A 115,343-nucleotide genomic window follows, 5' to 3' on the forward strand; every position below is an offset into this window, starting at 1 on the left:
AAAGTAGATATGATGGGAGCAAAGAGGAGATAATTTTTTTAGATAATTATCCCTATGTTTATACTACAATTCAAGAACTTGATCAATTTTATGAAATACAACTAGATTGTCACCAACGTTTTCTAGTTCCTATTGAACTTTTCAAAAATGAAGTGAAAAAGGAATTTATTAATTTTGTGGAATTTTGTAAAAATGAAAAACTACAGTTTTCCGAGGAGAGTTCTTATCGAGCACTATTAGAAACATATGATGAATTATTTTTTTGAGCTGTCCCTACAATAGATTTATTAGTAGCATTACTTATAACAGAAGACTCATCAGGAAGCGGGGTGTTTTTATGAATGCGCTAAAAATAAATACATTCATTGGTCGACAATATGATAGCAATTTTCCAGAAGTAATAACTGATGCTGTTCCAATTACTAATCCTTTAGCTGTTGATAAGGCATACAACATTTTAGAAGAAAACGAAGGTGATTACTTATATGGCTTTGTTAGTTTGATTTATAATGATGTGGTTATTTTTGGCGAAGAGCAATTAACGGAATGTTTGTTAGATACGTGGAGTACTTTTAGTTATCTTTTAGAAAGTAGATATGATGGAAGCAAACATCATATAATTTTTTTGGATAATTATCCATATATCAATACTACAATTCAAGAAAATGGGCAATATTATGAAATTCAGCTTGATCAGTACCAGTGCTTTCTTGTGCCAATTGAACCATTTAAAAAAGAGTTGAAAAAGGAATTTTTTAATTTTGTGGAGTTTTGTAAAAATGAAAAACTTTGGTTCTCTGAAGAAAGTTCTTATCGTGGGCTTTTAGAAACGTACAATGAAATAAAAATAAGCAAATAGGGGACTGCTTGTTTTAGCGGGCGGTCCCCATATTGTTTTAATTTTTTTCTTTTTGAATAGCGTTGCGTGCTAGTGCATCTGCTGCTTTATTTTGCCCATCTGGAATCCATTTGATGAAAAATAAATCAAAATTATTTGCAAGTGTTAATGCGTGTTCAAGAAAAGGTTTAAATTCTTCGTTTTTGACATATTCTTTTTCTATAGATGTAACGACCACTTTTGAATCGGAACGGACGGAGACAATGCTTGTACCTAGTTTTTGTGCTTCTTCTAAGCCCCGTACTAATGCGGTGAATTCGGCGATATGATTATTTGTATGACCGATGTACTCACTAATTTGTACGTGATGGCCTTCTCCTTTAATAAAAATGCCAATGCCGCTAGGGCCAGGATTACCTGCACTTGCCGCATCGATATAGACCTCTAACATGAAAATCCCTACTTTGCGATTAGACTTCCATTTTATTGTACAGCAATGGGGCTGTTTGACAACCTCCAAATGATTGAAACAATTTTTGTTAAATTAGGATGAACAAAATAGTTGCTTGAACACAATGTTGACTTCATAATAGAAAGACATGAAATTTGGACGTGAAGGGGGCGAATGTTCTTAATGGATAAAGTGACGGTTATGAAAGATATTGATGAACTACATGATATGTACTGTGCTGATTGCTTAGTCATTAAGCAACTGCGGAAAGAGCGTGGGAAACAAGGGGCCCATCGTTTTTGTATTGAGGCGTGTACAGTAGGGGAGCGACTGCAGTTTTTAGGGGAAGAGCTAATGAAAGTGTATAGCAAATAAGGCGCAAATTGTGAGAACTCTAATAAAAATATCCAATAAGAAATTTTTATGCATGAAATTAAGCATATGTAGTGCTTTTCTTGCATAAATAACTATATGTTCGGAAATAATAAAATTGGTTGGTTACCATAGAAAAAGCTACCTTGTTATCTGTTATGCAGATAACGAACGTAGCTTTTTTCTATTTATTTATTGGAACGCGGGTAAAACAGTGTAAATCGCAGATAGAAGTCCACCAAACGCGGGTAAAACAGTGTAAATCGCGGATAGAAGTCCATCAAACGCGGGTAAAACAGAAGAAATCGCGGATAGAAGGCAAATACCGCTTTAGCAAAACAAGTGTTAGATTGATTACAATTCAATCTAACACTTGTTTTTGTTTTTTATTTTGTTGAAGCATATTGACTTAAATCTTGGTAGTATTTTGTTAAAGAGGAAGGAGAAATATCGAAAGTCGCTGCAATTTCTTTGACTGTTAAAGAAAGGGATTCAAATAGCTCTTTTTCCTGACCGTAGCGAATAGCACCTGCTGCGATGGCCGCTTCTTTACGTGCAGAGGGTTGTCCTTCGATTAAGTAATCCTCTAATAGTTCAAGCATCGGAGCTGTTTCACGCTCATTTTGCTCAAGGAATTCCTTAACTTGTGTGATAACACCATTCTCGAAGCTTGTGAATTCTTCACCTTTGTAGCCGTTAGATACAAGTAGCTCCCAGAATGTTAAATGATCTTCTTTTAAGAATGTTTGAACTTTCTTATTGGAAGCCTCAAAATTTTCTTTTAACTTCACAAATACCTGTTCATGGTCTTGTGGGAAGAATATAAGCGTTGATACCGCTAGATAATGCGCTTCCTGCTTCGTGCCATCTGGCAAGATAAACGCAAAGACATGCATTCCCTCAGGAATTGGCTTATCATTTTCGCGACGGATATAAATTTCTTCATTTGAAAGAACATGACTAGCTTTAAAATATTTTTCCTCTACAACAGTTACCGTACCAATAAAGAGTGTAGGTTGTGACCAGCCTTCAAGTACTTTTAAAGTTGAAGGTCTTACCGTCTTTTTCTTCGTTTTCTTTAAATACCCTTTCCAAATAGATGGCTCTTGATGGAAGAAGAAGTCGTCTAACGCAATCGCTTCAATAAGCTCACGTTGTAGTACGCTCTCTAATTTAGGCTGCCATGTGCCAACATGCTCGATATAAGCACGAACATCTTTGCGTTCTGGATATTCTAAATAAAATGTTTGTAGTACACGCTCTAGTTCTTCGATTGCTACAGCTTCAACTGTAACTTGCTGTTTACCTTCACAACATTTTTTGTATTTTTTGCCGCTACCGCATGGGCATGGATCATTACGTTTTACCATAATTAGAAACACTTCCTTTGAAAATTGTTAGTCGATTTTTGCTAAATAAATTGCGTACACTTAATAATAACGGTACTTTTGTATGAAGAAAAATGATTATCTATTTTGAAATATCAAAAAATTAGAGGGACGCCCTAATTCTATTATATGTATGTATTTTCTAGCTTAGAACTAAAAAAAGAAAACCATCTACGCACTTGAATTGAGCGTAGATGGTAATACTATTAGACTTCAATCTCTGCTGTTAGTCTTTCAAGCTCGTCAATTAAATGACCGATGTAAGCAATTGTATCTCGCAGCGGTTGATCTGTCGTGACATCAACACCTGCCATTTGGGCAAGCTCTACAGGCGATTTAGTGCCACCTGCTTGCAGTACTTTTAACCATTCATCTACAGCCGTACTACCTTCTTTTAAAATACGTTGCGATACTTGTGTAGAAATCGTTAAACCAGCACTATATGTGTATGGATACAAGCCCATATAGTAATGAGGCTGACGCATCCAAGTCAATTCTGCGCCTTCTAGGATATGGACAGTATCGCCCCAGAAATCTTCTAAAACAGTACGTTTTAATTGATTCAATACTGTAGCATTCACTGATTCGCCAGCGTCCACTAGTTCATATACTTTACGTTGGTATGCTGCCTCTAGTAAATGTGTGACGAAGTTATGATAATATGTTTTCGATACGATGTTTGATATAACCCAACGTTTAAAGCGTTTATCATCATTATGTGTCAATAAATAGTTTGCTAATAACATTTCATTCATTGTAGATGGTGCCTCGATAAAGTAGAGAGAAGGGCGATTATTCAAATATGATTGATGTGCATGTGCATTAACAAAATGACCGGCATGACCAAGCTCATGGATTAGTGTGAATACCTCGTTCATACGCTCATTCCATGACATTAAAATGTACGGATGGCTACCGTAGGGGCTTGAGCAAAATGCGCCTGTGGATTTTCCTTTATTTGGTGCGTAATCAATCCAGCGCTCGTTGAACGCCCTTTCAATCATTTCCTCATAATCTTTACCCATCACAGCTAATGATTTTTCAACATAATCTTTTGCTTCTGCCATTGTTAATTTTGGATCATAGCTTGGATCGAGCGCTATTTTTAAATCAGCAAACGTCATTTTATCTAAGCCATGCGCTTTTTGTACAAGCTTGGCATAACGACGCATATGTGGAGCAAGCTCTTTTGTAATAAGGTCAATTTGACGATTATAAAGTGAACGATCGACATCTTGGTCAAACAGTAAAAAGTCAATGACAGAGTCGAAGCCCCGTAAATCAGCGATTGTTTTCTCTTGCTGGATATGCGTGTTATATACTTTAGCCGTAGTATGTTGATACTCACGAAGCTTGGTAGAAAAGGCATTGAATGCCGCACGACGGATCGTTGAATCGCTTTCTAGTTCCCAATCATTTTCGAATAACACATAGCTAAGCGGATGATTTTTGCCATTTGCCTCAAACTCCCCGAAATGCATATCCACGAGCTTTGTCGTGTTATAAATTTCATAAGGTGCGTCGAATGTAGAACGCAAAGCAGCAAGCGTTTTTTCTACTTCAGGATGTAGTTGATGAGGCTTTTGCTTTAACAGTTGTGTGATATAGCGATTATATAGGGGACTTGACGCTGCAGCTTGCTCTAAAATGGTTTCGTCTAATGCAAGCAATTCGCTATTCACGAATGCGATGGAACTGCTAATTTTTCCAATCGCCGTGCTAAATTTTGCTGCGCGCATTTGTGCAACGTCATCCGTACGATCAGCCTGTATATTTAAGCTCGCATAGGTTCCAAGAGGGATAATGCCTACTTGTAATGCTTCAAAGGCTGTCAGTACCTCAATTACCTTTTGCGCATCCGTAATGCTCCCCTTATAGGTGCTTTCAAATTTTACTGCATCTTCTACAAACTGAGCTAATGCAGGTTCAAAATCAGCGTCATTTTCAAGTAAATCCTGTAAATTCCACGTTTCTTCCACTGCAACATCTTTCCTTAATGGTAATACTTCCATGTCAGAACACCCCTTTTAACGTAAGTGATTCCATTATAACGAAACTATTTCGAAAAGTGAAATAATTACAGGGGGAAGAATAAGATTTTAGTAGCCTAGCGAAATCATGAATTTTTTAAAAAAAGAAGCAGAACGTGTTTGAAATTGTGTCAGTAGGGAAAAATGAAGTATAGCCAGAGTACAAAGCAACGCATACTAAAGGCTAGTATGAATTATTGGAGGAGATATTATGTCACAAAATTTAAACAAGCAACTAAATAAGCTAGTAGCAACATACTCTGTACTGTATACAAAATTGCATAACTACCATTGGTATGTAACAGGCAGTGCCTTTTTTACACTGCATGAAAAATTTGAAGAATTATATAATGAAACAACATTAAATTTAGATGAAATCGCAGAGCGTATTCTATCCAAAGATGGCAAGCCAGTAGCTACTTTAAAAGAGCATCTGGAGCTTTCTTATATAGAAGAAGCAACAGGTAAAGAAACAACGGAAGAAATGGTCGCTACAACAATTTCTGATTTCCAAAAGTTGATGAAAGCTTTAAACGCAACGATGGAGCTTGCGGCAGAAGAGGGCGACGATCGAACGGAAGACTTATTAAACGCTATGTATCAGTCACTTGAAAAACATGCATGGATGTTAAAAGCATTCCTGAACGAATAACATTAAAAGGAAGACAAAAAACAGTAAAGGCAGTTCCTCTGATACGAATAAGTATGGAGTGGCCATTAAAATAGGAGGACATATAATGCATGAATGAACAAAATCCATATATTGAAGTGGCACACTCGAAAGAGGAAATGCTAGAAATATTAAAACAAATGCATAGCCGAGGTTTTCACACGAATGATATTCATATTATTGCGAAGGACTCTACGCCATTTGAGGACATTAAATGGGAAACAAATGTACACACGCATGAGGCAGGCAATTGGCTCGATCAGTTTAAATCATGGTTTACAGGTGAATCTGCTGTAAAAGAAGGCGTCAAACGTTTTCATTTAAGTGAGGGGCAAACGGCCTACTATGCTCAACTTGTCGAGCATGGTTCCATTGTTGTGTTTGGCGAGAAGGCAAACACAGATGCCCCAGTAACAATAGCGATTGATCAAGAGGAAAATCGCTATTGGCATAATCCACTTGAACCTCGTGTCACTGCGCCTGAACCATTTATTGATACAATTGATCATGTCGAGACGCCTGAGCAACGAGAGCATCGGTTAAGAGCAGAAGAAAGTTTGGAAGAAGCGGAACAATTGAATAAAGATAATACGTAAGTAAAACCCTCTTCTGTTAAAGAAGGGGGTTTTTACTATATATTGCTTTACTATTCTGTTCTCGTTTATTGTTCTAACCATTATAATAGTATAAAAAAGGAATTGCTGAAAGGATAGCCGAACTGATGCCAAAGGGAAGAAAAACGACATTAGAGGAACGAGTTCAAATCGTTTTCTTTTGTTTAAAGCATGATAAAAACTACCAACTTACTGCAGATAGGTTTCAAGTGTCGTACCAACAAGTTTACCAATGGGTTAAAAAATATGAAGCGGGTGACGAAGCATCGCTACAAGATAAACGCGGGCGAACTAAAAAAGAACAGGAGCGTACAATAGAAGAACAATTTAAAGAAGAAATAAAATATCTTGAACGCGAAAATGAACGTCTACGTACAGAAAATGCATTGCTAAAAAAGCTAGAGGAAATCGAAGGGAGGAGAGTTATGTAAATAAATATACAGCCATTCAAGCATTGCATCACAACGACAACTACTCTATCTCGCTACTATGCGAATGCGCAGGAATTGCACGCTCGGCTTACTATAAATGGACACAGCGCGTACCAACAAAAAGGCAGCTTGAAAATAACGAGATTTTAAAAGAAATAAGCGCGCTACATGAAAAGGGACAAGCAAACTTTGGCTATCGCAAAATGAAGATCCATCTAAACCATAAATACAATAAACAATTTAATCATAAACGAATTTATCGATTGATGAAGTTAGCGAGTCTGCAATCGGAGGGAAATAATGCATTCTTAAAAAGTCCTACTGACAATCTAAATGATGAATAAAATTTGCACAATGTAAAGCTCAAAATGCTGATATTCTAGCGTTTTAAGCTTTTTTTACTTCTAGAATAAGTGAGGTATTTATTAGTGTGTTGAAAATATATGTATATGCAATATTTTAGATTAAAATAAGGAATTTTCTGAATATTTTGTTGACTTGTAAAAGGAAAACTATTATAATGTCTATAATTTATTTTAGGTACTATCAATAAATATAAGCAAATACATAATTTTTATATCTTTTAATCGCGAATCATTCAACCAATTCAATACATTTTATCTAAAGAAGCTAAGGAATTAGTTGTAATTCGATTTGATTTATAAGTAAATGTAAACTTGTAATTGAAGTAAGTAATTCTTTGTAGACTTAAATTTCTGAATTTTGCAAATATATTTTGTTTTATTTATTTCCTAAATTTTAATGTGTAGAGTAGGATTTTGAATTTAATCTTCGCCTAATGATTGAACATTCGCGTATTGTTTATGAAAGGGGGTGATATGTATGGGTACAACAGCTGTATTAAAAATCCATGAGTTTTTCAATTCAGAATCTGTAATTTCTCCTGTTCTATATGTTTCACCAAATACGAAAGCTTTAACTTTGGTTGAAATTATGGAAATGTTTGAACAAAGAATGGTGCATGAAGAAACGAATTGTAATTCTTCTGAAAACCATGTAATGCATTTATAGTATTGCCAAAAACTCACAATGTTATAAAAGTAGTTTAAGTTTTTTCAAACTTAGGCTACTTTTACAATTGAGGAGGTTTTAAGTTGTGAATAATGTTGGAACAACATCTTTTATTAGACGAATGCCAATCGAAATTAAAGATAGATTAGATAGAAAATTTAAAATCGATGGCGTGATAAATGAACCGATTTCATCATTTTTAAATAAAAATCACATTCCAATTGATGCTGTAATTGTAAAAAAGGATGGAAGTATAATTGACGATTGGCAAGAAAGAATAGAAGAAAATAGTGAATATGACGTATTCTACTTCATATCAACCGGAGTATACAATTATTGATCGAGAGTATAAAGATATTGGATTATGTGATTTATGCAAGATTTTAGAAAAACTTAATTTAATTAAATCGTAAAAAACATGGTGGTGAGGTTTTATAGAAGGGAAAATATGCCGAAATAGAAACATAATATATTCACAAGTTACGGCATCAATCGGAGAAGTGTTTTTAACAATTGCATTAGCATCTTTGGCTCTTCAAATTACTGGTTCACCTATACAAGCTGCCTGGTTGGTTTCAATTAGTGCCTTAGCAACTTTTATTATGGGATTAGTGGCTAGTTGGTTTATAGATAAATTTCCCAGGAAACATTTAATGTTAATTTGTGATATTCTTCGTGCCTTTTTAATTATTCCACTGTTTTTTATTTCAGATGAAAATTTTTGGTTTGTATATATAATTGTATTTCTTATTGCTTGTTGCAACTCTGTTTTTCATCCTTCAAGAGAAGGGTATATTCAATCTCAATTTGAAAAAGACGATAGATTAGAAATAGTTTCAACTATTCAAAGCTATTTATCCTCAATCAGTTTAATTGGTCCAACGATAGCAGGAATATTAATTGCGTTTTTTTCACCAAGGGCATCCTTTGTAATAAACTTAACTGCTTTTATAATTTCGGCTCTTTTTATAATGAAGATAACCAAAGATACTCCAGTTAGCGATTCTAGGCTAGAATCATTTTGGAAGAAAATAAGTTCGGGGTGGGTTTATTTATTTAGAAATAAATCACTATTAAAATTGAATATAAGTAGAATCTTTTTAACTAGCTCTTTAGCAATTTATGTAATAGTTAATTATTTATATTTAGCTAGTATGGGAAATCAAACAATTTTCAATATCACATTAACGTTTCCCATTTTGCTAGGTTTAGTTAATACGATTCAAGGAGCTGGTGCATTAGTTGGAAGCTTTGTAATCAAGAAGAATAAAAAAAAAATCTCGAATAATTTAGAAAAGTTATTTATTTATTCTGGTGTGATTTTTGCGACCGGTTTCATTTTATGGACTTTCGAAAATATAAACTCAATTATTCTAGGGAGCTTTTTAATAGGTATTGGATTGATTGTATGCAGAACTGGTATTTCTTTAATTGGTCAATCAATAACTGATTCAAGGTATATAGGTAGAGCAATTACAGTTGGAGATGCAATGGCGAGACTTAGCAATATTACAGTTACGAGTCTTACATCCATATTAATTATATATTTTAGTCCTAAATTATTATTAAGTTTAAGTGCTATACTAGCAATTGCGATTTCTATAAATTATCTTGAAAGGAAAGGTTGAGTAAAATGACAAATCAACCGATCGTATGTTCATTTCCTAAGCATAATACAGACACGATAAAGGAAAATTGGTATGAAGATTATTTTAATGATGATTATTGGAATCTTGTGTATTATTCTTGTTCATCAATAGAAATTACAGAAAATGAGCTATCTTTCATTACATCCATATTGGAAGAATCAAACGCATCTACAGTATTAGATTTATTTTGTGGAATTGGAAGACACGCAAATAGATTAAGTGAAGAAGGTTATATTGTTACCGGTTTGGATATAGATCCAAATACAATAAAAATTGCAGAAAGTTCAAGTGAAAGTCATGTTGATTATATAGTTAGTGATGCAAGAGATTTTACTACAAATAATAAATATGATTGTTGTCTCTTAATGCAAACTTCTTTTGGCTATTTTTCAGATATAGAAAATCAAAAATTAATCTCAAAAAAATTTATTCACTATTAAATGAAAATGGTATTCTTATTATCGATATACCAAATAGAGATAATATGTTGAAAAATTTTAGATATAGAGATTGGGTAACAATAGACGATAAAACTTACGTTATATCGCACCAATTTGATTATATCAACAGTAGAAGAAATACTGCTATGAAAGTTATTGATAAACAAGGACAAAGAGAGCAAACTCATAGCATAAGAATGTATTCAATTTCTGAAATGATCGCAATACTAGAAAATAGTAATTTTGTGGTACAAAAATTGTTTGGAGATTTTACTATAAGCAATGTTCGTTTTAATAATGATTATAGAAGATTACAATTAGTTGCTCAAAAGTAGGTGGAGTATTTGATTTTAAATGATAGATTTATTCAAAACTTGATTTTAGATCATGCTAGGAAACCAAGAAATTATGGTAAGTTAGAAAATGCAGCTATATTTGAATCTAGTAATCCAGGTTGTAACGATGTAGTTTTAATTTATTATAAATATGTGAATCAAAAATTAGTTTTTACGTTTGAAGCTTTAGGGTGTACATTATCACGTGCATGTGCTTCAATCTTATTGGAAGAAATAAATGGAAAATGTTTAATGGAAATTAGCGAGTATGGTAAAGGTTATTTAGAAGAGATTATTGGTTCTAAAATTATTAATAGTCGACCTAGATGTTCAACTTTGGCATTAAATACCGTGACGAGTATAGTTAAAGAATTGACATATACTACAATTAAATGATAGTAATTGAAGGTTATCCATTAGTAGTTATTACAAAATAAAACTTACTGTATATAAAGCCTTGAAATGCTGGTATTCTAGATTTTTGGGGTTTATTCTTTTTATTAAAAATATTCATGAAAGCTTGGTAATGAGGTATGGAATGTGTATAATTCTATTCATTTTGAGCTTGATATTTTAAGCGAATCAGGCGCCATTTCTAATAAAGATCAAAGAAATGTTTCGCTAATTTTGAGTGTCGAAGCTATTTAACAAATTCAAATTAATGATGTTATATATTTTGAAGAAGAACTAGCTATTTTAGAATTTTATAAGTCGTTGTTTCTATGGAAAAAAAGAATCAAAGAAAACGAACTACTAGCATTCCATTATTACTCAGTAGAGTATGATGAATATGATGATGGAGCGATTATTTCTTTGATCCCTTTTTCTAATAAAGCACGGGTAAAATCCATTTGGGCAAAATCTAATATTTATAATGTTTTTGACTTAGATTATATTGTAAATGAATTTTTAGCTTTAGAGAAAAAACTTAAAGAAGCTATTGAAATTTACTTTAATATTGAATTAGGCAAGTTTATTAAACATATTCCGTATAGTACAAAAGGTTAGTTTTTTGGCAAGTTGACGAAAGCTAAAAAATACTACAGTGTACCGTTTGATAGTCAGATTCAAACAATTTTGATGGGGGTTACTATATGACTGAAATACTTTTAGTGTTGAACTATCAAAATAAGTTTTATACTATGAGGAATACATTGCCGAATATACTGCTAAAAATATATAAACTAAATTAATAAACCGAATGCTGAAATTAAGGACGCTTGTAGTACCTATAATTTGCATTCGGTTTATTTCGTCTAGCTACTATATTTTGGCTATAACTCTTTGTTGAAGTAGTTACTATTTTAAGTGATACTAGGATTAAATAAACCCTTATTGTTACAAACGGCTTGCCTCCGAATCGCTCCAATTATAATAAACAAACTTTAATTTTTGTCCATTCATTGCAAATTCTTCAGAACTTGTGCCAGTGTATATAAATCCATTTTTTTTTAATACTTTTTGTGAAGCTATATTGTTTGTTGTTGTTTTCGCAGCAATTTGTCGAATGCCTTTATTGCTCGCGATTGTTAATAATAACTTTACCGCTTTATTAGCAATGCCTTTACCGATATGTTCATCGCCAACTCGATAACCGATATGACCTAGCTGTTGATTTTTATCTATATCGGTTAAATTTATACGCCCAACGATTTGTCCAAGTTCATTTTTGATTAAATAGAAATAAGATAGCTCTTGCTCTTGTTCATTTATTAGCATAAGGTTTTTCTTTTGAAAATTTTTAAAATCATAATAATCATCGCCACGACTTGGTACCATTTTTTCAAAATATGCCCGATTTTTAAGCTCAAATACATATAAATTTTCCATATCATCGTATGCCAATTGGTTTAATGTAATATTCATAGAGTCTCCTTTTTTGGAAAGATGTGTCCAACGTTTTATTTCATTATACAGATAAATTGTATTGCATGTAATATATTGCCTGTTTCTTTAGAGACTTATTTCTTTAATGAAATTTAACTTACTGTAAACCGAACGCTATAAATTATGCTTTTTCTAAAGTATCTAATGTAGGGTTCTTTTTATTTTTTTTCGATGCCAATCGTACATAGTGTATTAAGATTTTTACCCTTTTTGTTATTTTTTTATTTTATTTAAGGTGTCTACTTGACAGGATTCGACAGTATATTGCATACTGAAATTATATAAATAACAATAATTTGGAGGGGTAATTATGCCACAAGATTTAAACAAGGAATTGAATAAACTCGTAGCAACATGGTCGGTACTGTATACGAAACTACATAACTATCATTGGTATGTAACCGGGAATGCCTTTTTTACACTCCATGCAAAATTTGAAGAATTATACAATGAGGTTACATTAAATTTTGATGATACGGCTGAACGTATTCTATCCAAAGGTGGCGAGCCTGTCGCTACTTTAAAAGAATACCTTGAGTTATCCTATGTAGAAGAAGCAACGGGAAAAGAGACAGCAGAGGAAATGGTCGCAACTACTATTTCGGACTTCGAAAAACAAATGCAAGCTATCAATAATACGATGCAGCTTGCTGCAGAAGAAGGCGATGACCGTACAGAAGATTTGCTTAATGCGATGTATCAATCCCTTGAAAAACATACTTGGATGTTAAAAGCCTTTCTTGATAAAAAAAGCGCTTAAAATACAGAGCACTTGGAGTTTAGTTAAAGCTCCAAGTGCTTTTTTAATTTTTGGGGGACAAGCAATATGACAAATAGGCAACAGAATAATAATTGAGATGACAATTATTACAGTTGTATAAAGGATGCATAAAAAGGGTTTTTTCTTAAAGTGTCTGGGTACATACATAGTAAGCCTTACAAATTAGGAGGAATTGAACATGATGAATGAACAAAACCCAAAAATTGAAGTTGCACATACGAGAGAAGAGATGTTTCACATTTTAAAATGTATGCGCATGGAAGGTTACCACACGGATGAAATCCATATTATTGCAAGAGAAGCTAGTGATTTGGAAGATGTCAAATGGAACGCTGATGTGAAAACCCACGAAGCTGGTAATTGGTTTGACCAAATTAAATCATGGTTTACAGGAGAAACAGCGGTCACAGAAGGATTAAAACGTTTTGATTTGACAGAGGGTCAGACAGCATATTACGCACAACTTGTGGAAGAAGGGGCCATTGTATTATATGCGGAACATGATGACAACATCGATCCAACATGGGCTACACTTGGCGTCGAATCACAACGTACACAACTTGATGCGTTGGATACACGTGTCACGCCACCTGAATCGATTGTGGATGAGACACCAGCTCAACGTGAGGAACGCTTAAAGGCTGAAGAGCGTATGAATGATGCTGAACAAATGAGAAGATATTTGTAGTTAACTATAATACTAGTATTTTATAAGTGATCTGTATTGTTGCGGAAAACGCTCACCGCGGACATCAATGTTAATAGTAGAAAAAAGTGAAATTGATTGTAGTAAACTTCACATAAATACGAATAGCAGAGCGAGCGTAGTAAAAGCTTACCTCTGCTATTCGTATTTTTGATTTCAAAATCAATCCTTTCACCTTTTTACGCTTAATTATTTCAATTATAATACTTTCAATAAAGGTTTAGATGCTAATAAGGCGGTTGCTGATGCTAATATGGCTACTTCTGAAGCGAATACAGCCAAACAAGGGGCTTTAGATGCAACAGTACATAGTCAAACAGCTCTAACTTCAATGCAATCGCTCATAAATAAATAGATAAATAAACAACGGTCAAGCAATAAATTTATCAAATGGCTCAGTGACAGAGGGTGAAGCTTTAGGATTGTTAATTTTAGTGGTACAACGAACTCTCTAAGATAGAAAATGACCAAGGTAGCTTAATTGCTGTCTTGGTCATTTTCTAATTTAAGATTAAAAATTTACATAACTAACTTCATCACTGTCTGGGTCATAATATTGAAAATTATTTATTCCGTGTTTTTCTTGTAAGTATTCTTTTACTATTTCTATATCTTTACCAAAAGTAGGAAATGGAGTGCTTCCGAATCTTATTAAATAAGGCTCTTCTTCAGATATAGAAGCGTAGAGTATTTCTTTATCATCGTATTGAAAATCGACATTCCATCCTCTATAACAAATCAAATAAGTTCCATCGTCTCTTAGTCCGCATTTATCTTTATAATAAACGATATTAACATTACATATTTTGTTATTTATCAAAAATGAATCCATGTTGTTGTACTCCTTTATAAACTTTAATTACCAAATGTATTTTAATGTAAATTTTTGATTAAGTACATAATTATTTTAATTTAGAGCTTGATCCGCTGTTTACGGAATCGTAAGTAAGGTTGCAGGAGAATTCGGGAATTAATCACTCTCTCCTTCTGTATTTTTATAAAATATATAAACTTTATATATGTATTTTTGTTAATTTATACCTTATTATAAAATTATAGGTAATTTTGTTGTTTGTAAAAAACTTAGTATGACTTACGTAATTGCCTATACAAAAATAGTAGATGGAGGTAGAAATTAATGGCAAGAATTGTAGAAAAGATTGATGAAATTACAGGGAAAACAGAGAAAGACTTACAGTTGAAAGAGCAATTTGGTTTCCTTCAAAAAATGGCACAAGCAAAGTGTGAGCAATTTAGAGCAGAACTTCAAAATATGTTTGTAAGTGGTGGGACTAAAGAACTTGAAATTGTAGGGAATCGGGCGATGTCTTATCACGACATGCAGCATGTGGATTTAAGTTCCAAATCTTCAGATTCAATTAAAAAGGCAATTGAGATGTTTTTTAAAGGCAAAGAGGGAGTAATTGAGGGTTTCAAAAGCATAGTTGAAACAGCTTTAGATACTCTGATTGGGAACAGTTCCATGGGAGAATATGAAGAAAAAATGTTTTTTGTTTATCCTGAAAACTTCGCGATTGTACGAGTAGATGTTAAATTTTATAAGTATACATTCTCATCCAAAGGTATTATTGCAGATACTGAAAATATCTTCTGCTATACCATGGCAAAATCAATTGTGGATCATAAGAAGTTATCTATTGATGAGCTTTTATATTTGGTGACAGAAATGATTGGTGCGGATAACATTAGTGAGGTTAAAGCATTTATAAAAGAACTGAGAGAAATATGGAAGATGCTTGAAACAGAAGATACAGATAGTACCCTATTAAAATATCAACTTGCAGATGCACCGCAAACAGTTTTAAAAACTAGCTCAAATAATAATTTGCCTTCAGTTTCGAATATTAAAGAATTAAAAGAATTCGCAGAAGAAAGAAGTTGGATTGTGAAGGAAGTGTTATCTGATAGACTCGAAATAAAGAATTACGAGATTGAAAAATTCTTCTCTCAGAAAGAGAATCCGAAGTTTGTACTTGCTAATGATTCAGCATTGAAGGAAGATTACCAAAGATGGGCCGAGATGATTTATAAAATCGATGAAGCATATGGGAAAGATAAAAATGAGGAAACTAATCCCGTGATCCATTCTTAACTAATATTATGCAACAATTGATCACTTTCCATCTGAACTACATCCCGTCAAGTAGACAGTGGAAATAACAAAAAATATACTAAGCGGCTTGAGTTATGAATTCTAAAGGACTCAAGCCGTTTAATACCTTTTGCCCCACAATTTTAATACAGAGGTACTGCTAATCTCATATTTAGCTAAACCTCCATCTGTGAATAATTCCGTTGAGTGTAGTCTTCCACAGCCGCTAATTTTAACTTTTTGAATAGTATTTACATGAAGTCGGAACAAATAACCAGGTGCTCATTTTTTATTGAGTACCTGGTTATTTGCAAATTATATATAATGACTAGGTTTTTTCTTATTATCTAAATAACGCTCTCTAGAATATTGTGTGAAATCTCTAAACAATTTTGAAAGTGAAGTAGGGTCAAGATTAAGACTAGGCGGCATAACCTCAAATAATTGTGAATCATAAGATATGATTTTATCTGTATAAGAACCTAAAATAATAATTTTCAGTAATCCTATATCACCTAAGTGTTTATAATGTTCGCTTGTAATTATGATTTCTTGCTCTGGGTGCAATTTTAACCATCTTCTTACACGAAATTTATTCATATGGATATTATTGTTTAATTTCATGATTTTGTTTATCCCCCTTCTATATTCCTATTTTAGGAAATAGGGAGTTAAAAGTATATAAAAAACAGACAACTAATTAGTTATTTGTTTTATGTACAGACTTGGACCCTTTAGCTTGTTCAATTACTTCTTCAAAAGCCGATTTAATTTCCTTAAGCGTATAACGAGCTTTTAGTAATTCTTGGGTTGTTTGTTCATTTTAAAACTTCATTTAAATTTTGTCTATCACTGATATTAAATTATATTTAAAGAAAGTAAATCGAGTAAAAATTTTTATTTATTAAAGAAACTTCTTATAAAGAGCGTTCAGCACCTTTTTATATTGTTTAAATGAGCTTGGTAGCCTTCCACAATCAATCGTCATAGTGAACCAGCTTTAGAAAATTGCTGGAATGGTAGATGGATGGAAATTGTTATACAAACGCTAGAGTTTTGAGGTATTATAAAACTTCTGGAGAGTAGAGTTTAATGAAAGAAAGGGAGTATTTTATGAAAGAAATTAAATCGATATCTATTGAACCTCATGTAAGAGAACTATTATCCTTTGCGACCTCAGAAAAGAATGTTGATAAAGAGTATGAATTATATATGCATTCACCAGTAAGAGAATTATATGGATATGACAGTGAAGAGGAGATAATCGGCTGTATTGGAATAGATTTTTTAAGTCAAAACCGTTGTGAAATAAAACATATTGCAGTATCTAAAAATCATAGAGGAGTAGGTATTGGTAGTAAAATGATTAGTTTTATCTGGAAAAAATATTCTTTATCTTTTATGTTTGCTGAAACTGATATAGATGCTGTGAATTTTTATGAAAATTATGGGTTTAAGATAACAAGGTTGGGCGAAAAGTATCCAGGTGTGGAACGATTTCTATGTATTTTAGAAGGTTAGTAAGTCATAAAAAGACCACTTCATGATGGTAAACTCATCCTGTTTGTTAGCAATTCACAATGATTGAAGAGACTGGGACAAAAGAGAAAAAGTATTAGATTGACCTCCTTCAATCTAATACTTTTTGCTATACCGTTGTGGTCCGCTATTGTGGAGCTTTCCGCTCAGCACAATGAGCCGCAACCCTCGCTAACGCGCGGAATGCCCGCGTCTTACATTATGTGCTGTTCCAGCTGGAGTCACCACCTCCGCTAGCGACAACTGGTGCACACTTCTAATGATTATTTTTGCATAAGCTAAAAATAGCCAGTTCTTCAAAATAGCGAAAATTTACGAACACCTTTCCTCTGTTCCTTAAATTTTTTTAGTTATGTCCCAGCCTCTCACTCTTTTCGTATTTATTAATGCATCACTTTTTCCTGTTCATGTTTTCTTATAAAGCGTAAAATGTGAAGATGTTCTAGTTGGGCAACAAGATTGCCGATTAAAATAAAGCTACCACCAATCAGTAATTTAACCGTTAGTCCCTCCCCGATAAACATCATGGCAAACATCGCGGCAAAAATAGGCTCCAATGAAAAGATAAGCCCTGTATGTGTAGCAGATGTATACTGTTGTGCAACAGTTTGGCCAACAAAGCAAAATGCGCTACAAATAATACCAAGCCCTAAAATGGCAATCCATGAAGTAGTGGAATTTGGAAGTGTTGGTGTTTCAAAAAGTAGCGTTAACACAAGCGCATACAATCCAGCGAAACCGAGCTGATAGATGCCATATGAAATCGACTCTACGCTGCGAGTAAATCGACCGTTTAACAGCAGATAAATTGAATAGCTTAATGCAGCAATTGCGACTAATATATCGCCAGTTTGAAAAGTAAAAGAATGTTGTACAGTTAAAACAGTAATACCAATCATTGTGCTAACAATCGCAAACCTAACAGCTTTTGAAGGCAATTTTTTGTCGATAAAGCTACTGAATATAGGCACTAGCACAACTGTCAGACTTAAAATAAATCCTGCGTTGGAAACGGAAGTAGTCTCCAGTCCGAATAAGCTAAGTGCAAACACAATGAATAAAAGCAAACCTTGAATAGCTGCGTATTTTAATGTTTTGAAATCGACTTTGATCATGCGTTTATAAAAGAGTATACCTGCTGCAAAAAATGCGATAATACAACGCAACGCTACCACATTATAAACAGCCAATGTTTCAAGCCCCATTACCATAAACGTATAAGACAATCCCCAAAACATTGTTACAATTACCATTAGTAAATTTGCTTTTCCTTGATTACTCATTATGCCACCTTCAATCTGTGTACTAAAACAGTTTTATACTAAAATTTACTATATATCTTGTATTGTGATTAGTAAAACGAATGTTTATAATGATTAATATTAAAAAAATTCATGTATAAGAGGGAAAGTGAATGAGTTTAGTCAAATACGAGATTTTGAATAAAGTTGCTGAAGTATCGAGTTTTACAAAAGCAGCTGATGCACTTGGGTTAACCCAATCGGCAGTTAGTCATGCTGTGTCAAGCTTAGAGAAAGAATGTGGATTTGCATTAATCCATCGAAGTCGAACAGGTGTAACATTAACGAGCGAAGGACAAACGATGCTGCGTGCGATGCGTCAAGTTCTCGATGCAAATGAATTATTACAGCAAGAAGCGGCTCATATTCTTGGAGTGACCCGAGGTAAATTGCGAATTGGTGTTATTTCAAGTATTTCGTCCAATTGGATGCCCGAAATTATTCGTATTATGGACAATCAGTTTCCAGGCATACGAGTAGAATTGCGCGAAGGCGATTATTATGAAATCGAGCAGTGGTTGCAAAGCGGTGTAGTGGATGCTGGATTTTTAAATGGTCAAAAATCGGAACAATTCCAATTTATCGAATTAGTACAAGACCCCCTTTTATGTATCGTTTCCAATCAAAGTTCTCTCTATAATCGAGCAGAAATTGATATTGCTGAATTAGAGGATATGCCTTTTATAATGACATCGTATCGAGGCACCAATGATGTAAAAGTCCTTTTAGAGCAGTATCATGTGAAACCAAACATCCGCTTTGAGCTGTCAGAGGAAGTAGGGATTATTTCAATGATTTCGCACCATTTAGGAATTAGTATTTTACCTCGCTTAGTTATCAATCGATTGCCGTCTTCATTAAAGGCCATCCCGTTAAAACAAGGTGGTTATCGAACAATTGGGCTGGCAATGAAACACCAAGCCTCACCAGTGACGAAAAAATTTGCGGAAATTTTAAGTGCATGGCTGAAAGAACAAAATAAGAAATAGGTTATTTTAACTTTTTACGTTAAAATAGAACATGAAGAAAGCTTAGTATTTCATGATAGTTTGAAAAGAAAAGGTGAGTGTGAGTGGGGACATTACAAGGAAAAACCGTACTCATTACAAGTGGGGGAACACTTGAAAAATGGGATCGTGTGCGCGGGCATACGAATTTATCGAAGGGGACGATGGGCTGCTATTTGGCTGAAGCAGCATTAGAAGCTGGGGCAGATGTTATCTATATGCATGGCTATTTTGCACAACTTCCGGTTAACCAAGATAAAATGCGTACCGTACGCTTTGAGGGTATTGAAGATTTAGGTGACAAGGTGCGCCATGCGGTACAGGAAGAACAAGTAGATATCGTTATTATGGCAGCGGCCGGCTCTGATTGGGTTATTGATAAAGTTTACGATCAATCAGGCAATCTCATGGAAGGTGCGGGCAAAATGCCATCGGACGAGCCTCCTATTATTCACTTTAAAAAAGCACCAAAAGTGTTAGGACAAATAAAGGGCTGGCAACCGAATGTCACGTTAGTAGGCTTTAAGCTAGAGGCAACAGAGGATGAACAGTTCTTACTATCGCGTGCACGTCTTCGTATGGAAACGGCTAACGCACAATGCATGGTTGCCAATAGCTCGCAATCGCTGTACGGTGGTCAAGAGCCTCATTGGATTGTACCTGCACAAGGTGATCCCATCAAAGTAATTGGCAAACAAGAAACGGCAAAAGTATTGATGAATTACTTACAAAATGTATAACAACAAACTGTGTAGAAGATGATATTCTGCACAGTTTTTTTGTTGTCATACATCATTCCGTTCCAAAATATGAATAAAGTAAAGGCGATTTACCACTTGCCACTAACACTATTGATGAAATAAGTTATTAAAAATATGGAATTGTAAGGTAAAAATGAAACTTTTTTCTTAATTACAAAGTATTCAGCTAGGTTTTATAATATTTATATTGACAATAGGTTTTCTGAATTATAGAATTATTTCCAAGAAACGTAGTGCTGATGCTAGGAGAGTAAAATGCAAATTCAGTACTATCTTTAGAGATAAGAGAACTAGTCATTTTGATGCTTGAATGTCTTTTATACAAAAAGTGAAAAAAGAAGGGGTGTATCGTATGTCTCAACTGTCTAAGATTGATGATAAGAAATTAGAAGTGATTGCGAAGGCCATTCAAAATTTAGAATTTGGTGAAGTGCAAATTACTATTCAAGATGGTGTGATTGTCCAAATTAATCGACTTGAAAAGCAAAGATTTCCACAGAAAAAGTAAAGCTTTAATAGAATGCGGAAGAATCAACAAAAGACTACCTTAAAAGCGCCCTTTGACGCCACATAGGTAGTCTTACACTAAAAACCGCTTAACGAAAAAACGCACTAAATGTTTCTTTATTTGACATCTGCTAGTTTACTGTCTGTTAATGCTTCGAACAAAGTGCTAGAATCCTTTTCGTTTAAATGAACGTATTGCTGGTCACCTTGAACGACTTCTAGTGTGTTTTTGTTTGGAGCAATCCAAACGGCATAAGTGATGGCTTTAGCGTTGGTATTGGAATTAACAAATTGAAATATAAACTCATAGTCTGGCAATCTTGCCATATCGACTTTTCGTTTCTCCCAGTCAGCATGATGTAGTATTTGTTTAACCGCTTTTACCTCTTTGGAATGGGTAATTTCCTTGAAATCCTCGTAAAATCCGTCTTCTTCCATTTTTTGAACTTCAATTTTTTGTTTTTCTAAGCTTGTACAACCTGCAATAAAGAAAACGAATAATAAAGGGACAAGTATATTTCTATAATAGAGCATGATAATCGTTTCACTCCTTTTCCAATAGTAATAATACGATGAGCTAACTTAAAAAATAGGTATCTCAAAGGGGAATTTTGAAATACCTACTTAAACCATATTATTCGTAAAAGCTCGTTGGAATTTGTCCAAGATGTCTACGGTGATAGAGCAAGGGTTCCTTCTGTCTATTATCAATTTGTAAAACTTGCCCGATGAAAATCGTATGGTCACCTGCATCAATTTTATTATATGTTTCGCATTGTAGCGTAGCTAACGTATCATGCAAAATAGGTAAACCATGTGCTGAAGTAGACCAATGAACTTGCGCAAATCTGTCAGCGATTTTGCTTGAAAATACCGTACATAAATGTGTTTGCTCATGCGCTAAAATATTGACCACAAATTTTTCCGTAGTATTAAAAAATGGATGTAGTTGTGATTTTTTGTCCAATGACCATAGAATGAGAAGTGGATCTATGGAAACCGATGCAAAGGAATTGACCGTTAAGCCAATCGGTTCATTTAGATTATTGCAAGCTGTAACAACTGTGACACCTGTTGGATAATTCCCTAATGCCTGTTTAAATGCAGTTACTTTGTCCGTCATACACATCACCTCTTGTTATGTTATGGAGAAATCCTTTTGTTTGTTCTTGTAGCATTTTCTTCGTTCTATTATGGATAAGCCTACAAAATAATCTAGCAACTGTAAAGGTCGTTAATTCAATTAATTTAAAAAACCAATTGAAAGGATTTTTTAAATGCTGATGGGGTATCCGGGCTTCTACGTTTTATTCTATCTTTAGTCATTTGTTTCAGTAGCAGTTATAGTGCTAGATGGAGATATTAAAAGGATAGATTAAATGAATGTGAGGTAAATATATAATGGAAATCATAACAATTAACGAATTTATTGTAAAAAGAACTATAAACGATTTGAAAGATGCGGTAAATAATCCTGATAAGTACACGATAAGTATAAATGATAACTGGGATGAATTTGTTTCTTTTATCAATAATAATCGGAGTAAATATATAGAAGAAGACGGTCTTCTTACACTTGATGGGGGGTTATCTATTAAAAAATATAATAAAGAGATTTTAGGTGTTCGATATTGGGACTATCTTCCGGAGCTATGGGCATATATTTTAAATGTTATTGAAGAATACTTAGAAGAAGGAATTGGGAAATGTTATTTTCCCGATCAACCAGTTAGAATTCAATTAAAGCAATTAAAAAATAAAAAAATACAATTTTTATTTGATAACGACGATCATGTGTTAGAATTTGAACAAAAAATGTTATTAGGAATCTTTTTGAATCGTGCTGAAGTCTTTTTTAATGTTCTTGTAAAAGAACTTGATTTGACTGGATACAGCTATCAAATTGAAAAAATTCAAAAATTAAAAACCCGTATATAAATCAATTTAAAAGCATGGGATTATGACAAGAGAGAAAAGTAGTTAAGATTAAAAATAAAGTATTGATATTAATATAATTTATAAAGTAGAAACGATAAAAATCGGTTCTACAGTCTTTTTTCATTTCCAATAAGAATAGACCGTGGAATGCACCGCCGTAGCAAACAGCAATGACCATGTAAAAAGTGTTAGATTGATTGCGGGGACTGACCCCTGTATATAAGACAGTGAACAAAAAGATCAACCAACACAGTTGTCGGTATTGAACTGGTGGCATTATCAGCGGCGTTACGGGACATGCTCATGGTAATGCCTTTTGCTATGCGGTTGCTTCAAAATTACGATTGAATAAATTCGCTGCGGTAGCGTAAGGTTGTCCTGTTCATTTCCGTTTTTTTCATTTTCACGTGACATTGCCAACCATATTTTGGCATGATATGGACGACTTTATGATTGACCCGCATTTCTTGACGTAATAGAGCTGTAATTTTCGGTAGCCATAGCGAAATTTATGGGCACAATAAAGTCCTTCAATACGTCTCTCTGTTGTTTGACGCGAATTTGCAGCTGTAGATGCCTGTTTCCAACGATAGATGGGTTCAGTTCCAAAATGTAGTTTACTATTTTACTAGTGGCTCTTAAGAGAATAATAAGGATAGCATATAAAATATTGTTATCAAAAAATGTTGACTGTTTTAATGTGATGTGATAGAATTTGCGCAACAATTAATATTTTTTTAAATTTTCGGAATAATGAATTTTGTTTACTTATCAAAAGTGTCTGAGTTACTGAACTATTGATTTCAAAAGTATTCAATCATTATAGAACCATTATTTATTTCTTTACTGACTTTAATTATCTTAATGCCCCGTAATTTTACTGCTGCTATAAACGATTTTCTGAAGACTACTCAATTTATAAACATTTCATTTATAGCTAAATAACATCAATTAAAAACTGAAAATTCTGTTTATAAATCATTTGATGAAAGGGGATAATCACCTGATGAAAATGACATTGATAACGATGTTAATTCAGCATTAATTGCCATGAAATTGATTATGCAAATTTATAATGGAATGGAGATTATTAAGAATGTCAAAAAGTCATCAATATAGTGGTTGGTCAAATAATATTGAATATAGTCATGTTAAAATAAAGCCTTCAAAATATAAAGTTGATAGCAATCTATTTGTACCAGGAAGTAAAAGTATGACAAATCGGGCATTAATTATTGCTGCATTGGCAGATGGAAAATCAGAAATAGCTGGAATTTTAAAAAGTGATGATTCTTATTGGTGTATCGAGGCATTAAGAGAATTAGGAGTAAAAATAGATTTGGTTGATGACAAGGTCTACGTAGAAGGTATGAATGGCAAATGGGTGAAAAAGAATTCACAATTATTTATTGGAGCCGCTGGGACTGTCGGTAGATTTTTACCAGGCGCTTTAGCACAAGCGGCTATTGGTGAATGGGAAGTATATGCAGATGAACAGTTGAGCAAAAGACCTATTAAAGATATTGTCAATTACTTGAATGCTTTGGGTGGGGAAGTCAGTTTTTTAAATATGGATGGTCATTTCCCACTGAAAGTAAAGGGAAGGGGTCTTAAAGGAGGCGAGATTATTGCTTCTGGAAAGATTTCTAGTCAATTTATTAGTGGGTTATTAATTGCATCTCCTTATGCTAAAGAGAAAACAACCATAAAGGTTGTTGATGAAGTTGTACAAATATCTTATATAAAGATTACGTTGAACATGATGGAACAGTTTGGAGCTTCTTTACAATATGATGAACATCTGACAAAAATCATTGTAAACAATAAACCTTATACATCACAAAATATTGTATTAGAATCTGATATTTCAACAGCTTGTTATTTTTTTGCACTAGCAGCTCTTACTGGAGGAAAAGTTGTTGTAAATAATGTTAATTGTAATACTTTACAACCGGATTTAAAGTTTTTAGATTTTTTAAAGGAAATGGGCTGTGGAGTCGACATTTTACATACTCAACAGCAAGTTGAAGTTAGAGGACCAAAACAATTAAAAGGTGGCTTCACCTTTAACTTTAAAGAAATATCAGATCAAGCATTAACAATAGGAATATTATCTGTTTTCTCAACCTTGCCAATTACAATAACAGGAGTCGCACACATACGAAGGCATGAATCAGATCGAATTATGGCTTTGTCCACTAATTTAAAGAATATTGGTATTAAAGTGGAAGAGAATGATGACGGATTTACAGTTTATCCTGGGACTCCTACAGATGGAATAATTAATCCGTATAATGATCATAGAGTTGCAATGGCATTTGCATTGTTAGGTAGTGTTATTCCAAACATTGTGATAGAGAACCCTAGTTGCGTATCTAAAACATGTCCTGAATTTTTTGAAATACTAAGCAAAACAGGGATTGATGTGCAATATATTAGGGAGGGGGACATGTAATAAAATGATTGTAAAGGGTTTAGAAGATAAACTACTAGAGTACGCAAAAAAATACTTTAACAAAGCTTACATTTGTAGTTGTGTAGTTCAAAGAAGAACAATAGAATTTATTTTGTATTCAGATGTAGAGGTGTTAGATTTCTTTAGCTATAAATTTATCCCTTACACAATAGTAAAAGAGGGTTCCTTATCTGCAGATAGCTTCAATGTAAAAGCATTTAGCATTTATTTGAATTGTGCACCAATAGACTTAGATTGTAAGTTCGCTTTTGAAGACGTAGATATAGTGAAAAATGAAAAAGATAATAGAAAAAGTATTCAGTGCAGGAAGTTAGCATTGAAAAGATTTAATATATTTATCATGAAAAAATCTGAGAATATTATCGTTTTTGACAAGGAATCAAATAGCTTTTTAATTACAGGTTCTAGTTTAATAAGTCAATTAGAAGATATAAGGGTTTTAATAAGGGATATTTTAAATATAGGGTTAATAAATGAAGGCTTTGTTGAAGTCCATGCTAGTGCTGTCGCTAATTCTCAAGGCAAAGTAAATATAATATGTGGAAATTCAAATAGTGGAAAAACGACAATATTATTTGATTATCTCAAACAAAAATATAATTTAGTTTCTAATGGCAGGGTATATCTAAAGCCTATCAAAGAAAACTTACTCGTTTTAGGTACTCCTGAAAGTATCTATATTCGTCCAATTTCTTTTAGAAATTTTCCTGAAATTCTATCTGTTTTGCCTGAATGTGAAATAGAAGTTGGAAAATTATATGATGAAAATTGCCAACCTAGAGATAAAATTAAATCCCATTATAAAGAAATTTGTAAAGTTTTTGGTTGTGAGGCAGTCCAAGAAGGGACATTAAATGAGATTGTATTTCCGCTGCTTTCCTCTCCAGACAACAAAGTGAATTCAAATAAGATTATTCATAATAATATTATTAATTACGATGATATTTGTAGGCGTGAGTGGTCAGGTGCTATAAATATTAATAGTAATCTTTATAAAATTAATATGGAAAATCTAAAGAAAAGACTAGTGGATTATTCTAAAAAAATTTTTGTTTTTAGAGAAAAGGATAATTATTTATATTATAGAAAGGAATAAATCTATGCCGCAAAAGTGGGATGAATTATGGGGAAATTCAGATAAAATTAGAAGATGGTCAATCCCTGATTATCATTTTATAGATTATTTAATGGAAATGGAAAATAATTGTAATCAGTTAAAAGCGTTAGATATGGGATGTGGAATTGGGAGACATAGTGAGTATTTAGCTAAAAAAGGATTCATCGTAACTGCTGTAGATCCAAGCCTTACTGCAATTAACTACTTGCAACAAAAAAGTATTGATGAAAATATTCCTGTACAGATATTTCAAGGAGATTTAACATGGCTAAAGTCAGTAGAAGATAATTCATTTGATTTAGTTGTAAGTTGGAATGTAATATATCATAATACTTTATCTGAACTTGAGGATGCTTTGAAAGAGTTTTATAGAATTTTAGTGACTGGTGGAAAATTACTTCTAACTTTAAATTCAACAAATAATATTCATTATGGAAAAGGTATAGAAATAGAGAGAAATACCTTTATTAATCAAAAGAAATTAGACGGAGAACATCCACATCATTATTCAGATAAAGATGAAGTAGATAGATTATTAACAAACTTTAAAGTGTTATGTTTATCGGAAGATGAAGAGGAGGTTGGGGGAAAACTTTTTAAAGATAGATGGCATTGGTATATTTTTGCTCAAAAATAAATAAAAATTTGGGCAATAGCTATCATTTTGCAATGGTAGATAAAGTAAATCATATCATAATGAAAGGCGACTATTCATTCAATACTGATAGAATAGTCGCCTTCTTTTAGTTTACAACAAGTGGTTTTTCATTGCCCTCATTGTCTTCGTTATGCTTGTTATCACCTGGAATAATTCGGTTTTCAGTGTCTTTATCGAAGAAGTGGACTTTGTTCATATCGAGTGCTAGTGGGATAACTTGACCAGGTTTAACATTGGCATGTGAATCCACACGTGCAATAAATTGCTGCCCTTCGACCTGTGAATAGAGCATGATTTCAGCCCCCATTAATTCCGCCACTTCAATCGTTACCTCGATTCTAGACCCTGGCGATGATTCAATAAACGCCTGTTCATCGTGGAAATCTTCTGGACGTATGCCCATTAAAATTTCTTTATGGTTGTAGCCTTGCGCTAGTAAGTATTTCATTCTTTCTTGTGGAATGGCAATAGAAGTACTGCCAATGTTGAGTTTGCCATCGGTAAGCGTACCCGTAAAGAAGTTCATGGCAGGGGAGCCGATAAAACCGCCAACAAAAACATTTTTAGGTTGTTCATAAACTTCTTTTGGTGCTCCTACTTGCTGAATAATACCATCTTTCATTACAACGAGGCGCGTTGCCATCGTCATAGCTTCCGTTTGGTCATGGGTAACATAGATCGTTGTTGTTTGTAGGCGTTGATGAAGTTTAGTAATTTCTGCACGCATTTGAACGCGTAGCTTGGCATCTAAGTTCGATAAAGGCTCATCCATTAAAAATACTTTCGCATCCCGAACAATGGCACGTCCCAATGCCACACGTTGCCGTTGACCGCCCGAAAGTGCTTTCGGTTTACGATTTAAATATTCCTCAAGACCTAGAATGCGTGCGGCTTCGTTGACACGACGGTTAATTTCATCTTTCGGTAATTTCCGCAGTTTTAATCCAAATGCCATATTTTCATATACGCTCATATGTGGATAAAGGGCGTAGTTTTGGAATACCATGGCGATATCACGATCTTTTGGTGCAACATCATTCATGCGTTTTCCATCAATGATTAAATCTCCCTGAGAAATTTCTTCGAGACCCGCGACCATACGTAATGTGGTAGATTTACCGCAACCTGAAGGACCTACGAAAACAATGAATTCCTTATCTTCAATGTCCAAATTAAAATCTTTTACTGCCGTGACGTTTTTATCATAGATTTTATAAATATGTTGTAATTTTAGTTCTGCCATTTGGTTCATCTCCTTAAAATGTAATGGTTTTTTAGAGTATAAGAGAAAATTATGCAAAATGTATATGTATACATTACACAAAATATCATTGGGCATATTGAACAACTATTAATAATTTTCTGATTTTAGCAACAACATAGCAAGTGAAACAAATGTAGCATTGGCAAAGGAACGAATATCGATTCCTGTATTTTCTATAAACTTATCCAATCGATACTGTAGGCTATTGCGATGAATATAAAGTTTTTTGGCAGTCAAAGACGCGTTTAAATTACATTGTAAAAAGACTTGAATTGTATCAAGCATCTCCTGCCCTTGCATACTTTCAACAAACAAATTCGAGAGTATGTTTTTGTTAACGAGTGATGGAGCATGAATGAGTAGTAAAGGCAATGCTTCGTGAAATGTGAGTGATTTTTCCCGATCAGCGAATCGATGGATTGCTTTGAAACATTGGTATTCATAGCTAAACTTTTCTTTTACGAATAAATCAGCTTGATGCAGTTGACCGATATAACTATAAATTTTAACAAAAAAATCACTCGTTAATGTATCACTTAGTTGGCTAAACGCCTCTTTATCAAAAACGACTTGGGGCTTTTCATCTACGATAATGCCATGTGTATCGTCCATCATAAGTATTACCGGTTGCTGAAATCCTCCTGTAATGGCCTCTTTAAAATTATGTAAATCCTCAATTGGTTGTTTGAGATAGAAATAGCAAAAACGCAAAGTTTTTACATCTTGTAAAAAGGGTAGCTCTTTGCCATCGTTGTTTAAAAAATCATACCATTTTTGTTGAACGCTAGAGTTATTTTGTCCATTCATCGTATTGTCTATGGGAAGAAATAAAGTCAGTAAAAGATTACGTTCGGCATCTGAAAGGGCTGTTTTGACGATGCCGAATTTACAATTATCCTCTGTTATAAACCAATATTTACTGTTGTCTTGTGCATTATATGTAGTTGTAAAGGCAGTCTGAAAATAATTTTCTAATTTCTTAAGCATTGATTTCTCCTTTTTAGACTGATTGTAAACAATCGTATCTCCATCTGTAAAACAATTTAAATATTCCTAGACATCAAGTGGGCTAGTCTGAAGCCCTTTATATCGGTCTTTCTAAATAGATTTCGGTCATGTCTATAAGGAGTAGTTTTTTATTATTGTTTACGAAGGTGGAATTTTTCTCCGTAAATTAAAAAAATGAAGAAAATTATTTACAATTTTTTTGACTTGTTATAATATTACTTGTAAGCGTTAACAGTAATGATTGGCATTTAAAAAACGCAAGAGGTTAATGCCATGCTTTATCATTTTGAAAATAGGGGCATTGAACCATGCTATTTTCGTTGTGTTTTGTCAACGGACAATGATATAAAAACTTTTTAGGTGGTGTTCAAAGGTGAATTTAGAAAAGTATAAAGGAATCATTCCTGCTTTTTATGCTTGTTATGATGAGCTAGGAGAAATATCTGAAAGTAGAACGAAAGAATTGTGTAACTATTTATACAAAAAAGGTGTTAAAGGGCTTTACGTTGGTGGAAGTTCAGGAGAATGTATTTATCACAGCTTAGAAGAAAGAAAAGCGACACTAAAATATGTGGCACAACAACTAAAAGGGAAGCTTACATTAATCGCACATGTGGGGGCACCATCAACAAGAGATAGTGTAATTTTAGCAAAATATGCAGAAGAATTAGGCTATGATGCTGTCTCGGCCATTCCACCTATTTACTTTAAATTTTCAGAAAGTTCGGTTTATAAGTATTGGACGGAAATTATGGATGCAACGACAATGCCATTTATTATTTACAATATCCCACAAACGACAGGTTTTGACCTTTCACTCAATCTCTTTAAAAAACTAATAGAAAATGAAAAAGTGATAGGGGTAAAAAATTCTTCTATGCCTGTTATGGATATTGAAAGATTTAAGGCTACTGCTGGTGACAATTTTATCGTCTTTAATGGGCCTGATGAGCAATACGTTTCAGGCAGAATAATCGGTGCCGATAGCGGAATTGGTGGAACATATGCCGTGATGCCTGAGCTATTTTTAATGGCAGAAAAATTTGTGTCAGCAGGGGATTTCGCGAATGCTAGAAAAATTCAACATGATATTAATGATATTATCGTTGCTTTATGTTCGTTAAATGGTTCTCTATATTCCACGATTAAAGAAGTTTTAAAACAAAATGGGGTTCATATAGGCAGTGTCAGAGCTCCATTAGAGCCAATATCGGGTGACGATTTAAATAAAATCGCTGGTATTAAAGCGTTAATCGACAACGCCATCCAAAAGTATAAAGGGTAGTCCACTTGAAAAGGTCAACCGTTAGTAATAAAGGTTGTCGATAATTACAAGTGTAATTTCACATAGGGGAGGACACAAGCTAATAAAAAGCTTGTCTTTCATAAAGGCAATTTTATTTTAATGACATTCAAAAGGGGGAGTCGTTTATGTTTCAAAGGCGTTATTTCGCAACTGCAATAGCAATCTTGTTTGTACTTTCAGTGCTAGCAGGATGTACAAGTACTTCTACTGATAGTTCAAAATCTAGCTCTAGTTCATCTGATGTGGTAGAGCTAAAAGTATGGTTAACTCCGCAATGGAAAGGGGTTTTAGATGCTTCCGAAGATGGAGCAGATTATGATAGCTTCTTCAAACATGCAGGGGAGCGTTTCGCTGCTGAGTATAAGGAGCATAACGTTAAGGTGAATGTAGAAGTAATTGCAGGGGAGCAACGAGATGAGCTATTAAATGTCAATCTGAATGGAGGAACACCTCCAGATGTGTTCTTTGAAAGTGTATTTGCCATGGGAGACTACGCTCATAGAGGAGCTTTAGTATCATTAAATGATATTGTGGATGAGGAATCAAAAAAAGATATTGCCCAAGGTTATTGGGACAGTGTGACATTTGGTGAAGATGTGTACTTCTTCCCATTCTCACATAACCCAGGTACTTTAGCTTACAATGCGGATATGTTTAAAGCTGCAGGACTTGACGAGTACATTGGTGGAGAGTATGAAATTAAAACTTGGACACTAGCTGACTATGAAAAAATATTAAACAAGTTAAAGTCCGATATACCGAAAGATCAATATTCAAATGCGTATCCTATGGGATTATATGCGTTAAATAATCAAGGGGATACTTGGAATCTTGCTTATTTAAGAATGTTTGGCAATCAATTTTTTGATAACAACGGCAATTTAATCATTGATGATGCTAACGGTGTGAAAGCAGCCAATTGGTTAAAGAAAATTTACGATGATGGCTTAACAAATCCAGGGGTAGAATCCGTTTCTTCAAATGACGTGAATGCGATGTTCCAAAATCAACAGCTTGCAATTAGTTTTACTAACGCAATATTATTCAATAACGCAAAGGCTGATATGGAAAGTGGAAAAGCGCCTAAGTTTGATATAAGACTAGCAAACATTCCTTCTGAAAGTGGCGATCCATTATCGTTCACGTATGTAACGGGTGCAACTGTATTTGACACAAAAGATGAAACGAGAATAAAAGTTAGTAAAGATTTTGTGAAATTTATTTCCACTGATGCTGAACTTGTCAAGGCTTCTAAAAATGGTGTACCTGTTAGAACATCAGTTGCCAATGAGTTCAAATCTGAAAAGCCTTATTTCGAGGCGTATTCTGCTAACGACCCTTACATGTTTAACTTCACAGGTAACGTACCGGGCTACAGCCAATTAAGACAAGTTTTATATCCAGAATTACAAGCACTATACACGGGTGGAAAAACGGCGGAGCAGGCTGTGAAAGATTATGAAACAAAAGGCAATGAAGTAATTGAGGAATCAAAAGCAGATTCTGTAATTTATAAAAAATAGCATGGCGTGTATACAACTTTACAACAATTTAAGCCCCTAGATGCTGGGGCTTAAATTGTAGAAAGGTAAATGATACCGATGAAAATCAATAAAAAATCGTTTAAAGAAAATATGACAGGTTACTTGTTTATCGCACCTCAAATTTTACTTTTTCTTATATTTTTAGTTTACCCTATTATAGAAGGAATCCGTTTAAGTTTATTTAAAATAAATTATCAAGATGAAGTGTTTATTGGTTTTGATAACTATAAAAAATTATTTAGTGATCCTGTATTCGTTCAGTCTACAATCAACACCGTTATTTTTGTAGTATGTATTGTCGCGTTGACGGTGTTTTTCGCCCTGTTTGTTGCCTCTACTGTATTTGATAAAAATGCGAAATATGTGTCTTTTATACAAGGTGCATATTATATTCCGGTGATGGTCTCGGCGGTTGTTATGAGTATGATATGGAGCTTTTTGCTAAACCCTGCAAATGGACTTATTCCTTTTATAGCAAGAAAAATGGAACTAGCCTCCGTCAACTTTTTAGGGGATACGAATTGGGTATTACCAGTCATTATTTTCGTTACCTTTGCGACAAATGTGGGGCAGGCCATTATCCTTTATATTGCCTCTATGATTGGGGTGCAAAAGGAACTTTTTGAAGCGGCTGAAGTCGATGGTGCGAGTCGCATGAAAATCATATTCAAAATCATTATTCCAATGGTTAAACCGACGACGATTTACATTATTATTATGAATATTATCGCAGTACTTAAAATATTTGTCGTTATTCAGTTATTAACAGGTGGAGGGCCAAACAACGCCTCTACGACACTCATGTATTACTTATACAATAATGCATTTAAGTATAACCAGCTTGGTATTGCTTCTGCAGTAGGTGTAATTATGTTCCTCATTACATTAGTGTTATCTACTCCACAGCTAAGAACAATGCTTAAGAAGAATTAGAGGTGAACGACTATGCGAAGAAAGAAAAACAAGAGGAAAAGAGAAAAAATAGAAATCATAACAAATTGCATTGTACTATTTTTTGCTGGTTTAAGTCTTTTCCCGCTCTATTGGCTTGTGACAAGTTCCTTTAAGAACAGTGCGGATGTCGTAAAAATGCCACCAGATTGGTTTCCCAAAAGCTTAAACTTTAGTAACTATGTAGATGTATTTAACAATCAGCCAGCTTTTATATGGACTTATAATAGTTTGTTTGTAGCTTTAATGTCCACATTTGCTTTAATTGTTGTTAGTTCACTTGCGGCCTATGCCTTTTCCCAATTGAAATTTAAAGGGAAAAACATCATTTTCATTATTTTTATTTCAAGTTTAATGATACCTAAAGAGGTTATGATTGTTCCGCTATTTAGAATTATTCAAGATATGAATATGGTCAATACATTAAGTGGTATGATTTGGCCTAATGTCGCAACAGCCTTCGGGGTATTTTTACTAAAAGGATTTTTTGATACAATTCCAGATTCATTGAGAGAAGCGGCCAAAATCGATGGCGCAAGCGAATTCCGTATATTTTTTAAGATTATGTTGCCATTAGTTAAACCGGGTATAGGTGCTTTATTTATTCTTAACTTTGTGCAAGTTTGGAACGACTATTTATGGCAGCTTGTTGTTGGGCAAGACGTTCATTCCAAAACATTAATGGTAGGAATCGCAACCTTAATGCAAGATTTAAATCCAAACTTTGCTTATAAGATGGCTGGTGCTACTGTAGCAGCAATTCCGATGTTACTGATATTTATTTTCTTCCAGAAGTACTTTACAAAAGGAATAACGATTGGAGCAGATAAGTAAATGTTTATCCATGGAGATGTATGCAAATGAATAAAAAACAAAAAGTATTTGACGGTATTAAAAGACAACTGATTGTTTCATGTCAGGCACTTCCAGAAGAACCTCTTCACAGCCCTTTTATTATGGGGAAAATGGCTTATGCCGCGATGCTTGGGGGAGCTAAGGGCATTCGGGCAAATAGTATTGAAGATATTAGAGAAATTAAGCGTATGGTTGAACTGCCGATTATTGGTATTATTAAAAAGACGTGTGAAGGGTCCGACGTAGTGATAACACCTACTGCTCATGAGATTGAATTGCTTTATCAGGAGGGGGTAGATATCATTGCACTAGATGCAACGAAAAGGAAACGACCTGATGGCACAACTATCAGCGAATGTTTCCCTAAAATTAGGGAAACATTTAAAGATCAAATTTTTATGGCTGATTGCTCCACGTATGAAGAAGCAAAAGTGGCCTATGAACTTGGTTTTGATTGCTTAGGTACAACATTAAGTGGTTATACGGAATATACAAATGATAAAAAATTGCCGGATACAGCGTTAATCAAAAGATTAGTCCAAAGTTTTCCGATCCCTGTTATTGCGGAAGGTGGTATTTGGACTCCAGAAGAATTGAAACGCGTTTTTGATTTAGGTGTTCATACAGCAGTGGTCGGTACAGCAATCACTAGACCGATGGAAATTACGAAAAGATTTGTTCAGGCTATACAATAGTGAAGATTGCTAGAGGAAGAAGAATAGTGTTTTAAAGGATGATGCAAGTGAAAATATTAGCCGCTGATATTGGTGGAACATCGATAAAAGTAGGTATCGCAGATTATAATGGGCGCTTAGAAGTATTTAAAGAATACGATACGGAAAGTAACAAGGGCGGAAAGTATTTAGTTGAAAAACTAATTAAGATAATCCATGAGTTTCAAGGCTTTCAAGCAATAGGCATTAGTACGGCAGGTCAGGTTAATAGTGCAGATGGTTCTATTATTTATGCTAATGATAATATTCCAAACTATACGGGAACTAAATTAAAGGAAATTCTCGAGAGGCATTTTAAAGTGCCTGTTAAAGTTGAAAATGATGTCAATGCAGCTGCCCTAGGGGAAAAGTATTTTGGCGCAGCACAGAACTATCATGATTTTATTTGTTTAACTTATGGTACAGGTATTGGTGGTGCCATTATCATAGATTCTAAAATTTATAAAGGGCATAATGGCTTAGCAGCAGAATTTGGGCACGTGATTACGCATCCTTTCGGTAATAAGTGTAACTGTGGTAAGCAAGGATGTTATGAAACGTACGCTTCTACAACGGCTTTAATCAAAAAAGCACAGCAAATAAACGCTGACTTTATAAATGGTAGAGTCATTTTCGAAAGAATGCATCAGGGAGATAAAAGCTTAGAAAGGGTTTTTCAAGATTGGATAGTAGAAGTAGCATTAGGGTTAACTTCCTTCATTCACATTTTTAATCCTCAAGCGATTATAATAGGTGGTGGTGTTATGGAGCAAGATAATCTTGTTGAGATCATAGCACATCAAGTGAAAGCGTTAACGATGGAGAGTTTCGCAGATGTTAAAATTATGAAAGCCTCACTTGGAAATAAAGCCGGCGTTTTAGGTGCTGTGTCACTTCATTTACGAGGCGATTAATAGAAGGAGTATTAAAATGGCAAATCAAGATATATTTTCACTTATTCATTCGAGATACAATTCTTTTACTAACACGGAAAAAAAGGTAGCTGATTATATTCTCGAAAATATTAAAGATGTTATTTACATGTCGATTACCGATTTGGCTGATGCGTGTAATGTAGGAGAATCAAGTGTATTTCGATTTTGTAAAACGATGGATTTAAAAGGCTATCAGGAGTTTAAAATTATGTTAGCTCATAGCATTTCTCTCGATAATGAAACCCCGCAACTTTCTAGTGCCATTACGATGCAAGATACGATTGCGGAACTATCGTCGAAGGTTTTATCTTCAAACGTTCAAGCGCTAACGGAAACCTTTAATTTACTATCGGAACAGGATATTGCACTAGCTGTTGAGTGCATGATTAATGCCCAAAGAATTCACTTCTTTGGCGTCGGCTCGTCTTTATTGACAGCAATGGAGGCTAAAAACAAGTTTATGAGAATTACGAATAAAACCGAGTGCTCGCTCGATTCACATCTGCAAATTATGTCTGCTGCTTTAATGACAAAGCAAGACGTAGCTGTGCTTATATCTTATTCGGGTTCAACGAAGGATACAATTGAAGTAGCAAAAGTAGCAAAAGAACGAGGGGCAAAAATTATTTCAATCACGAGATTTGCGAAGTCTCCTTTAACAAGTTTCTCTGATATTACATTGCTTTGCGGTGCGAATGAAGGGCCACTTCAAGGGGGCAGTTTATCTGCAAAAATATCACAGCTCTATCTTTTAGATTTACTCTATTTAGAATACTTTAAGCAAACAAATAAGGACTCCGTTCATAACAAAGAACTGACTGCACAAGCGGTTATTGAGAAGATGTTATAAAGGCAGACAAAATATTAGGACAAGTAAATTGATTGGTGGGGAGAGTGAGGTTGATGGAACAATCAATTGTTTTAACGAATGCCAAAATATATGCAGAAAATGGCATTATTGATGATGGATTTATAAAGATGACGGGTAAGAAAATTCAAGCTATAGGATGGATGCACAATTATAGAACGGATGAGCAAGCCGTTATCATTGATTTACAGGGACATATCGTAATACCTGGCCTCATTGATATTCATATTCACGGTACGTCTGGCGCTGATGTAATGGATGGAGAAATTGCATCGCTGAAAACAATTGTCCAAGCATTGCCACAGGAAGGGACAACGAGTTTTTTAGCGACGACAATGACACAATCGGACGACCATATTTCACAGGCGTTAAAAAATGCAGCAAATTTTATAAAAAATCATCAACAACCAGGTCAGGCAGAGGTGCTAGGGGTTCATTTAGAAGGGCCATTTGTGAACCCTAGCATGGCAGGGGCTCAACCAGTGGATTTTATCGTGCTGCCAGAAATCTCGCTATTTGAAAAATGGCAAAAGCTAGCTGAAGGAACCATTAAACTGGTTACGTTGGCTCCTGAGCAAAAAGGGGGCTTGGAACTAATCCAGCATTTGAAACAACATGGTGTTGTCATCTCAATCGGCCATTCGAATGCGACATTTGCGCTAGTCCAAAAAGCGATGGCTGCGGGGGCTACGCAAGTAACGCATTTATTTAATCAAATGAAAGGATTGCATCACCGAGAGCCGGGCGTCGCGGGGGCTGCTTTGTTGCTGGAAGAATTATATGCTGAGTTAATCGTAGATGGCATTCATGTATGTCCTGAAATGATTCAGTTAGCATATCGAAGTAAAAAAAGCGAGAAGCTCATTTTAATAACAGATTCCATGCGTGCAAAATGTTTAAAAAATGGCAATTATGATTTAGGCGGTCAGTTGGTCATCGTGAAAGATGGTACGGCTGAATTACAAAATGGCACATTAGCGGGCAGTGTGTTAAAACTTGATGATGCAATGAAAAATATGCTGCATTACTGTGATGACTGTACACTGGAAGATGTTATTAACATGACGTCAAGGAATCCTGCAAAGCAGTTAAATATTAGTCATCGAAAAGGAAGTATTGCAGTAGGGAAGGATGCAGATGTAGTAGTTTTAGACGATCATTACGAGGTGCTAATGACTTTTTGTAGAGGTGTCTTATCTTATCAAAAAGAACTATCAATGGATGACTAGCATTGGTTTATCTATCTAAGGAGTTTTGTTGTCGAAGAAGCTGATTGTTTTCTATCGTTTCAATATAGATTTTGTTACGATGTCCGTCGTTCAATATAAACGCCTATTTTCACCTCTTTTCTTATCGTTTTCCTTCAAAAGAGTAATCTTTTTTACACTTAAATATTCGGAATATTTAGAATTTTTATAAGGCTATTTAGAAATAAAAGCAATCCCCCAAAGGAGGTGATTTGCGCACTATTTTTTATATCCATAATAAGAAATTTATGATTTCCAAATGAAGAGGAGGCGAACGTATGAAAAAATTTTTGGTAGTAGCTATGGTGTCGATGTTGGTTTTAGGTGTTGGTATGGCAAATAAAAAAGTAGAAGCTTCTAAGGGCGGAGAATCATTGGAAAGAATAACATGGGAATTTGCAGGAGAACTTGAGGCACAAAAAGGATTTGACAAGAATATTGGGACAGCTGGCGTCTTAGCTGGCTCTTATAAAGATTATTTAATCGTAGGAGGAGGTGCTAATTTCCCTTATGATACAGTTTTAAATGGAGGGGCAAAGAAACATTACTCCGATGTCTATGTCTATAAAAAAGATAAAAACAAGTTAACGCTTGTAGAACATACGAATCTTAATCATGAGATTGGTTATGGAGCGTCTATCACGACAGAAAAGGGAATCTATTATATTGGTGGCAGTCCTGACAAAGAATATGCAGATGATATCACATTATTTACGGTTGACAAAAATCAAAAATTGAAAGTAGAGAAAATAGGGGATTTGCCATTTACATTTAGTGATGGGATAGCGGCTGAAAAGAATGGTAAATTGTATATTGGTCTTGGTAAGCAAAATGCAAAAGAAAGCAATAAATTATATGAATATGATTTAAAAACATTGAAAATAAAAGAGCTCGCTTCGATACCAGGGGAAAGTGTTCGAAACCAAAGTGTGGCCCAAATATTAAATGGAAACCTTTATGTATTTAGTGGTGGCGGATCTGTTGCCTATACAGATGGCTACCAATATAATATTGAAAAAAACCAATGGTCCAAAGTCTCCTCTGTAAAAGTGGATGATAAAGAGCTATCTTTACTTGGCGCTAATTCAGTCAAATTAAATAACAATGAAATGATGGTCATTGGCGGTTTCAATAAAGAAGTTTATGATGATGCAGTAAAAAATTTAGGGACATTAAAAGATGATGAACTTTTGGCATTTAGAACAAAATACTTTACTGCAGATCCTTATGAATTTAAGTGGAATAAAGATGTACTCATCTATAATGCGCAAGAAGATACTTGGCGTTCTGTAGGAAAAGTCCCATTTGATGCACCTTGTGGTGAGGGCTTAGTGTTAATGGATAGCAACATTTATTCTATAAATGGAGAAATAAAACCAGGGGTAAGAACAAACGCAATTTATGCGGGCACACTATTGTTCGACTAAGAACAAACGGCTGGGTTGTCTCGTATTTCAAACGTTTGTCTTAATAGAATGTCCAATGTCGATAAACAAGAAAAAGGAGGTGCAAGCATGAATCTTGCACCTCCTTTTTCCTACTTTCTAGCAATTTCTGCAACTTCAGTACCTACATGTACGGGTGGAAGACGGTCTTTCCATGGAGCCGCTTCCTCTAATTGTTTCCCAAGCTGAAGCAGTGTTAGCTCATCAGCGAAGCGCCCTGTAAATTGGAGTCCGATTGGTAAGCCTGACGCACTCATCGCAAGTGGCAACGATAACGATGGTTGACCTGTTGCATTAAACAAGTTTGTGAACGGTGCGTATGTGAAAATTTGTTCTGTCCATTCTATTGCTGAAATAGTTGGATTATTGGCATTTAGCTCACCGATTTTGGCTGGTAATGTGGCGATTGTTGGACTTAATAGCACATCATAATCCGCAAAGAATGTTCCAACTTGGCGTGACACAAGTGCATTGGTATGGATGGCTTCTAATAGTGCACTAGCTTTTAACTCTTTGCCATATTCATAACACTGCCAAATGGCCGCTTCAATATGATCGCGTGAAGGTGTTTTCCCAGTTAATGCGGCAGCACCTTCAATCATTTTATAAATATTCGCTGCCCAAATATTGACCGTTGCACTTGAAAAGGTTGCTTGGTCATAAACTGGTCGTGCTTCAACTACTTCATGCCCTAACTGTTCTAATAATTTAACCGTCTTATGAACGGCCTCAATACATTCCATATCGACAGATACACCAGAATTAGTTGCTGTAGTCCAGGCGATTTTTAGTGCTCTTCCCTTTTGTAGAATCGCTTTACTATAGGGCATTTCTGGGCTTTGTATAACCGAGTAGCATCCTAAGTCTGGCCCAGCTACTTGATCCAGTAAAGCAGCGGTATCACGAATCGTTTTAGTAAGGGCAAATTCAATAGCTAGTCCATTTAATGCTTCGCTATTGTAAGGGCCCATCGGTACGCGGCCACGTGAAGGCTTTAAACCGATGACACCACTGCATGATGCGGGAATACGAAGGGATCCGCCACCATCATTCCCATGTGCGATAGGGACGATGCCGCTAGCAACAGCAGCAGATGCTCCACCACTTGAACCTCCTGGGCTATGGTCTAGATTCCATGGGTTACGAGTAGGGCCGTAAACGACAGCTTCCGTTGCAGCATTATAACCGAATTCGGGTGTTGTCGTTGTACCACTTAATACAAAACCTGCGTTTTTAAAACGTTTCATTAATTCACTGTCAACGGACATCACCGCCTTTTCTGCCACACGACTGCCCATACTATGTGGCACATCTTCCGCATGAATGACAAGTTCTTTAATTAAAAAGGGGACACCTGCAAATGGTTGTTGTTCATGTAAAGTTGACATTGCTTTTTCAGCCTGTTCCTCTAATACGCTAACAACGGCATTAATCGAAGCGTTCACTTTGTCAATTCCTTGTAGCGCTAATTTTGTAAGTTCTTGCGGTGTCACCTGCTTTGTTTTTACTAACTCTGCTAATCCAAGCCCATCGTAGGAAGCATATTCTTGTAAATTCATCTGATCACCTCAATATTAGTGTGACTTACAAGTTTATTTTAAAATGATAAATAAAAAATTAATATTACCCAAAAGGATAAAATTGCTTTAAAGAGAATATATGAGTTTAAAAGAGAAAATGGGGGTGTTTATAATAAGTTGTGAAATAAAAGAGGTGAACTATTTACTAGAAGCAATGTTTAGAATTTCAAATATTAATTTGCAACAAACAAGTGAAGATTTTAAATTGAATGTTTTGCAAGTATTAGGTGAATGTTTTCACTACGAGCATGCTATATTCTGGGAAGTGATAGATGACGAGTTAACTAATCAACCAGTGTGTTTTAATGTAGAAGCGTATACAGTTGAAAGTTATTTAAATACATTTAAATTTTATGATCCTTTACATCCGATGAATATGCAAAACCAGCCTGATATTCAATTAATGCAACAAAACGAAGTGATATCAAGAAAGAATAAGCGTTATTATATAGAACGCTTTTTACAATACCATGATTTTATAGATGAAATGGTGATGTATTTGTCTATACAACATAAGCCATCAGCAGCAATTGGCTTTTTGCGCAAAAAGGGGGAGAAGCCCTTTACCGAGCAGGATCGGCAAAAGCTATTAGTTATGAAGCGCTTGATTGAAAATAGTTATTTATTACATCAATACGTTCAGCCAACAAAATCATTGCAAATTACCCAACGTGAAAAGGAACTGTTACGCTATTTATGTAAAGGGTTTAAAAATGCAGAAATTGCTAGTATTTTATATGTCAGTGAAAATACGGTGAAGAAGCATCTGCAAAATTTATATCGGAAATTTCAAGTCACTTCCCGAACGCAGCTCGTGTTAAAATATGCTGCAAACTTTCGTATATAAAATGATGTACAAAACGTAATCCTTACGTTAAACAAATTACATCCCATAAAAAATGACCAATAGCAGTGTTGTATGTTAAGAAAGAACACTGGCATTGGTCATTTTTTATATTGTCTGATTGCCATACCAATCCTCTTAAGCAGCTACAAACTTCGCAAAATCTTAAAACAAAATCCATTGTAGGCCTTGAATGACATCATTTAAAATAGTTTCATAGTATAGAGAAAGTACTATAACTATTTAAATATTTTTAATTTTAATTTAAACCAACAAAACTAACTGGTAAAGTATATAATGAAAGGACAAAAGGAGGTAGAAGTATGACTTTGTATTTTGATCATTTAGTTCATCAAGTTCAGTCACCAGAAAATATGAAAGTCTTTTTAAATAAACGTCATATCCATACCGTGAATGGTGGGCAACACACAATGTGGGGGACATATAATACGTTAAGCTATTTTGGATTAAGCTATATTGAACAAATAGCAGTATACGATCATGCACTATTTGAGGAAGCGGCTAAATTACCGTATTCTCTGCATTATACGTTCAAACAGAACAATGAGCGCTATGGTTTTTCAAGAATTGCTTTACGTACAACAAATATAGAGCAAGAGGCACAACGATTAAGTGCTCTTGGTTTCGATGTTTATGGACCAGATGCTTGTAGTCGAACGAGACCAGATGGATCAGTTGTGCATTGGAAACTATTGCATTTTGGGAAAGTAGGGCAAGCAATTGATTTTCCATTTTTTATTGAGTGGGCTGATGGAGATGAGGAGCGCTATGCGCAGTTAATAGCCAGTGGGGCGGTAACAACATCACAAACGATTTCAATGGAATCTGTGCAATTTTATGTGCAAGATGCACAGGCAACAGCAAAGTTATGGCATGAAGTATTACAATTACCGGAGCCAGTTGTACATTCCGAGTTTATTGCCCTACATTTGCCAAATATTCGTTTAGATTTCTATGAAGAAGCTGCTGCTACAAAAATGATGCTTGGACATAAAAGTGAAGGGCCTTTCGGAGTGACATTGAAGGATACTGATCGAACAAAGGAAACATTAATGTTTCCTTCGGCATTTTATTGGCTTAACCCGTAGATATGTTTAGTTTAATAAATAAGGAGCTGTTCAGTTGTTGAACAGCTCCTTGTACCTTATAATTTCACAACATTTGATGCTTGCGGGCCGCGATTGCCTTCCACTACATCAAATGAAACCTTTTGTCCTTCTTCAAGTGTACGGAAGCCTTCCTCTTGTATGCCCGTAAAATGTACAAATACATCTTCTCCATCATCACATTCAATAAAGCCATAACCTTTTTCGTTATTGAACCACTTTACGATTCCTTGTTGCATAAGCATTCGCCTCCAATGCGCTTGAATGTAAAATACTATCAATTAAATCGTGACATAATTGATAAAATATGAAAAATTGCATTTTCTCTTAGAACATACATGAATTCATTAGAGATGTCAATTGATTGTCGAAATATTGCATAACTAACTGTGTATTCTTTCACAATAAAGTCTATAATGGAGTTGAATCATATATAGAGAAAGTAGGGTTCCATATGACAACGAAAAATCAACCTTTATCAGATTTAGAAATTGCTAGCCAAGCGGTAATGAAGCCAATTATAGACATCGCCAAAGCGGCCGGCATTCCAGAGGATGCATTAGAACAATACGGTCGCTACAAAGCTAAAATCGATCCTTTAAAAATAACAGCTCATGGTGAGGATGCAAAGGTGGTATTAGTGACCGCCATTAGTCCAACGCCAGCTGGTGAAGGAAAATCAACAGTTACGGTTGGGTTAGCAGATGCCCTTCATCAATTAAAGAAAAATGTTGTTGTTGCATTGCGTGAGCCTTCCCTAGGCCCAGTAATGGGTGTCAAAGGGGGCGCAACGGGTGGTGGCTATGCACAAGTTGTACCAATGGAGGATATTAACCTACATTTTACTGGTGACTTACACGCCATCACAACAGCGAACAATGCGCTGTCAGCCTTTATTGATAATCATATCCATCAAGGTAATGCCTTAAACATTGATCCTCGTCGTATCATTTGGAAACGTGTGATGGACATGAATGACCGTGCGCTTCGAAAAGTGGTGATCGGTCTTGGTGGCCCAGTACAAGGGATGCCACGTGAGGACGGCTTTGATATTACAGTTGCCTCTGAAATTATGGCGGTATTTTGTTTGGCAACTAGCATAGATGATTTGCGTGAGCGTTTAGCAAGCATCGTGATTGGTTATACATTTGATCGTGAGCCAGTATTTGTGCGCGATTTACAAGTACAAGGTGCACTAACGCTGCTATTAAAAGATGCCTTCAAACCAAACTTAGTACAAACACTTGAAGGGACACCTGCTATTATTCATGGCGGTCCTTTTGCTAATATCGCACATGGCTGTAACTCCATTATGGCAACACAAACAGCACGTAAGTTGGCTGATATCGTTGTAACAGAAGCGGGCTTCGGTTCCGATTTAGGTGCCGAGAAGTTTATGAACATTAAAGCACGTAAAGCAGGTTTTAAACCAAGTGCGGTAGTAATTGTAGCAACAATTCGTGCATTGAAAATGCATGGCGGAGTAGCGAAAACAGCACTTGTTGGAGAAAACGTGCCCGCCCTGTTACAAGGCATCGAAAATTTAGCGAAACATGTAGAGACGATCCGTACATTTGGTGTTGAACCAATTATCGCGTTAAACCGTTTTATTACAGACACAGAAGCAGAACTAGAAGCAGTGCTAAACTGGTGTCAAGAAAATCATGTGCGCATTGCCCGTACAAATGTCTGGGAAGAGGGCGGCAAAGGTGGATTAGCCTTAGCAGAGCAAGTATTATCTGTGTTAGATGAAGAAAATAATTTCTCTCCTTTATATGATGTAACGGAATCAATTGAAGAAAAAGTACGTACTATTGTGCAAAAAGTTTACGGCGGGAAAGATGTCCAATTTACAGACCAAGCGAAAAAACAAATGGCACAAATCGAAAAATTTGGTTGGGATACGTTGCCGATATGTATGGCAAAAACACAATATTCGTTATCTGACCAACCAAGTTTACTAGGACGTCCTGAAGGCTTTACAGTAACGATTCGTGAAGTCATTCCAAAGCTTGGTGCAGGATTTTTAGTGTGTCTAACAGGTGATATTATGACAATGCCTGGTTTACCAAAACAGCCAGCTGCATTGCGTATGGATGTCGATAGTGAGGGACATGCTGTAGGATTGTTTTAATTAAAAACCGCGGATAAAGTATAGAATATCGCGGGTAAAAGTAGTTGTTTCGCGGGTAAAGTTCAAAAAAACGCGGATAAAATACCTCAAATCGCGGGTAAAAGCATTAACATATAAAAGCTGCCAACATCTCAACAAGATGGGCAGCTTTTATTGTTCCTTCAGCGGGAGGGTATTACATGCGATCAATTTCTTTCCTACTTCCTTCGTAACGTATTACTTCCTTTTTACCTAAAATGAACTTCGGAAAAATGTTGCCTAAATGAATTATCGATATTTGTTAGCACGACTCCAATGATGCGGCATTTCGCAAAATGATCACATAGTGGATGATACATGAATCATTAAAGGGAGGAGTTACGTTCCAATCTACTCAGGTACCGAATAGTAGAAGGTAACATCGTTTAATGAAGAATCCATCATACCTTGCTACATTTGGTAAAAGCCTTCTTGGTCGTGCAAACAAAACTAACTGGTTGTTCACAAATTTTTGTATTGTACATGTACTATGCGGGTTAACAAACTTGAAAATTAAGGGAAAATGTTCACTTTTATTGAAGATGATCGGTTACACTATACGCATTTCATCATTCTGTAAAACAGTATTCAATTGTAAGCCCGCTGAAGTTATTTAAGCTAGTAAAACACATAGTTTTTTGTACGCTACGCAAATTGTGAGTATACAGAACAATAGAGGTTGTTCTGTATGTTTATTTTACAATAGTCTGAATAATTAATCAATTGATATGTATTTTTTATTTGTTTTTCTCTAGAAAAGGCTACATCGTTACCAACTTCCGAGAGCAATACAGTATAATAGGCAAAGAGGAAGGACTGAGAATGGATATGAATGATTTAAAAAACAAGGTACGTGGTATCTATGAGCAATTTGATGCGAGTCATGATTTTCAACATATTGAGCGCGTTTATGAAAATGCGGTAGCGATTTTACATACAGAACCAGATGCAGATGCAGAGGTTGTGAAAATGGCGGTGCTTTTGCATGATGTGAGTGATAAAAAGTATACAGATAGCAAAGAACAAGAAGAACAGCTTATTAATGAATTGCCAATTAGTGATGCAAAAAAACAACATATTCGTGATTGCATCGCACAAGTGTCGTTTAATGGGGGCAATGAACTGAAAGCCACTTCACTGGAAGCGAAAATTGTGCGTGATGCTGATCGTTTGGATGCCATTGGCGCAATCGGCATTGCACGGACATTTGCTTATGGTGGTGCCAAAGGTCGTAAACTCTACGATGATACAGAAGAAGCACGTACAACAATGACCGAGGAAGATTATCGAAGTAAAAATACATCTTCTGTAACCCATTTTTATGAGAAGCTTTTATTATTGAAAGATTTAATGACGACTGATAAAGGCAAGCAAATGGCAAATGAACGCCATCAATTTATGGTCAGCTTTTTACAGCAATTACAGAACGAAAGAGATGGAAAAGCATAATGAGTCATTTAATCGTACAAAATTTAACGAAGACAGTGGGCGATAAAACGCTCTTTCAAAATATCGAATTTACAATTTATGAAGGGGAGCGTGCGGGTCTCATCGGCATTAATGGTACAGGGAAATCTACGTTGCTGTCCATTTTAGCTGGTCAAATCGAAGCGGATGCAATTGCCATTGATCGTCCGAATAAATATCGTATAGCGTATTTACCCCAAGAACCAACATTTAATAGTGGTGAAACGGTACTACAAGCAGTGTTTGCAGGCGATTCGCCCGTTTTACAACTGAACCGACAATATGAAGAAACTGTGGCTGCGCTTGCGATGAACCCAACGTCAGAAAGCTTACAAAAAACATTGTTTAGCTTACAGCAACGCATGGACGAGGAGCAAGCTTGGGATGTCAATGCCCTTGCGAAAACCGCGCTGACAAAGCTTGGCATTGAAATGTTTGATAAAGAAGTGTTAACCCTTTCAGGTGGTCAACAAAAACGTGTCGCTTTAGCAAAAGTGTTAATTGAGCCGGCAGATCTTTATTTATTGGACGAGCCGACCAACCATTTAGATGTACAGTCCACAGAATGGTTGCAGGAAATGGTATTGCGCTTAAAAGGTGCTGTTATTTTCATTACCCATGATCGTTATTTCTTAGATGAATTATCAACCCATATATATGAAATTGCCGACCAAACGCTATATCGACATACAGGCAACTATGGAGACTTTTTAGAGGCTCGTGCGATTCGTGAGGAAATGGCCGCGGCTTCAGCCCAAAAAGATCGCAATCGTTATCGTTCGGAGTTAAAATGGATTCGTCGCGGTGCAAAGGCGCGCTCCACAAAGCAAAAAGCTCGTATTCAGCGTTTCGAACAATTGGAAGACAACTTAGAACGCAAGTCAGATGATGTGTCACTGGAATTGGGCTTAGCGACAACACGCCTTGGACGCAAAGTATTAGAGGCTGAAAATATATCAAAGGCTTTTGGTGCACAAAAAATCGTTGAGCATTTTACGTTTTTACTGCAACAAGGCGATCGTATTGGTATTATCGGTGCCAATGGCGTTGGTAAATCGACTTTACTTAATATGCTAGCTGGCGAACTTTCACCGGATAAGGGAGAAATTCATGTCGGTTCTACCGTCAAACTTGCCCATTTTAAACAAACGTTACCGAAAATGAATGAAAATGAGCGCATGATTGAATATATTCGTGAAGCGTCAAATGACATTACCGATGCAGAAGGTGTACGCTATTCCGCTGCCCAAATGTTGGAGCGCTTTTTATTCCCACTTCATGCACACGGTACACCAATCGGTAAATTATCCGGTGGAGAAAGGAAGCGCCTGCACTTATTAAGACTTTTAATGGAACAACCAAATGTCCTGTTATTGGATGAGCCGACCAATGATTTAGATATTGAAACGCTAGGAGTATTAGAAGACTTTATCGAACATTTCCCAGGCGTTGTCATCACCATTTCCCACGATCGCTTCTTCCTTGACCGTATAGCTAAAAAGCTATGGATATTAGACGGGCAAGGACATGTCGATGAGTCGCTTGATATTTATAGCGATTATTTACAAAAGCGTGAGCAGGAAACATCTGTCAAGGTAGAAGCACCAAAAGTGGAGAAACAAAAGGTTGATAAGCCAAAATCTGACAAGAAAAAACTGTCGTTTAAAGAACAAAAAGAATGGGAAACCATTGCAGATGAGATCGAAAAAACAGAGACAACGATTATGGAAACCGAGGCAGGGATTGCAAACGCTGGCGCTGATTTTACTAAATTGCAGGAGTTAACGGCGAAATTAGATGAGCTAAATGCACATTATGAGCATCTCATTGAAAGATGGTCGTACTTAGATGAAATCGTAAACGGATAAGGAGTGTATTACATGAAAATACTTACAATTGAACCGACACCAAGTCCTAATTCAATGAAGATTATCGTCGATACGGAGTTACCGTTTGGCAAAAGCTTTAACTTTACAAAGGACAACAAAGACGAAGCGACAGGAGAAGCGGCAGCTATTTTAGCCATAGAAGGGGTTAAAGGCGTCTATCATGTAGCGGACTTCTTTGCAGTCGAACGTAATGCAAAGTACGGCTGGGAAAGTATTTTATCGAGCATTCGACAAGTATTAGGGGAAGATGTAGCGGAAGCTAGCGACATCCAAATTGCCAATGAATTTTACGGTGAAGTTTATGTCCATGTCCAGTTTTACAAGCAAGTGCCGTTACAAGTAAAAGTATTTGACAATCAGCGAGAATATCGTGTGAGCTGTGGTGATCGTTTTGTCGATGCATTTAATAACATTATTGCTACAGATGTCGATGAAAACTACATCTTCCAACGTAAATGGATTGACTATGGCGTTCGTTATGGTGAGCTAGAGGAAATTGCGGAAGCGGTTAAACAGGAAATCGATGTGACCTATTCAGCACAACGTTTAGCTGATATTGTTGCAACGGCGAATGATACAGAAAAGACCAATCAAAAACCGGCTAAGCTAAAAATAACGGTGGAACAGTTCCAACAGCCTGAATGGGAAAAACGTTTCCAATTACTTGATCAAATGGCGGATCCCGAGCTGGATGATTTACCACTTTTAGATTTAGCGTTGCAAGATGAGCAAATGTCCATCCGTCGTTTGGCGACGGTCTACTTAGGCATGATTGAAGATGTAGCAGTTGTACCATACTTGGAAAAAGCATTGCGTGATAAAAGTGCTGCGGTGCGCCGTACAGCAGGAGACTGTATGAGTGACCTGGGCTTTGTGGAGTTTGAAGCGGCAATGCAACAAGCATTACAAGATAAAAATAAACTTGTCCGCTGGCGCGCAGCAATGTACCTATATGAAGTAGGAACAGAGCAATCTTTACAAGCGTTAAAGGCAGTCGAAGATGACAAAGAATTTGAAGTAAAACTTCAAGTGAAAATGGCGATTGCCCGTATTGAGCAAGGGGAAGAAGCAAAAGGCTCAGTATGGAAGCAAATGACCGAATCACGTCAACAATAATTGCATAAAAGTCATTACAAGAGCATCGAATTTCGATGCTCTTGTTGTATTTTTCACTGATTGAACCATGGGAATCGCCACTAAAGCATCGGGAATCGCCATTAAAACCATGGGAATCGCCACTAAAGCATCGGAAATCGCCATTAAAACCATGGGAATCGCCACTAAAGCATCGGGAATCACCATTAAAACTATAGAAATCACCAATAAATTCTCCAGTATCGCTAATCACGCGTGGAAAAGTAATTTAAGTAGTAGGTGAAGGCGCTTTTTCAAATGCTTTCTTAAAGGCATACATATAATTTTTAATTGCTCGTTGACTAATTTCTACTTGTGGGACCATGTGTTCAAAGCCATGGAAGCATCCAGGATATAGATGAAATTCGGTCGGTACGCCCGCTTTTGTAAGCCTCGCAACATATTCAATGGTTTCATCACGGAATGGATCTAAATCGCCGATAAATGTATACGTAGGAGGAAGATTAGCATAATCGTCTGCATGCAGAGGAGCTGCATAAATAGGCGCTTCACTAGCATAATGAGGCCCTAAATACATTTCCCATGCACGCTGATTTTGCGGACCATTCCATACTCTAGCATCAGTAATTTCATTATTTGACGGTAAAATACAACGATTATCAATCATTGGATAAAGTGGCATTTGAAAAGCAATTTTCGGCCCTTTTCGATCCCTTGCCAACAAGGAAACCGCGGCAGTTAATCCACCTCCAGCACTTGCACCATGGACAGCAAGCCGTGTTAAATCAATCCCTAGTTCAGAAGCATTTGCCGCTAGCCATTCAAGGGCTGTATAGCAATCTTCTACACCAGCAGGGTAAGGATGTTCAGGTGCTAAGCGATAGCCAACTGAAACGACAACACAATCTAATTGAGCAACAAGCATCTGACAACTTGCATCAAACATCTCGATTGAGCCAATGATAAAACCCCCACCATGAATATATAAAATAGCAGGTACAGCGCCATATTTTTCAACTGGTTCATAAATTCGAATACGAACGTCTGGGGCCCCGTTAGGACTAGCAATAAAGCGCTCTGAAATCTTAACATTCTCCATTTTTACTTCGTCACCGCTAAGCATTTCATTCATCGCACTACGCGACTGTGCAATATTCTCTCTTGTTAAATGCAAATCTTCCATAGCTGATAAGAACGTTTTTAATTCAGGGTGTACTCGGTTTTCCACTTGTATGCCCTCCTTATAGTGAAACGCTATTTTAATTGTGGTTAAAATATCACAATTAAAATATAGTACAATGAGTAAGAGAAGTCAAAAGAAAAAAAAGAGTATTTTGAAAATTGGGGGAATGACAATGCAGTTACTTATCCAATCGGGTGATCTTGGGCCAAAATGGTTCCATGTCGCATTGCGAGCAATTGTCCTAATGGCGGAATCGAACGAACTACTAAAAAGTAATGTGATTGCAGAGACACTAGGGGAAGATGCTACATTCATTAGAAAAATGCTCGCAAAACTTGCAGAACAGGATTATGTACAGGCGCATAGTGGTCGCTATGGGGGCTATTGTCTCAATAAAACACCAGCGCAAATTACGATGCAAGATATTTATAAAGTGTTAGGAAATGACAATGAAACACCCTATTGGTCGGTGCCATCTACCGGTTCAGAACGTTTTATCTCCATGGTTATTGCAAAAGCCGAAAAAACGTTTCAATCGGTACTGGCCGACTATACAATTCAAGATATTTTGGAGAATAGAAGTCAATAGGTGGTAGGTTCTTTGAAGAATTGAAAATTAGTTTTTGATAAAATATATTTAATATTTTAAAAATGGAGGTGCATCTATCTGTGCATAAAGAAATCGACTATCAATGGCGGATTACTAAATACAATCCTGCTTATCGAAATGCAGAAGGACATTATTTGAGAGATGAGTGGACAAGTGCTTCAGAAATCGGGAAATCTTTTCATGGAGAAATATTAACGTTAGACGACTATTTACAGGTCGAGAATGCGTATGTAGATACGGTAATGAAATTTCTTGAGGTTTATCAAATTGAGAATGTCCGACTAATCCATCTTGAGACATATGGTCTGTCTGACGTTGATAAAAGTTCTCCTTTATATGATGCTGCGTTTGATACGATGCCGTTGGCAGAAGATATGCTAGTAACCATTGCTCAAATTCCTATCGTCTGTAAAATGGTGTTGCGAGAGTTTATTCATTGCCAATTGATTACCGAGGATTTCTTTGTCCAGTTCGGTTATGACTACTATATGTTTATTGGAGCGAACAGCATACAACAGGAAGCACTTCAATTTGCGAGCGAGCAATGTCTTTTTGTAGAGCAAATGATGTCTCCCTATTATCTTTCTGAAAAGAATGTTATACGAGAAGTGTCATGGAGTTTTCCAGGAGAGGAAATAATCGAAGATAGTGAATTATTGACCGATATTACTTTAGAGGAGTTGCAAACTATTTTTCAACTATCTTCTATTCATCCAGTTACAGGCTCTTACAAAATTACAGAGGACAATGCGAAGTTTTTCCAAAAGAAAATCAAGCATACAATGGACTTTAATAAGTATGAATACTATTTATTAGCTGGAAGTTAAATAAATAGAGATGTTCGAAGCTGTTATTAATATAATATATGAACACAAACACGCGCCTGAAACGTTGCTTTTAAAGCGTTTTGGGCGCGTGTAAGTTATTAGAAACCACTGTTTATTTGAGAAGGAGCTAATATACTAACATTTATAGTTATTTGAAACATAGTAGTTTGTGTTTCCCCGATATTCGAAATATTGAAGAGATAATAATGAGAGGTGATAAAATGCAGTTAACTGACTTTATGCACGAAAATTACCCCAATTTACAACTTCGACCACCTTTATTTTATAGTTGGGATATAGGGATTCGTTTTGAACTTGGGGTTAATTGGAAAAGAGAATATGATTATCCAAATAACCCTTATGTGTTAGGATGTTATAAAAGAGCGATTACTTTATTTGAAGCACTTCATAGTCCAAATGAAGAGATTTTTGTAGTGATGGATAATCATGATGTTAAAAATAATAGAAACTTAAAACGTAAATTAAAAAATTTTCCGCGTTATGTGAACAAATCTTTATTGTTGAAATTAAAGCATGAGGCGTTACCTTATATATTCCCTGAAGATGATGAAGATGGGAAATTAATAACGCATCGATTTACTTTACAATGTAAAACGTTTGATTTTAACTATATTCCAATGTTAAAAGCCATTTGCAATCAAGACTTGGGATTGAAACCGCAGATTTACTATGATGTTTACTTCATAAATATTAATAGGAAAACCATTTTTCACGTTTACGATGACAGAGGTTGTGATTTGTTGGCAACTTCTCCCGCTGCAATAAAAGATATTTACAAGAAGCATAATGACTGGATTTTAGACTATGACAGAGCGGAAATTGATAAGGTTTTTAACAGAACATAGTTAATGTCTGCCTTTATGAAAAATAAATGTGCCTTCTGTAAGGAAAGAAATCGACTACTGGAGTTAATAGCATACACCTTAATTACCGAAGATATTGCGCACTATTATCAAAAGCACACGATGGATTTTATTAAGTATGCGTAAAAGCTAGAAATTAAAATACAAAAGCACTCGCTCAAAACGTAACTTTTATTGCGTTTTGGGCGAGTGTTTTCTATTGGGAAATAGCAGTAAAAAAACTTCGTATGATTCTATGAATGATTATCATTTTGTCCAATATATTAGTAAATATACAATATGAAAATATAAATTGTAAATATTTTCTAATATAAAGGGGGCTTCATATATGCTTGAACCAACTATCAAGACAACGGCAACGTATCAACGAGATCGGGAAACGGTTATTGCCTTAACACAAAAGCTCGTGCGGATTGAAAGTGTCTACCGCGAAAATGACCCGCATGGCAATGAACAGGAAGTAGCCAATTACGTGGCGCAATACTTGCGCGCTAGCGGTATTGAAACGTTTGTGGAAGAAGTTGTGCCTGGTAGACCAAATGTTATTGGCATTATTGATTCGGGGAAGCCAGGGAAAACGCTACTTTTTGAAGGACATACAGATGTTGTAACCGAAGGCAATCGTGAAGCATGGACATATGATCCTTTCGCTGCGGAAATTATTGATGGACGAATGTATGGACGCGGGACGAATGATACAAAAGGTAATCTCGCTTGTATGATAACAGCTTGTCAGTCATTGCTACTAGATGGCGAGGAATTTACGGGCAAAATTATTTTATGTATCCCATGTGATGAAGAAGGGCTTATGTTAGGCATAAAACATTTTATTCGCAATGGCTGGGCGGATGGCGTAGATGGTGCCATTATTTGTGAGCCACAAGAAAATAATGTTTGCATTGCACAACGCGGTGCTATTCGCTTACAGGTCGATATTTTCGGCAAAATGGCACATGGCGCGATTTCTTGGAGTGGCATTAATCCGAATTGGCGGATGGCACGCTTGATTGTGGAGCTTGAAAAGTTAGAAAAAGAAGAGCAAGCGCGTTTAGGTCGTGATCCAATGCTTAACTGGCCATCCATTACACCAACGATTTTACGTGCACCAGTAAAAGGGGATGCGCAAATTAATGTAATCCCTGATCATTGTATGACGACGCTAGATATTCGCACCGTTCCAGCCCAGGATCATGATGAATTATTAGGCAAAATCGATGCCATTATTCAACGACTCCAAGCAGATGATCCAGACTTTAAAGTGGAGCTTACGGTGCTGGATAATCGCCCAGCAACCGCTACTGCAAAAGAACAGCCAGTTGTCCAAGCTATTTACGAAGCGGTAGCAGAGGTGACGCAAAAAGAGCCGATTTATAACGGAGTGCCAGGTGCTACGGATGGAACCTTCCTCCATGTACATGGTATACCAATCGTCACTGTTGGGGCGGGTGACCGTGAACTACCGCATCAAATTGATGAATATGTCGATATTGAAGAGCTTGCAGAAACGACGGCTATTTATCGTTTAGCAGCATTAAAGTTTTTAGCAGGTGATGCATAATGGTCAAAATTGCAGTTATTCCTGGAGACGGTATTGGTAAGGAAGTGATGGCAGAAGCATTAAAAGTGCTTGCACAACTGCGCCAAGATGAACCATCTTTAGACATTGAAACGACCATTTTTCCGTGGAGCTCGGATTATTATGTACAGCATGGTTGTATGATGCCAAAAGATGCGCTCACTACATTAAGAAACTATGATGCGATATTATTCGGTGCGATTGGTGATGCGCGTGTACCAGATGATGTTACGGTATGGGAATTTATTATGCCGATTCGTAAACAATTCCAGCAATATGTCAATTTTAGACCAGTCAAATCACTACAGGGCATTGCTTCACCACTGGCGAATAGCAAAGATATCGATATGGTTATTTTTCGTGAAAATACGGAAGGTGAATATTCGAATAGTGGTGGACATATTTATCATAACCAGCCACAGGAAATGGCGATTCAAAATACGATAATGACACGGCTCGGTGTTGAAAAAATTGTACAAGCCGCGTGTGATTATGCTCATCAAAATGGCAAATCGAAAATTACCAGTGCAACGAAATCAAATGCCATTATCTATGCTATGAAATTTTGGGATGAGATGACGAAAGATGTTGTGGCACAAGCTTCGCCAGCTTTAACGTTGGAATCTCTCTATATCGATGCATTAGTCGCTTATTTTGTAGAGCGGCCGCAAGATTTTGAAGTAGTGGTGGCATCGAATTTATTCGGCGATATTTTATCGGATTTAGGGTCGGCACTTGTTGGAGGGCTAGGGTTATCTCCTTCGGCAAATTTAAATCCTGAAAAAGCATTTCCATCAATGTTTGAACCAGTGCACGGTTCTGCACCCAATATTGCAGGGAAAGGGATTGCTAATCCGATTGCGCAAATTTGGTCACTTGCGTTATTGCTTGGGCATATTGGAAGACTTGATTTAGAAAAGCGAATCGTTGCGGCGATTGAAGCAGTGTTAATCGAGGGAGCCGTGCAAACAGCAGATATTGGCGGACAGGCAACAACTACACAGATGGGGGATGCTATTTGTCAGGCGCTTGAAAACATTAAACAAACAGCAAGGGGTGTGTAAGATGGCAGTTACACAGCAAGTGATCATTGTAACAGGTGCTGGGGGAGGAATGGGGAAGGCGATCATAGAAGACCAACTTGACCGAGGACATATTGTGATAGGTCTTGATTTATCGGTTACTTCACTCACAAATCTAGCGCAACAATCTTTGCAAACATATGAAGTCAATGTTTTGCAAGAAGATAGCATACAAGCCATTGTCCATGAAGTTTACGCCAAGTATAGACGAATTGATGGCTTGGTCAATGCATTAGGCATTGCACAGGCTGCGACACCGATTGAGCAAGTAACAATGGATGATTGGAATCGACTAATGGACGTAAATGTGAAAAGTCTGTTTATTACAACAAAGGCCATTGTGCCGTATATGAAGAAGCGGAAAAAAGGTTCGATTGTGACCATTGCTTCGATTTCTGCGGTGCGTCCTCGTCCCGGTTTACAGGCGTATATTGCTTCTAAAGGAGCGGCGGAAAGCTTTTCACGTGGGTTGGCGATTGAGCTTGCCTCCCATCAAATTCGAGTCAATACCATTCATCCAGGACCAGCAGACACGCAAATGCTAGCACGGTTTACTGCACATGGTGCAGATGCTGAACATGCAAAGCACAATGTTTTTATACAATCAGTGCCACTTGGACGTTTAGTCGCTCCATCTGATATTGCAGGTGCCGTAAGTTACCTACTATCAGATGCAGCAAGCATGGTAACAGGGACAACGTTACATGTAGACGGAGGCCGTGGCTTATAGGAGGCGTACAATGCAAATTATTCCTATGTTAATAAATGGAAAGTGGGTACAAGGAGACGGTCAGGCGTTTATAGATGTTGTCAATCCTTCTACTGGTGAAGTACTCGCGCAACTAAAAAATGCTAGTAAGGCACAGGTAGATGAGGCGGTACAAGCTGCACGTATTGCTTTTGAAAGTGAAGAGTGGCGCCAAGTGAAAGCTTTTGAGCGTGGTCAATTATTACTCGAACTAGCACAGTATATTCGCATGCATGCTGAAGAATGGAGTTTGCTAGAATGTCGGGATGTTGGAAAGCCCTTAACACAAGCGCGTGCCGATGTTGAAGCAGCAGCACGTTACTTTGAGTTTTACGGTGGGGCTGCCGATAAACTGATGGGAGACACGATCCCTATCGAAGACGGTATATTAAATGCTGTCGTATTAGAGCCTGTAGGGATTACGGTCCATATTGTACCGTGGAATTATCCTTTACAAATTACGGCAAGAAGCGTTGCCGCAGCAATTGCAACAGGAAATGCAGTCATAGTCAAAAGTGCTGAAGATACCCCGTTGACAACACATGCGATGACACAATGGTTTGCCCGAAAATTCCCAAAAGGGATTTTTCAACATATTACAGGATTAGGTCGTGAGGTAGGTCCGCTGTTAACGACGCATCCTGATATTAATCATATTACATTTACTGGCTCTGTTGCTACAGGGGTGGAAGTGATGAAAGCAGCAGCCCAAAACATCGTACCTGTCACATTAGAACTCGGTGGAAAGTCTCCCAATATTGTGTTTGCGGATGCACCGATGGAACAGGCATTAGAAGGCGTAGTCCGTGCTATTATTCAAAATGCGGGGCAAACATGCTCTGCTGGAGCGCGCTTACTAATTGAAGAAGATGCGAAAGCGTTGTTTATCAAGCGGTTAGTTGACAGGTTTCAAACTTTGAAGATTGGTCCAGGAGAAGCGGATGTCGATATGGGCCCTTTATTAAATGAACGGCAATATGTAAAGATTTCCACACTGTTGAAGCAAGCAAAAGAGGATGGCTATGTTATCACAGGTGGCGATACGCTAACAATTAAAGGCTATGAAAAAGGTTACTATATCCAACCGACGATTCTCGATGGCGTAGATGCCAACGCTCAACTGGCGCAGGAGGAAATTTTCGGGCCGGTGTTAACTATATTGACGTTTTCAACAGTAGAGGAAGCGATTGCCTTAGCCAATGGTACGGATTATGGATTAGTAGCGGGTGTTTGGTCTAAGGATTTAGATACGGCTCATTATGTGGCTAGCCGAGTGAAGGCAGGACAAGTATTCGTCAATAATTACGGCGCAGCAGGTGGGATTCAAATGCCGTTTGGTGGTTATAAAAAGAGCGGAATCGGTCGTGAAAAAGGCTTTGTGGCACTAAGAAATTATACACAAATGAAAAATATTGCGATACGCTATGCAACACCTGAGCGTACGTAACAGGGGGGAGCATGTGGAACAAGCACAAGACAAGCAAGTGTTGTTGGAAGTGAAACATTTACACGTCCAATTTCATTTGAAAAATGGAAAAAAAGCGAAAGTAGTCGATGACGTAAGCTTTGTTATTTATAAAGGTGAGACGGTGGCACTTGTAGGAGAATCAGGCAGTGGCAAGAGTATGACATCGCTGTCAATCATGCGCTTGCTTCCGATGCCTCCTGGAGAAATATCCGCTGGTACCATTACATTAAACGATAAAAATCTACTCGCTATGAATAATAAAGAAATGAGTAAGATTCGAGGCAATGAAGTGAGCATGATTTTTCAAGAACCGATGACATCACTTGACCCCGTTTTTACCATTGGCAATCAAATGATGGAAGCGATTCGTAGGCATCAAAAAATATCTACAAAACAAGCGAAAGAAAAGTCACTACAACTATTAAAAGAAGTGGGTATCGGCAATGCAGAAAAGGTTCTCACTGAATACCAGCATCAGTTATCCGGTGGCATGCGACAACGTGTGATGATTGCTATTGCAATGTCCAATAATCCTCAACTATTGATTGCAGATGAGCCGACAACGGCATTGGATGTTACGGTGCAAGCACAAATTTTAACGTTAATGATGAAGCTGAAAAAAGAACAGCAATCAGCCATATTGTTTATTACACATGATATGAGTGTTGTTGCTGAAACCGCAGATCGCGTCATGGTGATGTATGCTGGCCAAATTGTGGAGGAAGCGCCTGTTCGTGCGTTATTTCTCCAACCGAAACATCCCTATACAGTTGCCTTATTAAAAACGATGCCTACCCTAGAAACTGATATAAAAAGGTTACCATCTATCCCAGGCACTGTACCACCTGCCTATGCATTACCAGAAGGCTGTCGTTTTGCACCACGTTGTCCTTTTGTGATGGAGCATTGCCGTCATGTTTTACCAGAAGTTACGTTGTTGCAGCATCAACATCATGTAAGGTGTCATTTATACACGGAGGAAGGGGCGTTGGTAAATGACGGACAAAGAAGTATTACTTGAAATTCATCATTTAAAAGCTTATTTTCCTGTGAAACGTAAGTCTATGAAAGAAGCAAAAAAAGTCGTTAAGGCTGTTGATGATATTTCAATTGACATCTTCCGTGGGGAGACACTTGGTATTGTTGGGGAATCAGGGTCTGGAAAGTCAACATTTGGGCGCGCGATTTTAAAGCTTGTTGAACCGACAGCTGGAGAAATTTTGTATAAAGGCCAAGCCATTCATCATTTGAAGGGGCGCGAATTGCAAAAATATCGCAACCAAATGCAAATGATTTTTCAAGATCCCTTTGCATCGTTAAATCCACGCATGCGTATAGGCGCCATTATTGACGAACCAATGGCTTTACAATTGCCATTAACGAAAGAGCAGCGTAAAAAACGGGTCAGAGAACTATTACAAAAGGTTGGTTTACCGGAAGATGCTATGCACAAATTTCCCCATGAATTTTCAGGTGGGCAAAGACAACGAATAGGCATTGCCAGAGCACTTGCCATCAATCCGGAGTTTATCATAGCAGATGAGCCAGTTTCTGCTTTAGATGTTTCCATACAATCACAAGTATTAAACTTGATGATGGATTTACAGGATGAATTTCAATTAACATATTTATTTATTTCCCACGATTTAAGTGTTGTCAAACATATTAGCGATCGTGTTGCAGTGCTGTATTTAGGAAGGATTGTGGAAGTAGGCACAAAAAAAGAATTGTATGCACATCCACTTCATCCATATACACAAGCATTACTTTCAGCGATTCCTGTTGTGAATTTTGATGAACCGAAGCAATTAGTCCCATTACAGGGGGAGCTACCAAGCCCGATGAATCCACCGATTGGTTGCGTGTTCCATACACGCTGTCCGTTTGTCATGGAGCAATGTCGGCTAGCGCGGCCTCCATTGCAACAAAAAAATGAGCATCAGCAAGTAGCGTGCTTTTTATACGAAAAATAATCAGAATATTCAATTTTTAAAAGGGGATGGGTTAATGTTTGGCAATATTACCGATGTACCAGGCGTGAAAGTAGGGCATGCGGAAGATAGAGAAGGGATCACGGGATGCTCCGTTATTTTAGTGGAAGACGGTGCTGTTTGTGGAGTCGACGTGCGAGGCTCTGCACCAGGCACACGTGAAACAGATGCATTGGATCCTATTAATGAAATTCAACAAGTGCATGGCATTTGTCTAGCAGGTGGCAGTGCATTTGGTTTGGATGCCACAACAGGTGTCATGCATTACTTAGAGGAACAAGGTGTAGGGGTAGATGCGGGTGTTACCAAAATACCAATTGTACCTAGTGCGGTATTATTTGATTTATTTATTGGTGACGCACATATAAGACCATCAGCTCAGATGGGGTATGAAGCAGCGAAAAATGCCAAGATTGGTGCTTTTGTAAATGGCAATATAGGCGCAGGCTATGGTGCAACAGTTGGCAAATTAGCAGGTCCACAATTTTGTATGAAAGGGGGTTTAGGCAGTAGTTCGCTTGTAGGGAAGGAAGGGCTTATCGTAGGGGCAATGGTAGCGGTCAATGCAGTCGGTGATATAAAGGACCCTACTACTGGAACAACGATTGCTGGGGCGCGTAACCGAGCAACGGGGCAATGGCTGGATAGTTGTTCTCATTTAGAAGAGCATGGTCAATCGCAGGCACTCGCTGGTACCAATACGACCATTGGCGTTGTTGCGATGAATGCAAAGTTAACAAAGGCAGAGGCGAAAAAAATCGCCCAACTAGCACAAAATGCCTTAGCACGTACGATTTATCCTGTCCATACTATGCTAGACGGCGATACGATTTTTGTTTTAGGCACAGGACAGCAAACGTATTCAGTGGACTATATTGGACACTTAGCAACAAAGGTCGTGGAGGAAGCGATTATTGCTGGTGTTAAAGGTGCTACTCAATTAGAGGACGTAGAAAGTTATACAAGTATACAACAACAGCATAAAGGGGGAGAAATACTTTGAAGCAGACTAGAAATTGGGTTTTCCTAATGTTGTTATTGCTTTTAGGGGTGATGATTAGCGCATGTTCAAATGATAATGACAAAAAAGATACAAATAAAGTACCTACAAATGTGCCAGTAACAACTGATACACCGCAAGAAATTGTAGTCCGCATTAATGACGACCCGGATTTTTTAGATCCTCATAAAGCAACAGCCTCGATTTCCTATCAGATGATTCTTAATATTTTTGAAGGATTGATGGCACCCGAAACAGATGGCTCCTTAAAAGAAGGGCTTGCGGAAAGCTATGAAATTTCACAGGATGGTTTAACTTATACGTTTAAAATTCGTTCAGGTGTGAAATTTCATAATGGCGAGGATTTAACAATAGAAGATATTCAATATTCGTTTGATCGCTTAATGGGCAAAAATGGTGGCGAAAAAATGTCGAATAACTTTGATAATGTAGCATCTACTGAAGCCCCAGATACGACGACTTTTGTCATTAAGTTAAAAGAACCGAATTCCAATTTCCTCTATTCCCTGACTGCTCGCCAAGCAGCCATTATACCGAAAAGTAATGATGGCAAGCACAATGAAAACCCAATCGGGACTGGTCCTTTTGCTTATGTGAAATATGCTCCAGGCTCAAATTTAGTGTTGAAAAAGAATGAAAGCTATTGGAAAGAAGGCTTGCCTTACTTAGATAAAGTAACTTTTGCGTTCCAATCCGATGATCAAGCAGCCATTATGAGCTTAATGGCAAATGAAGTAGATTTAACAAGTGTCCCTTGGCAACGGGTAAATGAGGTGGAAAATAGTCATCATTTATCGCATCAAAACAATAACTCTTCTTTAATTGTCACATTTAATGAAACGAAAGCACCGTTTGATAATATCAAAGTGCGTCAGGCCATGAACTATGCCATCAGTAAAGCGGATATTATTGATTCTGTCTTTGCTGGTTATGCTGTACCACTTGGCTCGAACATGAGTCCAGCAATGGGAGACTATCAAAAGAAAGGGTTAGAAGATAAGTACAAGCTTGATGTGGCAAAGGCCAAGGCATTATTAGCTGAAGCAGGGTACCCAGACGGCTTTAAAACCAAAATTACTGTATCTTCTCATAACGATATTTATTCCAATATTGCGCAAATTGTTGCCGCTAACCTCAAAGAAATTGGTGTAGATGTAGAGATTGAAGTGGTGGAATGGGGGATTTGGCTTGATCGTGTGTACTTTGGTCGCGACTATACTATGACGACGATTGATTTAACAGGTCGTGCCTCTGCCTATGAAATTTTAAATGACTATATTTCTACCAATGACAGTGAAAACTTCTTCTTATTTAAGAATGAGGAATACGACAACATCATGGCTGACGTTTTAAAGGAAACAGACACAGCAAAGCAAATTGCTTATTACCAACGTGCACAAGAAATTTTAGCGGAGCAGGCAGTGTCGGTTTATGTAGCGGATTACCAAATCGTCTGGGGTTCTGACAAGCAAGTAATAGGGCTAAAGAGCTATCCATTCTGGTTCCATGATATGTCCGAGGTAAAATTCTCAAACTAGAAAGAGATGATTGCAAATGATGTATATGATACGTCGATTCATCCTGTTAATGACAACGATTCTTCTAGTGTCGATGATTACGTTTGGCGTTTTTCAAATTTTACCTGGGGATCCTGTTCGAACAATGTTAGGAACAGAAGCAGATGCAACACAAATTGAAAACTTGCGGTCTGAGCTTGGTTTGGACCGCCCCCTTTATGAGCAATACACTGATTGGATAAAGGGACTATTGACAGGAGAATTAGGTCATTCCATTCGTTTCTCCATGCCTGTAAAAGATTTATTGTTGGATAGATTGCCTGTCACGATGTCACTAGCTGTCCTGACATTAACCATTGTATTAATGGTTTCCTTGCCGCTTGGCATGTTTGCAGCGAGACGCCAAAATAAGCTGAGTGATGTATCCTTATCGACATTGACACAAATTGGGATGGCGGTGCCTTCATTTTGGCTCGGGATGATGCTGATTTTATATGTGGGCATGCAGTTTAGTTTTTTTAAAATTAGTGGCTATATTCCGTGGTCACAAAGTATTGCCGGGGCGTTAAGTACGCTTATTCTGCCGGCGTTAACTATCGCTATACCTCAAATTGCCGTCAACTTCCGTTACGTGCGTACGGCCATTTTAGAACAAATGCAACTTGATTATGTACGGACAATTCGCAGTAAGGGGATGTCGGAACGGAATGTGATGTATAAGCATGTGTTAAAAAATGCCATGATTCCGATTTTGACCGTTTTTGGTTTGATAATGGCAGAAGTTGTGGCAGGTACGATTATTGTAGAGCAAGTATTTTCATTGCCAGGTGTTGGACAGCTATTGATTACAGCGATTAGTAATCGCGATTTCCCACTAGTGCAAGGCATCGTGATGTATATTACGGTAGCCGTTGTTGTTATTAATTTTATCGTCGATATTTTATATTCTGTGTTAGATCCAAGAATCCGATTACGATGAGAGGTGGATGCAATGGACATTGTGAAACGATATATGAAAAATATAAATTTACTCATTGGTCTACTCGTCATCGTCGGGTTTTTACTTGTTATGATTACTAGCTTTTTTTATACGCCGTATGATGTGAATATGATGAATATTCCCGAAAAATTACACAGCCCAAGTAGTAAGTATCTATTTGGTACAGATGAATTTGGACGTGATATTTTTAGTCGGATGATGAAGGGGACACAAACAGCCTTTGCGGTAGGTTTATTAACGGTCATTATCGGTACATCATTTGGTATTTTAATCGGTGGACTAGCAGGTTTTCTAGGTGGCTGGGTCGATGAACTATTTATGCGCTTAATGGATGCGCTAATGGCTTTTCCAGGCATAATATTAGCGTTAATGCTAGTAGCTGTTTTCGGGCCTGGCGTAGTCAATACCGCAATTGCCCTTGGTGTGATTGCCATACCTGCTATCTCTCGAATTGCACGTAGTGGCTTTGTCCAACATCGGGATGCCGAATACGTACTAGCCGCTAAATTAATTGGTGTCAAACCTTATAACATTATGTTTCGTCATATTTTACCTAATATATCATCCCAAATTATTGTGGCAGCAACGGTTACTTTTGCGACGGCCATGCTTGCGGAAGCAGCACTAAGTTATCTAGGGCTTGGCGTTCAACCACCAAATCCTAGTTGGGGGCGTATGTTAAAAGATTCGCAAGCGTATTTAGTAAAAGCTTCGTGGTATACATTTGCGCCAGGTGGAGCTATTACTCTATTAGTGCTAGGGTTGTATATGTTGAGTAATGCTGTGAGGGATTATATGGACCCCCGCTCAAAATAGTTTTAGTGATTGGCAATGGTATATAAAACGTTTTATACTATAGTAATTATATGCTCATAACTGAGGAGGACTATATTAATGAACGCAACCATTATTACAACAGACAGCGATTTGCAAACGGCTTTAGCTATTCGCAAAGCTGTATTTATAGAAGAGCAACAAATTCCAGCATCCGAAGAATACGATGAATTTGATACACTTGCTGCGTCTTGTGAACATATTCTTGTGTATATCAATGAACAACCCGTTGGTACAGCTCGATTACGTGTAGTAGACGACTATGGCAAACTGGAACGAATTTGTATTTTACAGCCATTTCGTAAATGCGGGCTCGGAAAAGTGATCATTGACAAGCTTGAAGGGTTGGCACAGGAGAAAGGCTTAACGAAGTCAAAACTTAGTGCACAAGTATATGCAGAGGGCTTTTATGAAAAGTTTGGCTATCGTCGCACAGGAGAGGAATATTTGGACGCAGGCATCCCACATGTTTTAATGAAAAAGCAATTTAACAAAGCTTAACATGTAGTAGATTAAATACCCGCGAAATAAATACATTTACCCGCGAATCGAGTGGCTTTACCCGCGAAAAACATAGGAATACCCGCGAATCGAGATTAAATATGGAAGACCTTTAACTATATAAAACAAACTCCATTTTGCGTATGTCAAAATGGAGTCTTTTATTTAAAAAGAAAAAGGTACTTCCTGTAATGATGGATAAGATGTGATGGCACCATGTTTTGTTGTGGATGTAGCGGCATAACGATTGGCAAAAGTAAGAAGGGGCGTAGCAAATGTTTCGCAAAAGGCTTCGAGCGACTCTACTGTAATGTTTTTCTGCAACAACATACTTAAAATGGCACCGATAAAGGCATCACCTGCACCTGTTGTATCAAGCGCTTGTACAACTTCAGCAGCAACTTTTACATGCTGTTGCTTCGTGTAAAGACTAGCTCCTTGTGCACCATGCGTGACGAAAATGACTTGAACCTTGTCTTGAAATAATGACTGAACGGCTTGCTGCTCATCGTCTATCTGCGTTAAAAACGATAATTCCTCATCAGAGAGCTTTACGATATGTGCACGCGGAATAAAGTTTAAAATCGTTTGCCGGCATGCTTCAGCGTCATGCCAAAGGGGGAGTCGTACGTTCGGGTCAAAAGAGACAAGACTCCCCATAGCATGAGCTTGCTCAATAATCGCCTGATGTGTTTGCTTCATTGGACTATCCACCAAGTTCACCGAGCAAAAGTGGAGGATAGCATGAGCTGTTAGTAAATTCGTCGGCAATTGTGCTGGGCTGTACAATAAATCAGCCGCATTTTTTCGATAAAATAAAAAGTCACGTTCACCATCCGCAGTCAAGGACACAAAGGCAAGGCTTGTGTCACCTTCAGTTGTTTGTGCAATATATTGCGTATCTACACCAGCTTGTTTCACGGTAGCAATCAAAAAGTCCCCAAATGCATCTTGTCCAACCTGTGTTAGTAGGGCAGCGGGTTGGCCTAATTTTGCACAGACTGCTGCTACATTCGCCGGTGCACCACCCGCATTTTTCGTAAACTGTTCGACCGATAAAAGCGAACCACTTTGTCCAGCGGGCGTAAAATCAATTAAGAGCTCACCAATTGCATACAGCTTTCGCATACAATACCTCCTTGTCCAATTAATGCTTCATTCCTGCAAATGAGCTTTTTGCTTTGGAATATAAATAGTATAAAAAATCCCACCAAAAATGAGTAAGATACCAAGTGTTTGGATAGGGCTAGGCATGAAATCAAGCAGTAGCATATCTAATAAGATAGCGACAACGGGATCTACAAATACTAAAACAGACACTAGAATAGTAGATAGGCTACGAATACTATCAAAAAATAAATAATAAACGAATCCAGTATGAATAAAGCCTGTCCCTAAAATATAAAGCCAATTCGTTGTTGTCAATCCTTCAAATAATGAAAAATCAACAAACGGTACTAGCATCACAATACCTACCGCCGTTTGTATAAATGTTAAAGCATAGGCGCTTAAATTTTTTATCGTTCGGCTTGTTAACATCGTAAATGCATAAAATAAAGCTGAGAGCAATGCCCACACAAAGCCTGACTGCATAAATTCAGATAATGAAATAAAGTTTTGTAAACCAATAATAAAAATACTGCCGATAAAACAAGTTATCGTTGCGACAAGGGCTTGTACAGTCATTTTTTCTTTAAGCAATAACGCCCCTAAAATAAGCACAAAAATAGGTGCTAAATTATAAATTGAAATGGCAATCGAAATCGACATCTCCTCAAAAGCTTTAAATAAAAATACCCAGTTTAAGACGATAAAGACACCACAAAGAAGGGTGCGCAATAGTTCCTTTTTGTTCCACACCTCCGTTTTATGCCCGCCCGTTATTAGCCATAAAGCGCCAAGAAAGAGCGTTGCACAAACACAACGGATAAAGACTAGCTCTGTAGCGGGTACGCCAGTATGGATCGTAAAAAAGCCGATGGAGCCAAAAATGGCCATAGACACTGTAAGTTTTATGATTGCTGAGACATTCATAACAAACCTGCTTTCTAGTAGTAATGAAATGGCTACTATTTTTTAGCTATCACTATAATGGAGAAACCGAAAGCATTGTCTACTGTCGGCTCTTGTATCATTAGAAAACGATTACTCACGGATTTGCCCATTTCCATGGATGAAATACTTTGTAGATGTTAATGCTGGTAAGCCCATTGGTCCACGGGCATGTAATTTTTGTGTACTAATCCCGATTTCAGCGCCATAGCCAAATTCAAAGCCATCCGTAAAGCGAGTAGAAGCGTTATGATAAACCGCCGCTGCATCTACATTATTTAAAAATGTATCTGCCACAAGCTGATCTTCAGTAACAATGGCCTCTGAGTGGTTCGTACCGTATTGATTAATGTGCTCGATAGCCTCATAAACGTTTTCAACAATTTTGACGCTAATCTTCAAATCTAAGTACTCCGTTGCAAAGTCTTCCTCTGTAGCGGGCTGCGCAAAATCTACCGCTTGGCAAACTGTCGCATCACCTACAATTGTCACGCCTGCTTCATGCAGTGCATTTAGCAACTGTATACCGTGTTCACTAAACCACTCCGGATGAATCAGTAAGCTTTCTGCTGCATTACAAACAGAAGGACGTTGTGTTTTTGCATTTCGGCAAATGTTTTCTGCTTTTATGTAATCGGCAGTTTGGTCCACATAAATATGGCAATTGCCTGCTCCTGTTTCAAGCACAGGCACGGAAGCTTCTCGAACAACTAAATCAATGAGAGCTTTACCACCGCGTGGAATCAGTACATCAAGATATTCTTTTAAATGGAATAATTCCTTTGCTGTGTCACGACTTGTATCTTCGATTAATTGCACTGCATCGACTGGGATAGACGTTTTTTCAAGTGCTCGGTGGATACTTGAAACAAGGGCAATATTTGAAAATTTGGCTGAGGAACTACCACGTAATAGTACTGCATTACCCGTTTTCAATGATAATGTAGCTGCATCCACTGTAACATTTGGTCTAGCCTCATAGATCATGCCGATAACCCCAATTGGCACCATACGCTTCTCAATGAGTAAGCCGTTATCCTTTTCAATATGCTCAAGCGTAGTTCCAACTGGATCATTTAATTTCACCAGTAAATGAATGGCATCAGCCATTGCTGTAATGCGTTCTTTGTTTAACATAATACGATCAAGTGTCGAAGTAGGCATGCCTTTTTCTTTACCATTTGCTAAATCCTTTAAATTTTCAGAAATTAGTATTTCTTGATCGATTAGTAATTGTTCCGCAATTTTTGTTAAGGCATCATTTTTTTCGCATGTTGTTTTAATATTTAAAACATAGCTTGCCGCCTTTGCTCGTTTTCCTTTTTGGTATACTTCACTTGTCATTTGATTTCCTCCTATTTCGTTTGTATTTTTAACCATTTATCCCGATGAATAACCTCTATCGGGTAATTGGTTAATTCATCAGTTCGTTTTCCCATTGCGTGTGCTAGCTCAAGTGATGAATATAATACTTCGCCGCGCCCAATCAGTTTATTATGGCTGTATACCTCAACAACATCACCTTGTTCGAAGTCTCCTTCAACACGATAGACACCTGCTGGAAGTAAGCTTTTGCCATTTTCTAATAATGCGTGTTCCGCACCGTTATCTATAAAAATTTTACCAGAAATTTCCGTTAGTGCAATCCACTGTTTATTATTTGTTAAGACAGCGAGTGCTTCATGCTCTACATATGTCCCGTCGCCTTGCCCATCTAAAATATCGATTAGCTTTTGAGCCCCGTAGCCCGTCCCGATAAATACTTTAACGCCTGCATTTAAAGCTGCACGTGCTGCTAATAGTTTGGACTCCATACCACCTGTGCCAACTTTAGAGCCAGCACCGTCAGCGAAGCCTAGCATTTCATCTGTGACTTCAGTTAACCGATCAATGCGTTTTGCTTGCGGATTTTTATTGGGATTGGCATCGTATAAACCATTAATGTCTGTTAGAATAATGAGCTGGTCTGCGTGGACAAGCCCACTGACAAGTGCGGATAGCATATCATTATCCCCAAATGTTAATTCGCTAACAGATACCGTATCGTTTTCATTAATAATTGGGAGCATAGAGCGCTCAAGCAATTCCTCAAATGTTGCATAGGCATTTTTATAGCGTTCTTTTTTCGAAAAATCAGTTCGTGTAAGTAAAATCTGAGCAGGCATTATATCATAAATACTAAATAGTGCATGATAGGTTTGGATAAGCAAACTTTGTCCGACTGCTGCTGCTGCTTGTTTCCCTTTTACTGTCACAGGGCGAGAAGGGTAGCCGAGTTGTTTAAAGCCTGCTGCTACAGCACCTGACGAAACTAGTAATACTTCATGTCCACATTTTTTTAATTCCGCAATAGCTTGCACGTGATCCATTAAGCGTACTTTATCAATTTCGCCTTTTGCATTTGTTAAAGAGCTACTGCCGATTTTTACAACAATCCTTTTTCTTTCCATCCTAATTCCTCCAGTTCACCATTTGGGAGCATTTCTACCGCGTAAGCCACAAATTGCTGAATAAAGATAAAAAAACCTTTTCGTCCTAAAAACTAGGACGAAAAGGTTGCTTTCCGTGGTACCACCTACATTGAATATCTTGAGATATTCCACTTTCCTCATAACGCTTGAGACTGCGCCTAGTTTGGCTAGGACGTTTTACGAAGTAGGTTCTGTAGTCTTTTTTGTACAATGTCTTACAGCCGATGGACATCGCTCTCTTACCAATTAGTTTCTACGTACTAATCTTCGTTCGTTTTATTGGTATCATGTATTTTGGAGAGATTATGGCATAGAGCATAACCACAAGTTCTCTTTCTACTACTAATTGAATAAAGAATGCACTACTTCTTTGTGTCTGTCAAGCTGAATAGAAAAATTGTGTATTAATTAGGAAAAATCGCAGAGGTTTACAACTATCAATAAACATTTGAATACTGAAAAGTGACCATTATTTTAACCACCAAATGGCAACGAGTAAAGGGAGCATCGCCAATATCATCACAAAGAAACTCCACAAAATTTGTTTCCCTGTTGTCATGTTTTTAGGTTTAATACTCATTTTTTCATAGAGTTCGTTAATAGCACGTTGCTCTTTTGCATAGAGCATTGATTGAAATTCATCATAATCTTGAATATAACTAGATGGGGGCCTTGGGCTAAAACGTAGATTTCGAATATCTTCCGTAATATCTTTTTCGCCAATCCAGTAGGTAATAACGGGTGCTAAGCCAGCAGAATGCATTGCTTGAACCTCGATATCGTGTGTTTTCATTTTATAAAAGACACTTCCTTGCTCGTCCTCAAATTCTTGTACAATATCACTTACTGCCATCGACGAATCACCTCTTTCTCACAATAGGGATTGAATTCATAGTGTTGAATTCTATTATAATGCATAAACAAAGGGAAATGTTGCGCGAACGAGCATTAATAAGGATAATAATTTTTTATAAATTTTTTTATATATAGTCATAAAGTTACAAGTGGCGTGTAGTATAATGTAAATACAACCATTGTAATTATGGTTTTTTCTAACAAATAGCGGGGGGGAAGGGGAAAATTGGAACTTTCGTCGTTACTAGCTTTTTTAGGAGCAGCCATTATTTTAACTATAATGCCAGGACCGGACAATTTATTTGTCCTTGCACAAAGCATTACACAAGATAAAAAGGCTGGAATTGCGACTTCACTAGGTTTATGTACGGGCTTACTGGTACATATCGGAGCTGCAGTTTTAGGTATCTCAGCCATTATCTATCAATCAACCGTTATTTTTTCGATTGTCAAATTTGCAGGGGCTGCCTATTTATTATACTTAGCATGGCAATCATTTCGAGCGAAGAATGATGCATTTACATTGGAGCACCAAAATATTCATACTTTAGGTTTGCTATATCGAAAAGGTATTTTAATGAATATCTTAAATCCAAAAGTTTCTTTATTTTTCTTAGCACTATTGCCACAGTTTGTAAATCCGTTACTTGGACATGTGGCGTTACAAATGCTCATTTTGGGTATGGTATTTTTAGTGCAGGCACTGATTCTATTTTCATTATTTAGTGTTTTTGCTGGGAAAGTAAGGGAAATAATTATAGGTAAACCTACTATTGCAAAACGCCTGAATATCATACAAGGTGTACTATTTACATTTATCGGTATAAAAATCGCACTTAGTAAACAATAAAAGGAGGAGGTTTTATGGCTATTTTACATATTACCTTTAGCTTGTCTACACAAGGGTCCATTAAACACGCGATTCGACAAAACCATTTGCAGCGTGAAGAGTCAGTGATTTGTGTTAATGATCATTTCTCCATTGGACCACTTACAAGGATGGAAGAGCGAAAAAAATGGTTGGATACACATATTTTTAAGGATGTAGAAGAACAAGAATTATATGAAGACATCCACAACAAGTGGACAAAAGCGATAGCTGGCATCCCATGTGATATGGATGTTTGGATTTGGTATAGTCAAAATGCGCATGAAGAAATTGCTTTACGTTATGTGATGAGTGAGTTTGTTAATAAGTGCAGCATGGTATTTGGTATAGATGCCACGGCTGGTTTACAGCGCATACAACAAGACATGTCCATTCGTTATACTGGTGAGTTATCAGCGGATATGTTAATGAAGTTACGTCCAGAAGCGAAGCGTTTTACAATTGAGGAGTGTCAGCGTCTAGCTAAAGAATGGGACGAGCTCAAGCGAAATCAAAGTATATTGCGAGTTTGGCAAAATGGCATTGTTCATGTAAACGAGAATATGTTTGATGAAAAAATTATGAACAGTGCAAAATATTTACAAGCTAGCAACAATGAGCAATGGCTTTCACCAACGGATGTTATCGGGCAAATGGTAAATATGACGGATGACTATATAAATGAAACATATATCGAAAATCGAATACTCTACTTGGCTCAACAAGGATTGTTTGAAATAAGCGGTGACACAACGGATATAAATGCATATAAAATAAACTATATCGGGCAATAAGGTAATCGCAAAAGAGAAAAAGTGTTAGATTGATTGAAGTCAATCTAACACTTTTTTGTTATGTTGTTGTTCGTGTCTTACCTTTTGAGCAGAAGTCACCCATCTTTCCGTTGTTCCTTCATTTTGGGTGCAAGCCTCTTTAGTCGCGTTTTCTCGAAGGACCCTTCTTCTCATAATAATCGAGGACAAATTGCTGAAATTGACGTGCGGACGGTGGAAGGTAACGATTTTCAATCCAAGCCATCCCAATTATGCGTTCGCATACCATATCTTCTACATGGATTTTTACGACCTTATTTGGATTAAGGTCTTCATCATCAGGTAGTAAAGATACCCCAAGACCCGCTCCTACAAAGCCTGCAACGGTAGAGACCTCATCACCTTCATACGTAATTTTAGGCTTAATGCCCGCAGCATTTAATAGTCGATCAGCAGTACGGCGTAATGCATAGCCTTTTTTCATAAGGACAAAGTTTTCATGCTCTAGTTCTTTCATCGTTATGCTTTTACGATTGGCAAGGTGATGATCGATTGGCACCATGATATAAAGCTCATCTCTCCATAGTTCTTTCCAACAAACAGGTGGTTCGGTATCAATCGCTGCAAGCAAACAAAGATCTAGCTCACCTGCAAGCAGTTGTTTAAGCTGTGAGTGCGAATAGTTTTGTGTGAAATGAAAGCGGATATGCGGATGTTGCTGACGAAAGGCGCGAATCAAATCAGGGACTATACTTGTGCCAAGTGTATGTAAGAAGCCTAGTGACACATCTCCAAGCTCAGGATTATTGAGTTCCTGTAATTCTAAAACAGCTTTTTCATATTCTTTGCGCATACGTTGCACACGATATAAAAACAATTCTCCGTAGCGATTTAGCATGATAGAACGTCCTTGGCGATCAAATAAAGGAACACCTAATTCCTCCTCAAGCTTCGAAATCGAACGACTAAGTGCAGGCTGCGAAATTGCTAAAACATCTGCTGCACGTGTCATATGTTCAAGCTTCGCTACTGTTGCAAAATATTCCAATTGTTGCCATTCCAATTTCACTCACCTCTAATAATAGTATGGATATTAGTTACCTGCATTATAACGGTAAAAGGATAGGAAGTATAGGCAACTTGGGAAAATTTTAAATGGCAGCTCAAAGGAAAATAAACAAATGAATTTTTTAAATTTAGAAGCACCTCCAAAGGGTGATTACAGAAGGCATTAACCTCACACCATTGATGCATAAAACGTATCGAAACGATAAAAACTATAAATTGTACATTATGAATAAAGGGTGTTAAGATAGACACATAAAATACACAAATACAAATTTCCGTGAAGGGGATATTATAAAATGAAGTTATCAAAGCCGCAACCTCTAACAATTGAGGGAGGCAAAAAAGCCGTACTATTACTGCATGGATTTACAGGTAGCACAAAAGATGTGAAAAAGCTAGGGGAATTTTTATCCAAACGTGGTTATACCGTTCATGCACCTATCTATAGTGGGCACGGGGTAGAACCGGAAGCCCTACTAGAAACAAAACCTGAAGACTGGTGGAACGATGTAGTAGAAGGCTACAACTTCCTAAAAGATAAAGGATATGAAGAAATCGCAGTAGTAGGCATTTCACTTGGCGGAGTTTTTTCATTAAAAGTAGCAGAGCAATTTCCTGTTAAAGGAGTTGTTGCCATGTGTGCGCCGATAACACGCGATAGCTCAAAAGGATTATTTACACGTTTATACAATTATGCAAGACTTTATAAACACTTTGAAAACAAGTCCAAAGATCAAATTATTTCTGAACTACATGAATTACGCATTTCACCAAAAGATTCTTTAGATGGCGTAACACGCTTAACAGAAGAAACACGTGAAGATTTACCTGCAATTAAAGCACCGACTTTAGTATTGCAAGGATTACTAGACGATGAGCTATATCAACAAAGCGCTCCGTTTATTTTAGATACAGTTAAAACAGATGATAAAGAAATTATTTGGTATGAAAATTCTGGTCATATTATTACGTTAGATAAAGAACGTGATAAAGTGTATGAAGACGTGTATAATTTTTTAAACCATATAGAGTGGTCTGTTGCAAACTAAGAGCTGTCGTCTGACAGCTCTTTTTATTTGTTAATTTTTACTTAATAAGCTAGGAACTGTACTATTAGCATTTATCTTAGAAAAAACTATTGTTTTTATAATAAATGCCTGTTACCATAATGAAATTGTAGTGAAAATTCATTCGATTTAACTTATTTCAGCAAAACGCTTTATTTTTATTAGTGATGAACGAATGTGATAAAATCACTGAATTGCGTAGGGGGTCGAACTCTAGCTGAAGTAAGAGAAGCTTCATTGGATATCTTACATTCTAAATGGAGCATTTCGAGCAGGCTCGAAAAAATCAGGACGCAATTACGCTTTAGCGGCGTAATTATTCTTGCTTCAATAGGGTGAAGCAAGAAAGCCTCCGGCGGATGTCACAGATTTTGAAGAGGAGCATTTCGAGCAAGCTCGAAAAAAATCAGGACGCAATTACGCTTTAGCGGCGTAATTGATTAATTTGCTATAGTCAAACACATCTAAGGAGTACATCAGTTATGCAAAAGAAAATACCTTTTTCTACATATGCAGTCATTGGAACGATGTTATTTGGACTGTATTTTGGAGCAGGAAATCTTATTTTTCCAATTCAACTTGGACAACTAGCAGGGACTAACTTTTGGTTTGCTCTTGTCGGTTTTTTAGTAACGGCAATCGGGTTACCGTTTTTAGGTATTTTAGCGATTGGTTTATCGGGCAGTAATGGACTGCGTGATTTAGCGAGTCGTATTCATCCTTTATTCGGCGTTATTTTTTCATTAGCGCTATACTTAACAATTGGTCCTTTCTTTGCTATTCCACGAACGGCAACAGTGCCATTTGTCGTTGGCTTTGAACCGTATATTAATGCGGAACATACAACCATGTTACTGGCTTTGTTTAGCTTTATATTTTTTGCCATTGTCTATTATTTCTCGTTAAATCCAGCGAAGATTATGGATTATATCGGGAAGGTGTTAACACCAGCCTTTTTAGTTGTATTATTTATTTTAATTATTATTAGTATTGTAAAGCCGATGGGGCACTTCCAACAGCCAATCGGTGACTATATTCAATCTTCCTTTATGACTGGCTTTAAAGAAGGCTATAATACAATGGATGCACTAGCATCGCTAGCGTTTGGTATTGTTGTCATCAATGCTATTAAAAATGCAGGGATTACAGATCGTAAAGAAATTGCTAAGGCAACTTGGAAGTCTGGTATCTTTGCGATGGCATTAATGACACTAATTTATGGGCTTATTACGTATATGGGCGCATCTAGTATTGAATCAGTAGGAACATTTGACAACGGTGGTTTAATTTTTGCAGCGGTTGCAGATCATTATTTTGGCTCATTTGGTGCAATTTTATTAGCAGTCATTATTGTGCTTGCTTGTTTAAAAACGAGTATTGGCTTAATTACTTCTTGTAGTGAATTTTTCCATGAAGTGTTTCCAAAGGTTAGCTATAAAATGTTTGTTCTATTATTGTGTGTCGTGTCCTTCTCAATTGCGAACTTTGGTTTAAATAATATTATACAATTTGCTATTCCAGTGCTTATGTTCTTATATCCACTTGCAATTGTTCTGATTTTACTTGCTTTAAGCTCTTCGTTATTTAACAATAAGCAGGCTGTATACGCATCGGCTATGTTTTTGACGTTTTTCGTTAGTCTAATCGATGGCTACAAAGCGCTTGTTATTAGTATTCCTGAAGCACAATTAAGCTTGTTAGACACAGTAGAGCAACTCTATTCCGATGTTTTACCACTATATGATATCGGTTTAGGTTGGATATTACCGGCTATCATCGGTGTCGTGATTGGCTTGATTTTGCCTTCTAAACAAACGAAAATCATTCATTAGTTTTGCCATTTAAGTGATTGTACCTATAAAAAGAGTGTTAGATTGAATAAATGTCAATCTAACACTTTTTCTTATTTTTATATACGAAAATAATATATGCAGAAAATTTATTCAATTTAATTTATAATGTTACTTATGATTGTGATAAGGAGAAGGTGAGCAAATGCACGAACTTTGGATGTTTACAGCAGTGGCGCTAATGATTGTTATGGTGCCTGGAGTAGATTCACTGCTAGTTTTAAAAAATACAATCGTACATGGCAAAAAAGCAGGCTTTTTTACAATGGTAGGGATTGTCCTAGCACTAATCGTGTGGACAACTTTAGCAGTACTTGGCCTTGCAACGATTATATCAAAATCAATGGTCGTATTTTTAGTCATCAAGTATGCGGGTGCAGCTTATTTAATTTATTTAGGGATTCAATCATGGCGTGCAAGGGCTCAAAATATGATGTTGCAAGAAGAGGTTACTATCAAAGAAAATGGAGAAAAAAATGTGCCGCTTAGTTGCATGACACAAGGCATTACAACGGACTTATTAAACCCAAAAACATTGTTATTATATGTAACATTAATGCCTCAATTTATTCAACCAAATTTTAATATTAACGCGCAATTAATAGTGTTAGCAGGCATTTTAATTGCCTTATCCATTGTTTGGCTTGGCATTGTCATCCTTGTGATGAATGTAATTCGCAAATGGTTTATGAAGCAGACTGTACAAGCAATGTTTAATAAAATAACAGGTGTAATGTTAGTAGGCATTGGTGTTCGTATTGCAACTGAAAAAGTATAGAAGATTGAAGAAAATAGTGGAAATCGCCACAAAAACTTTAGGAATCGCCACAAAAACTTTAGGAATCGCCACAAACAATAAGAAATCGCCACAAAAACCTGTGATATCGCCACTATACTTGAAATACTCGTAAACTAGCAAAAAATGTTAGATTGAAAGCCATCAATCTAACATTTTTTCTCTTTTGTTCAATTATTGAGCTGTAGGACTTTAGGTTTTTTAAGTGCAACTGCTATGATTGCGATTGCTAGTGTAACAACGATAATCATACCTAATGCACTGCTATTACTTATCAAGCTTTCAGTGTTACCGCCAAAAATAATTGTATAATAACCGTCAGCACCGTATGTCGCTGGCAAAAGAGAAGCGAGGCGATGGTAAAAATCTGAAAGCATTGTATTCGGTACGAGGACACCAGATGTAACAAGTTGTAATGACAGTGCACAAATATTAAAGATCATGCCAAGATTACCAAATAGGATAACAAAAACTTGTGCTAAACATAGGAAAGCCCAAAACATAAACGCTTGGAAAAAATAAATAGTGAATAAACTTTCATCACTCGAAATCGCAAATAGCTGCATTAAACCAATTGTTAGTAAGGGCAAAATAAATGCAACAGCAAAGTTAAGCAGTTGTCGTGCAAAGAATAAAGACCATTTCGAAACGCTATCTTGAACCATTTGGGCTGCTTGTTGGTGTTGCATAATCATCACCATTGCACCAACAAATGAAGAAATAATCACCATTAACGGGACGAAATTCGCAGCAAACCCTTTCGCATCATTTGTTTTCATAATAGTCGATTCAACGATACGATCTTTTACACCCATAATGGTTGTCGTGACAGTATCTTGAACAAGCAAGGCGCTATTTTGTTCCAATGGAAGTTGTGAAAATTGTTGTGAAAACGCCTTGACAATTTCACCTTGCTGTACAAGATATAACTGATGATTAACTTCATTTGTAGTCTGTTTTGCTACACCCTCCATCATTGTTTTGGCAAGGCTTGCGTTCGCTTGATTAATAAAATAAATAATGTTTGCTTCTTTACCTGCTTTGAGCTGAGCAGTGAAGTCTGCAGGTATATGAATAATCATATGAATATAACGGTTTTCCAAATCCTTTTCCGCCCTATCGATGGAGGTAAAATCTTTTGACGCAAAGGGCAATGACTCTTTAAGCCCATCTATCACTTCTTGCCCAAAGGCAGCATCTTCGCTAATATAGCCGATTGTTAAGTTATCTGTTCGATCATTTATGCCATCATATGCAGTCATCCAAATAGAAAAGAATATTAATTGAAATGCAATGGTAGCGACAATGCCAATATAGGTTTCACGAATCTTAAATAATGCTTGTAATCCTTTTGTCATATCCTCTTATTGCCTCCTGATAAGTAAGTGCTTGCTTGCATAGTGGGAAAAATTTTTTCTAGGAAGTTAAGCCCCTAGAAAAAATTGCAACACTTGTCTTTATTAATTCTTCTGTTGGAAGGGTAGAAACGATTGTACCTAATCGAGCACGTGAAATAAAGTGACCAAAATTAAGGGCTATAAGAGATAGTGCAGCCGCTTCAAAGTTGACCTCGCGAATTTTTCCTTTATGATGCATTTCCTTAAAGTAATGTATTAGTTCATTTTTAAAGAGTAAAGGAACATTTGCTATTTCAGCATTTATTTCAGGAAATTGCATCGATTCCTTAAAGCCAATCATCACAAAGTCCTTAATAGACATCATATACTCGAAATATTGCATTGAAAAGCGGGTTAAATCCGTTTCTAAATCCCATGTAACCTCTTCACGCATTGTTTTTTGCAAAATTGGGTTGTAAGAAAATTTGTCTACAATCGTTTTTAAGAGCCCCTCCTTATTGCCAAAATGGCGAAAAATAGTGACTTCATTGACCTGTGCTAAGTCGGCGATTGCCTTCGTTGTGGCTGCGGTATAACCTTTTTCGCTAATTAATTGTAAGGCTGCATCTATTATGCGTTGTGCTGTTTCTTTTGTTGCCAATAAACTAAGTCCTCCTATGCAAGTAGTTACTTACATGCTACCATGCACGATTTAGATTGGCAATAAAAATAAAGCGCTAAATTGTAAAAGAGTATGGTATTTAAATGATTATGCCATACTATTCTATTATCGTTGTTGACAACTATATCGGACGTTGATATATTTTAATTATATCAACGTCCGATATATTGTTAGACGATATATTGAGGGAGGTTTTAGTATGACAAAGGAATATCCTCCATTAACTGAGGGTGTTTATTATATTTTGTTGGCATTATTTGAAGCGCGTCATGGCTATGGCATTATGCAATTAGTTGAAGAAATGAGTAAAGGTCGTGTTCGCCTTGGCGCAGGTACCATATACGGCGCTATCAAAACATTGTTGGAGCGACAATGGATTGAGGCACTAGAAGATGATGGACGCAAGAAGGAATATATAATTACAGAAAATGGGAAGAAAGTGGTTGAATACGAAATTTTGAGATTAAGGGAACTTTTTGACAATGGTATCCGTATAACGAATGGAAAAGCTTAAAAACGCATTTGCATGTAGGAGGTGTTGACATGAAAAAAATTAAATTTCGCTTTTTTTTAGATTATGAAAAAGAAGAGGCATGGGTAAATGAATTGGCTGCACAAGGATGGCATTTACAAAAAAACATAATTAGTTTCTTTGTATTTGAACAAGGAGAGCCAGGAAAGTATATTTACCGCAATGAATTAGTTGAAGGTAAAAAGAAAGATTATTACGAATTTTTGGAATCGATGAATATTGAATGCGTTTCTAAATTCGGTGTTTGGGCATATTATCGAAAAGAAGCGATTGATGGGGACTTTGAATTATTCTCAGACGCACCTTCTAAAATACAATATTTAAAATCAATTACTAGATTGTTTATCCCAATTGCGTTGCTCAATATTATCATTGGCATTTTTAATATCATTACGGGATTTACAGCGTCGCCAGTAGCGTTCATGTCTATTAATCTTGGCATCTTGAATATGGTGATGGCGCTGCTAATGTATGTACCGATTCGAAAAATTCAAAGACGTAAAAAGCATTTGGAACATGATTTACATATATTTGAGGCGTAGGGAGGATAAAAGATGACATTACAATTACAGCATGTCACAAAAAAATATAAAGATTTTACAGCGGTTGATAATTTAAATTTCACTATTGAGAAAGGTGAAATTTTCGGGCTCATTGGTCAAAATGGGGCGGGCAAAACAACGACTTTTCGTATGATTTTAGATTTACAGGAAACAACTGCTGGTACGATATCATGGAATGGAAAGCCTGTCAATTCGATTAACCGAGATGTACTTGGATATTTACCAGAGGAGCGTGGGATTTTTCCTACGATGAAAGTAGAGGACCAATTATACTTCTTTGGAGAACTGCGAGGCATGAAAAAAGCAGCGCTTAAAAAAGATATTGATTTTTGGATTAGTCGTTTTGAGTTAGAAGAGAAGCGTAAAGATAAAGCAGAAACCCTATCAAAAGGCAATCAGCAAAAAGTACAGTTGATTGCAAGCTTTATTCATAAACCCCAATTTTTAATTTTAGATGAGCCTTTTAGTGGTCTTGACCCAGTCAATAAAGATTTACTAAAAGATGCTATTTTACTACTAAAAGAACAAGGTACAACCATTTTATTTTCAAGTCACCAAATGGATAATGTGGAAGAACTTTGTGATCATTTATGTTTACTAAAGCGGGGCGTCTCCTTATTTTCCGGTAGTTTATTAGATTTAAAGAAACAATATGGGAAAACAAAGCTGTCTGTGCGTAGCAATTGGTCTACTACGGAATTACTTCAGCTCGAAGGTGTGAAAGATGTGCGTGTAGAAAAAGAGCAAACAGTGTTATTGCTTGAAGATGAACGTTTTGCAGAAAGTATTTTCCAACAGTTGTCAGCGGGCAAATATATTGAAAAATTTAGTTTAGATTATTTAACATTGGACGAAATCTTTAAAGATAAGGTAGGTGGCACCGTTGTCGAAGTTTAGTTTGTTAATGAAGCAATTATACAAATCAAAATTAAAATCGAAATCATTTATATCAATGACCCTTCTATATGTAATTGCGATGTCCGTTGCTATTTTTTGGTCGGATATTAAGGAGCTTTTTACAGGCAATGATGAGGCGCAGCAAATTGCCATTGTTAATGATACGAGCGCAGATTTAAGCGGGATTTTTGTGTCCAATAGCGATATGACATTTATTCAAGATGAGTCAAATATTAAAAAGTTGGAACAACAAGTCAAGGACGGGAAGCTCGCCGCACTTGTTGAAGTAAGTGATCAGAACGGTCAATTGCATGCGGAAATTTCAACATTTCAACCGTTAAAGCTAAATGATCAATCGACGATATCATCTTTATTACAATATGCAGGTCAGCATTATGCTGTGCAAAAGCTATCTCTAACTTCAGACCAAGCCGCACAAATTATGGCAGCAAAAACGGTTATTTCAAATAAAAATTTAAATGAAGCATCTACTGGCGGAAAAAGTGAGGAAGAAAAGCAATCAGGGCTTTGGGTATCCTATGCTGTCGGTATTTTAATTTACTTCTTTATTTCTACGTTCCTATCAATGATTACAACTGAAATTGCTTCTGAAAAAGGCTCACGTGCGATGGAAATGCTATTAGTAAGTGTGAAACCAGCAACGCATTTTAAAGCGAAAATTGCAGGTGTTTTGCTGCTAGCTATGACGCAAATGGGCATTATTGCAGTAGTCTTCCTTATCTATGCAAAATTCGCGAAAAACGGTGTGATTTGGGAAATGGCGACAAGCATTGTGAAGGAGCTATCAGTTGGCTATGTGTTATATGCAATGCTATTTTTAGTATTAACAATAATTTTATATTTAATAGTCGGTGCATTATTCGGCTCATTAGTATCGAAAGTAGAGGAAGCAGGTCAAGTGTTGATGCCTGCAATGATGATTACATTAATTGGTTTCTATGTGATGCTTTCAGGTATTGGCAATCCAGATACAATTATTATTAAAGTATTCTCTTATATTCCGTTCACTTCCGGAATGGTGATGCCAATGCGTATTGGTGCAACGGATATTGGCATGATCGAACCATTACTGTCCCTTGGTATTTTATTGGTGACGATTATTGTGGCTTATTTATTTAGCTTATCATTCTATAAACGCAGTGTCTTAACGTATAGCACAGGCGGCGTAATTCAAAAGTTTAAAACTGTTTTAAAAGTAACAACATAATGAATGATGGAAAGCAGCTATTTACATGTAGCTGCTTTTTTAAATAATATAAAAAACGTTGATTTCCGTTCCTTGCGCTCCCTTTTTTGCAAGCACGGCTCCAACTAATTTTTGCGGCGGACGCCACAAAAATGGATTTTCCGCTCGTGCTGTTCCTGCTGGAGTGTCGTGCTTTCCACTCCAACGAACTTTTACTGAGCTCTTGTCAGCAGGCTGATAGCTACTAGGATGTGACTGTTTTCGACATCAATATACTAATTTTTAGAAAAGATGTAAGGTGAAATGAAGAATCAGTCGAATTTTTAGTTCAAACAAGCTATAATTTGGGGAGTAGTCATTTTTATTGAAGAAACGATAAGTGTCGCAATCTAACTTAACTTTCACGTAAACGCTTGAGATAGATGAAACTTTTTCATCTTGTAATCGTATGTAATAAAAGAGATAAATCGCAGGGGGTATTACTTATGTCTGAAATGAACAACGACTTGTTAAAATCAAAAGATCCATTCGCAACCGAAAATCCACTGCTACAACCTAACCCGTTGTTGCAGGCTGACCCAGTACAAACACCAACACTTATTTCTGAACAAGAGTTATCACAAATTGCACAAAATCAATTGGCATTAAAGAAAGATCCTGAAGTGCATGCACTTGCGCAAAAAATTGATGTGAAAGACCAAATCGCCATGTTAGAGCTAGGCAAAGAAACAGCGAATGGTATTTCTACATTTTCAGATAAAATGTTGGCGACAATGAGAGCTAGCAAACTTGAAGAATCCAGTGTCTTATTAAATAATTTAAATAAAGTAATGGATAAATTTGACCCGCAAGATTTTGCGGAAGAGAAAAAAGGCGGCTTCCTGACAAAGCTGTTTAGTAAAGGTAAAGAACAATTAGAAAGATTTTTATCGAAATATGACAGCATGAATAAAGAAGTCGATGTCATTTACCGTGAAATTCAAAAATATGAAGTTGAAATGAAACGAAATACAATCGACCTAGAAAATTTATATGACCAAAATTTAAACTATTTCCAAACGTTAAGTAAATTTATTGCAGCTATTGAAGTCAAGGCAGAAGAAGTACGTTCAGTCTTACCTATGTTAGAGCAAAAAGCGCAAACGGGTGACCAACTAGCAGCGATGGAATTTGAAACGATGCAACGTGCTGTAGAATTATTGGAACAACGACGTTATGACTTAGAAATGGCGCAGCAAGTATCATTCCAATCGGCACCTCAAATTCGCTTAATGCAACAAGGTAATAACCATTTAATCGGTAAAATCAACTCTGCCTTTGTTACAACAATTCCAATTTTTAAACAAGGTCTAATTCACGCTGTAACATTAAAGCGTCAAAAGCTAATTTCAGATTCTATGAGTGAGCTGGATCGTCGTACAAATGAAATGCTTGTTCGCAATGCTGAAAACATTAGTAAAAACAGCGTGAATATTGCCCGTGCCGCAGGTAGCCCAAGCATTAAAATTGAAACGATTGAAACAACATGGCAAACAATTATGGCAGGCATTCAAGAGACAAAACAAATTCAAGCAGAAACAGCAAGAAATCGCGAAGAAGGCCGTAAACGTATTGAAAAACTACAACTTGAATATGAAAAACTAAAAAAAATGTAATAATAAAACAGAAGACTGTAGACAAACTTGCACACAAATCAAGTTTGCCTACAGTTTTTTTATATTAGCAATTTGAAAGATAACATACTCCGTGATTTTAATAATTATACGATATAAAAACGTCTATTAACTGAATTATTTAGCTTGGTTATAAAATTCTAATCCTTTAATTTGAGAATAATAGAGGTGTGATTATTCTTAATATTTTGTAAAGAAACGTATTGAAATGCTTATAGTCATCTTGTTGCCTTTATAATGCTTACTAAGAGGAGGGATAGTTGATGTATAAAATATTTCAAGATCGACTTGCTGATAAACAGCTTGTTGCTGCTATTAAAGAGCCAAAAGCGATTGAAGCTGCATTAAAGTATAAAGACAATATTAGTGCTGTTATTTTAATGATGGGCGATATATTAAATGTCAAACATTACGTGCAACTTTTTCATGATGCAGGATTACCAGTAATTTTACACGTTGAAAAAATTGGGGGTTTACAACTGGATCAATATGGTATTGATTTTGTAAGTAAAGTCGTTAAGCCATTTGCGATTGTTACAACAAAAGCAAATGTCATTAAGCGAGCGAAGCAACAGAAAATTTTTGTTATTCAACGTATTTTTTTAATAGATACAGAGGTGTATTATCAGCTTGAACAATCAATTCATCATACAGCAGCAGATATGATAGAAATTATGCCATGCCGAGCTCCAGATTTTATACATAAGTTAATTCAGGTGACAGATAAACCTATTATTACTGGGGGTCTATTAGATAAGATTGAATATGCTGAAGCTGCATTAGCACATGGCGCAAATGCTGTCACAACATCGAATGTGAAATTGTGGAAAAAACCAATTAACAAAAGATAAATAATTAATTAATATTCTCGACATATTAACTTAATTATTTTCCGTTATAGTAAGAATCGTAAAGTAAATAGTAATAGGCGTATATCAGAGAGGCCGCAAATTGTCATGTTTTATTGACTTTTTGCGGTCTCTTTTTTTATACCCTGTCATTTGAGGAGGAGAGAAAATGAAGTTATGGTCAAAATTTGTATTACTATTTTCTGTCATGCTGATATTAGGAGCATGTGGAAATGGTGAAGAATCAGGCGACTCAATAAAAGAAGGTAAAACAAAAATTGAGTATTGGCATGTAAATGCTGAAACACAAGGTGGACAAACAGTAGCAGAGTTAGTTGAAGAATTCAATGCTCAAAGCGATACAGTGGAAGTCGTAGCGAAGTATAACCCAGATTTATATAAAGGATTAATGCAAAATTTACAAGCTGAAGTGGCTGCTGGTTCTACACCAGCAATTGTACAAATTGGTTGGGCATTCTTAGATTACTTCTCAAACAACTTTTCCTACGTAACACCACAAGAGGTGATTAATGCACATTTTGAAGAAGATAAAACGTTTTTAGAAGATAATTTTTTACCAAATATTATGGACTTAGCAAAAAATAGCGAAGGTTCTCAAGTAGGGATTCCATACTCCTTAAGCACACCAGTTCTTTATATTAATCGAGACTTATTAAGCGAAGCAGGCTTACCAACAACCGGTCCTACAACGTGGGAACAATTGAAAGAATATGCAAAAGTCATTTTAGATAAAACAGGTAAATACGGATTCTATATGCAAGAACCTGCTGATAACTGGGCAACTCAAGCTTTATTGGAAAGTAATGGAGCGAAAATTATGACAGATGGAAAAGCAAGTTTTGCTTCTGAAAAAGGAATTAAAGCTTATTCATTATTAAGAGACATGGTAGTAGAGGATAAGTCAGCTTTACATATCGGGTGGGACCAAGGTATACAAAGCTTTATTGATGGTAACGTAGCTATGCTTTATACAACTATTGCACAGCGTTCTAACATTCAAAACAATGCCCAATTTGATGTAGCAGCTATTAAATCACCTACTTGGGAAGGGAAAGAAGTAAAGTTACCTGCTGGTGGTGCCATGTTAACGATTACTGCACAAGAGGAACAACAACAAAAAGCAGCTTGGGAATTTATGAGATTCTTATACAGTGTTGAATCAGTAGCAAAGTGGACTAAAGGTACTGGTTATGTACCAGCACGTGAGGGAGTAGCGGATGCAGAAAAAGGTTTAAAGCCATTCTTAGCTGAAAATGAAATGATGAAAGCAGCAATCGATCAAATGTCAGGAGTTGTACCTTGGACATCCTTTCCTGGAGATGCAGGTTTACAAGCAGAGCAATTATTATTAGACGTGCGTGATCAAATCCTTAGTGGTTCAGTAACGGTCGAAGAAGGACTTACATCAACTGAGAATTCTATTAATGAATTATTAAAATAAGGAAAAAGGCGGTAGGTTAAATTTCCTTTACCTACCGATCTTATTGTGAAAGTGGTGACAACATGCAAGTAGTGACGTCAAGGTCAAAAAAGCGCTTTGTGCATAAACAAAGCATACTTGCTTATAGCTTATTACTTCCATCTGTAGCGATAATAGCAATGTTTATGTTTTGGCCGTTTCTTTATACGATTTATTTAAGTTTTTTTGATTGGAATATGATTAGTCTGACAAAGAATTTCGTTGGACTGCAAAACTATATTGATGTTTTAAAAGATCCAATCACCTATAAAGTTTTATTAAACACAGCTTTATATATCCTCATCTTATTAGTTTTTAATTTTACAATTTCCTACATTTTTGCTTTTGTTTTAAATTTTTTTGTTGGCAAAATGGATGGCTTTTATAAAAGTGCCTTTTTCTTACCATCATTTATTTCATTAGTTGTTGGTTCTATTTTATTCACATGGTTGTTAAATCCTGTTTCAGGTCCCGTTGCGATTGTTATGGGGTGGATTGGGCTGAGTATGCCAATTTGGAGTAAATCAGAAGGGTGGATTATTGTTGTAATAACTTTAATTACTTCTTGGAAAATTTTTGGTTATAACTTTATATTACTATATGCTTCAATTAATGGTATTTCACGAGAAATTATTGAGGCAGCTCGACTAGACAATGTACCCTTATGGAAAATTTTCTTTCATATTATTGGACCCATGAGTAGTGCTACAGGCATTTATGTTTTCATCATTACAATTGTCCAAGGTTTACAGTTTTCGTTCACACCGATAAAAATCATTGCTCAAGGGGGCCCAAACTATGCGAGTTCAAATGCGATTTATCATGCATATCATGAAGCATTCGTCTTATATCGTACTGGGCACTCCGCTGCACTATCAATATTAACAATGGCTATTTTTGTAGTGTTATTAATTGTTGAATTTAAATATGTAGAAAGAGGTATTTACTATGAAAATAAGTAAAAAAGTAACTATACCTTGGCATATTATTTTTATTTTTATTATATTTTTATTGATTTTTCCAATTATCTTTGCGATTGGAACCTCATTTAAAACATTACAAGATGCGTATAATAATCCACTATCTATTTTTCCGACAAGTCCAACATTGGAGAACTATAAAGTATTCTTCGAAAGCTTACCAGCATTCAAAGTTACATTAAATACATTTATCATTGCATCGGTTGTAACAATTTTTAAAGTAATTACATCATTTCTTGCAGCGTATGCCTTTGTTTATTTTATTTTCAAGGGAAAAAATGTCTTGTATTTTATTTTAATTAGCACAATCTTTTTACCATTTACTGTAACAATGATTCCGAACTATTTAGTTATTTCAAAAATGGGTTTAGGAAACTCGATTTGGGGTGTTATTTTACCCCAACTAGCAGATGCGATGGGTATTTTCTTATTAACTCAAGCATTACGCTCGATTTCAATATCTCTAATTGAAGTTGCACGTCTAGATAATATGAGTCATTGGCACATTATGAAAGATATTGTACTACCACTTGTAAAACCTGCTGTTACATCAACGGGCATTTGGTTTTTTATAACATCATGGAATGAATATGTATGGCCAGTGTTAATTTTAAAAAGTACAGAGAACTTTACACTGCCATTAGCACTTCAAATGTACATCAGCTCGGAAGGTGGTACGAACTTTACTGTTGCAATGGCAGTTTCTGTAATAACAATGATTCTTCCATTAGCGTTATATTTAATATTCCAAAAATATATAATAGGGACATTTATATCATCGGGCATTAAATAGGAGGGGAAAATATGAAAGAAATTCATTTTGAAGATGTCAAAAAAAACTATGGACAAACTGAAGTTGTAAAAGGGCTCAACTTGACAATTGAAAAAGGAGAACGTCTTATTTTATTAGGTCCTTCAGGTTGTGGGAAATCCACTACATTACGTTTGATTGCAGGGCTTGAGGAAATTTCCTCTGGTAAACTTATTATGGATGGCAAAGTCGTCAATAATATTCCTAGTGGTAAGCGTAATGTTGCAATGGTTTTCCAAAATTATGCGCTTTACCCACATATGACTGTTAAACAAAATATTACTTATGCTCTTCGCATGAAGAAGGTTCCGAAAAAGGAAATTGAATTACGCTTAGAGGATGCGTTAAAAATGCTTCAACTTAACGGTTTAGAAGAACGTTTGCCGAAAGATTTATCAGGTGGTCAACGCCAGCGTGTTGCATTAGCACGTGCTATTGTAAAGCAAGCTGACTACTTTTTATTGGATGAGCCTTTATCTAATTTAGATGCTCAGCTACGTGTATCTGCTAGAAAAGAGCTAGTAAACATTCATGAGAAATATAAACAAACTATTGTTTATGTGACGCACGATCAAATTGAAGCAATGACTGTTGGAAATCGCATTGCGCTATTAAATGAAGGTGTTTTACAAATGCTTGATACACCTGAAAATGTGTATCATCATCCATCAAATATTTTTACAGCTAAGTTTATCGGTGCACCTCCGACTAATATTTTTACGATGAAGTATCAAGATGGGGATATTCACTTTGGTACGCAAAGTTTCTCACTATCCCCTGAGTGGGCAAAAAAAGTGTATGAAGCAGCATCATCACAATTAGTTTTTGGTATTCGGCCTGAACATATTGAACTATCGACAGAACCACAAGCACTACATGCAACAGTGAAATCAATTGAAAATTTAGGTGCAGAATACGCTGTATATTTGACGTTTAATAATGAAGAAATGATAGCATTAAGCTCACACAAATACTGGCCTCTTAATCAGCAAGTATATGTTCGCTTTAAAATGGAGCATATTCATTTATTTGATAAAGCTACAACGAACTCTATCGGCTACCCAATTGCATATAAAAACAAATCAATGAGTTTAAATTAAGGGGGATATACAATGTTAGAGCAAATTTGTTTTTCAGACTTACCACTACTCACACACGATATTATTGGGAATGTAGAAAAATTAATCGCTGCTGGTGCAGAAGTTGTTGAATTGATGTTGGATGGCGACAAATGGGGGGATATGGAAGGATTATTCCCTACATTGGCAAAAGAATTAAAGACATTGCCAGTGCGCTACACGGTTCATCCACCTGCTTGGGATATTAACATTACGAGTGAAAATAAAGCTATTCGTGAAGCATCATTCCACGAGTATCGTAAAGCAATCGAATTTGCTAGCATGATTAATGCGCAGCACGTTGTAATTCACCCAGGTTTTTGCTTTTGCTCACAATTTGATAAAGAATTAGGGAAAAAACGTGCGAAGCTATATATCCATGAGTTATGCGCTATTGCAAAACCATTAAATGTCTCACTAGCAATTGAAAATGTAGGCTATAACGGCACATCCTTATTTACAAAAGACGAGTTTGAGCACTTCTTAGATGATGTTGATGAAATAGCTGGATATTTAATTGATGTTGGACATGCCAATTTAAATGGTTGGGACATTACTTCAACAATCATTAATGTCAAGGATCGCTTACTTGCGCTACACTTACATGACAACACCGCAACCAGTGATGATCACTTACCAATTGGTGAAGGAACGATTGACTGGTCATCTATTTTTAACGTGATTGCACAAGAAAATATTGATTGTCAATTAATTTTAGAGTACGCACCTGCAACAGACTTGCAATTATTAACAGATGGCAAAGCTGTAATTTTAAACGAATTAGCAAACGCGCGAAAGTAGGATAATACATTGAAGACTATCCCAACGTATGAAGCGTATTGTTTCGATTTAGATGGCACCATTTATGTGGGTGATAAAATTCTACCTGGTGTAATTAATACTATTACACAATTACAGCAACTACGTAAGCATATCTGCTTTATCTCTAACTCACCAACACAAACACGTCAAGATGTAGTTGAAAAACTAAGGAAATTCAACATACATATAACAGCCGAACAAGTGATTACATCTGCTTATTTAACAGCTCAATATGTATTGGAACATTTGTCAACAAGCATTTCTTATATTGTCGGTGAAGCTGCTATTGATAAGGAGTTTCAAGATAAACAGCTTCAAACAACAACTGAACCACTTCACGCTACGCATGTTATTATCGGCTTAGATCGCCAAATTACGTTTGACAAGCTAAATAATGCCATGATTGCTGTTCGTAATGGTGCGCAAATTATCGTTACTAATCCAGATCAAGCTTGCCCAGGGCCGAGTGGATTCCAAGTAGATACAATGGCAATTGCCAAAGCAGTTGAAGTTGCATCTGACAGTACAATTGATTTTATTGTTGGCAAGCCCTCTTTGTATTTTGCAGAGCATATCGTTCGCATGATAGACGTCAAAAGGGAGAAGTTTTTAATTATTGGTGATCGTATTGAAACAGACATTACACTCGGTAACCTAGCAGGAATTGATACTTGCTTTGTCTTAACAGGAGCTTCGACATTAGAACAACTAAAAGGTATCTCTTATAAGCCGAAGTTTATTATAAAAACAATGCATGAATTATATACTGCTTTAACAAGTTATTAAAGGATGTAAAGTTGGTTTTTCAAATAGAAGAATGAAGATTGACCGATATTAATGCTAATTCTTCTATCTAAACCGTAATAAACACGCTATGTCCAAGGAATAGTCGTTTAACTGATTTCTTTCAGATAAACGGCTATTTTTCAGCTTCAAAACAAGTTTCAAAGTACACTGAATGAGTGGTAATTCTCTTAATAACTCCCATTTCGGTGAAATTTTTCATTTATTTCACAGTTATTTTTAACTTATTTCATATTTTTACCGTATCATGGTGAATTGAAAGGAGATTGGAAACAATGAAAAAACTAGTCGTTTTAGGAATGATTTTGTTAAGTATTCTCGCTATCAATTTTATAGACAATAAGCACGACCTGAATGCGGAGGCAGCTAAGTCTAGTTTAGAAAAGGATGTACCTAATAATACAAATTGTGCATTTTGTAATATGGTTGTGTACCAAAAAAAAGACAAAATGGGTGTTTTTTCAGGACAGGCTATAAAGAAGAAAGGGAAGGTAGTTTATTACGACGACATTGGGTGCCTTTTATATGATGAAGTAAAAAATAAAGCAACGTATAAAAAGTATGTTCGTGATTTCAATACACTAAAGTGGGTTCAAGCTGAAAAGGCGACTTATGTTAGAACTACGCTAGCATCACCAATGGACGATGGGTTTATCTGTTTTGCAAAAGCATCTGATGCCAAGGCCTATGTTGCCAAACATTCAGATACAGAAATTGTTTCGTTTAAAACCGTACAAAAAGAGAGCATTGAAAAATATCAATAGGTATATAGAAAAGAGCTTAATTGTGAAAGGAACATATTAAAAATGAGAAAAATTTTACGCGTTGGATTGCTTATATGTGTTATGGTATTAGCGTTTTTAACTGGTAACCAACATTCAACTGCCTTTGCAGCGATGACTGATGTGCAAGTGATTAAAGATGGCGAAGTCGTTTATTATAAAGATGTATTTTCAGCGTTATATGATGAATTAAATGAAGGGGTAACACGCACAAAAAATGTAAAGGATTTTAGTACAAAAAGATGGGTTCCGTTAGATTCGGTTACAATCGTTAAATTAAATGCATTAAAAAATATTTATTTCGCAAATGAAGTAGCGGCAGATAATTATATTAAGGCGTATCAAGAGAAAAATAATAGTACTTTGAAAAAAGTTAAATTCAGTACAATTCAAGCGAGTGCTGAGGAAAAATATAATAAAGAAGCACCTAGTCTTGAATTGAATGTAAGTAAAACAACACCGACGACTACAGATGTAACAGTGAATGTAGCTGTTACAGATAATGAGAAAGTAATCTTAAAACAATGGGCAAAGGGTGCAAAGCCAGCAAATCAATTTTCAGAAACCGACACAACATTCACAGAGAACACATTTACAGTAAGTGAAAATGGAACGTATACGGTTTTTGCTTTAGACAATAATGGTAACAAAAGAGCGAAATCCATAACAATCACAAATATTGATAAAACGGCACCAGCCATTACATTGTCCATCCCTGAAAGCGATGTAACAGCGGTTAGTAAAAAAATACAAGTTCTAATCACAGATGATAATGAACTCCAAAATCAGAAATGGGCTTATGGAGATAAAGACGCCGAATACTTTATAGATAAAGGTTCAAAAATTGCCACTTTGCAAAATGAGAAACAAAAAGATAAAATTATTGCGCTGAAAAATGGCGTTTATACAATATACGCAGAAGATAAATTAGGCAATAAAGCAGTAAAAACAATTACGATCGATGGCATTTCTGAATTTACAGAAGTAACACAAACGGGGGTTCATTGTGAAGTTTGCCGTATGGATCTACATAATACTGACCCAAATAAGGTATACGCTGCCAAAGCAATTGACCAAGAAGGATATACGCATTATTTTTGTAGAATAGGATGTATGTACCATCAAGAACATTCAAATGGTTTAGCATTTACGAATAAATATGTTCGAGATTATGGCGCAACAGCACCACGCACAAATAACTGGATTGATGTTGAAAAGGCGATAACGGTAAAATTTAATAGTAGCGAAACAGCTAAAGGCATTATGGGATGGAAACTATTCCACTTCTCTGATTTATCAAGTGCAGCAAACTACTTAGGTATGAGCAAAGAACATGTAGTGGCTGAAAAATTAGAAAATATTATGGAATATACGAAAACGAATAATAAGGGCATGAATTATCAATATGAGGTTGATAAAATAGCACAGTAATATACGTTTGTCATTTAGACTAAATAGAAAGCGAAAACTCCAGTATCGTATTTGTTGTTGAGACAAATCACGATAGGAGTTTTCGCTTTGTGTGATTATATGTAGCCATCTATTATCCTTATTTACATTGGAGGTATTACTTTTGTGGTTAAAAATATGATTTCCATCATTATTATTATCAGTTTAATAACGATTGTTGCTATTAACGTGAAAAAGCCGATAGATGAAAAAGAAACAATGCAAACAGAAGAAACAGCGCAAACTGAAACCATTGCTCCGCATGCAACAGAGGATACGCAAAATCAAGTAGAGTATAGAGCACCCGATTTTGAGTTGCAAACGTTAAAAGGTGAAACAGTCCACTTATCCGATTATGTAGGTAAAAAGGTATTTTTAAATTTTTGGGCAACGTGGTGTCCACCGTGTCAAGAAGAAGTGCCACATATGCAAAAGATTTACGAAGAATATCAAAATCAAGGGGTAGAAATTTTAGCAGTGAACGTAACAAATAAAGATAAGGGAAAAGAAGTGGTTGCTCAATTTGTGAAGGAACATGGTTTAACTTTTGACATTATGTTAGATGAAGAAGGGTTTGTAGGAAGTAAATATCAAGTGATTACACTGCCAACGACTTATATAATTGATACAAAAGGAAACATGGTAAATATCATTGAAGGGCCAATGAATGAGGCATTAATGAAAGAATTGATTAATACGACTAAATAATTACATTTGACGAAGAGCATGTGCTCTAATATCCTGCGCTACTTATAACGAGTAGCGTATTTTTATTTAAATACAGCACAATAATTGCGCTGCTATCAGTTTTTCAGACAGATGGACATCAGATAGCAGCGCATCGGCTTATTTCGTTACATTGGTATTTCATTGTTTAAAACTGTGCGTTACGTCCATCCGTTCGCATGATGAAAATCGTTAAACGTGATAGGCACGAGCGACGTAGTAGGCCAATGAGCCACTTTTTGAATTACAACGAATGCTTAATTTAATACCATCTTTTTCGGTTTCCCAAAACTGTTTATTATTTTGAGCCGTTAATTCAGCAGCTTCTTGTGCATTTTTATCAAAGGCACAAAAACAGTTATTGTCAGTATACAAGGAGCTTAAAGGACATTCTACTCCAAAAGTAAATTGAGTATCTGTATGTCCATACTTCATTGTAAAGCCATATTGTGTACCATATAAAGCGCTATCTAGTTTTTGACTGCCAATAAATCCTGCTGTAACAAACTTACGATCTGGGAATATAACCGCATTGTTAATTGTTTCTGTAAGATATGTGGGTTTTCCATGCACATTAAAATCGTTAGCAAATACAAGTGGTTTGTCCAATTCATTAATTAATAGTATAAGTGCATTTGCGGGCTTATCCATAAAATAAATAAGTGGAATGATAATGGCAATAATTACAAGACAAACGACAGCAATAACTACTGCTACCGTAGTAGATGTAAGGGCTGCAAGAGCAATGTAAGCTTCAATGATTTCCCCTCCGCCTGCAATCGCTAATGCTGCTGTAGTGGATTCTACGCCAATGCCTAATACACCAGTGACAATCATTTGTGCGGCTACATGTTCTATTTGATCATTCTCCATGCCCTTTAATCGTTGAAGACCATCAAGCAAAGCTTGAATTCGGTATTTAATATCATCACCTGTTGCAGTAATTAGGTTTTCATATTCTTCTTGTGTTAACGCAATGGGGGACTTAGGAATCCTACTGTCTGATATATTGGTTGCCTGTAAAGCCGTTGCTAATGCCTTTTTTCTTTCTTCAATAAAAGAATTATGCAAACTAATTATTTGTTCTTGAGAAGTAGCTTGATTTAACAAGGTAGCATATTCAGGGAATAATGATTGAAATCCCTGCTTTAGCTTTACATCAATATTATCTGCATCGTACATCGTCTTGTAAAACCTCCTTTAAAAGTTTGATGAGGATAAATGAATCTCATTGTAGTATGTATGGCGTTTCAAATGTTATACAAAGATAATAGGTTTTACAAAATTTACAAGTTATACAAACTGAAGTTGTTCTAATAGCAATTTCATTATGTATAGTCATAGATCATCTATTTTTTAATGTTAATTTTCTAACTATTAACATTTGTCAGTATTAGGTTGTTTCTTTCTTTAGTATTTTTAATTTAAATGTATTTATATGAGAGAAAATTAGTATCTTGCAATGGAACGCTGTCAACCTTAGTAGGCTTACATTGTCGTTTATATACGTACATTTTAATTTTTGCAATGAAGGAGTGATAAATCACCGCTACATAATAGGCTAATCGATATGGTTGAAATAAAAATGTTAATTATAGGTATATTATATTATTTTATGTAAATATTCTAAAATTTTAACCAAATTAATCTATTTTACAGTAATGTAATGTTTGAAGTTAAAAAATTTTAAAGGATGGTGTTTTAAATGGAACCATATGTCGGAGAAATTCGAATGTTTGCAGGTAACTATGCTCCACAAGGATGGAGCTTGTGCAATGGCCAGCTCTTACCTATTGCAGAAAATGAATTGCTCTTTTCTTTAATTGGTACGACTTATGGAGGAGATGGACAATCGAATTTTGCTTTGCCAAATTTTCAAAGTAGAGTCGTTGTTCACCAAGGGCAAAACCTAATAACTGGGACTAATTATACTATAGGGCAAATGGGGGGGACGGAATCTGTCACTTTAAGTACATCACAACTTCCAGCTCATACGCACCTAGTAAAAGCTTCTTCCCTTACAGGTACGACACCTAGTCCTGAAAATGCTGTTTGGGCGAAAAACATGCAATATTCGACACAACTACCAAATAGCACAATGAAGGCAACAAGCATTTCAAGTGTTGGCGGAAATGCGCCTCATGACAATGTAATGCCCTTTTTAACCATTAGTTATATCATCGCTCTTTACGGTATGTACCCATCATTTAATTAGGAGGAAAAAAGATGATTGAAGCATTTGTAGGTGAAATCAAATTATTTAGCTTTGCAGGCGTTCCAAATGGATGGGCATACTGTAATGGGCAATTATTACAAATTATTACAAATCAAGCCTTGTACTCCTTATTGGGCACAACTTATGGAGGTGATGGCATTCGAACATTTGCCTTACCTGATTTAAGAGGAAGGGTTCCAGTTCATGTAGGTAACGGTGTGACAAGAGGACAAAAAGCTGGACAAGAAACACATATGTTAACCTTGAATGAAATGCCGAAGCATAACCATACTGTCACAGCTAGTTCGGATAATGCTTCATTGAAAGTGCCTACTGGAAATGTATGGGGCACATCCACTGATACGATCTATTCAGTTAATCAGCCAAATACGAATATGAATGCACAAGCTTTATCATCATCTGGCAATTCACAGCCGCATCAAAATATGCAGCCATACAGTGTGGCGAATTATTGCATAGCTTTAGTTGGCATTTATCCACCAAGAAATTAAAGAAAAAGGAAGTGAAGAAATCATGTCAGAAGCCTACACGGGAGAAATTAGAATATTTGGTGGTAATTTTGCGCCACAAAATTGGGCATTTTGTAATGGTCAGTTACTAAGCATAGTTTCGAATAGTACATTATTTGCCATCATAGGTAATACTTATGGAGGAGATGGAAAGACAACCTTTGCTTTACCCAATTTAAATGGGAGGGCAGCGATTCATCAAGGAACAGGTGCAGGATTAACGCCAAGAAATATCGGAGCAGCTGGAGGTTCTGCTACTGTTACATTACTAACAACAGAAATGCCAAGTCATCATCATCTGGCCGCTTGTAACAATGTACCAACAACAAGTAATGAGCCAACGGGAGCAATTTGGACCGAACAGCAAGGTAGGGGCTCACTTCCTGCATATTCAGTTTCAGGAAATACAACCATGAATGCGATGACGATCGATCAAGCAGGTGGAAGTCAACCACATAATAATATGCAACCGTATTTGGGGTTGAATTTCATTATTTGTGTATTTGGAGATTGGCCTCCTAGAAACTAGGAATTATTTTGTCGAAGGGTGTGAATTAACTAAAAAGGAGAACCAAAAATGGGAAAAAGGATTTTTATAATCATGCTATGTTTGCTGTTGATTACTTTTAGTCAATTGACTGGGATCAGTTTTTTGTCACCTGTTCAAGTGGAGGCGGCTAGTTGTGATACACCGAATTTTCCTAAGTGTACACAAGATTTAACACAACCTACATGGCTAACTGATACGAATAATGGCTTTGTAGTAAGTCGTACTGGTGATGATGGTTTTGATTTACTAAAGTATAGTGATGGGACACAGTATCCTGCTGGGTATTATATCGATGCAGATGAACATTCGCTACCAAAATCAATTCGAATTTCCGCTGGCGAAAACTTTGCGGGCGGTGTCTTTAATTTAAAATCATTAAAGATTAATACGATTAATCAACATAAAGCAAACGATGCGCTAAGTTTAACGATTCAAGGATATGATCAAGACGGAAATCCAAAAGGAAGTCCCGTAATCTTTAAGACCGTTGCCTTTCATGAACCAATTTATGATATTCCAGTAAATTTAGAGGGTATTAACTCATTTGTCATTACTGTGAGTGTACAGTATATAGATATTGTTCAGGCGGGGATATGGGATTTAACATTCACACAATTTACAATCGATATTCCTACCCCAAATAATCCTCCAACCATTACAAATAATACGATTGCTGTCTCAAATATCACTGCATCAGGAGTACAGTTGGACTGGACGAAAGCATCTGACGATTTAACTGCTCAAGGAGATTTAGAATACCGTGTCTATCAATCTAGTAGTAATAATATTGATACGGTTAGTGCCATTGAATCTAATGGAACAGCTTTAGGAAGCGGTTATGCTAAAGATATTGCGTCCTATAATGTTACAGGACTTACTGCCAATACAAGCTATTATTTCAATGTTATTGTTAAAGATGCTGATGGCTCCAAGAGTGCTTATACGATGCAGCAGGTCACAACACTTACATTAAATAAACCACCGACATCCAGTAATGGAACGGTAAATGTCAATGAAGGTCAAGTGTATACATTTAATTCTACTTCCTTCGCTTTTTCTGATGAAGATGCTGGCGACACGTTAAAACAGATTCAAATCTCTGCAATCCCAACTAGTGGCCAACTTTTCCTTGATAGCAATCTGAATGAACAGTTCGATGCTGCTGAAGCCATTACAAATGGTATGACAGTTAGTAAAGTTGACTTAGATGCAGGTAAGTTAAAATATATTACCGATAATGGTACTGCTTCAACTTTTGCATTTAAGGTAAGCGATGGCGTGAATGATAGCGGCATCTATACGATGAATCTTATTGTCAAGGCACGTCCTAGCGTGATAATTTCACCAAATAATACTGGCCCAACTAATAGCAATCCAATTCTTATAACGACAGTATTCAGTGAGTCAGTAACAGGCTTTACGGTCGATGATATAGCTGTTACAAATGGAAATGCTATATCTCTATCAGGAAGCGGTACCACATATACGGCACAAATATCACCGATTGCAGATGGAGCTGTGAAAATTAAAATTCCTGAAAAAGTTGTTGCGAATAGTAGTGGTGCATTCAATAAAGCTTCAAATGAATTGCAAATAATGTATGATGCTACACCACCTACCAATATTGCGCTTAGTAATACGACTGTACAAGAAAAGAAGCCCATCGGTACAACTGTTGGGACATTGACAGCAATTGATTCAGGAAGTTCAGCAACATTCACATATGCGTTACAGTCAGGGGATACAAGCTTCTTTACGATTGATGGAAATGTCTTAAAGACAAATGCACTGTTTGCCTACGATACCAAAAATAGTTATAAGATTACGATAAGCGTAACAGATGAGGCTGGCAATACGTTTGATAAGGAGTTTATAATCCAAATTACTAAAAATCAAGCGCCTACAGGCACAATGACCATTAATAACGCACTAGCGTATACAAGTTCTTCTAATGTGACCTTAACAATGACGGCAACAGATACAGAAGGAGAAGCGATAGAAATGCGCTTTTCGAATGATGGGATTACGTGGTCCGGTTGGGAGCCAAACATATCAACGAAAAGTTGGACATTATCAAGCGGGGATGGTAGTAAAACAGTTTATATGCAACTAAAGGATACGGCTGGTAATCTATCGAATGTATTTTCAGATACGATTGTGCTCGATACAACGCCTCCAGTTATAACAGGTGTTGCAAATAGTGGGGGTTACAACACCGACGTAACGATAAGCTTTAATGAAGGAACTGCTACCTTAAATGGAGCTCTCTTTACAAGTGGCACTATTGTAAAGTCAACTGGTAATTATACTTTGGTCGTAACAGATAGCGCAGGTAACACGACTACCATTACTTTTGCGATTGATAAAGTTGTGCCACAAGCAGTAGAGGTGACAATTAAATCGACTAATCTAAATCCGACAAAGGCGAAAATAGGCGATACCATCACTTTAGCAATGAAAACAGATAAAACGATCCAAACACCCTCTGTTACCATTGCTGGAAAACCAGCTACTGTAAATGGCGCTTCAACGAACTGGCAGGCGACTTATGTGATAGCGCATGGCGATTTAGAGGGCATAGCACCTTTTACCATCAATTTCAAAGATGTGCTAGGTAATGCAGCCATAGAGGTAACGGACGTAACGGATGGTAGCTTTGTTACAGTTGATGGCGTAAAGCCAACTGTAAAGAAGGGTACCATGGTGTCAAACAATGCTAATCCAACAGTTGCTAAGGTCAATGATAGTATCACAATCGACTTTGAGACAAGTGAGGCAGTTCAATCGCCAAATGTTACGATTCTAGGACAAACAGCAAATGTAAGCGATAAAGGTGATGGGGATGCTAAAACATGGCAAGCAAGTTATACGCTAAAGTCAGTAGATGCAGAGGGGCCTATTCCTTTTACAATTGATTATCAAGATTTAGCGGGGAATGATGGCTTACAGGTGACAGACGTTTCATCAGGAACAATTGTCGTGTTTGATAAAAAGGCTCCTGAAATAACAACCTATTTCCCTGCGCATCAGGCAACGAATGTACAGCCTACAGATAATCTCGTGTTAACGTTTAATGAAAAGGTCTTACCAGTTACGAATAAAAATATGGTTATTCGCAATGCTACTACAAATCAAATTGTTGAAACGATTGACGTTACGCATGCTAATGTATCTATCGCGAATCAAAGTGTGACCATTAATCCTACAAAGGATTTAAACAATAATACGGCTTATAGCATCCACATTGATGCAGGAGCATTTATCGATTTAGCTGGTAATGAGTATGACGGCATTACAAATAATACGACTTGGCATTTTACAACGAGCGCATTGCCAACGTACACCGTTATCTATGACAGCAACGGAGCGGATGGGGGAAATGTGCCTATGGATTCGAAGCGCTATAAAACGCAGGAAACAATAACGGTGTTAAATAATGGGAATTTAAATAAAGTTGGATTTTCATTCGTAAGTTGGAATACGAAAGCTGATGGAAAAGGCGTTACTTATAAAGCTGGGGAAACGCTTCAAATGGGGACAGGGAACCTCGTATTGTATGCGGTATGGTCTGCAAACTATGTACCAGGAGATGGAGGATCATCAACAGCAAGTCCTGACCCCGTTGTACCAAGTAATCAATTTATGGTGAATGTAGTAGATCCGCGTATGCCAAACGAGGTGCTCTTACAAACAGTGTTAACACGTGTATTTAGTAACGGTAGTTTCCAAGATAGCGTGAATTTTACGGTGGCAAATGCAAACGAGTTTCTTCGAAAATTAGCGAATCAAGAAGATAAAAAATCTCGACTTGTCATTCCCGATATGGCGCAACCAGCAAGTGAGACAAAGGTGATACTTGCTAGAGAGGCTGCTAAACGATTACTAGAGAGTAAATCCTATTTTGGTATTGATATGACGATGGTCAAAATAGACGTTCCCTTTACTTCTATGACTGACTTCAATGAAGATATTTACTTCCGAATCGTTCCGATTAAGGATGCCCTACGGCAAAAAGCAATCGAAGACCGAGCTAAACAAGCGGAAATAGTGTTACAACAGAGTCATGGCGCTAATGTAAAGCTTGTTGGTCAATCAATATCGATTGACACAAATCTACAAAATCGTCCGGTAACAGTGCTACTACCATTACCAGCGAATTTAACTTCAGCTCAACGGGAACAATTGATGGTTTACGTAGAGCATAGTAATGGTTCAGCCGAAATCATCCGTGGACGTATTGTAGAATTTGCGAAAGGGCAAACAGCGATTGCTTTTGATGTGCAGCATTTTTCTACTTTTACTTTACTATATGTAGAACAAGCACAACAAGAAGAACCCGAAAAGGAACCAACAGAAGTGAACAAGTCATTTGCTTCTTATATTCAAGGCTATGCAGATGGTACATTCCGTCCGAATGCCTATGTCACACGTGCGCAAATGGCAGCAATGCTAGCGAGAAACCTAAGTGATCATAATGTACCAGAAGCATCTAATGTTTTTTATGCAGATACAGTTGCTTCGTGGGCAAAAAATGATATAGAGTATGTTCGTACCGAAGGAATTATGCAAGGTCGTCAAAATGGTTCATTTGGTCCGAACGATATGATAACGAGAGCCCAAATGGCGGTCATTGCTGTAAGGTGGATTGATAAGCAATGTGCAGAAGGAACTACAGATACACCGTATTGTGAAATAACAGCAAATGGCGAAACATACAGTGACGTGGCATCTACGCATTGGGCTGCACAGGAAATCCAACGCATAAGCGCAATGGGTACTATGGTTGGCTCAGGTAATGGTCAATTTAGACCTGAAGAGAAACTAACACGTGCACAGGCAGTAATAGTCCTAAATCGACTTTTCAATCGTCCAGTATTGACAGATGGCACAGAACCAATCTTTAAGGATATTCCAAGCGATCACTGGGCTTTTTATGAAATTCAGGCTGCTGCAACAAATGAAACAAAATAACGGAATTACATTATTTTTTAATACGATGCTATTAGCTGGCGGTTTTTAATAATCGCCAGTTATTTTAATGTTTAAGGAATTCTCACCCGATTTCTCCTCACTAATCTCCTGATTTTCACTAAACAATTAAACTACCTAATATAAAATTCTTATCTTAATAGGATTAATTGAATATGAATTTCATAATTCATTTCTCCTTTTTAAGTTCTAATTTTTATTAAATTAATAGGTATATAGATTCAATTACACTAAGTAAAAATGCTACTATTTATCAATATTTCAAAATATTCAAATATTACGATATTCGAATTAGTTTATTTGTGATAAATTGGAAATATCACACTAAACTGAAAAGTGTGACAATTAAAGGAGGAAGGGGAAATGAGATTTGAAAAAGTTTAAGTTAACGACATTTTTAAGTAGTATTTTAGCTTTCATTATGGTGCTTTCTCTCTTGGCTCCATTATCGAGTGCTAGTGCTGAAGAATCGAAACCATTCAAGCAGGATAGTCAAAGCGAAAGTATTATTCAATTAAAGGCTGCTATCGCTGAACAGCTAAGCTTGTCTAAAGATGGTCCAACGCTCCATGAAAGCTTACAAAATGTATCAGGCAATCAAGAGGTGGCAGTTATTGTTCATTTATCTGAAATGCCTGTGGCACTAGAGCAAGGAATAAGCCAACTTAAAGGCCAAAGGTTTTCTAAAGCTCAGGCAAATGAAGCTCGCTCTAATGTAAAAGCACAACAAGCACAAGTACAAAAAGAGTTAGCTGTTAAAAATGTTCAGATGACGCAAGGCTTCACATTCGATACAGTTTTAAATGGCTTCGCAGCAACTGTAAAAGCAAATGATCTTCCCAAATTGCTTACAATCGAAGGCATTACATTAATCGAACCAGATGCCATTGTTTACGCATCAGAAGATGATACGATGAAATCATCGGAACTGGTTAAGGAAGATCAGGTAGAAGCGCAAATGAATACAAGTAATTCTTTCCTTGGCATTGAACAGCTTTGGAACGAAGGATTGGAAGGACAAGGCATTAAGGTAGCTGTATTAGATACGGGTATTGACGCCGATCACCCTGAATTTGCTGGAATTTATAAAGGTGGAAAAAACTTTATTCCATATTCAGCAACTTACTCGAAGCCTCGCGCAGATAACGATGCATCAGAAACATTACCTTCGGAGCGTCCAGTTGGAACACCGGAGTTTAATGAAAAAGGAAGCGCATTCTATACTTCTCACGGTACACATGTTGCGGGAACAATTGCAGCAATCGGAGCTAATCAATACGGTATTAAAGGAATTGCACCAAAAGTAGACCTTTATGCTTACCGTGTTCTTGGGGCTTACGGAAGTGGTGCTACATCCGGTATTGTAAAAGCAATTGAAACGGCTGTATTAGAAAAAATGGACATTATCAATCTTTCGCTTGGCGGGGGAGCAAACTCTGAAACAGACGCTGGTTCATTTGCGATTAATAACGCAATGATAGCTGGAACAATCGGAGTCATTGCAACAGGAAACTCTGGTCCAAATCGCGGTACTATGGGTACGCCTGCAACGGCTCGTTTAGGAATTGCTGTTGGTAACACAACGAATCCTGAAACAATGTATAACGGCGAAGTCAAAGTTACTGTTGGCAATTACAACTTAACAAAACAACTTCCGTTAATGGGAACGACTTTTGGGAAAAATGTAGCAACACAGCTTCAAGGGGAATTTGATCTAGTAGCTGTTCCTGGAAACGGGGAAGTAACAGACTATGAAGGAATCGATGTAGCGGGGAAAGTAGCCTTGATTTCTCGTGGTGGTATCGCATTCGTTGATAAAATCGCCAATGCAAAGGCAAATGGAGCAGTTGCAACAATTATTCATAACTTTGCTGGTGGAACGAATGCACCAAACATTTCAGGCACATTCCTTGGTGATTCATTTGAGTTTTTACCAACATTTGATATGTCCCAAACGGATGGTGCTGCCATTCGCGCTGCTTTAGCAGGTGGCGCAGGGAAAGTAAGTTTTAGTAAATTTGCTTCAACAAATACTACGGGCGATGATGTAAACTCTTCAAGTTCACGTGGCCCATCTACACCAAACTTTGATATTAAACCAGATGTAAGTGCACCTGGAACAAATATTATGTCCACGATTCCAATGTATAAAAAAGATTTCCCTAATGCCAATTATGCTGAAGCATATGCTCGTAAAACAGGAACTTCTATGGCAACACCACATATTGCAGGTATTGCGGCGTTAGTTAAACAAGCAAATCCTGATTGGAATGCGTTCGATGTAAAAGTAGCGCTTTCTAATACAGCAAAAGTTTTAGATAAGACAAAATACGATGTATTTTCTCAAGGGGCAGGGCGTGTCAATGCATATGCTGCAGCTCATCCGGAAATTCTTGCTTATGCACTTGATAGCGCAATTTTAGATGGAACGGGTGCAGTGGCAGAAAACTTGAAAGGTACCGTTACTTTCGGTCCACAATCACTTAAAGATAGAGATATTTCTGTCACGAAACAAGTATTAGTAAAAGATATCAAAGGGAACGGCGGTAACTATAATGTTTCAGTTGATGTAACAAAAACATTTGGTGATGCAACTGTTACAGTAGACCAGCCAACATTTAATCTAGTAGGTGAGCAAGTTTTAAATATTACGTTAACAGCTTCGCAAGCTTCCGCTCCAAACGGCTCTGAATTACTAGGTTATATTTACATCGGTAATGGAGCTACAGAAATTTCATTGCCATTTGCAGCCGATTTTGGCGCAGAGGCAACAACTGAAGTGAAAGACTTGACTATTACAGAAACGGATCTTTCCTTTAACGGAGATGGAGTGAAAGACTCGGCTGTACTATCATTCACATTAACTGGAGATGTAACAACGAACTATATTGAGCTTTGGGATATTATGAATCCAGAAGGCGGAGAATATGGAGATGGCTACATTGGCTATATACATGCAGGGACTGCACTAGGAAAAGGTTCTTATACGCTAAAAGTAGGTGGGCAATACAAACCGTGGGGATCAGCACCTGCCACAACGATTCCAGATGGTCTGTATACAATTGACTTTACTGGTCTTGCAGCATCAGGCGTAGTGTCAGACTATGTTGGACCAATTTTCGTCAAATCGACTAAACCAGGAATTACTGGTTCAGTAGCGCAAGGCGTTGCTACAGGGCAGGTAACAGATAAGTATATTGATTACAATGTAGCGTTAAGTGCATACGGTTTAAATTACAATTTAAATGATAAATTAAAAGCTTCCTATATTGCGACGGTAAATGGGGAAGTACAAGCGCCAGTTGCGTTTGAACTAAATCAAGACGGTAGCTTTACATTCCCAGTAACAGCAGAAACGAATGCTGTTACAGTAAAAATTAATGACGCTGCGGGGAATGTTGGGGAAGCAGTTATCTATGAAAAAGAAGTGGTAGAGCCAGTAGTGACACTTTCTGTAAATCCAACTGAGCTCAACCTAACAACTGGAGAAACAGCACAACTAACGCTAACAGAAACGTCAACGCCTGCAGAAGGTGAAGCAACAGTGCAAGACGTAACGTCTAAAGCGACGTATGTTGTTGGGGATGAAAATGTTGCAACTGTAGTCAATGGCGTAGTAACGGCAGTAGGGGAAGGCACAACGACAATTACTATGTCATACGGTGCGAATGAAGTGACGATGAATGTGACAGTGAAAGCAACTAATGTAGAAACACCAATCGTCACATTAGAAATTGACCAAGCGCAGGTCGAAACAAGAATAGGTAAAGAAGTTGCGGTTAAAATTACGGAAGTAACTACTTTTGAAGGTAAAACGACAGAAAAAGATGTGACAAATCTGGCAACATACGAAGTAGCAAATGATAAAATAGCTACTGTAAAAGCAGGTGCCGTAAAAGGAAAAGGTCAAGGCAATACGACGATTACGGTAACGTATGGTGAGCATACACTAACATTTGATGTGTTGGTTGTAAAGCCAGGTAACGGTAATGGTAACGGCAATGGCAAAGGAAATGGCAACGGCAATAACAATAATAATTAAGTTACCGAGATTGACTTATAATTACGATCGGTTTAAACAAAAAAGAGAAATTGCACTGTGCAATTTCTCTTTTTATTATGTATTGTAAAGCAGCACTTGTTAAAAGATGTATACCTCTAGTAAACTAACTGGCTGGGTTCTGTGTTCAGTATATTTAAGAAGCGAGCATTTTTATTTTGACAAAAAAGACTTTTGTCATTATGATAAGGTAAATGAGAATGATTATCATAACGAAGGAAGCTGAAAGATGTTGAACAAGGTAATCCCATTACACGAACAATTTAGTAATGGAGTGAGATATAAGTGATGAGCAAAATGGATCAATCAGCATTAACATGGGAAAAAATGCAAGATGGTACACTGGCTGTTCAAACGACGGAAACGCTCATGGTGTTAACGCAAAGTCGCTATAAGGAATTACTTCATTTTGAAGAATTATTAAATGACATGCACCTTGATGTAGATGAGAAGCAACTTGTTTTGGAGCAAGAGCAGAAAAGTTTAAAAAAACAAAATACAAAGCTTGAAGCAGACATACAAAAACTTACGCAGCAAAATGCGGTGCTACAAAAAAAGCTTACCGAATATAATTGTGTCGTCGATGAGCTGAAGGAGCTCCGTCGACAGAATACCGACTTGCTGATTGAGCTTAGCAAATATACGGCTCTTTCAAAGGAATCGCTATCAGGCCCATTAAAATCAATGATTCGAGATATGCGAGAGCAAGGTGTCGGCATTAAAGAAATTCATATTCGTATAAAACGTCAAATTAATCCTGATATAAGTTATAGTATGGTGCGAAAATATATTTCTGAGCTAGAAAGTGAGAAAAAAGCTTAACAACCCGTGTTTAAGCGATAAACAACACGTCCATAGTAAATTTGTGCATTTACAGTTGCCAATCAAAGTCCTATAATTAGTCTATTCTTTACATTATGAATGTAATCATATGGAAATACGAGAAATCGTAAGTGATTTAAGAAGAGTAGGAGAATTAAAGACAATGTCAAACGAGAAAAAAGGCGTATGGGCAGCATTTTTGGCCTATGCTATTTGGGGAGCATTCCCACTTTATTGGAAACTGCTTGAGCATGTGCCGAGTATGGAAATACTACTAGGGCGTGTTATATGGTCTTTCGTCTTTACAGTATTAGTAGTGATTATTTTCGGTATGCGTAAAGATTTAATAGCCGATTTAAAATATTTATGGACGCACCAGAAGAGTTTTTGGCAACTAGCTTGTGCTTCCTTTGTTATTTCAATGAATTGGTACTTATATATTTGGGCAGTAACACATGAACATTTGATAGAGACAAGCCTTGGCTATTATATTAATCCACTATTGTCGGTTATTTTTGGTGTGGTCTTCTTTAAAGAGAGTTTGAGTCGTGCACAATGGGCTGCAACAGCAATTGCCTTTATTGCGGTCATCATATTAACGGTAAACTATGGTACAGTACCTTGGGTGGCAATTCTTATTGCGTTATCATTTGCTATTTACGGGGTATTGAAAAAGAAAATTACACTTGATGCAACAAGGGGACTTGCCATCGAAACGCTATTTATCCTCCCGTTTGCACTAGGGTATTACGTCTATTTATTTACAACGAGCCAAGCGTCTTTCTTACACGTCAATATCCAAACGGATGTACTCATGATCGTGAGTGGGATTGTGACAGCAGTGCCATTAATTTTATTTGCAAAAGGTGCTCAAAATATTCCGCTTTATTTATTGGGCTTTATACAATATGTGGCACCGACCATTGTGTTAATTTTGGGTGTCGTTCTGTATAAGGAACCGTTCAGTCCAGTAGAGCTGCTGGCATTCAGTATTATTTGGGTAGCCTTATTATTGTTTTCTGGTTCGAAAATTTTAGAAATAAGAAAAGCACATCATAAATCTGCGTAACATAAGGTAAAAGTGTTAGATTGACGGCGGTCATTCTAACACTTTTTTCAACGTTGATGTTTGCTACGGCGACTGTTAACTTTGTCCCGTTCTTCGTTTATTACCTCGAATCAATTTGTGCTTTAATCGTCAAATATGTCTCCTCAATTTTTCGCTTATATGGGAGGTCAGTTAAATCTATAGAGTCAATATAAGCTTTTTTGGCAATTTCATAGGCAGTCGTCAATTCACCATGTTGTACATAGCAGAGTGCTTTATAAGAAAAACATTCATTCATACTAAGTAAATCATAAGGATGTGAGATGAAAATGGGAATTTCTGTAAAATAGTTAAAGGCCTCAAGTGATTCCCCATAACGACCAAGTAAATACAACGATTTTCCCTTTTCAGCGTAATATAAATTCGAATCTAGTTTAGTGGAGCCGGTAAGTGCATTAAAATGTTCAATTTCAACTAAAGCTTGCTCGATGACGGGTTCTGCTACCCGCTTTGCCACAAATATGATTTGTTCCATATTACCTAGAGCACTTGTTGCGCCATTAGCAGGATATGTCGCAGATAATTATTCAAAGAAACGAACAATATTAATAGCGCAAGCTGGGACGATTTTAACGATGGCAAGTTTATTGTTTTATACAGAGACAATTGAAATGTCCGTTAATGCGATTTATGTGACTACCGTATTTTATACGCTTTGTTCAGCATTTTCGGGCGTAACCTTTACCTCAGCAATTGCAACACTCGTTAATCCAGAACGTTTACAGCGTGCAATGTCATTTAACCAAATGTCAGTGTCCGTAGCGGCTGTTGGTGGGCCTGTTATCGGTGGGATGATGTATGGCTTTTTCTCCATGGAAGTATTTTTAATTGTTCATATGGTAGCGTATGCGATAGCCTTTTGCTTAGAGGCAACGATGAATTTTAATTTGTATAGTACGAGAGGGGACACTGCTAAAGCGGAAAAGATATGGCAAGGACTTGTTGGTGGCTTTAGTTATATGAAACAACATAAGGTCATTAAAGTTGTTATGTGGCTATTATTGTGGATTAATTTATTTTTCTCTGCCATTGTCGTTGGTGGAACGTATATTATCATCGAATTACTAAAGGTTGATTCTACCCATTTTGGTTTTATCGAAGCAGCGGGGGCGGGTGGCATACAAATAGGTAGTATTCTATTAGTGGCGATAACGGGGGATTTAGTGGCGATTTCATGGGTTTACCTGATGATAACAAAGGATTTACTGGCGATAACCACAATCGTATCGATTCAATATAAAGCAAAACAGGCATGCAGCGCATCTGGCATGCCTGTTTCCATCATTATTGATCTTCGATAACGATATAAGTGGCTTTAATCGGACCGTGGACACCAACGACAGGAATCATTTCGATATCTGCGGAATTACTAGGACCTGTAATAAAGTTAATGCAAGAAGCGATATGTTCCCCATTTTGAACTTTTTGGCTCATCCATCGAGCTGCTTGGGTGATGCGTGGAACGATGGTGCTTTTTGGCATCAAAATTATCGACTTTTCTGGTAAAAAGCTTACCGTTCGCCCTCTATATTTATCGCTAAATAGGACGGCTGTTCCAGATTCGGCTAAAGTCATCTCACTAATTGTCATACCGATATTTGCTTTTTCTGCTTGTCGGATATTTTCCTCTGGCTGCGTTTCATCCCATATATACAGTTGGATGTCAGCTTGTGGCCATTGTGTCTGCATTAATGGTAATAAGCCATAGCTTTCAAAGCGTTCGTCTTGCCATGTAATAACAGAGCGTCCACCGTAATAATCTACGACTTTTTGTAAATCCGTTGCAAGATTTTCTGTAGTAGTAACTATAAGATTAGTATTAATATTTTTACATTGCTTCGCTAAGACAGCAACGAGTTCATCTTTCGTAGCATCTTTTAACACACGGTCTTGAGGTTGGTATTGCCAAACTGGTTTTGTTAGTTGTGTTTTTGGTGCTCGTCCAAGTTGCTTGGCAATATTCGATAAAAATGCATCTCTATTTACAATGCTTCCTGCCATTATTCAGTACCTCCTTTTGTACGGTTATGAAACCAGCTACGGAAATTTTCTTTATTTGGTGCAGGGAAATCTCTGGCATCGGTCCATGCTTTTAATGGCCCTGGACCGTTTGAAATTTTATTATCCTTTGTAAATGGAGACATGGCTGGTGATGCCATTTTCGTTGCCATTTTGTATAAAGTAGGGGAGGAAGCACCTAAGCCAAACGCCTTCATAAGAAGCTTTTCGGACACCGGGGCTCTCCCTTCATTTTCAACGATGACCTGACGATGGCGATGAATCAGTTGATGCAATGGGATTTTGACAGGACATGCATCTGTGCAAGCGCCGCATAAAGTAGAGGCATATGGTAACTCCTTGAAATCATCATAACCACCTAACAATGGTGACAACACAACACCGACAGGACCTGAGTAAATCGAACCGTACGTATGTCCACCAACATGACGGTATACAGGGCAAGCGTTAACACATGCTGCACAGCGAATGCATTGCAAAATTGGTTGGAATTCCCCCCCTAAAATAGCTGAACGGCCATTATCGACAATAACTAAGTGGAATTCATCTGGCCCATCAGTATCGCCCGCATCTTTCACACCTGTTAACGTCGTAATATAACTTGTTAGCTTTTGCCCAACAGCACTTCTCGTTAATAAACTAACGAGGACCTCCATTTCTTCGAACGTGGGCACAATTCGTTCCATGCCCATCACAGTAATTTGTGTTTTCGGTAAGGCGGTTACTAAATCAGCATTTCCTTCATTTGTAACGAGTGTGATGGAACCACTTTCTGCGATAGCGAAGTTACAGCCAGTAATGCCAATATCTGCTGTTAAGTACTCATTTCGTAGTTTTTCACGAACATAAAGGGCTAGTTCTTCGGGTTTTTCTGTTTTGTCATAGCCTTGTTTTTCTTTAAATATATCGCGAATTTGCTCTTTATTTTTATGCAATGCTGGTACGACGATATGCGATGGGGGTTCATGATCTCCAACTTGCAAAATATATTCGCCAAGGTCTGTTTCAATCACTTCACAGCCCAGTTGTTCGAGCGCGGGATTTAAATTGATTTCTTCTGTTACCATGGATTTAGATTTGACGATTTTTTTCGCTTGTTTTTTTTCGGCGATTTGTTGAATATAGCTAGTAGCTTCTTCGGCAGTTTTAGCAAAATATACATGTCCACCACGATTTGCTACATTTTCACTCAGTTGATATAAGTAATAATCTAAATTGGCGAGAACATGCTGGCGAATTTCCTCACCATGTGAACGCCATTCTTCCCAGTGCCCAAGCTCATTAGCTTGTTGTAATCGGCGCGTTTGAAAACGTTCTTGTGCACTGGATACCGCACCTCGCATAAAGGTATTTTCTAGCTCTTTCGATACTCGTTTGTTAAACCTATCATCGCTTGTTTTCATTGCCATTCGATTATCCTCCTCTAAAAGCCATTTATCGGCAGTTTAGTACTTCCGCAATATGCATCACTTTAATGGGTTTTCCTTGTCGCTCAATACGCCCCCCGATATTGATTAAACAGCCCGCATCCGCACCGATTAAAATATCTGCTTCCGTTTCTTCCACGTTTTGTACTTTTTCATTGACCATTTCTCCAGAAATATTCCCCATTTTTACTGAAAATGTGCCGCCAAAACCACAACAGCGGTCTGTTCCTGGGAGTTCTACGTATTGTAAACCTTTAACATTTCCTAATAATTTCATTGGTGCTTCTTTCACACCGAGCAATCTAGTCATATGGCAAGAAGTATGGAATGTCGCTTTACCTTCTAAATGTGCACCTACATCTTCAATCTGTAGAATGTCTACAATAAATTCCGTGAATTCATATGTTTTAGCAGCTAACGCCTGTGCTTTCGGTTCCCATATAGGATCCCCTTTAAATACTTCAGGATATTCTTTAAACATATAAGCACAAGAGCCAGAAGGGGAGACGACGTACTGTGCATGTTCAAAAGCAGTTATCATTTTTTTCATCGCATTTTTCGAATCCTGTACATAACCACTATTATAAGCAGGCTGTCCACAGCAAATTTGATTTTCTGGAAAGTCGATGTCACAACCTAGTCTTTCTAAAACTTCGACGACTGCTTTTCCTACCTCACCTTGAAACATATCGACTAAACAAGTCGCAAACAGTGTTACTTTCATGCTTATCGCTCCTTTTGTATGGATTTGCAATTTCAATTGATTAATCAACTGGTCATCAGATGACTTAGTGGACAGTTAGATTGTTTTTATCATACTACAACCTATAAGATGGGTGGAAGTGCTATTTGCAAATTTTCAAAAAATAGGGGAGGGACAAAAAAGAAAAGTGCTAGATTGGTGTTTAATCAATCTAACACTTTTTGCTATAACATCAGCTCTGGCAATTTATGAATTTTATTCCTTTGTAGATTCGGTTGTGTCGAAATAGTGCATTAAAACTTCCTCTACATTGCTTAAATGAGAAGACATTGCATGCTTTGCTAGCTCTTCGTTTTGTTGTTTAATGGCAAGAAAAATTTGCATATGTTCATCATATAATTTTTCGCTTGTCGTTTTTTTAGAATACAACCAAATACGACGCGTTTCTTTCATTGTTTCAATCATTAAACCGGATACTTGGTCTAAAATTGTTGCCAGTAGGGGGTTTTGAGAGGCAGCAGAGATTGCCGCGTGAAATTGAAAGTCCGCTTTTTCGCCAAGCTCTCCATCACCCTGTGCTAGTTTCATGTCATCTAAAATACGCAACATTGTTTGTATATCTTCATTTGTCCGATGAATGGCAGCACTAGCAGCGGCGCCCACTTCAATAATTTTGCGTACTTTTAATAGATGGGAGACATCTTTTTTATTTGTTAATGTGAGTGTTGAAAGTGGGAAGTCAAGTTGTTTGGATGGAGTGCTCTTAACAAAAGTGCCGGAACCTTGTTTAATTTCGATTAAGCCCATTGCTTTTAGTGCAGATAAGGCTTCTCTTATGGCAGACCTACTTACTTGTAATTGTTCAGCAAGTTGTTCGACAGAGTCAAGACGATCTCCTGGTTTCAGGTCGCCAGCTCGAATTTTTTCATAGAGCATTTCTGATACTTCCTCATATATTTTTTTCGGTTTAATTTTCTTTAATTCCAAGGAGCTACACCTCATTCATCTCAATCAATTGCTCTATATAAGTATATTATACATGAAGAATGCTAATTTACTCACTGTTTATCATCAATACTTTTCTTGGACGCGTAGTATTAAAATATCGTACAGTTTTGCTAGTAATTGCTACTTAAAGTAGCTAAAATGGAAATTTTATTTTAAAAATATATTGAATTTTTAAAATTTAGTTCATATAATTTTAACATACAGTCATCAGATGACCTAATCTATTTAAGTTTGGAGGGCGTAAACCAGCTTAGCAAAAAAGTGTTGAATGTTTAGTTACAAGATAACTTCAATTGTAGTTTCTACAAGTTTGACAAAACGAAGATAGTAGCATTGGAGGAGCAAGAGGCTCATGATTGTCGTGTCTTGCTTCTATTAGACTGCAACTGAAAAAACATCAACAATCTGTTAATGCCGTATTGTCATGATTGGGGAGAAATTTTTATTTTGGGGGGTATGCAATTTGACATTTACACAAAATTTTACTGCTGTGGGGGATAGTTTGACGTGGTCGGCAATCGTCGCTGTTATACCAATACTTTATTTTTTCTGGGCGTTAGCCATAAAAAAAATGAAAGGCTATATGGCAGGTTTAACAACTCTGCTTGTCTCTTTATTATTGGCTGCCATTGCATTTAAAGTGCCGCTAGGGACAGCGGTAATGTCCGCCACACAAGGGGCTGTGTATGGTCTACTACCAATAGGTTGGATTATTATTACATCGGTTTTTTTATACAATATCACGGTTAAAACAGGGAATTTTAATATTATTCGTTATTCCGTTTTATCGATAACCGAAGACCGCCGTATTCAAGCGTTACTCGTCGCGTTTTCATTTGGTGCATTTTTAGAAGGAGCCGCTGGTTTTGGCGCACCGGTTGCTATTTCAGCAGCATTATTAGTAGGTCTTGGTTTTAATCCGTTATATGCTGCAGGTCTTTGTTTAATTGCAAATACAGCCCCAGTTGCATTTGGTGCCATCGGTGTACCAATTACGGCTATGGAAGGACCAACGGGTATCGCCGCATTTGAAATTTCAAAAATGGTTGGACGTCAATTACCGTTTTTAGCAGTCTTTATTCCATTCTTCTTAATTTTTATTATGACTGGTTTTAAAAAAGCTTGGGAAGTGATGCCAGCCATTTTAGTATCTGGTATTTCATTTGCTGTCACACAATTTTTAAGTTCGAATTTTCTCGGTCCTGAATTACCGGATGTTTTATCTGCTCTAGTATCACTTTTTGCACTTGCCGTTTTCATGAAGTTTTGGCAGCCGAAGACGATTTATCGTTTTGCTTCCGAACAAGAGATTACAGCTGATACAATTTCTAAAAAAGAGTCGTACAGCGGAGGAACAATCATAAAATCTTGGTCACCATTTATTATTTTGACGGCTTTTATTTCTTGCTGGGGGATTCCTGTAGTCAAAAGTGCTTTAACGGGAAATTATGACGGTACAAATGTTATTTTAAAAGGGGTAAATTTAGTGGGGCAAGCGATGACATTTACGGCTGAAGTACCGCTTTTACATAATCAAGTAGTGAGTGGCGCAACGGGGGAAGCAATTGCAGCTTTCTATAAGGTAGAACTTCTAGGTGCGGCAGGTACAGCTATTTTATTATCTGCCATCGTTTCTAAATTTATTTTTAACGTTTCGTGGCGCAATTGGGGAACAACATTTTTTGAAACATTAAATGAAATTAAGTACCCGCTTATTACGATTTGTAGTGTCGTTGCCTATGCCTATGTGACAAATACAGCAGGTATGATGACAACGCTTGCTTTAGTTTTAGCGAAGACGGGTGTATTATTCCCATTCTTCTCACCTGTACTAGGTTGGCTCGGTGTATTTATTACAGGATCTGATACATCTTCAAATGTCTTGTTTGCCAAGCTCCAGCAAGTGACGGCTGATTCTGTTGGAATGGAACCGGTGCTTGCACTTGCAGCGAATGCATCGGGTGGTGTAACCGGTAAAATGATTTCACCACAATCTATCGCAGTCGCCGCCGCCGCAGTTGGACTTGTAGGGAGAGAATCAGAATTGCTGCGCTTCGCATTAAAGTATAGTGTGATGTTGCTATTATTTATCTGTATACTAACCTTTTTACAAAGTAATGTCCTATCTTGGATGATTCCATAGAGCAGTGAATTTTTTAGTAAAAGGTATTGAGAATCGCTTTCTCAGTACCTTTTTTCTGATTAGCGAACATAAAGGGGCTTTATTTTAAATTCTAGTGTTATCGCAAATTTCGTTGACAGAAAAACGTAGCGGGCGCATAATTCAGAAGTGCCTTTTGCAAAGCAAAACGGATTTCGCAGTTTCTACAACTTTTCGTCAAGAAACGTTCACAAGCATTAAGGGCGCAATTTCCATTGTTTTTTGGTACGATGGAGGCAGTAACTGTAAGGAGAGAATGAAAAATATGGAAACTGATATTAACGTTTTTCTAGCGTTTGGAGCAGGCTTTTTAAGCTTCATTTCACCGTGTACTCTGCCACTGTATCCAGCATTTTTATCATACATAACGGGGATGACTTTGGATGAGCTAAAATCTGAACGTGGCATGATGCAAAGGCGTGCTATATTGCATACGCTATTCTTTTTATTAGGATTTTCGATTATTTTTATTATGATTGGTCTAGGCACATCATTAGCAAGGGAATTCTTCCTAAACTATCAAACATTATTGCGTCAAGTTGGCGCCATTTTAATCGTTATTTTTGGGTTAATGATTGTAGGGTTACTGCAAATTGATTTATTAATGAAAGATCGAAAATTTCAATTCAAAAATCGACCATCCGGCTATATAGGTTCCATATTAATC

113 protein-coding genes (2 of these 113 cut by a window edge) are annotated in these 115,343 nt (G+C 36.8%); 84 read left to right on the forward strand and 29 right to left on the reverse strand.

Going from position 1 to position 115,343, the window contains the following annotated elements:
* On the forward strand, nucleotides 1-266 hold the 3' portion of the coding sequence (locus C9J37_RS02570; protein ID WP_107894114.1) for a hypothetical protein. It extends 247 nt beyond the left edge of the window; the window shows 266 of its 513 coding nt (coding positions 248-513); its start codon lies beyond the left edge, outside the window; it ends in the stop codon at nucleotides 264-266.
* Between the two features lie 71 nt (nucleotides 267-337).
* On the forward strand, nucleotides 338-859 hold the full coding sequence (locus C9J37_RS02575) for a hypothetical protein (RefSeq protein WP_107894115.1): 522 nt from the start codon (nucleotides 338-340) through the stop codon (nucleotides 857-859).
* Between the two features lie 37 nt (nucleotides 860-896).
* Here C9J37_RS02575 and C9J37_RS02580 read toward each other — a convergent pair whose 3' ends face one another.
* Nucleotides 897-1,289, reverse strand: a complete 393-nt coding sequence (locus C9J37_RS02580; RefSeq protein ID WP_107894116.1) for a ribonuclease HI family protein — start codon at nucleotides 1,287-1,289, stop codon at nucleotides 897-899.
* Between the two features lie 183 nt (nucleotides 1,290-1,472).
* Between C9J37_RS02580 and C9J37_RS02585 the strand changes: the two genes are divergently transcribed.
* On the forward strand, nucleotides 1,473-1,664 hold the full coding sequence (locus C9J37_RS02585; RefSeq protein ID WP_024363446.1) for a zinc-finger domain-containing protein: 192 nt from the start codon (nucleotides 1,473-1,475) through the stop codon (nucleotides 1,662-1,664).
* A gap of 383 nt (nucleotides 1,665-2,047) precedes the next feature.
* Here C9J37_RS02585 and C9J37_RS02590 read toward each other — a convergent pair whose 3' ends face one another.
* Both C9J37_RS02590 and pepF read right to left on the reverse strand, forming a co-directional pair.
* Complete coding sequence (locus C9J37_RS02590; protein ID WP_107894117.1) at nucleotides 2,048-3,031, reverse strand: SEC-C domain-containing protein; 984 nt, start codon at nucleotides 3,029-3,031, stop codon at nucleotides 2,048-2,050.
* A gap of 224 nt (nucleotides 3,032-3,255) precedes the next feature.
* Nucleotides 3,256-5,061: an oligoendopeptidase F gene (gene pepF / locus C9J37_RS02595; RefSeq protein ID WP_107894118.1), complete on the reverse strand. Its 1,806-nt coding sequence runs from the start codon at nucleotides 5,059-5,061 to the stop codon at nucleotides 3,256-3,258.
* Between the two features lie 229 nt (nucleotides 5,062-5,290).
* On the opposite strand from pepF, the gene C9J37_RS02600 reads away from it, so the two are divergent.
* From C9J37_RS02600 to C9J37_RS02650, 11 genes are all read left to right on the forward strand, one after another.
* A complete protein-coding gene (locus C9J37_RS02600) occupies nucleotides 5,291-5,731 on the forward strand; it encodes a Dps family protein (protein ID WP_024363449.1) in 441 nt (146 codons plus the stop codon).
* Nucleotides 5,732-5,820: 89 nt separating this feature from the next.
* Nucleotides 5,821-6,345 (forward strand): general stress protein, encoded by a 525-nt coding sequence (locus C9J37_RS02605; protein ID WP_107894119.1) that lies wholly within the window; start codon nucleotides 5,821-5,823, stop codon nucleotides 6,343-6,345.
* 125 nt (nucleotides 6,346-6,470) lie between these two features.
* Nucleotides 6,471-6,794 carry a helix-turn-helix domain-containing protein gene (locus tag C9J37_RS02610; RefSeq protein ID WP_107894120.1) on the forward strand — a complete coding sequence of 108 codons (324 nt, stop codon included), beginning with the start codon at nucleotides 6,471-6,473 and terminating at the stop codon, nucleotides 6,792-6,794.
* 23 nt (nucleotides 6,795-6,817) lie between these two features.
* Nucleotides 6,818-7,138, forward strand: a complete 321-nt coding sequence (locus tag C9J37_RS29610; RefSeq protein WP_167397244.1) for an IS3 family transposase — start codon at nucleotides 6,818-6,820, stop codon at nucleotides 7,136-7,138.
* 499 nt (nucleotides 7,139-7,637) lie between these two features.
* Nucleotides 7,638-7,826: a hypothetical protein gene (locus tag C9J37_RS02620; RefSeq protein ID WP_103976978.1), complete on the forward strand. Its 189-nt coding sequence runs from the start codon at nucleotides 7,638-7,640 to the stop codon at nucleotides 7,824-7,826.
* 85 nt (nucleotides 7,827-7,911) lie between these two features.
* The gene (locus C9J37_RS02625; protein ID WP_107894122.1) at nucleotides 7,912-8,166 is read left to right on the forward strand and encodes a hypothetical protein; all 255 of its coding nucleotides are present in this window, start codon (nucleotides 7,912-7,914) and stop codon (nucleotides 8,164-8,166) included.
* Between the two features lie 127 nt (nucleotides 8,167-8,293).
* Nucleotides 8,294-9,454, forward strand: a complete 1,161-nt coding sequence (locus C9J37_RS02630) for an MFS transporter (protein WP_268807974.1) — start codon at nucleotides 8,294-8,296, stop codon at nucleotides 9,452-9,454.
* A 5-nt stretch (nucleotides 9,455-9,459) separates the two neighbouring features.
* Complete coding sequence (locus C9J37_RS02635; protein ID WP_107894124.1) at nucleotides 9,460-9,915, forward strand: class I SAM-dependent methyltransferase; 456 nt, start codon at nucleotides 9,460-9,462, stop codon at nucleotides 9,913-9,915.
* A 146-nt stretch (nucleotides 9,916-10,061) separates the two neighbouring features.
* Nucleotides 10,062-10,250, forward strand: a complete 189-nt coding sequence (locus tag C9J37_RS02640) for a hypothetical protein (protein ID WP_137067882.1) — start codon at nucleotides 10,062-10,064, stop codon at nucleotides 10,248-10,250.
* A 9-nt stretch (nucleotides 10,251-10,259) separates the two neighbouring features.
* Nucleotides 10,260-10,646, forward strand: a complete 387-nt coding sequence (locus C9J37_RS02645; RefSeq protein WP_167397246.1) for an iron-sulfur cluster assembly scaffold protein — start codon at nucleotides 10,260-10,262, stop codon at nucleotides 10,644-10,646.
* Nucleotides 10,647-10,907: 261 nt separating this feature from the next.
* On the forward strand, nucleotides 10,908-11,258 hold the full coding sequence (locus tag C9J37_RS02650) for a DUF7878 domain-containing protein (protein ID WP_456085528.1): 351 nt from the start codon (nucleotides 10,908-10,910) through the stop codon (nucleotides 11,256-11,258).
* A 330-nt stretch (nucleotides 11,259-11,588) separates the two neighbouring features.
* Here the strand turns inward: C9J37_RS02650 and C9J37_RS02655 are convergent, their stop codons facing one another.
* Nucleotides 11,589-12,116 carry a GNAT family N-acetyltransferase gene (locus C9J37_RS02655; protein WP_107894128.1) on the reverse strand — a complete coding sequence of 176 codons (528 nt, stop codon included), beginning with the start codon at nucleotides 12,114-12,116 and terminating at the stop codon, nucleotides 11,589-11,591.
* Nucleotides 12,117-12,447: 331 nt separating this feature from the next.
* Between C9J37_RS02655 and C9J37_RS02660 the strand changes: the two genes are divergently transcribed.
* Together C9J37_RS02660 and C9J37_RS02665 are read left to right on the forward strand one after the other, a co-directional pair.
* Nucleotides 12,448-12,897, forward strand: coding sequence for a Dps family protein (locus C9J37_RS02660; RefSeq protein WP_107894129.1), 450 nt, complete (start codon nucleotides 12,448-12,450; stop codon nucleotides 12,895-12,897).
* A gap of 199 nt (nucleotides 12,898-13,096) precedes the next feature.
* Nucleotides 13,097-13,606 (forward strand): general stress protein, encoded by a 510-nt coding sequence (locus C9J37_RS02665; RefSeq protein WP_107894130.1) that lies wholly within the window; start codon nucleotides 13,097-13,099, stop codon nucleotides 13,604-13,606.
* Nucleotides 13,607-14,135: 529 nt separating this feature from the next.
* Here C9J37_RS02665 and C9J37_RS02670 read toward each other — a convergent pair.
* On the reverse strand, nucleotides 14,136-14,456 hold the full coding sequence (locus tag C9J37_RS02670) for a hypothetical protein (RefSeq protein WP_107894131.1): 321 nt from the start codon (nucleotides 14,454-14,456) through the stop codon (nucleotides 14,136-14,138).
* Between the two features lie 306 nt (nucleotides 14,457-14,762).
* Between C9J37_RS02670 and C9J37_RS02675 the strand changes: the two genes are divergently transcribed.
* Nucleotides 14,763-15,737 (forward strand): hypothetical protein, encoded by a 975-nt coding sequence (locus C9J37_RS02675; protein WP_107894132.1) that lies wholly within the window; start codon nucleotides 14,763-14,765, stop codon nucleotides 15,735-15,737.
* Between the two features lie 315 nt (nucleotides 15,738-16,052).
* On the opposite strand, the gene C9J37_RS02680 is transcribed toward C9J37_RS02675, so the two are convergent.
* The gene (locus tag C9J37_RS02680) at nucleotides 16,053-16,361 is read right to left on the reverse strand and encodes a hypothetical protein (protein WP_107894133.1); all 309 of its coding nucleotides are present in this window, start codon (nucleotides 16,359-16,361) and stop codon (nucleotides 16,053-16,055) included.
* A 489-nt stretch (nucleotides 16,362-16,850) separates the two neighbouring features.
* Between C9J37_RS02680 and C9J37_RS02685 the strand changes: the two genes are divergently transcribed.
* On the forward strand, nucleotides 16,851-17,258 hold the full coding sequence (locus C9J37_RS02685) for a GNAT family N-acetyltransferase (protein WP_107894299.1): 408 nt from the start codon (nucleotides 16,851-16,853) through the stop codon (nucleotides 17,256-17,258).
* A 401-nt stretch (nucleotides 17,259-17,659) separates the two neighbouring features.
* On the opposite strand, the gene C9J37_RS02690 is transcribed toward C9J37_RS02685, so the two are convergent.
* Nucleotides 17,660-18,559, reverse strand: coding sequence for a DMT family transporter (locus C9J37_RS02690; RefSeq protein WP_107894134.1), 900 nt, complete (start codon nucleotides 18,557-18,559; stop codon nucleotides 17,660-17,662).
* A 131-nt stretch (nucleotides 18,560-18,690) separates the two neighbouring features.
* On the opposite strand from C9J37_RS02690, the gene C9J37_RS02695 reads away from it, so the two are divergent.
* From C9J37_RS02695 to C9J37_RS02705, 3 genes are all read left to right on the forward strand, one after another.
* On the forward strand, nucleotides 18,691-19,566 hold the full coding sequence (locus C9J37_RS02695; RefSeq protein ID WP_107894135.1) for a LysR family transcriptional regulator: 876 nt from the start codon (nucleotides 18,691-18,693) through the stop codon (nucleotides 19,564-19,566).
* 83 nt (nucleotides 19,567-19,649) lie between these two features.
* Nucleotides 19,650-20,324, forward strand: coding sequence for a phosphopantothenoylcysteine decarboxylase domain-containing protein (locus tag C9J37_RS02700; RefSeq protein WP_107894136.1), 675 nt, complete (start codon nucleotides 19,650-19,652; stop codon nucleotides 20,322-20,324).
* Nucleotides 20,325-20,697: 373 nt separating this feature from the next.
* Nucleotides 20,698-20,853 carry a YezD family protein gene (locus C9J37_RS02705; protein ID WP_080653350.1) on the forward strand — a complete coding sequence of 52 codons (156 nt, stop codon included), beginning with the start codon at nucleotides 20,698-20,700 and terminating at the stop codon, nucleotides 20,851-20,853.
* 116 nt (nucleotides 20,854-20,969) lie between these two features.
* Here the strand turns inward: C9J37_RS02705 and C9J37_RS02710 are convergent, their stop codons facing one another.
* Both C9J37_RS02710 and C9J37_RS02715 read right to left on the reverse strand, forming a co-directional pair.
* The gene (locus C9J37_RS02710; RefSeq protein WP_107894137.1) at nucleotides 20,970-21,386 is read right to left on the reverse strand and encodes a YhfM domain-containing protein; all 417 of its coding nucleotides are present in this window, start codon (nucleotides 21,384-21,386) and stop codon (nucleotides 20,970-20,972) included.
* A gap of 100 nt (nucleotides 21,387-21,486) precedes the next feature.
* The gene (locus C9J37_RS02715) at nucleotides 21,487-21,975 is read right to left on the reverse strand and encodes a flavin reductase family protein (RefSeq protein ID WP_107894138.1); all 489 of its coding nucleotides are present in this window, start codon (nucleotides 21,973-21,975) and stop codon (nucleotides 21,487-21,489) included.
* Between the two features lie 278 nt (nucleotides 21,976-22,253).
* Here C9J37_RS02715 and C9J37_RS02720 point away from each other — a divergent pair, with 278 nt between their 5' ends.
* From C9J37_RS02720 to C9J37_RS02735, 4 genes are all read left to right on the forward strand, one after another.
* Nucleotides 22,254-22,790: a hypothetical protein gene (locus C9J37_RS02720; RefSeq protein WP_107894139.1), complete on the forward strand. Its 537-nt coding sequence runs from the start codon at nucleotides 22,254-22,256 to the stop codon at nucleotides 22,788-22,790.
* Between the two features lie 1,096 nt (nucleotides 22,791-23,886).
* Nucleotides 23,887-25,245 (forward strand): 3-phosphoshikimate 1-carboxyvinyltransferase, encoded by a 1,359-nt coding sequence (aroA, locus tag C9J37_RS02725; RefSeq protein WP_107894140.1) that lies wholly within the window; start codon nucleotides 23,887-23,889, stop codon nucleotides 25,243-25,245.
* A gap of 4 nt (nucleotides 25,246-25,249) precedes the next feature.
* Nucleotides 25,250-26,362, forward strand: coding sequence for a hypothetical protein (locus C9J37_RS02730; RefSeq protein WP_107894141.1), 1,113 nt, complete (start codon nucleotides 25,250-25,252; stop codon nucleotides 26,360-26,362).
* 4 nt (nucleotides 26,363-26,366) lie between these two features.
* Complete coding sequence (locus C9J37_RS02735; protein WP_107894142.1) at nucleotides 26,367-27,020, forward strand: class I SAM-dependent methyltransferase; 654 nt, start codon at nucleotides 26,367-26,369, stop codon at nucleotides 27,018-27,020.
* A gap of 106 nt (nucleotides 27,021-27,126) precedes the next feature.
* On the opposite strand, the gene C9J37_RS02740 is transcribed toward C9J37_RS02735, so the two are convergent.
* Complete coding sequence (locus C9J37_RS02740) at nucleotides 27,127-28,284, reverse strand: oligosaccharide ABC transporter ATP-binding protein MsmX (protein WP_107894143.1); 1,158 nt, start codon at nucleotides 28,282-28,284, stop codon at nucleotides 27,127-27,129.
* A gap of 108 nt (nucleotides 28,285-28,392) precedes the next feature.
* The gene (locus tag C9J37_RS02745; RefSeq protein WP_107894144.1) at nucleotides 28,393-29,292 is read right to left on the reverse strand and encodes a PucR family transcriptional regulator; all 900 of its coding nucleotides are present in this window, start codon (nucleotides 29,290-29,292) and stop codon (nucleotides 28,393-28,395) included.
* A gap of 394 nt (nucleotides 29,293-29,686) precedes the next feature.
* On the opposite strand from C9J37_RS02745, the gene C9J37_RS02750 reads away from it, so the two are divergent.
* The 9 genes from C9J37_RS02750 (at nucleotide 29,687) to C9J37_RS02790 (ending at nucleotide 39,159) form a co-directional block, all read left to right on the forward strand.
* Nucleotides 29,687-30,598, forward strand: a complete 912-nt coding sequence (locus tag C9J37_RS02750; RefSeq protein ID WP_107894145.1) for a dihydrodipicolinate synthase family protein — start codon at nucleotides 29,687-29,689, stop codon at nucleotides 30,596-30,598.
* A 146-nt stretch (nucleotides 30,599-30,744) separates the two neighbouring features.
* Nucleotides 30,745-32,142: an ABC transporter substrate-binding protein gene (locus tag C9J37_RS02755; protein WP_107894146.1), complete on the forward strand. Its 1,398-nt coding sequence runs from the start codon at nucleotides 30,745-30,747 to the stop codon at nucleotides 32,140-32,142.
* Between the two features lie 78 nt (nucleotides 32,143-32,220).
* On the forward strand, nucleotides 32,221-33,096 hold the full coding sequence (locus tag C9J37_RS02760; protein ID WP_107894147.1) for a carbohydrate ABC transporter permease: 876 nt from the start codon (nucleotides 32,221-32,223) through the stop codon (nucleotides 33,094-33,096).
* Between the two features lie 12 nt (nucleotides 33,097-33,108).
* Nucleotides 33,109-33,948: a carbohydrate ABC transporter permease gene (locus C9J37_RS02765; RefSeq protein WP_069511421.1), complete on the forward strand. Its 840-nt coding sequence runs from the start codon at nucleotides 33,109-33,111 to the stop codon at nucleotides 33,946-33,948.
* A 26-nt stretch (nucleotides 33,949-33,974) separates the two neighbouring features.
* Nucleotides 33,975-34,664 (forward strand): N-acetylmannosamine-6-phosphate 2-epimerase, encoded by a 690-nt coding sequence (locus C9J37_RS02770; protein ID WP_107894148.1) that lies wholly within the window; start codon nucleotides 33,975-33,977, stop codon nucleotides 34,662-34,664.
* A gap of 47 nt (nucleotides 34,665-34,711) precedes the next feature.
* A complete protein-coding gene (locus C9J37_RS02775) occupies nucleotides 34,712-35,596 on the forward strand; it encodes an ROK family protein (protein ID WP_107894300.1) in 885 nt (294 codons plus the stop codon).
* Between the two features lie 16 nt (nucleotides 35,597-35,612).
* Nucleotides 35,613-36,467 (forward strand): MurR/RpiR family transcriptional regulator, encoded by an 855-nt coding sequence (locus C9J37_RS02780; RefSeq protein WP_107894149.1) that lies wholly within the window; start codon nucleotides 35,613-35,615, stop codon nucleotides 36,465-36,467.
* A 53-nt stretch (nucleotides 36,468-36,520) separates the two neighbouring features.
* Entirely contained in the window at nucleotides 36,521-37,714 is a 1,194-nt protein-coding gene (gene nagA, locus C9J37_RS02785; RefSeq protein ID WP_107894150.1) for an N-acetylglucosamine-6-phosphate deacetylase, read from the forward strand.
* Nucleotides 37,715-38,010: 296 nt separating this feature from the next.
* Nucleotides 38,011-39,159 (forward strand): cyclically-permuted mutarotase family protein, encoded by a 1,149-nt coding sequence (locus C9J37_RS02790; RefSeq protein WP_107894151.1) that lies wholly within the window; start codon nucleotides 38,011-38,013, stop codon nucleotides 39,157-39,159.
* A gap of 110 nt (nucleotides 39,160-39,269) precedes the next feature.
* Here C9J37_RS02790 and C9J37_RS02795 read toward each other — a convergent pair whose 3' ends face one another.
* Nucleotides 39,270-40,736 (reverse strand): amidase, encoded by a 1,467-nt coding sequence (locus C9J37_RS02795; protein ID WP_107894152.1) that lies wholly within the window; start codon nucleotides 40,734-40,736, stop codon nucleotides 39,270-39,272.
* A gap of 124 nt (nucleotides 40,737-40,860) precedes the next feature.
* Between C9J37_RS02795 and C9J37_RS02800 the strand changes: the two genes are divergently transcribed.
* Both C9J37_RS02800 and C9J37_RS02805 read left to right on the forward strand, forming a co-directional pair.
* A complete protein-coding gene (locus tag C9J37_RS02800; RefSeq protein WP_235617004.1) occupies nucleotides 40,861-41,604 on the forward strand; it encodes a response regulator transcription factor in 744 nt (247 codons plus the stop codon).
* A 320-nt stretch (nucleotides 41,605-41,924) separates the two neighbouring features.
* Nucleotides 41,925-42,710, forward strand: a complete 786-nt coding sequence (locus C9J37_RS02805; RefSeq protein WP_024363475.1) for a VOC family protein — start codon at nucleotides 41,925-41,927, stop codon at nucleotides 42,708-42,710.
* 56 nt (nucleotides 42,711-42,766) lie between these two features.
* Here C9J37_RS02805 and C9J37_RS02810 read toward each other — a convergent pair whose 3' ends face one another.
* The gene (locus C9J37_RS02810) at nucleotides 42,767-42,967 is read right to left on the reverse strand and encodes a cold-shock protein (protein ID WP_004269397.1); all 201 of its coding nucleotides are present in this window, start codon (nucleotides 42,965-42,967) and stop codon (nucleotides 42,767-42,769) included.
* A gap of 215 nt (nucleotides 42,968-43,182) precedes the next feature.
* On the opposite strand from C9J37_RS02810, the gene C9J37_RS02815 reads away from it, so the two are divergent.
* The 4 genes from C9J37_RS02815 (at nucleotide 43,183) to C9J37_RS02830 (ending at nucleotide 49,352) form a co-directional block, all read left to right on the forward strand.
* Complete coding sequence (locus tag C9J37_RS02815) at nucleotides 43,183-44,862, forward strand: formate--tetrahydrofolate ligase (RefSeq protein ID WP_107894153.1); 1,680 nt, start codon at nucleotides 43,183-43,185, stop codon at nucleotides 44,860-44,862.
* 846 nt (nucleotides 44,863-45,708) lie between these two features.
* Nucleotides 45,709-46,329 (forward strand): HD domain-containing protein, encoded by a 621-nt coding sequence (locus C9J37_RS02820; protein ID WP_024363477.1) that lies wholly within the window; start codon nucleotides 45,709-45,711, stop codon nucleotides 46,327-46,329.
* Nucleotides 46,329-48,215: an ABC-F family ATP-binding cassette domain-containing protein gene (locus C9J37_RS02825; protein ID WP_107894154.1), complete on the forward strand. Its 1,887-nt coding sequence runs from the start codon at nucleotides 46,329-46,331 to the stop codon at nucleotides 48,213-48,215. Before C9J37_RS02820 ends, C9J37_RS02825 begins: the two co-directional genes overlap by 1 nt.
* Before the next feature lie 12 nt (nucleotides 48,216-48,227).
* A complete protein-coding gene (locus C9J37_RS02830; protein WP_107894155.1) occupies nucleotides 48,228-49,352 on the forward strand; it encodes a conserved virulence factor C family protein in 1,125 nt (374 codons plus the stop codon).
* Here C9J37_RS02830 and C9J37_RS02835 read toward each other — a convergent pair.
* Nucleotides 49,338-49,556, reverse strand: coding sequence for a hypothetical protein (locus C9J37_RS02835; protein ID WP_107894156.1), 219 nt, complete (start codon nucleotides 49,554-49,556; stop codon nucleotides 49,338-49,340). The two genes, C9J37_RS02830 and C9J37_RS02835, sit on opposite strands and share 15 nt — an antisense overlap.
* A 43-nt stretch (nucleotides 49,557-49,599) precedes the next feature.
* The gene (locus C9J37_RS02840; RefSeq protein ID WP_107894157.1) at nucleotides 49,600-50,559 is read right to left on the reverse strand and encodes an alpha/beta hydrolase; all 960 of its coding nucleotides are present in this window, start codon (nucleotides 50,557-50,559) and stop codon (nucleotides 49,600-49,602) included.
* Between the two features lie 127 nt (nucleotides 50,560-50,686).
* Between C9J37_RS02840 and C9J37_RS02845 the strand changes: the two genes are divergently transcribed.
* From C9J37_RS02845 to C9J37_RS02910, 14 genes are all read left to right on the forward strand, one after another.
* Nucleotides 50,687-51,103, forward strand: a complete 417-nt coding sequence (locus C9J37_RS02845) for an Rrf2 family transcriptional regulator (RefSeq protein WP_024363481.1) — start codon at nucleotides 50,687-50,689, stop codon at nucleotides 51,101-51,103.
* Nucleotides 51,104-51,183: 80 nt separating this feature from the next.
* On the forward strand, nucleotides 51,184-51,951 hold the full coding sequence (locus tag C9J37_RS02850; RefSeq protein ID WP_107894159.1) for a DUF7683 domain-containing protein: 768 nt from the start codon (nucleotides 51,184-51,186) through the stop codon (nucleotides 51,949-51,951).
* A gap of 221 nt (nucleotides 51,952-52,172) precedes the next feature.
* Complete coding sequence (locus C9J37_RS02855) at nucleotides 52,173-52,817, forward strand: DUF3885 domain-containing protein (protein ID WP_235617005.1); 645 nt, start codon at nucleotides 52,173-52,175, stop codon at nucleotides 52,815-52,817.
* A gap of 346 nt (nucleotides 52,818-53,163) precedes the next feature.
* Nucleotides 53,164-54,393: a M20 family metallopeptidase gene (locus tag C9J37_RS02860; protein WP_107894160.1), complete on the forward strand. Its 1,230-nt coding sequence runs from the start codon at nucleotides 53,164-53,166 to the stop codon at nucleotides 54,391-54,393.
* A complete protein-coding gene (locus C9J37_RS02865; RefSeq protein ID WP_107894161.1) occupies nucleotides 54,393-55,475 on the forward strand; it encodes a tartrate dehydrogenase in 1,083 nt (360 codons plus the stop codon). The genes C9J37_RS02860 and C9J37_RS02865 overlap by 1 nt, the downstream gene beginning before the upstream one ends.
* 1 nt (nucleotide 55,476) lies before the next feature.
* Nucleotides 55,477-56,223, forward strand: coding sequence for an SDR family NAD(P)-dependent oxidoreductase (locus C9J37_RS02870; protein WP_107894162.1), 747 nt, complete (start codon nucleotides 55,477-55,479; stop codon nucleotides 56,221-56,223).
* Nucleotides 56,224-56,233: 10 nt separating this feature from the next.
* A complete protein-coding gene (locus C9J37_RS02875; RefSeq protein ID WP_107894163.1) occupies nucleotides 56,234-57,688 on the forward strand; it encodes an aldehyde dehydrogenase family protein in 1,455 nt (484 codons plus the stop codon).
* A 13-nt stretch (nucleotides 57,689-57,701) separates the two neighbouring features.
* Nucleotides 57,702-58,730: an ABC transporter ATP-binding protein gene (locus tag C9J37_RS02880; protein ID WP_107894164.1), complete on the forward strand. Its 1,029-nt coding sequence runs from the start codon at nucleotides 57,702-57,704 to the stop codon at nucleotides 58,728-58,730.
* Nucleotides 58,705-59,682, forward strand: coding sequence for an ABC transporter ATP-binding protein (locus tag C9J37_RS02885; protein ID WP_107894165.1), 978 nt, complete (start codon nucleotides 58,705-58,707; stop codon nucleotides 59,680-59,682). Before C9J37_RS02880 ends, C9J37_RS02885 begins: the two co-directional genes overlap by 26 nt.
* A 34-nt stretch (nucleotides 59,683-59,716) precedes the next feature.
* On the forward strand, nucleotides 59,717-60,703 hold the full coding sequence (locus C9J37_RS02890; protein WP_107894166.1) for a P1 family peptidase: 987 nt from the start codon (nucleotides 59,717-59,719) through the stop codon (nucleotides 60,701-60,703).
* Between the two features lie 26 nt (nucleotides 60,704-60,729).
* On the forward strand, nucleotides 60,730-62,259 hold the full coding sequence (locus C9J37_RS02895) for an ABC transporter substrate-binding protein (protein WP_107894303.1): 1,530 nt from the start codon (nucleotides 60,730-60,732) through the stop codon (nucleotides 62,257-62,259).
* 16 nt (nucleotides 62,260-62,275) lie between these two features.
* Nucleotides 62,276-63,217 (forward strand): ABC transporter permease, encoded by a 942-nt coding sequence (locus C9J37_RS02900; RefSeq protein ID WP_107894167.1) that lies wholly within the window; start codon nucleotides 62,276-62,278, stop codon nucleotides 63,215-63,217.
* 12 nt (nucleotides 63,218-63,229) lie between these two features.
* Nucleotides 63,230-64,054 carry an ABC transporter permease gene (locus C9J37_RS02905; protein ID WP_107894168.1) on the forward strand — a complete coding sequence of 275 codons (825 nt, stop codon included), beginning with the start codon at nucleotides 63,230-63,232 and terminating at the stop codon, nucleotides 64,052-64,054.
* A gap of 78 nt (nucleotides 64,055-64,132) precedes the next feature.
* On the forward strand, nucleotides 64,133-64,573 hold the full coding sequence (locus tag C9J37_RS02910; protein ID WP_107894169.1) for a GNAT family N-acetyltransferase: 441 nt from the start codon (nucleotides 64,133-64,135) through the stop codon (nucleotides 64,571-64,573).
* 165 nt (nucleotides 64,574-64,738) lie between these two features.
* Here C9J37_RS02910 and C9J37_RS02915 read toward each other — a convergent pair whose 3' ends face one another.
* From C9J37_RS02915 to C9J37_RS02935, 5 genes are all read right to left on the reverse strand, one after another.
* Complete coding sequence (locus C9J37_RS02915) at nucleotides 64,739-65,701, reverse strand: carbohydrate kinase family protein (RefSeq protein ID WP_107894170.1); 963 nt, start codon at nucleotides 65,699-65,701, stop codon at nucleotides 64,739-64,741.
* A gap of 27 nt (nucleotides 65,702-65,728) precedes the next feature.
* A complete protein-coding gene (locus tag C9J37_RS02920; RefSeq protein ID WP_107894171.1) occupies nucleotides 65,729-66,607 on the reverse strand; it encodes a DMT family transporter in 879 nt (292 codons plus the stop codon).
* Between the two features lie 111 nt (nucleotides 66,608-66,718).
* On the reverse strand, nucleotides 66,719-67,969 hold the full coding sequence (locus C9J37_RS02925; RefSeq protein ID WP_107894172.1) for a glutamate-5-semialdehyde dehydrogenase: 1,251 nt from the start codon (nucleotides 67,967-67,969) through the stop codon (nucleotides 66,719-66,721).
* 11 nt (nucleotides 67,970-67,980) lie between these two features.
* Nucleotides 67,981-69,075, reverse strand: coding sequence for a glutamate 5-kinase (proB, locus tag C9J37_RS02930; RefSeq protein WP_024363498.1), 1,095 nt, complete (start codon nucleotides 69,073-69,075; stop codon nucleotides 67,981-67,983).
* Nucleotides 69,076-69,565: 490 nt separating this feature from the next.
* On the reverse strand, nucleotides 69,566-69,949 hold the full coding sequence (locus C9J37_RS02935; RefSeq protein WP_107894173.1) for a sodium:proton antiporter: 384 nt from the start codon (nucleotides 69,947-69,949) through the stop codon (nucleotides 69,566-69,568).
* A 228-nt stretch (nucleotides 69,950-70,177) separates the two neighbouring features.
* On the opposite strand from C9J37_RS02935, the gene C9J37_RS02940 reads away from it, so the two are divergent.
* Both C9J37_RS02940 and C9J37_RS02945 read left to right on the forward strand, forming a co-directional pair.
* Nucleotides 70,178-70,801 (forward strand): LysE family translocator, encoded by a 624-nt coding sequence (locus tag C9J37_RS02940; protein ID WP_107894174.1) that lies wholly within the window; start codon nucleotides 70,178-70,180, stop codon nucleotides 70,799-70,801.
* 14 nt (nucleotides 70,802-70,815) lie between these two features.
* Nucleotides 70,816-71,613, forward strand: a complete 798-nt coding sequence (locus C9J37_RS02945) for a DUF1835 domain-containing protein (RefSeq protein WP_107894175.1) — start codon at nucleotides 70,816-70,818, stop codon at nucleotides 71,611-71,613.
* Between the two features lie 139 nt (nucleotides 71,614-71,752).
* Here the strand turns inward: C9J37_RS02945 and C9J37_RS02950 are convergent, their stop codons facing one another.
* Entirely contained in the window at nucleotides 71,753-72,655 is a 903-nt protein-coding gene (locus C9J37_RS02950) for a LysR family transcriptional regulator (protein WP_107894176.1), read from the reverse strand.
* A gap of 301 nt (nucleotides 72,656-72,956) precedes the next feature.
* Between C9J37_RS02950 and C9J37_RS02955 the strand changes: the two genes are divergently transcribed.
* The 3 genes from C9J37_RS02955 (at nucleotide 72,957) to C9J37_RS02965 (ending at nucleotide 76,355) form a co-directional block, all read left to right on the forward strand.
* The gene (locus C9J37_RS02955; protein ID WP_024363503.1) at nucleotides 72,957-73,709 is read left to right on the forward strand and encodes an alpha/beta hydrolase; all 753 of its coding nucleotides are present in this window, start codon (nucleotides 72,957-72,959) and stop codon (nucleotides 73,707-73,709) included.
* Between the two features lie 500 nt (nucleotides 73,710-74,209).
* Nucleotides 74,210-75,559: a branched-chain amino acid transport system II carrier protein gene (brnQ, locus tag C9J37_RS02960; RefSeq protein ID WP_107894177.1), complete on the forward strand. Its 1,350-nt coding sequence runs from the start codon at nucleotides 74,210-74,212 to the stop codon at nucleotides 75,557-75,559.
* A gap of 163 nt (nucleotides 75,560-75,722) precedes the next feature.
* On the forward strand, nucleotides 75,723-76,355 hold the full coding sequence (locus tag C9J37_RS02965) for a LysE family translocator (RefSeq protein WP_107894178.1): 633 nt from the start codon (nucleotides 75,723-75,725) through the stop codon (nucleotides 76,353-76,355).
* Nucleotides 76,356-76,543: 188 nt separating this feature from the next.
* On the opposite strand, the gene C9J37_RS02970 is transcribed toward C9J37_RS02965, so the two are convergent.
* Both C9J37_RS02970 and C9J37_RS02975 read right to left on the reverse strand, forming a co-directional pair.
* Nucleotides 76,544-77,731: a YhgE/Pip domain-containing protein gene (locus C9J37_RS02970; protein ID WP_107894179.1), complete on the reverse strand. Its 1,188-nt coding sequence runs from the start codon at nucleotides 77,729-77,731 to the stop codon at nucleotides 76,544-76,546.
* A gap of 58 nt (nucleotides 77,732-77,789) precedes the next feature.
* Nucleotides 77,790-78,371 (reverse strand): TetR/AcrR family transcriptional regulator, encoded by a 582-nt coding sequence (locus tag C9J37_RS02975; protein WP_024363509.1) that lies wholly within the window; start codon nucleotides 78,369-78,371, stop codon nucleotides 77,790-77,792.
* A gap of 220 nt (nucleotides 78,372-78,591) precedes the next feature.
* On the opposite strand from C9J37_RS02975, the gene C9J37_RS02980 reads away from it, so the two are divergent.
* The 15 genes from C9J37_RS02980 to C9J37_RS03050 all read left to right on the forward strand — a co-directional run bounded on the left by C9J37_RS02980 (nucleotide 78,592) and on the right by C9J37_RS03050 (nucleotide 93,066).
* Nucleotides 78,592-78,906, forward strand: coding sequence for a PadR family transcriptional regulator (locus tag C9J37_RS02980; RefSeq protein ID WP_107894180.1), 315 nt, complete (start codon nucleotides 78,592-78,594; stop codon nucleotides 78,904-78,906).
* A gap of 29 nt (nucleotides 78,907-78,935) precedes the next feature.
* On the forward strand, nucleotides 78,936-79,466 hold the full coding sequence (locus C9J37_RS02985) for a DUF2812 domain-containing protein (protein ID WP_107894181.1): 531 nt from the start codon (nucleotides 78,936-78,938) through the stop codon (nucleotides 79,464-79,466).
* A 12-nt stretch (nucleotides 79,467-79,478) separates the two neighbouring features.
* Complete coding sequence (locus tag C9J37_RS02990) at nucleotides 79,479-80,384, forward strand: ABC transporter ATP-binding protein (RefSeq protein ID WP_024363512.1); 906 nt, start codon at nucleotides 79,479-79,481, stop codon at nucleotides 80,382-80,384.
* Complete coding sequence (locus C9J37_RS02995) at nucleotides 80,362-81,612, forward strand: ABC transporter permease (protein WP_235617006.1); 1,251 nt, start codon at nucleotides 80,362-80,364, stop codon at nucleotides 81,610-81,612. Before C9J37_RS02990 ends, C9J37_RS02995 begins: the two co-directional genes overlap by 23 nt.
* 464 nt (nucleotides 81,613-82,076) lie before the next feature.
* Entirely contained in the window at nucleotides 82,077-83,246 is a 1,170-nt protein-coding gene (locus tag C9J37_RS03000) for a toxic anion resistance protein (RefSeq protein ID WP_107894182.1), read from the forward strand.
* Between the two features lie 281 nt (nucleotides 83,247-83,527).
* Nucleotides 83,528-84,115, forward strand: a complete 588-nt coding sequence (locus tag C9J37_RS03005) for a glycerol-3-phosphate responsive antiterminator (RefSeq protein WP_107894183.1) — start codon at nucleotides 83,528-83,530, stop codon at nucleotides 84,113-84,115.
* A gap of 166 nt (nucleotides 84,116-84,281) precedes the next feature.
* Nucleotides 84,282-85,574 carry an ABC transporter substrate-binding protein gene (locus C9J37_RS03010; protein ID WP_107894184.1) on the forward strand — a complete coding sequence of 431 codons (1,293 nt, stop codon included), beginning with the start codon at nucleotides 84,282-84,284 and terminating at the stop codon, nucleotides 85,572-85,574.
* 62 nt (nucleotides 85,575-85,636) lie between these two features.
* Complete coding sequence (locus tag C9J37_RS03015; RefSeq protein WP_107894185.1) at nucleotides 85,637-86,554, forward strand: carbohydrate ABC transporter permease; 918 nt, start codon at nucleotides 85,637-85,639, stop codon at nucleotides 86,552-86,554.
* Complete coding sequence (locus C9J37_RS03020) at nucleotides 86,541-87,365, forward strand: carbohydrate ABC transporter permease (RefSeq protein WP_107894186.1); 825 nt, start codon at nucleotides 86,541-86,543, stop codon at nucleotides 87,363-87,365. Before C9J37_RS03015 ends, C9J37_RS03020 begins: the two co-directional genes overlap by 14 nt.
* Before the next feature lie 11 nt (nucleotides 87,366-87,376).
* Entirely contained in the window at nucleotides 87,377-88,483 is a 1,107-nt protein-coding gene (locus C9J37_RS03025; RefSeq protein WP_107894187.1) for an ABC transporter ATP-binding protein, read from the forward strand.
* Between the two features lie 12 nt (nucleotides 88,484-88,495).
* Nucleotides 88,496-89,302 (forward strand): sugar phosphate isomerase/epimerase family protein, encoded by an 807-nt coding sequence (locus tag C9J37_RS03030; protein ID WP_107894188.1) that lies wholly within the window; start codon nucleotides 88,496-88,498, stop codon nucleotides 89,300-89,302.
* A gap of 9 nt (nucleotides 89,303-89,311) precedes the next feature.
* Nucleotides 89,312-90,109, forward strand: coding sequence for an HAD-IIA family hydrolase (locus tag C9J37_RS03035; RefSeq protein ID WP_107894189.1), 798 nt, complete (start codon nucleotides 89,312-89,314; stop codon nucleotides 90,107-90,109).
* A gap of 293 nt (nucleotides 90,110-90,402) precedes the next feature.
* Nucleotides 90,403-90,891, forward strand: a complete 489-nt coding sequence (locus C9J37_RS03040) for a nitrous oxide reductase accessory protein NosL (protein ID WP_024363523.1) — start codon at nucleotides 90,403-90,405, stop codon at nucleotides 90,889-90,891.
* A gap of 42 nt (nucleotides 90,892-90,933) precedes the next feature.
* Nucleotides 90,934-92,340 (forward strand): nitrous oxide reductase accessory protein NosL, encoded by a 1,407-nt coding sequence (locus C9J37_RS03045; RefSeq protein WP_107894190.1) that lies wholly within the window; start codon nucleotides 90,934-90,936, stop codon nucleotides 92,338-92,340.
* A 144-nt stretch (nucleotides 92,341-92,484) separates the two neighbouring features.
* The gene (locus tag C9J37_RS03050) at nucleotides 92,485-93,066 is read left to right on the forward strand and encodes a TlpA disulfide reductase family protein (RefSeq protein WP_107894191.1); all 582 of its coding nucleotides are present in this window, start codon (nucleotides 92,485-92,487) and stop codon (nucleotides 93,064-93,066) included.
* 210 nt (nucleotides 93,067-93,276) lie between these two features.
* On the opposite strand, the gene C9J37_RS03055 is transcribed toward C9J37_RS03050, so the two are convergent.
* A complete protein-coding gene (locus tag C9J37_RS03055) occupies nucleotides 93,277-94,266 on the reverse strand; it encodes a hypothetical protein (protein ID WP_107894192.1) in 990 nt (329 codons plus the stop codon).
* A 523-nt stretch (nucleotides 94,267-94,789) separates the two neighbouring features.
* Between C9J37_RS03055 and C9J37_RS03060 the strand changes: the two genes are divergently transcribed.
* The 7 genes from C9J37_RS03060 (at nucleotide 94,790) to rarD (ending at nucleotide 107,319) form a co-directional block, all read left to right on the forward strand.
* A complete protein-coding gene (locus C9J37_RS03060; protein WP_107894193.1) occupies nucleotides 94,790-95,299 on the forward strand; it encodes a phage tail protein in 510 nt (169 codons plus the stop codon).
* Between the two features lie 11 nt (nucleotides 95,300-95,310).
* On the forward strand, nucleotides 95,311-95,811 hold the full coding sequence (locus tag C9J37_RS03065) for a phage tail protein (protein WP_107894194.1): 501 nt from the start codon (nucleotides 95,311-95,313) through the stop codon (nucleotides 95,809-95,811).
* Between the two features lie 22 nt (nucleotides 95,812-95,833).
* On the forward strand, nucleotides 95,834-96,358 hold the full coding sequence (locus C9J37_RS03070) for a phage tail protein (protein WP_107894195.1): 525 nt from the start codon (nucleotides 95,834-95,836) through the stop codon (nucleotides 96,356-96,358).
* A 48-nt stretch (nucleotides 96,359-96,406) separates the two neighbouring features.
* Nucleotides 96,407-101,350, forward strand: a complete 4,944-nt coding sequence (locus C9J37_RS03075) for an S-layer homology domain-containing protein (protein WP_107894196.1) — start codon at nucleotides 96,407-96,409, stop codon at nucleotides 101,348-101,350.
* A 388-nt stretch (nucleotides 101,351-101,738) separates the two neighbouring features.
* On the forward strand, nucleotides 101,739-105,410 hold the full coding sequence (locus C9J37_RS03080) for a S8 family serine peptidase (protein WP_107894197.1): 3,672 nt from the start codon (nucleotides 101,739-101,741) through the stop codon (nucleotides 105,408-105,410).
* A 306-nt stretch (nucleotides 105,411-105,716) separates the two neighbouring features.
* Nucleotides 105,717-106,250, forward strand: coding sequence for a hypothetical protein (locus C9J37_RS03085; RefSeq protein WP_235617007.1), 534 nt, complete (start codon nucleotides 105,717-105,719; stop codon nucleotides 106,248-106,250).
* 163 nt (nucleotides 106,251-106,413) lie between these two features.
* On the forward strand, nucleotides 106,414-107,319 hold the full coding sequence (gene rarD / locus C9J37_RS03090; protein WP_107894199.1) for an EamA family transporter RarD: 906 nt from the start codon (nucleotides 106,414-106,416) through the stop codon (nucleotides 107,317-107,319).
* Between the two features lie 100 nt (nucleotides 107,320-107,419).
* Here the strand turns inward: rarD and C9J37_RS03095 are convergent, their stop codons facing one another.
* Nucleotides 107,420-107,833, reverse strand: a complete 414-nt coding sequence (locus tag C9J37_RS03095; RefSeq protein ID WP_235617008.1) for a hypothetical protein — start codon at nucleotides 107,831-107,833, stop codon at nucleotides 107,420-107,422.
* Here C9J37_RS03095 and C9J37_RS03100 point away from each other — a divergent pair.
* Nucleotides 107,820-108,659 (forward strand): MFS transporter, encoded by an 840-nt coding sequence (locus C9J37_RS03100; RefSeq protein ID WP_235617009.1) that lies wholly within the window; start codon nucleotides 107,820-107,822, stop codon nucleotides 108,657-108,659. The genes C9J37_RS03095 and C9J37_RS03100 overlap by 14 nt on opposite strands.
* Here the strand turns inward: C9J37_RS03100 and C9J37_RS03105 are convergent.
* The 4 genes from C9J37_RS03105 to C9J37_RS03120 all read right to left on the reverse strand — a co-directional run bounded on the left by C9J37_RS03105 (nucleotide 108,643) and on the right by C9J37_RS03120 (nucleotide 112,494).
* Entirely contained in the window at nucleotides 108,643-109,359 is a 717-nt protein-coding gene (locus C9J37_RS03105) for a LutC/YkgG family protein (protein WP_107894201.1), read from the reverse strand. The genes C9J37_RS03100 and C9J37_RS03105 overlap by 17 nt on opposite strands.
* Nucleotides 109,359-110,786: a LutB/LldF family L-lactate oxidation iron-sulfur protein gene (locus C9J37_RS03110; protein ID WP_107894202.1), complete on the reverse strand. Its 1,428-nt coding sequence runs from the start codon at nucleotides 110,784-110,786 to the stop codon at nucleotides 109,359-109,361. Before C9J37_RS03110 ends, C9J37_RS03105 begins: the two co-directional genes overlap by 1 nt.
* A 25-nt stretch (nucleotides 110,787-110,811) precedes the next feature.
* Nucleotides 110,812-111,528, reverse strand: a complete 717-nt coding sequence (locus tag C9J37_RS03115; RefSeq protein ID WP_107894203.1) for a lactate utilization iron-sulfur protein LutA — start codon at nucleotides 111,526-111,528, stop codon at nucleotides 110,812-110,814.
* Between the two features lie 234 nt (nucleotides 111,529-111,762).
* The gene (locus C9J37_RS03120; RefSeq protein WP_107894204.1) at nucleotides 111,763-112,494 is read right to left on the reverse strand and encodes a FadR/GntR family transcriptional regulator; all 732 of its coding nucleotides are present in this window, start codon (nucleotides 112,492-112,494) and stop codon (nucleotides 111,763-111,765) included.
* Nucleotides 112,495-112,978: 484 nt separating this feature from the next.
* Between C9J37_RS03120 and C9J37_RS03125 the strand changes: the two genes are divergently transcribed.
* Nucleotides 112,979-114,658 (forward strand): L-lactate permease, encoded by a 1,680-nt coding sequence (locus tag C9J37_RS03125; RefSeq protein ID WP_107894205.1) that lies wholly within the window; start codon nucleotides 112,979-112,981, stop codon nucleotides 114,656-114,658.
* A gap of 283 nt (nucleotides 114,659-114,941) precedes the next feature.
* A protein-coding gene (locus C9J37_RS03130; RefSeq protein WP_107894305.1) for a cytochrome c biogenesis CcdA family protein crosses the window boundary here: on the forward strand, nucleotides 114,942-115,343 show its 5' portion. Its footprint extends 309 nt past the window's final position; the window shows 402 of its 711 coding nt (coding positions 1-402); its start codon is at nucleotides 114,942-114,944; its stop codon lies beyond the right edge, outside the window.

It is taken from the genome of Lysinibacillus mangiferihumi (assembly GCF_003049665.1).
In the GTDB taxonomy this organism is placed as follows: domain Bacteria; phylum Bacillota; class Bacilli; order Bacillales_A; family Planococcaceae; genus Lysinibacillus; species Lysinibacillus mangiferihumi.

Bases quoted from the DNA above. Each gene is read 5' to 3' on its own strand.
- C9J37_RS02905 (WP_107894168.1), top strand. From the start codon at position 63,230: ATGGACATTGTGAAACGATATATGAAAAATATAAATTTACTCATTGGT.
- C9J37_RS02845 (WP_024363481.1), top strand. From the start codon at position 50,687: ATGCAGTTACTTATCCAATCGGGTGATCTTGGGCCAAAATGGTTCCAT.
- C9J37_RS02585 (WP_024363446.1), top strand. From the start codon at position 1,473: ATGGATAAAGTGACGGTTATGAAAGATATTGATGAACTACATGATATG.
- C9J37_RS02680 (WP_107894133.1), bottom strand. From the start codon at position 16,361: ATGAAATTAAACAATAATATCCATATGAATAAATTTCGTGTAAGAAGA.
- C9J37_RS02640 (WP_137067882.1), top strand. From the start codon at position 10,062: ATGAAAGTTATTGATAAACAAGGACAAAGAGAGCAAACTCATAGCATA.
- C9J37_RS02770 (WP_107894148.1), top strand. From the start codon at position 33,975: ATGAATAAAAAACAAAAAGTATTTGACGGTATTAAAAGACAACTGATT.
- C9J37_RS02745 (WP_107894144.1), bottom strand. From the start codon at position 29,292: ATGCTTAAGAAATTAGAAAATTATTTTCAGACTGCCTTTACAACTACA.
- C9J37_RS02790 (WP_107894151.1), top strand. From the start codon at position 38,011: ATGAAAAAATTTTTGGTAGTAGCTATGGTGTCGATGTTGGTTTTAGGT.
- C9J37_RS02740 (WP_107894143.1), bottom strand. From the start codon at position 28,284: ATGGCAGAACTAAAATTACAACATATTTATAAAATCTATGATAAAAAC.
- C9J37_RS02795 (WP_107894152.1), bottom strand. From the start codon at position 40,736: ATGAATTTACAAGAATATGCTTCCTACGATGGGCTTGGATTAGCAGAG.
- C9J37_RS02590 (WP_107894117.1), bottom strand. From the start codon at position 3,031: ATGGTAAAACGTAATGATCCATGCCCATGCGGTAGCGGCAAAAAATAC.
- C9J37_RS03065 (WP_107894194.1), top strand. From the start codon at position 95,311: ATGATTGAAGCATTTGTAGGTGAAATCAAATTATTTAGCTTTGCAGGC.
- C9J37_RS03025 (WP_107894187.1), top strand. From the start codon at position 87,377: ATGAAAGAAATTCATTTTGAAGATGTCAAAAAAAACTATGGACAAACT.
- C9J37_RS02705 (WP_080653350.1), top strand. From the start codon at position 20,698: ATGTCTCAACTGTCTAAGATTGATGATAAGAAATTAGAAGTGATTGCG.
- C9J37_RS03110 (WP_107894202.1), bottom strand. From the start codon at position 110,786: ATGGCAATGAAAACAAGCGATGATAGGTTTAACAAACGAGTATCGAAA.
- C9J37_RS02685 (WP_107894299.1), top strand. From the start codon at position 16,851: ATGAAAGAAATTAAATCGATATCTATTGAACCTCATGTAAGAGAACTA.
- C9J37_RS02885 (WP_107894165.1), top strand. From the start codon at position 58,705: ATGACGGACAAAGAAGTATTACTTGAAATTCATCATTTAAAAGCTTAT.
- C9J37_RS03005 (WP_107894183.1), top strand. From the start codon at position 83,528: ATGTATAAAATATTTCAAGATCGACTTGCTGATAAACAGCTTGTTGCT.
- C9J37_RS02920 (WP_107894171.1), bottom strand. From the start codon at position 66,607: ATGAATGTCTCAGCAATCATAAAACTTACAGTGTCTATGGCCATTTTT.
- C9J37_RS02690 (WP_107894134.1), bottom strand. From the start codon at position 18,559: ATGAGTAATCAAGGAAAAGCAAATTTACTAATGGTAATTGTAACAATG.
- C9J37_RS03000 (WP_107894182.1), top strand. From the start codon at position 82,077: ATGTCTGAAATGAACAACGACTTGTTAAAATCAAAAGATCCATTCGCA.
- C9J37_RS02915 (WP_107894170.1), bottom strand. From the start codon at position 65,701: ATGCGAAAGCTGTATGCAATTGGTGAGCTCTTAATTGATTTTACGCCC.
- C9J37_RS02870 (WP_107894162.1), top strand. From the start codon at position 55,477: ATGGCAGTTACACAGCAAGTGATCATTGTAACAGGTGCTGGGGGAGGA.
- C9J37_RS02895 (WP_107894303.1), top strand. From the start codon at position 60,730: ATGTTGTTATTGCTTTTAGGGGTGATGATTAGCGCATGTTCAAATGAT.
- C9J37_RS02945 (WP_107894175.1), top strand. From the start codon at position 70,816: ATGGCTATTTTACATATTACCTTTAGCTTGTCTACACAAGGGTCCATT.
- C9J37_RS03045 (WP_107894190.1), top strand. From the start codon at position 90,934: ATGAGAAAAATTTTACGCGTTGGATTGCTTATATGTGTTATGGTATTA.
- C9J37_RS02830 (WP_107894155.1), top strand. From the start codon at position 48,228: ATGAAAATACTTACAATTGAACCGACACCAAGTCCTAATTCAATGAAG.
- C9J37_RS03040 (WP_024363523.1), top strand. From the start codon at position 90,403: ATGAAAAAACTAGTCGTTTTAGGAATGATTTTGTTAAGTATTCTCGCT.
- aroA (WP_107894140.1), top strand. From the start codon at position 23,887: ATGTCAAAAAGTCATCAATATAGTGGTTGGTCAAATAATATTGAATAT.
- C9J37_RS02635 (WP_107894124.1), top strand. From the start codon at position 9,460: ATGACAAATCAACCGATCGTATGTTCATTTCCTAAGCATAATACAGAC.
- C9J37_RS02780 (WP_107894149.1), top strand. From the start codon at position 35,613: ATGGCAAATCAAGATATATTTTCACTTATTCATTCGAGATACAATTCT.
- C9J37_RS02715 (WP_107894138.1), bottom strand. From the start codon at position 21,975: ATGACGGACAAAGTAACTGCATTTAAACAGGCATTAGGGAATTATCCA.
- C9J37_RS02910 (WP_107894169.1), top strand. From the start codon at position 64,133: ATGAACGCAACCATTATTACAACAGACAGCGATTTGCAAACGGCTTTA.
- C9J37_RS02805 (WP_024363475.1), top strand. From the start codon at position 41,925: ATGACTTTGTATTTTGATCATTTAGTTCATCAAGTTCAGTCACCAGAA.
- C9J37_RS02610 (WP_107894120.1), top strand. From the start codon at position 6,471: ATGCCAAAGGGAAGAAAAACGACATTAGAGGAACGAGTTCAAATCGTT.
- C9J37_RS02695 (WP_107894135.1), top strand. From the start codon at position 18,691: ATGAGTTTAGTCAAATACGAGATTTTGAATAAAGTTGCTGAAGTATCG.
- C9J37_RS02620 (WP_103976978.1), top strand. From the start codon at position 7,638: ATGGGTACAACAGCTGTATTAAAAATCCATGAGTTTTTCAATTCAGAA.
- C9J37_RS03070 (WP_107894195.1), top strand. From the start codon at position 95,834: ATGTCAGAAGCCTACACGGGAGAAATTAGAATATTTGGTGGTAATTTT.
- C9J37_RS03020 (WP_107894186.1), top strand. From the start codon at position 86,541: ATGAAAATAAGTAAAAAAGTAACTATACCTTGGCATATTATTTTTATT.
- C9J37_RS02730 (WP_107894141.1), top strand. From the start codon at position 25,250: ATGATTGTAAAGGGTTTAGAAGATAAACTACTAGAGTACGCAAAAAAA.
- C9J37_RS02765 (WP_069511421.1), top strand. From the start codon at position 33,109: ATGCGAAGAAAGAAAAACAAGAGGAAAAGAGAAAAAATAGAAATCATA.
- C9J37_RS02580 (WP_107894116.1), bottom strand. From the start codon at position 1,289: ATGTTAGAGGTCTATATCGATGCGGCAAGTGCAGGTAATCCTGGCCCT.
- C9J37_RS03115 (WP_107894203.1), bottom strand. From the start codon at position 111,528: ATGAAAGTAACACTGTTTGCGACTTGTTTAGTCGATATGTTTCAAGGT.
- C9J37_RS02670 (WP_107894131.1), bottom strand. From the start codon at position 14,456: ATGGATTCATTTTTGATAAATAACAAAATATGTAATGTTAATATCGTT.
- pepF (WP_107894118.1), bottom strand. From the start codon at position 5,061: ATGGAAGTATTACCATTAAGGAAAGATGTTGCAGTGGAAGAAACGTGG.
- C9J37_RS03015 (WP_107894185.1), top strand. From the start codon at position 85,637: ATGCAAGTAGTGACGTCAAGGTCAAAAAAGCGCTTTGTGCATAAACAA.
- C9J37_RS02955 (WP_024363503.1), top strand. From the start codon at position 72,957: ATGAAGTTATCAAAGCCGCAACCTCTAACAATTGAGGGAGGCAAAAAA.
- C9J37_RS03075 (WP_107894196.1), top strand. From the start codon at position 96,407: ATGGGAAAAAGGATTTTTATAATCATGCTATGTTTGCTGTTGATTACT.
- C9J37_RS02675 (WP_107894132.1), top strand. From the start codon at position 14,763: ATGGCAAGAATTGTAGAAAAGATTGATGAAATTACAGGGAAAACAGAG.
- C9J37_RS02810 (WP_004269397.1), bottom strand. From the start codon at position 42,967: ATGCAACAAGGAATCGTAAAGTGGTTCAATAACGAAAAAGGTTATGGC.
- C9J37_RS02990 (WP_024363512.1), top strand. From the start codon at position 79,479: ATGACATTACAATTACAGCATGTCACAAAAAAATATAAAGATTTTACA.
- C9J37_RS03030 (WP_107894188.1), top strand. From the start codon at position 88,496: ATGTTAGAGCAAATTTGTTTTTCAGACTTACCACTACTCACACACGAT.
- C9J37_RS02985 (WP_107894181.1), top strand. From the start codon at position 78,936: ATGAAAAAAATTAAATTTCGCTTTTTTTTAGATTATGAAAAAGAAGAG.
- C9J37_RS02890 (WP_107894166.1), top strand. From the start codon at position 59,717: ATGTTTGGCAATATTACCGATGTACCAGGCGTGAAAGTAGGGCATGCG.
- C9J37_RS02900 (WP_107894167.1), top strand. From the start codon at position 62,276: ATGATGTATATGATACGTCGATTCATCCTGTTAATGACAACGATTCTT.
- C9J37_RS02865 (WP_107894161.1), top strand. From the start codon at position 54,393: ATGGTCAAAATTGCAGTTATTCCTGGAGACGGTATTGGTAAGGAAGTG.
- C9J37_RS02760 (WP_107894147.1), top strand. From the start codon at position 32,221: ATGAAAATCAATAAAAAATCGTTTAAAGAAAATATGACAGGTTACTTG.
- C9J37_RS02815 (WP_107894153.1), top strand. From the start codon at position 43,183: ATGACAACGAAAAATCAACCTTTATCAGATTTAGAAATTGCTAGCCAA.
- C9J37_RS02710 (WP_107894137.1), bottom strand. From the start codon at position 21,386: ATGCTCTATTATAGAAATATACTTGTCCCTTTATTATTCGTTTTCTTT.
- C9J37_RS03060 (WP_107894193.1), top strand. From the start codon at position 94,790: ATGGAACCATATGTCGGAGAAATTCGAATGTTTGCAGGTAACTATGCT.
- C9J37_RS02935 (WP_107894173.1), bottom strand. From the start codon at position 69,949: ATGGCAGTAAGTGATATTGTACAAGAATTTGAGGACGAGCAAGGAAGT.
- C9J37_RS02655 (WP_107894128.1), bottom strand. From the start codon at position 12,116: ATGAATATTACATTAAACCAATTGGCATACGATGATATGGAAAATTTA.
- brnQ (WP_107894177.1), top strand. From the start codon at position 74,210: ATGCAAAAGAAAATACCTTTTTCTACATATGCAGTCATTGGAACGATG.
- C9J37_RS02860 (WP_107894160.1), top strand. From the start codon at position 53,164: ATGCTTGAACCAACTATCAAGACAACGGCAACGTATCAACGAGATCGG.
- rarD (WP_107894199.1), top strand. From the start codon at position 106,414: ATGTCAAACGAGAAAAAAGGCGTATGGGCAGCATTTTTGGCCTATGCT.
- C9J37_RS03100 (WP_235617009.1), top strand. From the start codon at position 107,820: ATGATTTGTTCCATATTACCTAGAGCACTTGTTGCGCCATTAGCAGGA.
- C9J37_RS02970 (WP_107894179.1), bottom strand. From the start codon at position 77,731: ATGACAAAAGGATTACAAGCATTATTTAAGATTCGTGAAACCTATATT.
- C9J37_RS02605 (WP_107894119.1), top strand. From the start codon at position 5,821: ATGAATGAACAAAATCCATATATTGAAGTGGCACACTCGAAAGAGGAA.
- proB (WP_024363498.1), bottom strand. From the start codon at position 69,075: ATGGAAAGAAAAAGGATTGTTGTAAAAATCGGCAGTAGCTCTTTAACA.
- C9J37_RS02720 (WP_107894139.1), top strand. From the start codon at position 22,254: ATGGAAATCATAACAATTAACGAATTTATTGTAAAAAGAACTATAAAC.
- C9J37_RS03055 (WP_107894192.1), bottom strand. From the start codon at position 94,266: ATGTACGATGCAGATAATATTGATGTAAAGCTAAAGCAGGGATTTCAA.
- C9J37_RS02925 (WP_107894172.1), bottom strand. From the start codon at position 67,969: ATGACAAGTGAAGTATACCAAAAAGGAAAACGAGCAAAGGCGGCAAGC.
- C9J37_RS03085 (WP_235617007.1), top strand. From the start codon at position 105,717: ATGAGCAAAATGGATCAATCAGCATTAACATGGGAAAAAATGCAAGAT.
- C9J37_RS03095 (WP_235617008.1), bottom strand. From the start codon at position 107,833: ATGGAACAAATCATATTTGTGGCAAAGCGGGTAGCAGAACCCGTCATC.
- nagA (WP_107894150.1), top strand. From the start codon at position 36,521: ATGGAACAATCAATTGTTTTAACGAATGCCAAAATATATGCAGAAAAT.
- C9J37_RS02980 (WP_107894180.1), top strand. From the start codon at position 78,592: ATGACAAAGGAATATCCTCCATTAACTGAGGGTGTTTATTATATTTTG.
- C9J37_RS02660 (WP_107894129.1), top strand. From the start codon at position 12,448: ATGCCACAAGATTTAAACAAGGAATTGAATAAACTCGTAGCAACATGG.
- C9J37_RS02600 (WP_024363449.1), top strand. From the start codon at position 5,291: ATGTCACAAAATTTAAACAAGCAACTAAATAAGCTAGTAGCAACATAC.
- C9J37_RS02965 (WP_107894178.1), top strand. From the start codon at position 75,723: ATGCACGAACTTTGGATGTTTACAGCAGTGGCGCTAATGATTGTTATG.
- C9J37_RS02755 (WP_107894146.1), top strand. From the start codon at position 30,745: ATGTTTCAAAGGCGTTATTTCGCAACTGCAATAGCAATCTTGTTTGTA.
- C9J37_RS02575 (WP_107894115.1), top strand. From the start codon at position 338: ATGAATGCGCTAAAAATAAATACATTCATTGGTCGACAATATGATAGC.
- C9J37_RS03105 (WP_107894201.1), bottom strand. From the start codon at position 109,359: ATGGCAGGAAGCATTGTAAATAGAGATGCATTTTTATCGAATATTGCC.
- C9J37_RS02665 (WP_107894130.1), top strand. From the start codon at position 13,097: ATGATGAATGAACAAAACCCAAAAATTGAAGTTGCACATACGAGAGAA.
- C9J37_RS02875 (WP_107894163.1), top strand. From the start codon at position 56,234: ATGCAAATTATTCCTATGTTAATAAATGGAAAGTGGGTACAAGGAGAC.
- C9J37_RS03010 (WP_107894184.1), top strand. From the start codon at position 84,282: ATGAAGTTATGGTCAAAATTTGTATTACTATTTTCTGTCATGCTGATA.
- C9J37_RS02855 (WP_235617005.1), top strand. From the start codon at position 52,173: ATGCAGTTAACTGACTTTATGCACGAAAATTACCCCAATTTACAACTT.
- C9J37_RS02735 (WP_107894142.1), top strand. From the start codon at position 26,367: ATGCCGCAAAAGTGGGATGAATTATGGGGAAATTCAGATAAAATTAGA.
- C9J37_RS02820 (WP_024363477.1), top strand. From the start codon at position 45,709: ATGAATGATTTAAAAAACAAGGTACGTGGTATCTATGAGCAATTTGAT.
- C9J37_RS02825 (WP_107894154.1), top strand. From the start codon at position 46,329: ATGAGTCATTTAATCGTACAAAATTTAACGAAGACAGTGGGCGATAAA.